The sequence below is a fragment of the Mycobacterium sp. Aquia_213 genome (assembly GCF_026625985.1).
GTDB lineage: Bacteria > Actinomycetota > Actinomycetes > Mycobacteriales > Mycobacteriaceae > Mycobacterium.
Window position 1 is genome coordinate 1,250,778 of sequence record NZ_CP113116.1, and the last position, 112,927, is coordinate 1,363,704.

Genomic DNA, 112,927 nt, shown 5'->3' on the forward strand with positions numbered 1-112,927 from the left:
GGCTCGTGTGAAGAACGGGTGGCACACCCACCCCGACGGGCTAAGGCAAATCTAGACCGTGCCGATCCGTCAGTTCGACGACGGGGCGGCCTCGCTGGGGGCGGGGCGCCGCCACAGCCGCGACATGGCGCTGAGCGGGGTGTGGCCCCCGCTGACCATGGGTGTCTCGGCGCGGGCGGCCAGATTCAGCACCGGGCCCTCGATCTCTTCGCCCAGCGCATCGCAGAGCGCCACCAACAGCTGGGCCGCGGCCAGGGCGTACGCGGTCGGCGAGGGGTGGAAGCCATCGGCCGAGAACATCAGCTCGGGAGTGGCCCGGAATTGGGGCGCCAGCAGATGCGCCAGTGGCACCGGCATGCCGCCGGCGCCGCGCACCGCCGCGGCCTGTGCTCGGGCCAGCTGCCTGGTCCGCGCGTGGGCCAGCGAGCGCAGCGGCTGGGGTATCGCGGAGATCACACCCAGATCCGGGCAGGTACCGATCACCACCACGGCGCCGCGCGAACGCAACTTGCGCACCGTGCGGGCCAACCGTCGCGCGGACTGGCTGATCCCGTTGAGGGCGGTGACGTCGTTGGCGCCGATCATCATCACGGCCGCGTCCGGCGGCCCCCCGGCCACGAACATCGCATCGACCTGCCCGCTGACGCCCTTGGAGGTGGCGCCGACAATGGCCTTGGTGCTCAACCGAATACGCTTGCCGGTTTGCTCGGCGAGGCCGCGCGCGATCAGCACACCCGGTACTTCTTCGGCGCTCGCGCAGCCGTACCCGGTGGCGGTCGAGTCGCCGAAGATCATCAGGTGCAGGTCCGCGGACATGCCGCGTTGCCACCGTTCCACCGGCCCGCCGCCCGGGCTGTATACGCCGTCGGCGCGCGGCGGGATGTCCCAGGCCTTGGGGATGACCGTGCGCGCGTGCGTCGCCTGGCCGACCAGCAGATTTCGCGCGCCCAGATAGGCAGTACCTGTCGAGGCGACTGCGCCCGCCGTGGCCAGGGCGATTGTCGAAAGACGCGGCACCCTCACGGTCACGGGATCATTTTAGATCGACTGTCGAGTTTGCGCGGACGCCCGACAAACAAAGCGGTCACGTTGTGAATCAGATGTGGTATCAAATCAGACTCTTCAAACGTTCCTTTAAGAAATGCCTGCGAAGCTAAGTTTAACGGGTTGGCTGAACGACTCGGCGCACGAATTGAACTGGGCGCTCGGCTTCCTCGTCACATGCTGTATCGCACTACAAAGGCGTAGGAGTGTCGAGCATGACCGCACCTAGCAAGGTTTCCGGTGCACCCCGGAATGCCGCCCACCTTCGTGACCTGCTCAAGTCACGCAGGGCAGAGGCACGCAAATTCGCCATCAGCGACGGCGCCCCGGTCGAGGTCGTCGAATCCGGGCCCAGCGTCCAGGGACGAGTAGCCACACTGGCCTCACGCGTGACGATCCGGCCGATTCTGGCGGTCGGCAGCAAGGCGCCGACCCTGCCTTGGCCATGGGGTCTGATCGACCTGGCGGCCCGGGCCTTGCTGCCCGTTTCGGCCACCGTGCGACAGACCGTGAACTTGCCGAATGCGTCGGCACAACTGGTCCGCGCCCCCGGAGTGCTGCCCGCGGATGGCACTCGTCGGGTGGTGCTCTATTTCCACGGCGGCGCATTCCTGACTTGCGGAGCAAACTCCCACGGCCGGGTGGTCGAAGCGATCTCGAAGTTTGCTGACTCACCCGTGCTGGTGGTCAATTACCGGTTGTTACCCAAGCATTCGATCGGTATGGCGGTGCAGGATTGCCACGACGCCTACCGATGGTTGCGGCGGCGCGGCTATGAGCCGGACCAGATCGTCCTCGCCGGCGACTCCGCGGGCGGGTATCTCGCGCTGACCCTCGCGCAACGGCTGCAGGAGGAAGGCGAGGAGCCGGCGGCGCTGGTGGCGATCTCGCCACTGCTGCAGCTAGCAAAGGAATACAAGCAAACCCATCCCAATATCAAGACGGATGCGATGTTCGGAGCAACGGCATTCGACGCACTTGTCGAATTGGTTGCTAGCGCGGCGGAGAAGAACGTCGTCGACGGCAAGGCCGAGGAGATCTACGAACCCCTCGACCACATCAAGCCCGGCCTTCCGCGCACGCTGATCCACGTTTCGGGATCCGAGGTGTTGCTGCACGACGCGCGGTTAGCGGCGAGCAGGCTCGCCGCCGTTGGCGTACCGGCCGAAGTTCGCGTCTGGCCCGGCCAAGTTCACGACTTCCAGCTGGCGGCGCCGCTGGTGCCCGAGGCGGTCCGTTCGCTGCGCCAAATCGGGGAGTACATCCGCGAAGCCACCGGCTAGCCGTTCGGTCGTGCGTGGCGGGCCCGGATCCGGATCGCATCGAGAGGCGGTGTGCGCGGCCGGATATCGCCTGAGACGATGAACGCATGCGAATTGCGCAGCACATCAGTGACATCATCGGCGGCACGCCACTGGTTCGCCTGAACTCTGTCATCCCCCTCGGTGCTGGCACGGTTGCCGCAAAGGTCGAATACCTCAACCCGGGCGGTAGTTCCAAGGACCGCATCGCGGTGAAGATGATCGACGCCGCCGAGTCCGCCGGGCTGCTCAAGCCAGGCGGCACCATCGTCGAGCCCACCTCGGGCAACACCGGTGTCGGCCTGGCGTTGGTTGCCCAGCACCGCGGCTATAAGTGCGTGTTCGTCTGCCCGGACAAGGTCAGCGAGGACAAGCGCAACGTGCTGATCGCGTACGGCGCCGAGGTGGTGGTGTGCCCGACGGCGGTGCCGCCGGAGCACCCGGACAGCTACTACAGCGTCTCCGACCGGCTGGTCAGAGAGATCGACGGAGCCTGGAAGCCCGATCAATACGCCAACCCGCAGGGCCCGGCCAGCCACTACGAAACCACCGGTCCCGAGATTTGGGCCGATACCGACGGCAAGGTCACCCACTTCGTCGCCGGCATCGGCACCGGCGGGACGATCACCGGCGCCGGCCGCTACCTCAAGGAGGTGTCCGGCGGCGCGGTGCGCGTCATCGGCGCCGACCCCGAGGGCTCGGTGTATTCGGGGGGCACCGGCCGGCCCTATCTCGTCGAAGGCGTCGGCGAGGATTTCTGGCCCGCGGCCTACGACCCCACGGTGCCCGACCAGATCATCGCGGTCTCCGACTCCGACTCGTTCGACATGACCAGGCGACTGGCCCGTGAAGAGGCGATGCTGGTCGGCGGATCGTGCGGGATGGCCGTCGTGGCCGCGGCGAAGGTGGCCGAGGAAGCCGGGCCCGGCGCGCTGGTCGTGGTGTTGCTTCCCGACGGCGGCCGCGGCTACATGTCGAAGATCTTCAACGACGCGTGGATGTCGTCGTACGGGTTCCTGCGTACCCGCCTCGACGGCTCGACCGAGCAGCCCACGGTCGGTGACGTGCTGCGCGGAAAGTCGGGCGCGCTGCCCGACCTGGTCCACACCCACCCATCGGAGACGGTCCGCGACGCCATCGGCATTCTGCGTGAGTACGGGGTGTCCCAGATGCCGGTGGTCGGTGCCGAGCCGCCGGTGATGGCCGGTGAGGTCGCCGGCAGTGTGTCGGAGCGCGAACTGCTCTCGGCGGTCTTCGAGGGCCGTGCCAAATTGGCCGACGCGGTCTCCGAGCACATGAGTCCGCCGCTGCCCATGATCGGTGCCGGCGAGCTGGTCGGCGCGGCCGGAAAGGCGCTTCGTGACTGGGATGCGCTGATGGTCGTCGAGGAAGGCAAGCCCGTCGGGGTCATCACCCGATACGACCTGTTGGGCTTTCTGTCGGACGGGCCTCGAGTACAAGCAGGGCGGCGGTAGCGACACGGCCTGGACCTGGTACGGAGCCTTCGTGGGAGGCGGCTCTCAGGTATGTTAATTCGGCTAGTTCAGCTAACCCGCAGTGGAAGGTTGCACCATGACCGATCAGCCGCCGACCTCCTCGCCGCCCGAACCTCCAGGTGGCTACGAACCGGCCTCTGGCGGGTATGAACCCGCCCCTTCCGCGCCTGGCGCTTCGTACCCGCCCCCGCCTCCGCCGCCCAGCGGGGGCTACCCGCCGCCTCCGCCGGCTGCTGGTGGATACGCCCCCCCGCCGCCCGGACCCGCGGTCCGCGCGCTGCCGACGGATTCCTACACGCCGTGGATCACCCGGGTGCTGGCGCTGCTCATCGACTACCTGCCTTACGCGATCGTGCAAGGCATCGGCACCGGGATCATGTACGCCACCCAACAGTCGTCCTGCGTCACCGACATCACGCAGTACGACGTCAGCCAGTACTGCGTCAGCCAGCCCTCGATGATCGGCCAGTTGGCGCAATGGCTGGCGACGTTGGCGGGCTTGGCTTACTGGCTGTGGAACCGGGGCTACCGCCAGGGCACCACCGGATCGAGCCTGGGCAAGACGGTGATGAAGATCAAGGTGGTCAGCGAGACCACCGGGCAGCCGATCGGCTTCGGATTGTCCGTCGTGCGCGACCTCGCCCACTTCGTCGACGCCGTCATCTGCTTCGTTGGTTTCCTGTTTCCGTTGTGGGACGCCAAACGGCAGACACTCGCCGACAAGATCCTGACGACGGTGGTCCTGCCGATCTGAGGTGCAAGAGTGCGCCTGACGTGATCGCGCGTCGCTCACTAGGCTGAACGGCGATGAGCGAAAATCGTAGCGGACACGACGGAATCAACGGGCTGGCCACCAAAGCCATCCATGCCGGCTACCACCCGGATCCGGCAACCGGGGCGGTGAACGCGCCGATCTACGCCAGCAGCACGTTCGCCCAAGACGGCGTCGGGGGTCTACGCGGCGGGTTCGAATACGCGCGCACCGGCAACCCGACCCGGGCCGCGCTGGAGGCCGCGCTGTCGGCCGTCGAAGGCGGTGCGTTCGGGCGCGCGTTCAGCTCCGGCATGGCCGCAACCGACTGTGCCCTGCGCGCCATACTGCGGCCCGGTGACCATCTGGTCATCCCAAATGACGCCTACGGCGGCACATTCCGTCTGATCGACAAGGTCTTCAGCCAATGGAACGTCGGGTACACGCCGGCGGCACTCTCGGACCTCGACGCGGTCGCGGCCGCGATCACGCCGCAGACTCGGCTGATTTGGGTGGAAACACCGACGAATCCGCTGCTGTCCATCGCCGACATCGCGGCCATTGCCGACCTGGGCCAGCAGCATTCGGCAAAAGTGTTGGTGGACAGCACCTTTGCGTCGCCCGCGCTGCAGCAGGCGTTGACGCTGGGCGCCGACGTCGTGCTGCACTCGACGACCAAGTACATCGGTGGCCACTCCGACGTGGTGGGCGGCGCACTGGTCACCAACGACAAAGCGCTCGATGACGCCTTCGCCTTTTTGCAGAACGGGGCGGGCGCGGTGCCCGGCCCGTTCGACGCCTACCTGACGATGCGCGGCCTCAAGACGTTGGTGCTGCGGATGCAGCGGCACAGCGAAAATGCTTTGGCCGTAGCGGAATTCCTCGCCGGGCATCCTTCGGTGAGCACGGTGCTGTATCCGGGTCTGTCCACGCATCCCGGCCACGAGGTCGCCGCGCGCCAGATGTCCGGCTTCGGCGGCATGGTGTCGGTGCGCATGCGCGGTGGCCGGGCCGCCGCCGAAAAGCTCTGTGCCGCCACCAAAGTGTTCATCCTGGCCGAATCGCTGGGTGGCGTCGAGTCGCTGATCGAGCACCCCAGCGCGATGACGCACGCGTCAACGGCCGGTTCGCAATTGGAAGTACCCGACGACCTGGCGCGCCTGTCGGTGGGCATCGAGGACGTCGGCGACCTGCTGGCCGATCTCGAACAAGCCCTGGGCTAGTTCGCGGCGGAACTAGTCGTGGTATGGCTCCGCGCTCACCAGCGTCACCTCGACGGTGTTGCCGTTGGGCACGGTGTAGCTGCGGGTCTCGCCGACCTTGGCGTCGATCAGGGCCTCGCCCAACGGTGACTTGGGCGAGTACACCTCGAGCTTGCCGTCCTTGACGCCCTCCTGGCGGGTGGCGATCAGGAACGTCTCGGTGTCGGACTTGTCGCCGTCGTAGTAGACCTTGACCACCGAACCGGGCAGCGCGATGCCGGACTGCTTGGGCGCCTCGCCGACCTTGGCGTTGTTGAGCAGGTCCTGCAGCTGGCGGATGCGCGCCTCTTGCTGGCCCTGCTCTTCACGGGCGGCGTGGTATCCGCCGTTCTCCCGGAGGTCGCCTTCCTCGCGGCGGTCGTTGATTTCCGCGGCGATGACGGGACGATTCGCGATCAGCTGATCGAGCTCAGCCTTCAGCCGGTCATGTGATTCCTGGGTCAGCCAGGTCACCTGAGTGTCCGTCATCTCGTCGTGCTCCTCGTCGTGTCTCTCCGCGTCACCGCGAACTCTCTGAACTGCGCTGCAGGGATTGTCTGGGTCCCGCCCCTTGCCGCCGTGCCGTGGTGCTCACGGCCCGCTAATGCAGCAATACACGGTCCCAGCAGGAACCGTGCATTCATCCATGTTACCACTGTGGAAACAGCCGATGACGTCATTCGAGCTTCACCTTTGCGACCGGTCAGGCTGCGCGCAGGTAGCTGGGCACGTCGGTGCCACATCCGTAAATGTCTGCCATCACCGGCGGCTGTGACGATTTCACCGTCGTGGTGATCTGCACCGTGGCCTGCGCGGATGGCCCGACCAGTACCTCGCGCCGGCCCGTCTCGCTGCCGTCCTTTGCGCGGACCCGCACGATGCAGTCCACCGGCCGCGACGGATCAGATCGCGTCACGCTGATCGTGACTGCCGCCGTCTCGTTGTCGACCACCTGGTAACCGGCCAGCGAACCCGAGACGTCACTGGTGCCCAGCCGTTGGTAGCCGACGATCGCGACGCCGATGCCGGCCGCGAGAACCAGCACACCCAGCGCGATGGCCACCCGGCGCCGCGAGACCCGAGACAGTCGCGAGCGCCCGTAGCGGGCCTCGGGGCGCGGAATGGAAGTCTGGGTCATGGCTGTTTCAGGTGTGGGATTAATGTGCTGCCGGCGGACGGTCGACAGCGCGCAACATGGGGAAACTGGAATTATAGGGTCCTTATAGGCTCGAGGGGAGACCAGCGGACCGACAAGGGGAGACGTGAGCGAACTGCGGTTGATGGCGGTGCACGCCCACCCCGACGACGAATCCAGCAAGGGTGCGGCCACACTCGCCCGGTATGCCGACGAGGGTCACCGCGTGCTGGTCGTCACGTTGACCGGCGGCGAGCGCGGCGACATCCTCAACCCCGCGATGGACCTGCCCGACGTGCAGCAGCACATCGCCGAGATTCGCCGCGACGAGATGGCCAAGGCGGCCGAAATTCTCGGCGTCGAGCACACCTGGCTCGGCTTCGTCGATTCCGGTCTGCCCAAGGGCGATCCGCCGCCGCCGCTGCCCGACGGCTGCTTCGCGTTGGTGCCGTTGCAGGAGTCGGTCGAAGCGCTGGTGCGCGTCGTCCGCGAGTTTCGCCCGCACGTGATCACCACGTATGACGAGAACGGTGGCTACCCACATCCGGATCACATTGCCTGTCACCAGGTTTCGGTCGGCGCCTACGAAGCGGCCGGCGACTATGCCCGCTTCCCGGACGCCGGCGAGCCCTGGACGGTGTCCAAGCTCTATTACAACCACGGCTTCCTGCGGGCGCGGATGCAGTTGCTGCACGACGAAGCCATCAAGCACGGTCACGAACCCCCGTTCCAAAAGTGGCTCGAGCATTGGAAACCCGAGCACGATCCGTTCGAGTCGCGGGTGACCACGCGAGTGGAGTGTTCGGAATATTTCAGCCAGCGCGACGACGCGTTGCGGGCACACGCCACCCAGATCGACCCGAACGCCGACTTCTTCGCCGCCCCGCTCGCCTGGCAGCAGCGGCTATGGCCGACTGAGGAATACGAGCTGGCCCGTTCGAACGTCCCCGTCCGGCTGCCCGAGGACGACCTGTTCGCCGGAATCGAGAACCACGCGTGAGCCACCTTTTACTCACGGTGATCGCTGACGCGACTCCGCACAACACGGGGCCCGATTTCGGTAAGGCCAGCCCGATCGGGCTGCTGGTAGTCGTGCTGCTGTTGATCGCCACCCTGTTTCTGCTGCGCTCGATGAACCGGCAACTGAAGAAGGTGCCCGAGTCGTTCGACCCCAAGCACCCCGAGCCCGATCAGGCCGCCGACGAGGGCACCGATACGGTCGACCCACCCCAAGACGAGGCTCCCGGGCCGGCGAACGGATCAACCCGGCCGTCAGGACCCGGCGATGAGCCCGGCTGAATCGTCTTTCACCAACACCCTCGGACTGGCCACCAGCCCGTATTTGCGTCAACACGCCGGCAATCCGGTGCACTGGCAGCAGTGGACGCCGCAGGCAATGGAAGACGCGGCGGACCGCGATGTGCCGATCCTGCTCTCGATCGGCTACGCCGCGTGTCACTGGTGTCATGTGATGGCCCACGAGTCGTTCGAGGACGACGAGGTGGCGGCCGCGATGAATGCGGATTTCGTCTGCGTCAAGGTCGACCGCGAGGAACGGCCGGACATCGATTCGGTCTACATGAACGCCACCGTCGCGCTCACCGGGCACGGCGGCTGGCCGATGACGTGTTTCCTCACCCCGGACGGGCGGCCCTTCTTCTGCGGCACCTACTACCCGAAAGAGGGCTTTCTGCAACTTCTTTCGGCCGTCACCGAAACCTGGCGGGAACGCCGCGGCGAGGTCGAGGAGGCGTCGGACCACATCGCCGGCGAGCTGCGCAAGATGTCGTCAGGACTGCCGGACGGCGGCCCCGACATCGACCCGGCCCTGTGTGATCACGCGGTCGCCGCGGTGCTGGCCGACCAGGACACCGTGCACGGCGGGTTCGGCGGCGCGCCCAAATTCCCGCCGTCGGCGGTTCTCGAAGCGCTGCTGCGCAATTACGAGCGCACCGGATCACTGTCGGCGCTGGAGGCCGTCGAGCGCACCGGCAACGCGATGGCCCGCGGCGGAATCTATGACCAACTCGCCGGCGGCTTCGCGCGCTACAGCGTCGACAACGCTTGGGTAGTACCGCATTTCGAGAAGATGCTGTACGACAACGCGCTGCTGCTGCGCGCCTACGCGCACTGGGCCCGGCGGACCGGAGATCCGTTGGCCCGCCGGGTCACCGCGCAGACCGCACAATTCCTGCTCGACGAGCTGGCCGACGGCGACGTGTTCACGTCGTCGCTGGATGCCGACGCCGACGGTCGCGAGGGTTCGACCTATGTCTGGACGCCGCAGCAGTTGACCGAGGTGCTCGGCCCCGACGACGGTCCTTGGGCCGCTGAGGTTTTCGCGGTCACCGAGTCCGGGACCTTCGAACACGGGACGTCGGTGCTGCAGTTGCCCGGCGATCCCGACGACCCGCAACGATCCGAACGCGTACGCACCGCGCTGCTGGCCGCCCGGCGCACCCGGACCCAGCCGGGACGCGACGACAAGGTCGTCACGTCGTGGAACGGGCTGGCGATCACCGCGCTGGCCGAGGCCAGTGTGGCCCTCGAAGATCCCGAGTTGGCCCGCGCGGCGCGGCGCTGCGCGACGGCGCTGCTGGACACCCATGTCATCGGCGGCCGGCTGCGCCGGGCCAGCCTCGGTGGGGTGGTCGGCGACAGCGACGCGATCCTGGAAGACCACGCGATGCTGGCCACCGGGCTGCTGGCGCTCTACCAGCTGACCGTCGAGGACGTCTGGCTGACGGCGGCGTGCGAGCTGCTCGACACCGCCCTAGCGCATTTCGCCGATCCGCAGCGACCCGGCCGCTGGTATGACACCGCCGACGATGCCGAGCAGCTGATGCTGCGGCCGGCCGACCCGCTGGACGGGGCCACCCCGTCGGGCGCGTCGACGATCACCGAAGCGCTGCTGACCGCGGCGCATCTGGTCGGCAGTGTCACCGCGCCGCGCTACTTGCGAGCGGCGACCGAGTCGCTGGCCGCGCATTCGGTGCTGCTGGCGAAGGCGCCGCGGTCGGCCGGGCATTGGATTTCGGTGGCCGAAGCCGCGATCCGCGGCCCGCTGCAGATCGCGGTCGCCTGCCACTCGCCGCGGTCACCGATGTTGACCGACGCCCGCCGGTTCGCGCCCGGCGGGGCGATCGTGATGGGCGGCAAGATGGACTCGTCGGCGCTGCTGGTCGGCCGGGATCGGGTGCGCGGTGCCGACGCCGCCTACGTGTGCCGTGGACGCCTGTGCGATCTGCCGGTGACCCGGTCGGCCGACCTGGCCGCCGCCCTGGGCGTGCCCGCGCGCTAGCGCCGATTCAGAAGACCACGAACCACATCGCGATGTAGTGGCAGATCGCCGCTACCGCGGTGCAGGCGTGGAAGAACTCGTGATAGCCGAACGTCGACGGCCATGGGTCGGGCCAGCGCAGCGCGTAGAGAATGCCGCCGATGCTGTACAAAGCGCCGCCGACGAACAGCAGCACCATCGCGGTCACACCGGAGTTGTGCAGGATCTCGCCGGTGTACCAGACCGCAACCCAACCCAGCAGGATGTAGAGCGGTACGCCGACCCAGCGCGGCGCCGACGGCCACAGCATCTTCAGCAGGATCCCGGCCGCCGCGCCGCCCCAGACAATGCACAACACCACGCGCCCGTCGTGCGGCGAGAGGGCCAGCAGGGCGAACGGCGTGTAGCTGCCGGCGATGAACACGAAGATCATCGAATGGTCGGCCCGCTTCATCCACTTCTTGGCGGTCGCGGACTTCCAGTGCACGCGGTGGTAGGTGGCGCTGACGGTGAACATGATGATGGTGGCGAAGGTATAGAGCAGGGTCGCCAGCCCGGCCCGGGTGGAGCCCACCGCCCACGACACCGCGACCAGCGAGGCACCCGCGAAAACGGCGGTGCCGGCGGAATAGACGTGGATCCAGCCGCGGAACCGTGGCTTGGTCAGTACCCGGGCGACGCCGTCGACGAGCTGTTGTGCTGCGTTGGCCGCGGCTCCCGGCGATTCGGCTTCCGGGTCGCCCGCGGTGGTGGTCGGCCCGCTCATGTCTCCTGCTGTCTATTCGGGTGGCGATCTAATTGCCGGTGCCTCACACCGATAAACACTAGCCCGCACCGGCCGGGTGACCGTGCTTTCAGCGACGGTGACATCGTCGGAAAAACAACCCGGAATTGGTTGCCGCTCACAGTAGTGTGGATCTTCGTGGAGATTATCCCGCCGCGGCTCAAAGACCCGTTGTACCGCGTCTACGAGCTGCGGCTGAGGCAGGGCCTGCTCGCCTCGAAGTCCCAGCTCCCGCGGCATATCGCCGTGCTGTGCGACGGGAACCGGCGGTGGGCCCGCGACGCGGGATACGACGACGTCAGCTACGGCTACCGGATGGGTGCGGCCAAGATCGCCGAGATGCTGCGGTGGTGTCAGGAAGCCGGCGTCGAAATGACCACCGTCTATCTGCTGTCCACCGAAAACCTGCAACGCGACCCCGACGAGCTGGCCGGGCTGATCGAGGTCATCACCGATGTCGTCGAGGAAATCTGCGCACCGGCCAACCGGTGGAGCGTGCGCACGGTGGGAGACCTGGAACTGCTCGGTGACGAGCCGGCCCGCCGGTTGCGGGGTGCGGTCGAGTCCACGCCCAGCGTCGCGCCGTTTCACGTCAACGTGGCGGTCGGCTACGGCGGCCGGCAAGAGATCGTCGGCGCGGTGCGCGCGTTGTTGAGCAAGGAACTCGCCAACGGCGCCACCGGCGAGGACCTCGTCGACGCGGTGACCGTCGACGCGATCTCCGAGAACCTCTATACCTCCGGGCAGCCGGACCCCGACCTGGTGATCCGCACCTCGGGCGAGCAACGGCTGTCGGGGTTTCTGCTCTGGCAGAGCGCCTATTCGGAGATGTGGTTCTGTGAAACGCACTGGCCGGCGTTCCGCCGCGTCGACTTCCTGCGCGCGCTGCGCGACTACAGCCGGCGAGATCGCCGCCTCGGCAAGTAGGTCTTAAGCGGCAGGTCACGTACATGCCACACTGGGTAGATGGCTGCGCTGTCGGCGGTGGTGTTCACGCTGAGCGCCTGGCTGGGCCTGTATCTGGCGGCCCGCGATCCGCGCAAACCCGTCCTGGTGCTGGCGGCGATCGGGCTGTGTGGCTTCGCGCTGGTTGTCGGGCTGGACGCGGTTCGGACCGCCAGTCCCGCGTACGCCCAGCTGCTGAGCCGAGTCGAGATCTACCTGGCGACCATCCCCGGCGTGGCGTGGTTTGCGGTGCTCGTCGAGCTGTCCCGGCCCGCCGACGGCTGGCGGGGGCGCACGCGTGAGCTGCTGCTCGTCGCAGGCGTCGCCGCGCTGACCCTGTTCGGGGCGATGCTGGCCGGCAGCGTCGACGGGCCGCTGCGGCCGGGCCACTGGCTGATGTTCGCCGTGATCTCGGTGTCGACCCTCGGCGCGATGGCCGTTGCGCTGCGCCGCCCGCGGCGGCCCAGGCCGGCCGTGGGACTCGCCATCACCGCGACCATGTTCTTCGCGCTGGGCAATGCGATCCTGATCATTCCGCTGGGCCTGGTGCCCAGCTGGGTTGCGCTGGCGTCGACGAGTTGCGACGTCCTGGGGCTCGGGGTCGCCGTCGCGCTGTGGGACGCGTTCGATGAGGGCCAGGCCCTGCGCGCCGACATGCGCCGCTCGTTCGCCGGTTCGGTGGCGGTGGCGGCGCTGTTCGGTGGCCAGGCGCTGATCGGGTTGGCGGTGACCCGCGACGACCCCGCCGCGCAGACCGCGTTGACCGTGCTGCTGTTCACCAGCCTGGCGATCGCGATCGCCGTGCAGGTGCTCGCGGATCCGCTGGCCGGGGTGCTCGACCGGTTGGCGTTCTCGAAATCGCCTGCGCTGCGGGCAGATCGGGCCACGCTGCGGCATACCGGGGCGGCACTGCCGCTGCGACAGGAGCATCCGCTCGCGGACGTCGACGACGTCACCTTCGTCAGGCTCACCCGCCGCGCCCTGGGCCACTACGGCGACCTGAGCAAGCTGGTCGCGAGCCCGCTGACGGCGTTGCCGGTGATCGACGAGCGGCTCGCGGCCCGCGGCGCACCCGACCATCCGGTCGAGCGAGCCAACGAACTCAAGGCGGTGCTGGCCGACGGCATTTCACGGTTGAAGCCACGTGACGCCGGCGATTTCGGGACCACCGAAGAGTGGCGGTACTACAACTCGCTGTATTTCCCCTACGTCGTCGGGGTGCGCGCCTACGCGCAGAATGCCACCGCGTCGGGTCTGGATCCGACCGCGCGGCAGGCCTGGCAGTGGTTCGTGACGGAGGTCCCACAGCGCTCGCTGCACAATTGGCAGAACGCAGCGGCCCGGCTGATCGCGGCGGATCTACGCGGGCGCGTCGCGGTCTCCAGCGATTAGTCCCGTTGGGGCGCTTTCTGCATTATCTGTACAGCCTCACGCACAATTCGGCTGACAACGCTGGTTGTAATGGCGATGCGCCCCGTCTTCGGGTGGACTGGCAACGAATACGGGATGTGCGGCCGACCGGCTGCATGTGTCATTCCGAGTCTGCAAGGGGGACTTATGCTTTCGCCGACCCTTCCGCCCGCTCAATTCGCGCGGGCCATCGAGTTCGTCCGGCACCGTGTCGGTCAGCTGCACCAGCGCATGGTTCCACCGCCGGCCGCGATGATGGAAATGATCACGAATGCCTGGGCCGCGCAGGCGATTACCGCCGCCGCCGACCTCGGCATCGCCGACGCGCTGGCCAACGGGCCGCTGTCGGTTGACGAGTTGGCCGAGGCGGTCGACGCGGATGCCGACACCGTCGGTCGTCTGCTGCGGGGCTTGATCTCGCGCGGCATATTCCGTCGCCGTCGCGACGGGCGCTACGACCTCACCCCGCTTGCGGACACCCTGCGCAGCGATAGCGAAGTCTCGCTGCGCGCATTCGCCCGTTTTGTGGGGTCGCCCCAGGATCGGGAGCACTGGAGCCACATCACGGACTCGATTCGCACCGGCCGGGCCGTGATCCCCGAACTGCGCGGCAAGCCTGCCTTCGAGTACCTGGCCGAGGTGCCGGAGCTCGACGAGATCTTCAACCAGGCCATGACCGACCTCTCCGAGCTCGAAATCCCGCCGGTCGTCGCGGGCTACGACTTCAGTCGTTACGGGACGATCGTCGACGTCGCCGGCGGACACGGCCGGCTGCTGGCCGCGGTATTGCACGCCACGCCGCAAGCCCGGGGAATCCTGTTCGATCAGCCGCATGTGGTGGCGGGTGCGTCGCCACTGCTCGATGAACAGGGCGTGGCGGACCGGGTCAAGGTGGTCGAAGGCTCCTTCTTCGAGTCGGTGGCCGACGGTGGTGACGCCTACCTGCTCAAGCACATCATCCACGACTGGCCCGACGACGAGGCCGTGCAGATTCTCACCAACATTCGCAAAGCCGCCGGGGTCGGAAAGCATGTCCTGATACTGGAATTCGTCATTCCGCGGCACGGCCGCGAATTCCCCGGCCACTGGATGGACCTGGAAATGCACATCGCCGCCGGCGCTCGTGAGCGCACCGCCGGCCAATACGGCCGGCTACTGAGCCGCGCGGGCTTCCGGCTGACGCGGGTGGTCGAAACAGCCTCACCGCTGAGCATCGTCGAAGCGGTCGCCGTCTGACGCTGAGCCGCGTCTATCTTCAATTATCAAGGAGTACTTATGTTTTCGCCTAAAATTCCGCAGTCGCAGATTGCGCGGGTCCTCGAGATCGTTCGCCATCATGTCGGCCGGCTACATCAAGGGATGATCCCGCCGCAGGCCGCGATGATGGAAATGGTCACGAATGCCTGGGCCGCGCAAGCGATTACCGCTGCCGCCGACCTCGGCATCGCCGATGCGCTGGCGAGCGGACCATTGTCGGCGAAGGAGTTGGCCATAGCGGTCGACGCGGATGCCGACACCGTCAGCCGACTGTTGCGGGCCCTGATCGGCCGCGGCGTATTCCGTCAGCAGCGCGATGGCCGCTACGCCCTCAACACGCTCGCGGACACGCTGCGCAGCGACACCGATGTCTCGATGCGCGGCATGGCTCGATATGCCGGTGCGCCCCAGCATCGGGAGCATTGGAGCAACCTCACGACCGCCATTCGCACCCGTCGTTCCGTTGTTCCCGAAATGCGCGGTAAGCCGATCTTCGAGTACCTGTCCGGAGAGAAGGAGCTCGACGAGAATTTCAACGAAGCCATGACCAACATCTCGGAGCTGGCGATCCCATCGGTCATCGCGAGCTACGACTTCAGCCGCTACGGGACGATCGTCGACGTCGCGGGTGGGCGCGGTCGCCTGCTGGCGGCAATCTTGAATGCCACGCCGAAAGCCCGGGGGATCCTGTTCGATCAGCCCCACGTGGTCGCGGACGCCCCACCGCTGCTCAAGCAGTATCGGGTGGTCGAGCGGGTGCAGCTGGCGGAGGGCTCATTCTTCGACGCGATCACCGAGGGCGGCGACGCCTACGTCCTCAAACACATCATTCACGACTGGCCCGACGACGAGGCCGTGCAGATTCTGCGCAACATCCGCAAAGCCGCCGGGGTCGGCAAGCATGTGCTGCTCGTCGAAATGGTGCTGCCGGGGCACGATCGCGATTTCGTCGGCAACTGGCTCGACCTGGAAATACTTGTCGAATTCGACGCTCGCGAGCGCACCGCCGCCGAATACGGCCGGCTGCTGAGCAGCGCCGGATTCCGCTTGACGCGCGTCGTGGAAACGGCCTCGCCGTACAGCATCGTCGAGGCCGTTGCCGTGTAAATCCACATTCGTCGCCGAACACGGGAATACCTGGACGCAATCCCTGGTCGTTTCTTCCGTGGCAGCAGTTGGCAGTGCCACGCGTCGATATGGCAGTGCACCGGCGGCACGCTCAAACCAGTTCGACACAAATATCGCGAGGAGTAATCAAATGTCCGCTGCTACCGGCATACCGACCAGGCACCTGTACGACGCGACCGACTCGCTGTTGCGTTTCGCCATGCGTGCAGATGCCACCTTGACGGGACTGTGCGGTCTCGCCATCGCATTGTTTGCAGACCTGAATTCCAACCTGGAATACGCCCTGGGCGCCATTTTCGTGCTCTATGGCCTGGTGGTGTACAGCCTGACCGGGCTGCCGGACCTGCGCAGCGTCGGCGCCGGTGTGGTCGGCGCCAACATCGTGGTCACGCTGGGCTCCCTGGTGGCCGTCGAAGCAGTGCCGATGACCGCGGCCGGGGTGGCCGCGACGCTGGCCACCGGCGCCTACGCCGCGGCATTCGCCTGGCTGCAATACCTGGGAGTGCGGCGATTGCCCGCGTAGCACTCCCCTCCCGCCGATGCGGGGCCCTTCTCCGCGGCCACGGGGAAGCGCCCCGCTTCGGTCTTTTAAGCGCCGCGCAGTGCTCAGAGCTTGCGCAGCCGCAACCGGTTGATGGAGTGGTCGGCGTCCTTGCGCAGCACCAGGGTTGCGCGGGGCCGGGTGGGAAGAATGTTCTCGACCAGATTGGGCCGGTTGATCGACCGCCAGATCTCGCGCGCGGCGGCGACCGCCTTGGTGTCGTTGAGGGCCGAGTAGTGATGGAAGTGCGATGCCGGGTCGGCGAAGGCCGTGCTGCGCATCGCCAAGAACCGGGAGACATACCACTGTTCGATGTCTTCGATGCGGGCGTCCACATACAGCGAGAAGTCAAACAGGTCCGACACCATCAGGGTCGGACCTGTTTGTAAGACGTTGAGGCCCTCGAGGATCAAGATGTCCGGATGGCGGACCACGTGTTTGGCCCCGGAGATGATGTCGTAGCGCAGGTGTGAGTACACCGGCGCACACGCGTAGTCGGAACCCGATTTGACCGAGGTGACGAACCGCATCAGCGCGCGGCGGTTGTAGCTCTCTGGAAAGCCTTTGCGGTGCATCAGGTTTCGCCGGTCCAGCTCGGCATTCGGATACAGGAAGCCGTCGGTGGTCACCAGGTCGACCCGCGGGTGGTGATCCCAGCGCGCCAGCAGTGCCTGCAGCACACGGGCGGTGGTCGACTTTCCAACCGCCACGCTGCCGGCCACGCCGATGATGAACGGCACCGGCCGGTCCGGATTCTGCTGCGGCTCACCGAGGAATTCCGCAGTGGCAGCGAACAATCGCTGCCGCGCCGCGACCTGAAGGTGGATGAGCCGGGCCAGCGGCAGATACACCTCTTCGACCTCGAGTAGGTCGATCTGCTCGCCGAGACCACGCAGACCGACAAGCTCCTCTTCAGTGAGGGCCAGCGGCGTCGACATGCGCAACGCGCGCCACTGCTTTCGGTCGAACTCCACATATGGGCTCGGCTCGCTCAGCCGGGGCATAGTGCCAGTGTGGCAGGGGCGATCGCGCACCAGACGGCTGGGCTGGCTAAAACCACCACTCGATAGACTGGCGGCTGTGACTGCCGCACCTGATGCCCGCGTAACCGCGTCCGTGATGTCCGCCCCGCTCGACGAAGTCGACCCGGATATCGCCGAGCTGCTCGGCAAGGAGCTGGGCCGCCAACGCGACACCCTCGAGATGATCGCGTCGGAGAACTTCGTGCCGCGCTCGGTACTGCAAGCCCAGGGCAGCGTGCTCACCAACAAGTACGCCGAGGGGCTGCCCGGCCGGCGCTACTACGGCGGGTGCGAGCACGTCGACGTCGTAGAGAACATCGCCCGCGACCGCGCCAAGGCGCTGTTCGGCGCCGACTTCGCCAACGTGCAGCCGCACTCCGGCGCCCAGGCCAACGCCGCCGTGCTGCATGCCCTGATGTCACCGGGGGAGCGGCTGCTGGGTCTGGACCTGGCCAACGGTGGGCACCTCACGCACGGCATGAAGCTCAACTTCTCCGGCAAGCTCTACGAGAACGGCTTTTACGGCGTCGATCCGACGACGCATCTCGTCGACATGGACGCGGTGCGCGCGCAGGCGCTCGAATTCCGCCCGAAGGTGATCATCGCCGGCTGGTCGGCCTACCCGCGCATCCTCGACTTCGCGGCGTTCCGCTCGATCGCCGACGAAATCGACGCCAAGCTCTGGGTCGACATGGCCCACTTCGCGGGACTGGTCGCGGTCGGATTGCACCCGTCTCCGGTGCCGCACGCGGATGTCGTGTCGACCACCATCCACAAGACGCTGGGTGGCGGCCGCTCCGGAATGATCCTGGGCAAGCAGGAGTACGCCAAGGCGATCAACTCGGCGGTGTTCCCCGGCCAGCAGGGCGGGCCGCTGATGCACGTGATCGCGGGCAAGGCGGTCGCGTTGAAGATCGCCGGCACCCCCGAATTCGCCGAGCGCCAGCAGCGCACGCTGTCCGGCGCCCGGATCCTCGCCGACCGGCTGTTGGCCGCCGATGTCGCCAAGGCCGGGGTTTCGGTGGTCAGCGGCGGCACCGACGTTCACCTGGTGCTGGTCGACCTGCGCAACTCCCCGCTCGACGGTCAGGCCGCCGAGGACCTGCTGCACGAGGCCGGCATCACGGTCAACCGCAACGCCGTGCCCAACGACCCGCGGCCGCCGATGGTCACCTCGGGCCTGCGGATCGGGACGCCCGCGCTGGCCACCCGCGGCTTCGGCGACGCCGAGTTCACCGAGGTCGCCGACGTCATCGCGACCGCGCTGGCGGCCGGCACCTCCGCCGACGTGGCGGGATTGCGCCAGCGGGTGACCCGGCTGGCCCAGGAGTTCCCGCTCTACGACGGTCTCGAGGATTGGGCGTTGGTCGGCCGGTAGGTCACGGATTGGCCGCGACACCGGCGGTTGATTTCATAACACCTGTGTATGCGGGTTACAGTTACTTTTATGGCAACGAAACCTGTCGCTAATGCGCTGACCACGGAACTCGAGCCGGTCGTCGAGGCTGAAATGGACCGCCACCTCAACACCGACGACATCTGGTTCGCCCACGACTACGTGCCGTTCGACCGGGGCGAGAACTTCGCCTTCCTCGGCGGACGCGACTGGGACCCGTCCAGCATGACGCTGCCCCGGGCTCACACGGACGCCTGCGAGATCCTGCTGCTGCTCAAGGACGACCTGGCTGCGCATCACCGCGAGCTGGTCGAGCACTTCATTCTCGAGGACTGGTGGGGCCGCTGGCTGGGCCGCTGGACCGCCGAGGAGCACCTGCACGCCATCGCGCTGCGCGAATACCTGGTGGTGACCCGCGAGGTCGACCCCACCGCCAACGAAGAGGCCCGCGTTGAGTACCTGATGCAGGGCTACCGCGCCGACTCGTACACGCAGGTGGAAATCCTGGTGTACATGGCGTTGACCGAGCGCACGCACGCCGTGTTCTGCCGCAACCTGGCCGCCCAGCTCGAGGAGCCGATATTGGCCGGGCTCATCGATCGAATCGCCCGCGACGAGGCCCGCCACGAGCTGTTCTTCTCGAATCTCGTCGCGCATTGCCTCACGTACGTCCGCGACGAGACGATTGCCGCAATTGCCAAACGCGCGGCCGAGCTGCAGGTCGTCGGTGGCGACATCCGGAGTTACCAGGACAAGGTGCAAAACGTCGCCGCTGCCGGGATTTTCGGACCCGCTGAGCTGCGGCAGGCGATCGCCGACCGCATCACCGATTGGGGTGTCGCCGACGAGCCCCAACTGCGGCAGTTCGTCAGCGGCTAAGCCAACTCACGCCGCACGCCGCCTTCACCGCTCACGTCACACCCCGGCGTCGGCGCGCCTGCGCTGCTGCAAAGCGGCGACGAGAGTAGCGTCGTTCTCGATGGTCAGCGTCTTGCTCAGCTGCCAGGGCGGCACCTCCCGTCATCACAACGGAAGGACCGGCCCCGGTCCTGGTGTCGCAGTTCCCGCCGACATGCCTGTGCGGGTCCGCGCGGGCCTATCCCGCTCGAGGAGCGCTCCGTGACCGATATCCGGACCTACGTGATCGACACTTCCGTGCTGCTGTCCGACCCCTGGGCATGTAGTCGGTTCGCCGAACACGAGGTGGTGGTTCCCCTGGTCGTGATCAGCGAATTGGAGGCTAAACGCCACCACCACGAGCTGGGGTGGTTCGCTCGTCAGGCCTTGCGTCTGTTCGACGATCTGCGGTTGGAGCATGGGCGGCTGGATCAACCCATTCCCGTTGGTACACAGGGTGGTTCGCTGCATGTCGAGCTCAACCACACCGACCCGACGGTGCTGCCGGCCGGCTTCCGCACCGACAGCAACGACTCCCGGATCCTGAGCTGCGCGGCCAACCTCGCCGCCGAAGGCAAGCGGGTTACGTTGGTCAGCAAGGACATTCCGCTGCGCGTCAAGGCCGCGGCGGTGGGTCTGGCCGCCGACGAGTACCACGCGCAGGACGTGGTGGCCTCCGGCTGGTCGGGGATGCAGGAGATCGAGACCGCGACCGAGGATATCGACGCGCTGTTCGCCGACGGTGAGATCGATCTGGTCGAAGCACGAGACCTGCCATGCCACACGGGAATTCGGCTGCTGGGTGGTAGCTCGCATGCGCTGGGCCGGGTGACGGCGGCCAAGCGAGTCCAACTGGTTCGCGGTGACCGCGAGGTGTTCGGGCTGCGCGGCCGCTCAGCCGAGCAGCGCGTCGCGCTCGACCTGCTGCTCGACGAGTCCGTGGGCATCGTGTCGCTGGGCGGCAAGGCCGGCACCGGCAAATCGGCTCTGGCCCTGTGTGCCGGTCTCGAGGCCGTGCTGGAACGGCGGACCCAGCGCAAGGTCGTGGTGTTCCGTCCGCTGTACGCCGTCGGCGGCCAGGAACTGGGCTACCTGCCGGGCAGCGAGAGCGAAAAGATGGGTCCCTGGGCGCAGGCGGTCTTCGACACCCTGGAAGGTCTGGCCAGCCCGGCCGTGCTGGAGGAAGTGCTGTCCCGCGGCATGCTGGAAGTGCTGCCGCTGACCCACATCCGCGGGCGCTCGCTGCACGACTCGTTCGTGATCGTCGACGAGGCGCAGTCGCTGGAGCGCAACGTCTTGCTGACCGTGTTGTCCAGGCTGGGCAGCGGATCGCGGGTGGTGCTCACGCACGACATCGCTCAGCGCGACAACCTGCGGGTGGGCCGCCACGACGGCGTCGCGGCCGTGATCGAGAAGCTCAAGGGTCATCCGCTGTTCGCGCACATCACGCTGCTGCGCAGCGAGCGGTCGCCGATCGCCGCGCTGGTCACCGAGATGCTCGAGGAGATCGCCGGGCCGCACTGACGCGCCCGGTGCGCACCCTCGACGCCCAGGTCGCACCCTCGAGGGTGAGTAGGCTTTTACCGTGCGTAAACGACCCGACAGCCAGGCCTGGCGCTATTGGCGGACGGTGTCCGGTGTCGTGGCCGCCGGCGCGGTGCTGGTGATCGGTGGCCTGACCGGTCACGTGACGCGCGCCGACAACCTCAGCTGCGCGGTGGTCAAATGCGTGGCGCTGACGTTCGACGACGGCCCGAGCCCGTTCGACGAGCGGCTGCTGCAAATCCTCAAGGACAACGACGCCAAGGCCACCTTCTTCCTGATCGGCAACAAGGTGGCCGCCAACCCGGCCGGTGCCAAGCGCATCGCCGACGCCGGCATGGAAATCGGCAGTCACACCTGGGAACACCCCAACATGACGACGATCCCGCCCGAAGACATCGCCGGACAGTTCGCCAAGGCCAACGACGCGATCAACGCCGCGACCGGGCGGACCCCGACGCTGTACCGTCCCGCCGGCGGGCTGTCCACCCCGGAGGTGCGCCAGACCGCCGCTCGCTATGGGCTGGCCGAAATCCTTTGGGATGTAATACCTTTCGATTGGGCGAACGACTCGAACACCGCGGCGACGCGGTACATGCTGATGACCTACATCAAGCCCGGCTCGGTGGTGTTGTTCCACGACACCTACTCGAGCACCGTTGACCTGGTGTACCAGTTCATTCCGGTGCTCAAGGCCAACGGCTACCGCCTGGTGACCGTCAGCGAACTGCTGGGGCCGCGGACGCCGGGCAGCAGCTACGGCAGCCGGGAAAACGGACCGCCCGCCAACGAACTTCACGACGTCCCGCCCGCCGACATCCCGACGCTGCCCAACACGCCGTCGCCCAAGCCGATGCCGAATCTCCCGATCACCGACATCCCGGGCCAGAACTCGGGTGGGCCAAATAATGGTGCCTGAGCGCCGCGCGGCTACCTTAATAGGGTGATCAAGGCGGGCCGGGGCGCGCGACAATCGCCCGGGGCGACATCCGGGCCGGCGCCGCGCAAATCAGCTCGTAGGCTGTCCATCGAATACGCGGTCGACCTCGCCCTGTCCTACATCATCGCCGTCATCGACGTCGCCGCCATTCTGATTCCGCTGCGGGGGCACACGTCGGCCGCCACCAGCGTCGTCTTCGCGGAAAAAGACACGGCCATCGTCATCGCGCTGGTATTGCTGGGAATCATCGGCGTCGCGGTGTCCGGTGTGTTCAGCCTTGCTCCGACGCTGCGGTGGTATGCCGCCGGCCAAGAACCCACCACGGCGCAGCGGGAAACCGCGATGAAACTCGCCGGCCGCCAAACGGCGATCCTGCTCGTGGCCTGGGGCCTGGCCGGCAGCATCTTCGTGTTGCTCAATCTCGACGGCGGCACCGCGCTGCTGTTGCCGATGATCCTCGGCGTGCTCCTCGGTGGACCGGCCGCCGCGGGCACGGGAATGCTGCTCGCCCAACGCACCCTGCGCCCCATCATGGGTGAGGCGACCCGGGGGCTCGAGCCTCAGTTGGCGGTGCCCGGGGTGTTCGCGCGTCTGGTCATGCTCTGGTTTCTGGTCAGTGCACTTCCGATCGGCGTCGTGGCGACCCTGGTCGTGCTGCGCTCCTACGGGTGGCTGATTCAGAAGTCCGCCTCGTTGGACGTGCCCGTTCTGGTGGTTTCGCTGGCCGCACTGCTGCTCGGGTTGCCCACGATGATCCTGACGTCGCGATCCATTTCGGACCCGATCGGCGAAGTCGTCGACGCGATGGCCCAGGTCGAACGCGGCCACATCGACACCACCGTCGGGGCCTACGAGCGATCTCAAATCGGGCGTCTGCAAACGGGATTCAACCGAATGGTGGCCGGGCTCGCCGAGCGCGACCGATTGCGCGACCTGTTCGGGCGCCACGTCGGGGCCGACGTCGCGCAGCGCGCCATCGAAGAGGGTGCATCGCTGTCGGGCGATGTGGTCGAGGCTGCGGTCTTGTTCATCGATCTGGTGGGTTCGACTCGGCTCGCGGAAAGCCGTCCGCCCCAAGAGGTTGCCGACGTGCTCAATGACTTCTTCCGGATCGTCGTCGACGCTGTTGACGAACACAGCGGCCTGATCAACAAATTCGCGGGCGATGCCGCACTCGCGATCTTCGGGGCGCCGCTGCGAACGGGCGAGCCGTCCTCGGCGGCACTGGCCACGGCACGCACACTGGGCACGCAACTGCGCCGGCTCCCCGTGGTGGATTTCGGTATCGGGGTTTCGGCCGGCCGCGTCTTCGCCGGCAACATCGGTGCCGAAAACCGTTATGAATACACGGTAATCGGTGATGCGGTCAACGAGGCCGCACGCCTGGCCGATCTCGCCAAGACCTCGGATCGGCGGATCCTGTGTTCGGCGGCGGCCATCGAGCGGGCCGACGAGACCGAACGGGGTCACTGGGTGGAGTGCTATTCCACCGTGCTGCGCGGCCGCTCCGAAGCCACGCACATCTCGGCGCCCGCCTGAGGGCGTTACTTCGAGACCTTCAGCGATCCGATCACCTGGTTGAGCAGTCCTGCCGAGGCCGCATCGCCGATGGGTGTTGCGCCCAGGAAGATGGTGACCGGCTTGGTGTCGACCGCGATGATCACGACAGAGTCGCCCTTCACGTTGCGGGCGGGGTCGGCGATCGTGACGTCGGCGTCCACCCGGGCGGCCTTGATTCCCTCAACCGTGATCGACGACTTCTTGATCGGGCCCAGCGTGGGTGAGGCGTTCGAATAGCCGGGACCTTCGGCCACGCAATTCATCAACTTCGCTGCCTGTGCGGTGACGTCCATGCTGGGGACGAAGTTGGTGATGGCGACCTCGGCCTGCATCACCCACTGGCTGGCACCCGGCACCTCCTGCGCTAGCCCCACTGCGCCAATGAGATTCGGAGTCTGGTCGTCCGAGAACGGCATCCAACCGGGTGCCGCGTTGGCCGGAAAAGACAGCTTGCCGGCCTTGATCGGGGCGCCGCCCGCGGGCTTGTCGCCACCGGACACATTGGGCGTGCAATCGCTTGCCGTCTGTCCGGACCCGCCCGGCTGCTGCGAGGTCGGCGCGGCCGTCGTCGTCGAGGGATTCGCCTTGGGGGACTTGGGTTCGTTGTTCAGGCTGACGATCAGGATCACGACCAGCGCGATGACGCCCAACACCGCGATGCCGGCGACGATCAGCCACGGCATGTTCGACCGCGGCCCGTTCGGTGGCGGTCCGGGAGGGTAGGAGCCGGGCGGCCAGCCGGGGGCATACTGGGGCCCACTCTGCCCGAACGGCTGACCCGGATAGCCGGGTGCCGAGGGATCCATCCCGCCCTGCGGATTGGTGAACGGACCGGTTGGCGGGTAGGGGTACGCACCGCTCTGCGGCCCCGAATAGGGGCCGCCCGGCGGGTACGGGGGCGGGCCGCCTTGCGGTGGGCCACCTTGCGGTGGGCCGCCTTGCGGTGGGCCACCCCAATAGGGCCCCTGCCCATACGGATTCGCTCCGTACGGATCCTGACCGTAGGGACCGCCCGGAGGAACCGTCATTGCAGAACCACCCCCATTTAATTCGCTGGTTTGACCTTAGCCATCGCCAGCACGTCGAGCCGGCGGTCCAATTCCTCAATCGATAACTTGTCGCCGATCAGGCCGCGATCGATCACGGTCTGACGGATCGTCTTCTTCTCCTTGAGCGCTTGCTTGGCCACGGCTGCGGCTTCTTCGTAGCCGATGGCCGAGTTCAAGGGTGTCACGATCGACGGCGACGACTCGGCCAACTCCTTCAGATGCTCGACATTGGCCGACAGCCCGGTGATGCAGCGCTCGGCGAACAGCTTTGACACGTTGGTCAGCAGTTTGAACGACTCCAAGATGTTGCGGGCCATCATCGGGATGTAGACGTTGAGTTCGAACGCGCCCGACAGGCCGCCGACGGTGACGGCCGCGTCGTTGCCGATCACCTGCGCGGCGACCTGCGTAACCGCTTCCGGCAGAACCGGGTTGACCTTGCCCGGCATGATCGAGCTACCCGGCTGCAGGTCCGGCAGCGCGATCTCGGCCAAGCCGGTAAGCGGGCCGGATCCCATCCAGCGGATGTCGTTGGCGATCTTGGTCAATGACACGGCGATGGTGCGCAGTGCGCCGGACGCCTCCACCAGGCCGTCCCGTGTGGCCTGAGCCTCGAAAGAGTTTGCCGCCGTGCGTAATTCGGACAGCCCCGTCGAGGCGACCAGTGCCTCGACCACCTTGGGGCCGAAGCCGTCGGGAGCGTTGAGCCCGGTGCCCACCGCGGTTCCGCCGATGGCCAGCTCGCCCAGCCGCGGCAGCGTGGCGCGCACCCGCTCGATCCCGGCCTCGATCTGGCGGGCGTAGCCGCTGAATTCCTGGCCGAGCGTCACCGGGACGGCGTCCATCAGGTGGGTGCGGCCCGACTTGACCACGGTGTGCCACTCGCCGGCCTTGGTCGCCAGCGCGTCATGCAGTACCTCGAGCGCCGGGATCAGATGGCGGACTGCGGCTTCGGTGGCCGCGATGTGGGTGGCGGTCGGGAAGGTGTCGTTGGACGACTGCGACATATTGACGTCGTCGTTGGGGTGGACCGTGACGCCGTTGGCGGCCGCGATCGACGCGATCACTTCGTTGGTGTTCATGTTGGAGCTGGTGCCCGAGCCGGTCTGGAAGACGTCGATCGGGAACTGGTCATCGTGTTTGCCGTCGGCGATCTCGGCAGCGGCCGCGATGATCGCGGCGGCCTTCTCGGGCGCCAGCAGCCCGAGGTCCGCGTTCACCTGCGCGCAGGCGCCCTTCAGCAGGCCCAACGCGCGGATCTGGGTGCGCTCGAGGCCACGGCCCGAAATCGGAAAGTTCTCCACAGCGCGCTGGGTTTGCGCTCGCCACAACGCTTTTGCGGGTACGCGGACCTCGCCCATGGTGTCGTGTTCGATGCGATATTCGGCGCTTTCGGCCATCAATCAGTTCCTCTTCGTTGGGGTGTGCTATCGCGGTTACGGCAGGGGATAGGCAGCGGTGCTGTCGCCGGTGAAGTCGATCGCGGAGTATTCGTTGAGCTTCGAAAGCCGGTGGTAGGCCTCGATCATGCGGACGGTGCCCGACTTCGAGCGCATCACGATCGACTGGGTGGTGCAGCCGCCGGGGGAGTAGTGCACACCCTGCAGCAGGTCACCGTCGGTCACTCCGGTCGCGCAGAAGAAGACGTTGTCGCCGGAGACCAGGTCCCTGGTGGTCAGGATCTGGTCCAGGTCGTAACCGGCGTCGAGCGCCTTGCGGCGTTCGGCGTCGTCGCGCGGTGCCAGTTGCGCCTGGATGGCCCCGCCCATGCACCGGATCGCCGCGGCGGCGATGATCCCCTCTGGGGTACCGCCGATCCCGGCCAGCATGTCGGTGCCCGAGCCCGGCCGGCAGGTGGAGATCGCGCCCGCCACGTCGCCGTCGGTGATCAGCCGGATGCGTGCTCCGGTGTCGCGCACGTCCTGAATGAGTTGAGCGTGTCGGGGGCGGTCCAGAATGCACACCGTCATGTCCCGCACCGACAGGTCCTTGACCTTGGCGACCTCGCGAATGTTGTCGGCGATCGGCGCGGTGATGTCCAGCACGTGCGCCGCGTCGGGCCCGACGGCGATCTTATTCATGTAGAACACCGCCGACGGGTCGAACATCGAGCCCCGATCGGCCACGGCGAGCACCGAGATGGCGTTGGGCATGCCCTTGCTCATCAGCGTGGTGCCATCGACCGGGTCGACGGCGAAATCGCACTCGGGGCCGTCGCCGTTGCCGACCTCCTCGCCGTTGAACAACATCGGAGCTTCGTCTTTCTCGCCCTCGCCGATCACGACGACACCGCGCATCGACACCGAGTTGACCAGCTCGCGGATCGCGTCGACGGCCGCGCCGTCGCCGCCCTCCTTGTCGCCACGGCCCACCCAGCGCCCGGCGGCCATCGCGCCGGCCTCGGTGACCCGGACCAGCTCCAGGGCCAGGTTGCGGTCTGGAGCTTCGCGGCGGGCCCGGACCTGCGGGTCAGAGCCCGTGGTCGCGGTCGAAGACGAACCGGATCCGCCCGATGCTGTCATGGTTGCTGATTCTCCCAGAAGCACATCGGTCCGCTGGATCTGGGCTGTGGCTGTCGACGGCGGGCTGGGATACTCGTGGGGTGACCGACGAGCAGCCCAATGCCGACGAGGCCGGTGAGCCGGTACCGGCGGCCAGGCCGGCCAAGCCGCGGTTGCTGCAGGACGGTCGCGACATGTTCTGGTCGCTGGCGCCGTTGGTGATCGGATGCATCCTGTTGGCCGGCATGGTCGGGATGTGTTCTTTCCAGCCGACCGGGGCGAACAAGGGCACGATTCCGTCTTACGACGCGGCGACGGCCCTGCGCGCGGACGCTCAGACGCTGGGCTTTCCCATCCGGTTGCCGCAGTTGCCGGCGGGCTGGCAGCCCAACTCCGGCGGCCGCGGCGGTATCGAGAACGGGCGAATCGCCAATGGTCAGCGGCTCAGCGCGGCCACCTCGACGGTGGGATACATCGGTCCAACGGGAATGTATGTGAGCCTGACGCAGAGCAACGCCGACGAGGACAGGCTGATCGGCTCGATCCATCCGACGGCGTATCCGACCGGAACGGTCGACGTCGCGGGAACGAACTGGATCGTCTATCGCGGTTCCGGTGATGGTGCCGACGCCGAGCCGGTCTGGACCACCAAGCTGACCAGCCCGGGCGGAGCCGCCCAGATCGCGATCACGGGTGCCGGAACCACCGATCAGTTCCGTACGCTGGCAGCGGCGACGCAGTCGCAGGCGCCGCTGCCGACCAGCCGATAGGAGCGACTCGCGTGACAGCACCCGAAGCGGACTTGTCTGGATGGGTAGCGACGCCGTTCACCGGTGGCGGCTACACCCATGACGTCTATCGCAAGGGCACCGGCCCCGGGGTCGTGGTGATTCCCGAGATACCCGGAGCCCATCCCGGGGTGCTGGGCCTGGGTAATCACCTGGTGGACAACGGCTTTACGGTCGCGATCCCGTCGCTGTTCGGGGTGCCGGGCCACCCGAAGACGGCCGGATACACCACCGGGGTCATCGCGCGGGCTTGTGTGGCAAAGGAATTCGCTGCCTTTGCGACGAACAAGCAACGGCCGGTGTCGCTGTTCCTGCGTGCACTGGCCCGAGACCTCAAGGCGTCGACGGGGGGCAAGGGCGTCGGCGTGATCGGTCAGTGCTTCACCGGCGGCTTCGCGCTGGCCGCGGCGGTCGACGACAGCGTGCTCGCGCCGGTGCTCAGCCAGCCGTCGGTACCGTTGCCGCTCGGCCGGACCCGTCGCGGCGACACCGGGCTCAGTGAATCCGAGCTGACCACGATCGCCGAGCGCGCCGCCAACGACGGCTTGTGCGCCATCGGCTTGCGCTTCAGCGAGGACTGGATGTCGCCGCGCGACCGATTCACCGCGCTCAAGGATCGTCTCGGCGACGCGTTCGAGGTGATCGAGATCGATTCGCGCCCGGGCAACGCACACGGTTTCACCAAGATGGCGCACTCGGTGCTCACCGACGAGGTCCGTGAGGTCGACGGCCAGCCTGCTTACGAGGCCCGCAAGCGAGTCGTCGAATTCCTTACTGAGCGGCTGACTTAACGTCGGCGGCCGTCTTCCGGCGTGGCAGCCAGCTGCGGCGCGCGGGTGCGTCGTCGTCCGGGTTCACCAGCTCGACGCCCTGGTACACCGCCAGGTAGACGTCGATGGTCGTCACGATCAGGATCATCAGTACCGGCCCGATGACGATGCCCCACGGGCCGAACATGGCGATACCGGCGAACACCGACAGCAGCATCAGCGCCGAATTCAGCCGGGCATCCCGCGGCACCAGGATCGGGCGCAAGAAGTTGTCGATGTTGGTGACCACCAGCAGATGCCACAAAATCACGAAGGCGCCGCCGAAGATGTTGCCGTAGAAGATCATTCCGATGCCGAACGGAATCGTCACGATGCCGCCGCCCAACGGAATGATCGACAGGGCCGTGAGCAGAATCGCGAAAATGAAGAAGCCGTGGTGGAATCCGGCGACGTAGATCGACCCCGCACCCGCGACACCTTGGCATAGCGCGATGACGAACTGACCGAACACGGTGCCGCGCACCATCGCAGCGGTCTTCTTCAGGTACAGATCCGTGACTTCCTCGCCCAGCGGGTTGAGCTGACCGATCAACGTGCGCAACCTCTCTCGGTGCACCAGCAGCGCGAGAAAGACGTAGAGAAAAATGATCCCGTAGGTGATGGCACCAAAGACGCTTCCCGCGGCGCCTTGCAAGGCTTGCAAGAGCCATTGGCCGACATTCTGCGCGCCGGTGACCATCGCCTTGCGCAGCATTTCCGCATTGATCGTGATGTGTAGGAAGGGGACTCGTGCCGCAAGGTCGTTGACGACGTGCAGGACTTTGTCGCCGAGCCCGCTCAGGTCGGTGTTCTTGACCCACCCGGAAATGCTGTCGACCATGCGGGAGATCTGGACGACGGCCAAGACGATGAACAGGCCGACCGGCACGATGACCATCGCCAATGCCGACAACAAGGTGCAGGTGGCCGACAGGCCGGTGCCGAGCCGCTTGTTGAACCAATTGAACAGTGGCGTGAACAAATACGCACCGACCGCGGCCACCACAACCAGCACGAAATAGTCGCGCAGGAAGTACGCACCGAACAGCAGCGCGATCAGGGTGAGAACCGCGAGGGCCCGTTTCTGAGTGAGCGTGAATTCGGTGTTCATAGCGCCCTCCGCGTCGCCGTTGAGCTGAACCTTAGCCCCGGGCGGCGGTTTTTCCGCGGAGTGCGCGCTATCGGTTGGCGGCGGCTTTGGCCGCCTCGGCCTGCCTCTTCATCTGTCCGAACATGTCGACGTAGTACGGCAGGCACTCGGTCAGCGCCTTCTCGGTGGTGAACAACGGCTGGTAGCCGAGGTCGCGGGACGCCTTGGCGACCGAGAAATAGTTGTCCAGGTACAGCCGCTCGACCGCCAGCGGCTCCAGCAGCGGCGCAGGAATTCCGAACCGGAAGTGCACCCGCTGCCAGCCGGTCATGGCCGCGCGCACGATGGGCCCGTTGACCCGAATTCGGGGCCAGGGCTGCCCGCAGGCCTCCACCACCGGCCGGGCGAACTCGAACATGTTGATCGGCTCGTCGTCGTTGATGAAGTAGGCCTGACCGGGTGCGGTACCGCCGGGCACCAGATGCTGGGCGGCCAGGATGAAGCCGTGAATCAGGTTGTGCACGTAGGAGTTATCCAGCCGGGCCGACTTGCGGCCGATCAGAACTTTGACGTGGCCGGCGAGCACACTTTCGAACAGCTTCCGGAACATCGTCTGGTCGCCGCGGCCCCAGATGCCACTGGGCCGGATCGCACACGTCAGCATTCCGTCAACGCCGTTCTGGGACAACACGAATCGCTCGGCGACGACCTTGGTCTCGGTGTAGAGGTCGTTGAATCGAGTGGTGTAGGGCAGGGTTTCGTCGCCGCCGGGGATATTCTGGCCGCCCATCACCACGCTGTTGGATGACGTGTAGACGAATCGCTGCACGCCCGCGGCATGCCCGGCGTCCACCAGGTTCTGGGTGCCGCCGACGTTGATCGCAAAGCTGCGCTGACGGTATTCGTCGGTCACCGACGCCCCGCCCATCAGCTCGATGATCGCCGCGGTGTGGAAAACCGTGTCGATGCCGTCCACCGCCTGGGCGCAGACGTCCTTGTCGGTGATGTCGCCCTGCAGCACCTCCAGGTGCGAGTGCGGGGCGAGCGGCGACGGGGCGCGGTCGAAGGAACGCACCGAATAGCCGCGGTCGAGCAGGGTGGTCACCAGGTTGGCCCCGACGAACCCGGAGCCGCCGGTGACCAGGACGCGGCCGAGTTCGGTTGTCAGTGATGCATCACCCATGTCGCAAACCCTAACTGAAACGTGTTTCAATTTTAAAAATAATTGTGTACCGCGGGGCCGGTTCAGCCTTCCTCGCTCTGGCCGGCCGCCAGCGCATCCTCCACCCGCTTGCGGGCGCCAGCTAAGTGCTCTTCGCATCGTTTTGCCAGCTGTTCGCCTCTTTCCCAGAGTTTCAGCGATGCATCGAGGTCCAGCCCGCCTTGCTCCAGCAGGCGCACGACTTCGATCAGCTCGTCCCGGCAAGATTCATAGCCAAGTTGACTAATGGGCGTAACCGATTCGGCCCCGTCGCTGTCCTTGTCAGTGACCATCGGTCAGCCCTTCACTCACCGCCGCTACGGCGCCGTCGGACACTCGCACCCGCAGCCGGGTGCCGGCCGGTGCGTCGTCCACCGAGCGCAGGACGTGCATCGCATCGCCGGCGCCGGTGGCGGGAACGGTCTGCACCACCGCATACCCCCGCGCCAACGTCGCCGCCGGGCCCAGCGTAGCCAGCCGCGCGGACAGGTGGCCGACGCGTTCGGATTCGGCGCCGACCAGCCGGGTGATGTCGCGGCGCCCGGCCGAGCGGGCGCGGTGGATCTCCTCGGCGCGTGCCGTCAGCGCGGTCAGCGGCTCGGCCAGCACCGGACGGCTGCGCAACTGGGTCAACGCGCGCTGTTCGCGAGACACCCAATTGCGCAGCGCCTGCGCGCTGCGCCGGCGCATGTCCTGGATGCCGCGCAATTCCGCGGCGGTGTCCGGGACCACCCTCTTGGCCGCGTCGGTGGGGGTGGCCGCGCGCAGATCGGCGACCAGATCGCACAGCGGGTTGTCGGGCTCGTGGCCGACCGCGCTGATCACCGGCGTGCGACAGGCCGCGATCGCGCGGCACAGTGTCTCGTCGGAGAACGGCAGCAGGTCCTCGACGCTGCCGCCGCCGCGGGCCAGCACGATCACGTCGACGGCCTGGTCGCGGTCGAGTTCGCCTAGCGCCTCGACGATCTGGGCGACCGCGTTGGGTCCTTGGACGGCGGTGTTGCGCACCGCGAACCGCACCGCGGGCCAGCGGGTGCCGGCCACCGTCGTCACGTCGCGCTCGGCGGCGCTCGCTCGGCCGGTAATTAGCCCAATCATGTTAGGCAGGAAGGGGATTGGCCTTTTGAGTCTCGGGTCGAAGAGGCCTTCGGCGTCCAGTAGCCGGCGCAGCCGGTCAATGCGGGCCAGCAGTTCGCCGACGCCGACGGCGCGAATCTCGGACAGGCGCAACGAGAATGTGCCGCGCCCGGTGTAGAAGGAAGGCTTACCGCAGACCACCACCTGGGTGCCCTCGGCCAACTTCACCGGTGCGTTGAGCACCAGGTCGCGCGGACATGTCACGGTCAGCGACATGTCGGCGGCCGGGTCACGCAGCACCATGAACACGGTCTTGGAATCTGCCCGAATGTTGATCTGGGCCAATTGCCCTTCGACCCAGACGGTTCCGAGCTTGTCGATCCAGCCCGCCACCCGGATCGCGACGGCGCGAACCGGGAACGGGTTCTCGGCCGAGTTCGCGTCCGAATTCGCCGCTCGGGTCACTTCGCGGTCGCGCGGGTGATCCTGTTGGCCAGCAACGTCTGGAACGGAGCGCGGGCCTTGGTGGCCTGCTCGTAGGCCAGCAGGGCTTCAAGCTCGTCGACACTCAGCGACTGCACCCGGGCCCGCAGCTGGGCCAGCGTCAGTGCCGGGTAGTCGAGTTCGGCCGCGACCGACGGCTCCGGAACCGACTTCTTGGACGTCGGCCTGCTCGGGGCGCCGCCCGCGTCCAGTGCCGCCTCGGCCACCGAGTAGAGCGCGAAGCGCCCCTCGGCCCGACGGTCGCCCCCGGCGCCGTCCGGCAATTCGGCGAAACCGCCGTCGATGGCGACTTCGGAGTCCTCGTCGAACGTTGCCCATTCCGGCTTTTCGTCCTTGGGCGGAAAGATCGATTCCAGGGTGGAGTCGCCCTTGTTCACCAGCTCGGCCAGATTCTGCTGAAAACGCATCACGATGTGCGCCGCCTGACTGACCACCGTCATCGGGTACATCAGGATCGTCTTCGGCAGTCTGATGGTCTCCTCGACGGCGACTGTCGCCGCGCCGACCAGCAGCCGAACTCCGTATGGTGCAGAAGCCATGGGTCCAAGATTGCCTTAAGCGACGGCTAACTCCAAGCCCGGCACCGCGAGCTGGCGGGCCCGTGTCGGCAGAACGTACCCTGGAGGACATGCCTCCGACTGTCGACATGGGGATTCCCGGCGCGACCAGCTCGGTAGCCAGCAGCCCAATCAGCAAAAGGGTGCTCCTTGCGGAGCCGCGTGGCTACTGCGCAGGCGTGGATCGGGCCGTCGAGACGGTCGAGCGCGCGCTGGAGAAGCACGGTGCCCCGGTCTATGTGCGCCACGAGATCGTGCACAACCGGCACGTCGTCGACACCCTGGAAAAGGCCGGTGCGGTGTTCGTCCAGGAGACGCACGAGGTCCCCGAGGGAGCCATCGTGGTGTTCTCCGCACACGGGGTCGCACCGACGGTGCACACCGAGGCCGCTGAACGGAATCTGCATACCATCGACGCCACCTGCCCGCTGGTCACCAAGGTGCACAACGAGGCCCGGCGCTTCGCCCGCAACGACTACGACATCCTGCTGATCGGCCACGAGGGCCACGAGGAAGTCATCGGTACCGCCGGGGAGGCGCCCGAGCACGTGCAGCTGGTCGACGGCGTCGCGTCGGTCGACAACGTGACCATTCGCGACGAGAACAAGGTGATATGGCTGTCGCAGACCACGCTCTCGGTCGACGAGACCATGGAGATCGTCGAGCGGCTGCGGGAGCGGTTCCCCAAACTGCAGGACCCGCCCAGCGACGACATTTGCTATGCGACCCAGAACCGCCAGGTCGCGGTCAAGGCGATGGCACCGGAGTGCGAGCTGGTGATCGTCGTCGGGTCCCGCAATTCGTCGAACTCGGTGCGGTTGGTGGAAGTGGCACTGGGTGGCGGGGCGGCGGCGGCGTACCTGGTCGACTGGGCCGACGACATCGACCCGGCCTGGCTCGACGGCGTTACGACCGTCGGGGTCACCTCCGGGGCCTCGGTTCCGGAGGTGCTGGTGCGTGGCGTGCTGGAGCGGCTGGCCGAGTGCGGCTTCGACGTGGTGCAACCGGTGTCGACGGCTCAGGAGACCCTGGTGTTCGCGCTGCCCCGGGAAATCAGGTCACTGCTCTAGCCGTTAGTCGGCGGGTCCCCGAAGGACCTAGGCGTCGTACTCCCAGGACTCGGCCGGGGGACGCCCCTGTGTCCGGCCATTTGCCCGTGACCGGCCGCGGCGATCCCCGCGCGGCTCACCCCGGCGTTCGTCCGACGGACCGGATCCGCGGTAACGGACCTGCGAGATCGGGTGGTGCGTCGAGTCGGAGCCGTTCCTGCCGTTCGGTGCGGCCTGACGCCGCCGAGGCTCCGGGGCGGGCTGGTAGGACTCGTACGGCTCATAGGACTGGTATCGGTTGAACGGCTCCGACGAGACGGGCGGTTCGTACCGGTCGTAGTCCTCGTAGCGGCCGCCGCGAGCAGCCGGACGTTCGTAGGGGCTGCGGGTGCGCGGGTCGCGACGGCCTTCCCGCGGCGACTGGCCGCGCTGGTCGGGATCGCCCTGCGGGCGGCGCCGCGAGGAGCGGCGCGCCGGGTCGGCGGGGTCGTAGTCGCGAGACGATGCCTCGCGCCGCCGGCGCGGCCGCTCGGCCGCCGGGTCGTACTCCTCGTCCGGCGAGGGGCGGGCGTGCCGGGAGCGGCTTCGGGCGGAACCCGTGGCGGACCGGCCGCTGCGCGCCGTTCGGCTGCTGCGGGCCGAGCCCTTCGAGGGGCTGCGCTGCGAATCGAGGGCCTCTTCTTCGTCGGCATCTTCGTCGGACGACGCGATGCCCAGCAGCGAGTTCAGTTTCGCGCTGATGCCGCGCAGGAATGGCGACTTCTCCGCAACCGTGGCGCTGGCGGTCGCTGTCTCGTCAGGCGCGGCCGCCGCGATCGTTCGCTGCGATAGCCCGATGTACCACCTGATCAGGCCGATCAGCAAGACGCCGCCGGCGGCGCCCAGCATCAACGGGAAACGCTCGATCAGCGGATAGCCGCAGTTGATCAGCAGGTCTTTGAGGTTGCCGAGCTTGGCGCCGTGAAACAGCCAGTAGGCGCCCGGCACCGCGCAGAAAAGGATCAGCGGTGGCTGGATGACCGCGGTGAACAGGCCTTCCTGGCGTACGGCCAGCACCGCCACCACGCAGCCCGCTATATAGAGGCCCGCGAAGATGCCGGTCAGCTCCTTGTGACCGGATCCGGAGTCGATGCCATACCCAATGGCAGTCGCGGTAATGGCGATGAGCAGGGCTATCCACGACGGCACACCCGGAATCCCGGGGTGGATCGAGCGATGGGCAGCTTCTACTGCCGAGGTTCCCCGCTGCGCTGACACATGTAGACCGTACCGGCAATGGGCGAAAACCCCCGTAAATAGCTTGTTAGGAATGCCGGGCGTGCCACGGATTCGCGCCGTAATTGAGCCGCGGCGACCTGGCTTTGGCGCGGAGCCCTAAACTTGGTTCCCCGTGAGCCTGAGCCTGGGAATCGTGGGGCTGCCGAACGTGGGCAAGTCGACCCTGTTTAATGCGCTGACCCGGAACAATGTGGTCGCGGCCAACTATCCATTCGCGACGATCGAACCGAACGAGGGCGTCGCAGCGCTGCCCGACCCGCGACTCGACAAGCTGGCCGAGATGTTCGACTCCGAGAAGATCGTGCCGGCGCCTGTGACGTTCGTCGACATCGCCGGAATCGTGAAGGGCGCCTCCGAGGGCGCTGGGCTCGGCAACAAGTTCCTGGCCAATATCCGCGAATGTGACGCGATCTGTCAGGTGGTGCGGGTGTTCGCCGACGACGACGTCGTGCACGTCGACGGCAAGGTAGACCCGGGCTCCGACATCGAGGTGATCGAGACCGAGCTGATCCTCGCCGACATGCAGACCCTGGAGAAGGCCGTCCCCCGCCTGGAGAAGGAAGCCCGCAACAACAAGGAGCGCAAGGCCGTGCACGAGGCGGCCGTCGCCGCCGAGGCGGTGCTGGACTCGGGCAAGACGCTCTTCGCCGCCGGCGTCGACGCGTCACTGCTGCGCGAGCTGAACCTGATGACCACCAAGCCGTTTCTGTACGTGTTCAACGCCGACGAGGCCGTGCTCACCGACGATGCCCGCAAGGCCGAGCTGCGCGCGATGGTCGCGCCCGCCGACGCGGTATTCCTCGACGCGAAGATCGAATCCGAACTGGTCGAACTCGACGACGAGTCGGCCGCCGAGTTACTCGAATCCATCGGGCAGACTGAGCGCGGACTAGATGCGTTGGCGCGGGCTGGTTTTCACACATTGAAGTTGCAGACCTATCTGACGGCGGGTCCAAAAGAGTCGCGCGCGTGGGTGATTCATCAGGGCGATACCGCACCCAAGGCCGCCGGGGTGATCCACACCGATTTCGAGAAGGGCTTCATCAAAGCCGAAATCGTCTCCTACGACGACCTGATCGACGCCGGGTCGATGGCGGCGGCCAAGGCGGCCGGGAAGGTTCGGATGGAAGGCAAGGACTACGTGATGGCCGACGGCGACGTCGTCGAGTTCCGGTTCAACGTGTAGACCCTGACGACGGACCGCCCCACGTGTTCCGCGCTGGAGCGGAAGATGTTCGGCGTCAAGGCCTTTGGCGAAAAACTCATCCGTTTCGTTATCGGTAGACCGGTCGTGGCCGCTGCGGGAAATTCGCGTGATGCCGATTAATCGTCGCAAGGTTTTGGGTGGAGCGGGCTGGCGGGCGCCGCAGCCGGTGCCGGCGTTGACCGTCTTATCTCCGACGGCACTCCTGGCTATCCCACTGACAAGGTAGAGCCGATGGCCGATGACGCCACACGTTTTGGCAGTGGGAGATCAACATCGTCCTCAAGGGAGTCGCGGCTTGGGTGGCCATCGACGGGAACGGCAATCACGAGAGTTTCGACCAACCAGTGCGCCCGAGGACAAAGACAACATCGGCATCGGCGAGTCCCTGAGCAGGCTTCCACCGCGGGTGTTGTCGGCCGTCTTCGGTGTTCCCGAGGACGCTTTCAAACCCTTCAAGAAGGTTGACGGCGCGATCACCATCCTTCGATCGCCGTAGCCGACGCGCAATAGTTGTCGGAGGGCGTGGCTAACGTCCTGGTTATGAAGTTCATTTCGACCCGCATCATCACCGCAGACGTCAAACGGCTCGTTGCTTTCTACGAGCTGGTCACCGAAACCGCCCCGGTCTGGGGCAACGATCTGTTCGCCGAGATTCCGACCGCCATCGGAACGCTGGCCATCGGAAGTGACAAAACCGTGCCGCTGTTCGGCGCGGGTTCCGCCGAAGCGGCCGCCAACCGCAGCGCGATCCTGGAGTTCATCGTCGAGGACGTGGACGCCGAATATGAGCGACTCAGGGGGAGCGTCGGCGAGATCGTGACCGAGCCAACGACAATGCCGTGGGGCAATCGCGCGCTGCTTTTTCGCGACCCGGATGGAAACCTGGTCAATCTGTTCACGCCGGTGACCGACGAGGCGCGCGCGAAGTTCGGGCGTTGAGGATCCGACCGACGGTTATTGCGACTCGTCCGCAGTGAAGACGTCGATCGGCCGACCGAGTGTCAACATCACCAACGGGATTTGACGGCTGGTCGACTGCTGATAAGTGATATACGGCGGGTACAGGTGGGCCATATACGCCCACACCTGATGGCGTTCCTCGCCTTCGGGTTCTCGCCACGTTGCCTCGAACGCTTGGGTTGCGATCTGCACGCCGATCGTGGTGCTCGCCAACACATTCAAGTACCAACCCGGATGAGTGTCGGCACCGCCCTTCGATGCGACGATCACGATCTCGCCACCGAAGTTACCGTAGATCAACGGCCGGACATGAACGTTCGCCGACTTGCGACCCACACATTTGATCAAGCAGTTCGTGGTCATCGCACGGCCCCCGATCGCACTCAGGTCCAGGATGTGGCCCCGGGTGCCACCGGAGCTCAGATAGGACTCGAGGTGCTCGCTGATCCAGTCGCCTCGCGCTGCTCGGATCGCGGCGGCATCGGCGTCGCCCATGGGTGGCTCCTAAACGTAGACGGGGCGAAGGTGATTGGACTGAACCTGCGTCGTTGACTTCGCCGGGCGCAATCATGTAACCATGAGCCCGCCAACAGGGTCGCGCCGGAGTTTCGCTTCCACGGTTAGCGGCGCAGACTGATGCTTTGACCGGGAAGCGAGACTCGCGATGCATGACGACGACGTGCGCGATGCGCTACGGCGCCACTGGGCGGCCTCGGACGCGAACGACTTCGACGCCGAGCACGAAATCTACCGCGACGATGCGGTGCTCGAATATCCGCAATCGGGCGAGCGCATCCGAGGTCGACAGAACATCCAGGCGTCGCGTGCCGCGCAGCCGAACTCGAAGCGATTCACCGTGCGCCGGCTGCTGGGTGGCGGCGATCTCTGGATCAGCGAACTCGTCCTCACCTACGACGAGCAACCGTTCTACGTGGTGAGCATCATGGAATTCGACGGCGGGGAAGTGGTCCACGAAGCCCAGTACTTCGGGGAAGCGTTCGAGCCGGGACCGTCGCGCGCTCAGTTCGTCGAACACTAGCGGTGACGTCGCGGGCCGACCATTCTTAGGAGATGGCGACGGTAATGCGCACCAGACCGTGGGTTCGGCTATTGGTGGGTAGCGGGGTGGCGTTGTCCGCTTTGGGCCTGGCCGGCGGTGTTGCTGCGGCGGCTCCGGCCCCCGTGCCCAGCAACCACTGGTGCCCCGGTCAGCAGTGGGATCCGGCCTGGGGTACCAGCTATCACTGGGACTGGAATCAGTGCCACGACTGGCAAGGCCCGGCACCGGCGGGCTGGGGACCCTGGGGACCTCCGCCGCCGTGGGCGCCGCCAGCCCCGCCGCCACCGGCGTGGGCGCCTCAGGCTCACCTGATGTGGAACCCGACCACCGGTGTGTGGGGATTCTTCAACAACGGAATATGGACGCCGGTGTAGCCCGACGCCGGCACGAAGGAGAATCGGACATGAGTGGTGTTCCCAGCCGTCAGGCACGCCTTGCCCACGCGGCACAGCATGCCGACTTGTGGAACGCGGGCAAGAAAGACGAATGGGTGGCATCGTGGCGGACCATCTGCCCGGGCGAGGTCCGCATGTTCGATCCGGTCGGTACCGCGGAGAAGCATGAGATGGCGTGGGTCTGCGAGAACCACTTCGGTACCGAACCGGACGTCCAAATGGCTTACAGCATCGAGACATTCGTCTGGGACGACGACGGCAACCTGCTAATCAAGACGTACTACCCGATGCCGGAATCGGTCGGCGCCGACAGCGATCCCTACCCGCACCTGCTCGGGAACCAGCCGTAAACCAGACGGTAGGGTCGCCGCATGCCGCTGCATTACGTCGACCCGACCGAGGAGTACGGCCGCTGGTATCGGGCGCTGGAGCGATTCGGCCGCTCGCGTACCGGCGGCTTCATGGCGCGGCACCTGTTCTGGCACATCGATCCGTGGCTGTATCGGGCAACGGGAGGGCGCTACCCGTCCATCCTTGGCGGGCTGTCGTCGGCGCCGTTGATCAGCACGGGCGCCAAATCAGGTCAGCCGCGCGAGCATCAACTCGCCTACTTCCACGATGGGCCTGACGCGATCCTGGTCGCCTCGTATCTGGGACAGCCCAAGAACCCGCAGTGGTACCACAACCTGAAGGCTCACCCGGAATGCCGACTGGGCGACGAGAGCTTCGTCGCGGTGGAGGTCACCGATCCCGACGACTACGAGCGGCTGTACACGTTTGCCGAGCACGTCTGCGTCAACTACGGCGATTACCGGGTCAAGGCCGCTGCCCTGGGGCGACGGATTCCGGTTTTCCGCCTCCAGCCCGCGCCGGCGGGATAGGGCCTGGCCAAGCCGGCTCAGCAGTACCGTTTCGAGAAATATGCATTCCCGTGACTTATTTGCTGTACGTGCGGCGCACGCCATTATTTAATTGACAGGTGATGCACGCCACAAATTTTGGCTTGCTAACTATCTTGTTGCTAGTGTCCCTCGGCATGATTGTTCTTGCATCGTTGATGTCGCTGATCAATCAGGTATCCGGGACGCCCTATATTGTGGGTGGAGATTCTCCTGCGGGTACCGATTGTTCGGGACTTGTCTCGTGGGTTGTCAATGCGGCAACCGACAGGCCGGTTTACGGAGACCGATTTAATACTGGAAATGAAGAAGCCGCGCTTTTGGCGCGGGGCTTTCAATATGGCACGGCTCCCAACGCGTTGGTTGTCGGCTGGAACGGTGGCCACACGGCAGTGACCCTGCCGGACGGCACCCCGGTGTCCAGCGGCGAGCGTGGCGGGGTGCACGTCGGTGGTGCGGGCGCTTACCAGCCCGGATTCACGCACCACATGTTCTTGCCGATGCCGCCGGACGGTGACGGCGCTCCAATGGGGCTGCCCCGTCTGCCGCCTCCGCCGCCGGACGCACCACCTCCGCCGCCGGATGCACCGGCCGTTTTGGTTGGTGCCGTGGCGCCCGACATGCCGGCTCCGCCGGCCCCGGAATTGCCGCCTCCCGGCAATCCCGGAATTCCGAGTTGATAAAGAATCGGATTGCGCAAGCGTTATCTTTTTTCGCAGAAAGAACTGCGACATGGATCACACTGATCGCATTGCGTGCTGGGATCAGTGAAGTAGTCGTAGAAACCACATCGTTGTGGGCTACGTCACATTCTCCTGAAGGCCGGCGCAAATCCGATTAGCGCACAACCAATGCAAAGTCCGCCTAGACGTCAATTCAGACATCTAGGCGGACTTTGCTGTTGCGGTGAGTCAGGGGCCACACGGACCCGAAATGCCACTCCTGTCACAGCACGCACCTGGGCCGCCCCGGCGGCCCATATATCCTGGCGCTGGCCGCCCAGGATGGGTAGGCAAGCGCGTTGGGAGCTGCGAGCACGAGCGGGGACCGCAATGATCTTCATCGTCGTCAAGTTCGAAACCAAACCCGACTGGGCCGACCGCTGGCCGGACCTGGTTGCCTCGTTCACCGCGGCCACCCGCGCCGAAGCGGGCAACCTGTGGTTCGAGTGGTCGCGCAGCCTGGAGAACCCTGCGGAGTACGTCTTGGTCGAGGCGTTCCGCGACGGTGACGCCGGCGGTGTCCACGTCAACAGCGATCACTTCAAGCAGGCGATGCAAGAGCTTCCGCAGGCGCTGAAGTCGACGCCCAAGATCATCAGTCAGACGATCGACGGGACGGGCTGGTCCGAGATGGGGGAGATGACGGTCGACTAGCCGCCGTGTCGAGCGCCGTGGGTGCTGGCGGCTACCTCAGAGTGGAGTTCGACTGGGCCTAGCGACGCTCGGTCGACGGCTCGGCCGAAGACCATGGCCTCCCCGATCCGGTCAAACTGATTGTCGACCGCGTCCGCGAGATAGTTCTGTCCGACCTTCCACGGCCGCCTGGTGCCGGATTTAGGGAGCGCATCCGGGGAGCGTAAGACGTAGCTTGCCTTGAGATCCCACAGCTGTTTCTCCGGCATGGGCTGCTCGCCACATTGCGGGTAGGCGTAGGTGTAGCCACGAGATATCATGTACGCCAGCAGCTTTGCTGCGGCCCGGGCGATCATGTCGGCACGCAGTGTCCACGAGGCATTGGTGTAGCCCACGCACCAAAACAGGTTGGGCACCTCGTCAAGCATGTGCGCCTTGTAGACGAAGCGATCCTGCGGATTGATCTCACTGCCGTCGAGGCTGATCCGTACCCCGCCAAACGCCTGAAGTCGTAAACCGGTTGCGGTAACCACGATGTCGGCGTCCAAATGCCGACCCGACTTCAGCGCGATACCGGTGGCGTCGAAGTGGTCGATGTGGTCGGTGACCATCTCGACCCGGCCGTCGCTGATGGCGTTATACAAGTCGGCGTCGGGTATCAGGCACAGCCGCTGATCCCATGGGTCGTACCGCGGCTTGAAGTGCGTGTCGACGTCATAGCCCCGGGGCAGATTTTTGACCGCCAAATGGCGCAACCACCACTTCATGATGGCCGGCGCACTGCGCGCGAAAAGGAATGTCATGGCCTCAGAAAGCGCAAAGCGCTGTCGAAGTATCCGGTGAGCTACGTTGCGTGGCAACGCTTTACGCGTGGCATTGGCGAACGCACTGCGCCTCGACCCGGGCATGAGATAGGAGGGCGAGCGCTGTAGCATGCTGACTCTTGCGGCTCGCTTTGCTAGCGACGGGATCAACGACACCGCGGTGGCTCCGCTACCTACGACCACCACGTTCGCGCCCGAATAATCGAGTTCCGGAGGCCAGTGCTGCGGATGTACGACGGCGCCGCCGAACCGCTCGACACCCGGCAAGTCGGGGGTGTACCCGTCGTCGTAGTTGTAATAGCCGGATCCGAAGAAGACGAACCTAGCGCGGTAGGACCGCTCGACTCCGTCTTGCGCAGCGGTGACCGTCCAGGTGTCCGTAGCTGAATTCCATTCCGCAGAGCGGACATAGCTGCCGAACCGAATGTGACGGTCGATCCCGAATTTGTGCGCAGTCCTCGTCAGGTACTCGCGAATCTGGTCGCCACTGGCGACCGCTTCCTGGTGGACCCAGGGCTCGTAGGGAAAGGAGAGCGTGTAGATCGAACGTGTCGGAGCGAACGCCCGGGTATCGGAACAGATCCCAGGTGCCACCAATTTGGTTGCGTCGCTCCAAGATCGTGTAGCTCAGTTGTGGATTGCGCTGCAGGATCCGGTAGGCCGCGCCGATTCCGGAGATACCGGCGCCGATGATGATGAGGTCGTAGCTGTCCAGGTCGCCGTTGTCGTCGCCGACGCGCTGGGGACTTACCGTCATTGCAAGCTCCCTATGAATTGCGCTATGGGTGACCACTGCCACTCATTACGTTAACGCGTAAATGGTTTGTCTGCAATATATTTGGAGAACGATTCAATGAGAACTGTTGGTGCCGTAGATGTTAACGAACGTGCTTGTCAGTCGGCTTTGATTGGAAGCCCTTGACATGTCGTGATGTAACCAATGTCCGGCGATATCCAGGCCTGCCATTGTTGTCGGCTCATATTGTCCTCGATCTTGCTGCACAACATGTCTGGCGTCGCGACAGCGGGCCACAGCTCAATGGTGGTGTCGTCACCGGCGGTTGCAATGCGCCTTCCATCGGGACTGAATGCCACGGCGAACACGGCCGAGTTCATGGCTATTGGCTCCATGACTGGTCGCTGATCGCCCGCGTTCCACAGTCGTACCGCGCGGTCGCGGCTACCTGATACGACGTACCGCCCATCAGGGCTGAAAACTGCATCCTGAACTGAGGCAAGGTGTCCCGTCATCGGTTTACCGATCGACTGCCCCCTCTCGACGTTCCACAACCGCACAGTCTGATCAAGACTTCCGCTAACGAGACTGTGACCATCTGGGCTAAACGCGACGCTGTTGACGGACTCGACATGTCCCCGCAGGGGACCGCCGATGGGCTGGCCGGTGTCGGCGTTCCACAATCTGACCGTCTCGTCCGAGCTACCGCTTGCCAAACGATGCCCGTCAGGACTGAACGCGACCCCGTTGACAACGTCGTCGTGTCCCAAAAGTGGTGGTAATAGCGGCTGGCCGGTGTCGGCGTCCCACACTCGCACACTGTGGTCGTAACCACTGCTCACCAGGCGGTGACCGTCGCTACTGAACGCCACACTGGTGACGGCGCCCGTGTGTCCGAGCAGAGGCGGCAGCAGCGGCTGGCCGGTGGCGGCATCCCACACCCGCACTGTGCCGTCTTGGCCTGCGCTCGCGACGCGACGTCCATCACCGCTGAACGTCACACCGTTTACGCCGCCTTGGTGTCCGCTGAGCGGCTGCAACAGCGGCTGGCCGGTGTCGGCGTTCCACAATCTCACGGTTTCGTCGCCGCTGGCGGTCGCTAGTCGGTGTCCATCGGGGCTGAACGCGACGCTGGTTACCACGTCGGTATGGCCGGTGATGCGTTGGTTGATGTTCCACAGCCGCAGGGTGTGGTCACGCGAGACGCTGGCAAGGTGTTGCCCGTCGGCGCTGAACGCCACCGACATGACCTGTGCGAAGTGTCCGACAAGCGGCGGCCCGAGTGGTTTCAAGGTGTATGGATCCCACAGGCGCACAGTCGCATCGGTGCTGGCGCTGGCCAGGGTGTGTCCATCGGGATTGAATGCCACCTGAAAGACCGCGGCGCCGTCGATGTGGGCCGTGCTGATCGGTTGACCGGTGGCGGCATTCCAGAGGCGTATTGACCAGTCATCCCCCGCGCTCGCCAGGTGATGCCCGTCTGGGCTGAAGGTGACAGTAAGTACCCCACTGGTGTGTCCGATGAAGGGTTGACCGATGGGTTGACCGGTGTCGGAATTCCACAGCCGCACAGTGTTATCCAGGCTGGCGCTGGCCAGGCGGTGCCCATCCGGGCTAAAGGCCACAGACCTCACGGCGGCCCGATGTCCTTTGATTGCAGGGAATAGCGGCCGTCCCGTGTCGACATTCCACAGCGACACGGTGCCGTCTTGGGCCGCGCTGGCGAGTCGATGCCCATCGGGGCTGAACGCCAGACTGTGTACCGCGCCGGCGCGGCCTTTCAGCGGTTCGCCAATTGTCTTTGCGGTGTCGGCGTTCCACAACCGGATAGTGCCGTCCCAGCTGCCGCTAGCGAGCAGGTGGCCGTCGGGGCTAAACGCGACACTGGCGAGATCGGCGGTGTGTCCCAGCAGCGGGTCCCCGATCGGTTGACCGGTGTCGGCGTTCCACAGCCGGATGCCACAGGCGTCACCCGTGGCGATACGGTGCCCGTCGGGACTGTAGGCGACGGAGAACCCGTCCGAACCGATGTCCACAATTCGTGACGTCGTCGCACGGACTGCTACCGCGTGCAGAAGCGCGCCGTCGTCTTGCTGGGGCGCCAATCTGCCGGCGGCCAGGATCTCCTGGAATGCCTTGACGTCACCGCCCTGATTGGCCCAGGCCAGCATGTCGGCGCCTTCTTTGTTGAGACGCGAAGCAATCGCCTCGTCGCGCTGCTGCAACGCGTCGCGGCGCTGCTGGATGGCTTCTCGTCCCTTCACGACCGCGAATGACGCTGCCACTAGCGCGATTACCGTAAGCGCGGCAAGGGCTGCGACCGCCGCCGCCCGCAGGCGGCGGAAACGGCGCTGTTCTCGGAGATCGTCGCTGGCTAATTCGTCTTTGGGCTTGCCATGGATGGGCGCGGCCAGCGCGGTGATTTTGTCTCGGAAGACCAAGTCGCCCAGGTCCCATGGCGCGTGACCGCTGACGTCGATGAATAGGGGTTCGGCCGGCAGTGCACCGGGCTCGGTCAGCGCCGGAGGTCCAGCATTGGACAGCAGCGGGTCAAATCTCGAATTTTCGGTGTCCCACTGAATGTGGCCCTCGGCGACCACCATGATCAGGTTCTCGTGCCCGCGGTGTTCGAGCCAGTAACTGACTTCCCTGTTCACCCAGTACGAGGCGGCCGCCTGGGGCGAGAGGACCAGAATCAGGTACTGGGCGCGATCCAGCGCATCGGTGATTCGGCCCCACAAGTCCGGAGCGGCCGTCAGATCGGTGTCATCGCGAAACACTCGCAGCGCGCGCAGTTGACCGAACCGCCGCCCAATTTTGTGCAAGCCTGTTTGAATCGCGGTCGTGACCGCGCGATCACGGTGGCAATAAGACAGGAATGCGTGGTATTCGGTGTGAGCTCGTGGGCTGGACGCGCCGACGGATTGCGTTCCCATCGGTTGCGAAATGTTAGTCGCACCGGGCGAAGGCCGGGGGGATCCGGGCCAAACTTCTGGCCCTAATTGCAATCCCATGACGCTTCCGCTGTGGAACGGAGTGTGAGGACTTTGCCGCTTGGTCGCTTCGTTAGCGGAACCATAGTGAGAACCCTTGGTCTATGTCGAAAATTCGGCACCAGGAACGGCTATACGACGCAAACATAGTAGTGTCGGGCATTGCCGTCAAGACGGTGTCGGACCACAGTCCAGGGCTACCGGCGTGCCGCGGCCTGCTGTTTTGACGGTCTCGCCAACCTGCGCCGGCTCGGCTTGATTTGACCAGTCCTTGCCGTCCTCCCGCACCGCCCACTCGTCGGCGTCGGCGTGCATGGTGTGTCCCGAGTCCGACGTCCGTGTCCGTGGGGCGCTGCGTTGTTCGGCGACGGTCCCGACTCGAGTGGAGCTCTCCCATACCGGGCGTGACCGAAAGCCCAACTGGCGCATGCTCCACAACGTGCCCGCCAAACTTCGCACCGCGGCATTGAGCAGATCCGGGTGGTTGCTCTCGACCACCGACCAGGCGACCAGCTTGTCGTGGATCTTGTGCGAGTCGTCGCGCGGCGAACCGTATTTCCAGCCGTTGCGCCGGTAGTAGTCACACCAGTCCTCGTGCTCGGCCCTTGCCATGCTCATTGCCGAGTCGTGATCGAAGCCCATCAGAGCAAGTTGTTGCAACGGTGGTAATCCCGCCATGTCGCTTCCGGACAGCTGCGCGGGTGGGTTGCCCCAGGTGTTCCAGGTATGTCCGGCGATCTGTTCCACCATCCATAAGGCGTTGCGGACCTGGCGCCGGTTGGACCCGCGGTAGAACTCGTTGAGCTCGGCCCATGGCATCGCGGCGGGGGAGCGGGGGCCCTCCGGGTCGATCGTCGCGACGTAGCGCTCATGGATCAACCGTGCCGCGCGTTCCCACGCATCCTGGACTTGACCCTCGCGGGTGTCCAGCACCAGGGAGTAGGACTGCAGCAAACCGACAACCCGCGACGAATCGTCGGCGCCGCGGGCGCTTTGGTCCCAGGCGAAGATCGCCATATCGGGGAAGCGGGCGGCCAGCCTGGTACCGGTTGTCGCGGAATGGTTGTCCACCAAGATCACCGCACTGGTCGCGGGATCGGAATCGCCAATCAAACGCAGCAGAGTGGTTATCGTCGGCGCCTCGGCTATCGCGTCGATGGCTGGTCCCTGTGACATGAATCCGGCTTGCCGGCGGTAGAACTCGTGATCGCGCAAATACTCCTCGGCATCCCTGTCGACCAGGGTGAGGGCGGGCAGTGGGACCGTTCCGGGCGGGGTGTAGAAGTCGCGTTCCAGGGCGCGTTGGGTCAGGTCCGCGCACAACGCCAGGGTCAATTGCGAAGTGCCGCAGACGAATACACGATTGTTTCGGCCCGTCGCGATGATGCCGTCGAGGAGCCGGCCCGCGGTCACCTCGTATTTACCGACCACATCGGCCGCCCATCGGGTGTCGGAGCCGCCGAATTGCTGGGCGCGCCACGCCTGGGCCAGCCAGGGGTCGTCCATCCGCACGATCAGGGGCAACCGCTGCTTGTGCGCCACCTCGGAGACTCGATCACCGATCACGTCCAGCCACAACAGGTTGACTGACGGGTCGGGCGTCATCAAGTAGAGCCGCGACAAATGCCGCCACAACCGTAGCGACGCCAGGCTGGACGGGTTGTCGAAGTCGACCAGCACCACCCGGGCGCCCTGCATGCGGGCCCGCTGCGTGCGGTCATTCGCGGTGTTGGTGATCACGACCAGGGTGCCGCGCCGGTCGAGCGTCCGCGCGACTGCGCCGATCATCGATTCGGTGTCGTCGTCGACACCGACGATGGCAGTGACGGACTCGGCGAGGTTGGCCCGCAGCCGGTCCAGCTGAGAGCGGAAGATCCCGGCCACGACGCCACCCAAACCGGTGAAGATCGCCGCCAACGCCGCCAACCGCGCTACTTGGAGTCCGACCGGGGTGACGCGGGCAAAGTTTCCCCGAAATGGTGGCATCGCGTGGGTCGCCCTTGATCATCTGGGCGGTCTCCATCAGCGGCGTGAAGAATGCCGGATGATCCGCGTCGTGACATCCCCAATACGCGCACAGGCCCAGGATCGCGCTGACGGTGAAGAGGACGGCGATGACGGTGAACGAAACACCGACCACCCGGTGGCTTGCGCTCGATCGGAAGGTCAGCACACACACGGCTGCCAGAAACGCCACCGAGATCGCGATTGTCACCGTCGATCCGGGCCGGCCGAACCACCGCAAACCAGACGGTAGGGCGTCAACGATGGACGGCTGCAACTCCACCGCGGCCAGATAAACGACCAGCAGCAGGCCAGCCGCGGGCGCAACCCGCCGTCCTAGCGGCGCTGTTCTGGTGCGAGGCGGCCCCCAACGTCGAGTGATTTCCGGACGAGACGACGCCGGACGCGTTGGTTGCTCAATTCTCGCTGGTGGCATCTGCAGATCCTTTGGCTCGGACTCCTGGACCAGCGCATGTGTCGGTTATTCGACACTGCATTCGATAATTAACGTAAGCGCGGTGGGTATAGCCGTCAAGTCCTCCGGCCGGGAGTAGCGACGGCGTTGGGCGTTTTTTCATCGACTGTTTGTCCGGACGCGGCTTTGCTAAGCGCGTTCGTGGGTCGGCACCGCGGCCGAGTTCAGCAGATCTCTTGCAGTGGAAGGGGTTTCAGACTGTCGGGTTGGCACCGACTTGCTCAGTGGCTGGGTGCGGTACCCATCTCGAGCCGCTTCTCCATGTCTCTGGCGGCCGCACGGAGTCGTTCGCCCAGAGAGCGCACGGTCGGTCCGTCCAGCTTCCCGAACGGCGTCACGCTTACCGACATCGTCACTACGCCATTGGTGTCGAACAGGGGGGCGTTAATGGTGGCGATGTTGAGTGTGGTTCCGGAGCCCATTTCGCCCTCGAGCGCGTCAATGATGGTCTCCTCGGCCAGGGTGTTCGCCAGCCGGGCGACGACGACATCGATCTCGCCATCACGGGTCAGGGCTTGCAAAGCCGCCCAGACTCGCATGGTCTCCCGACTCATTCTTTCCACCACATAGCGCCGCTGGCGGATCTCGCTGAACACGGTCTCAATCCGGCTGCGTAGCAGCGCGGTGGGTTCACCGATGGCTCGCAGCCATCCGTTCTGGGCTTCTGGACTCGCCCACGCGACAAAGTCTCGCCCAAACGGAGCCAACATGGGCAAACGCATCCCCCGAGTCACCGGATACCCAGCCGAAAGACCTTGACCGGCAACGTCAATGATCACCATCTGCTTGTCCTGCAGTTGGGTGAGCATGACCGGAATCTCTATATCGGAAGCCAGGCTCTTGAGTTCCGCACGCAATATCGATGCATCGGGCCTAGTCAGGGTGGCGAATCCCGGTCCCACGCTGTAACCGCCTGTCTGGGGGTCACGCGTTGCCCACTCATGGGCCACCAAGGTGATCATGATCGCGTGTCCGGTCGCCCGGCTGAGCCCCAACCTTCGCGACATCTCCGCCAATGAGAATTGCCGGCGCGGTTCAGCACTCAGCAGCTGCATCACCGCGATGACTCTCTCGGTGGGCGGAGACGGCATGGCCCGACCTGGCCGCCTCAGCCGACCATTGCCACGTGTCATATTTCCGGGATACGTCGAATATTCAACACAAGCAAGCATAGGGCCCGCGAGTCGACCTGCCCATGTCGGCCGACCAGGTGTACTAGCCGACGACCACTTGGATTTCTTCGCCCAGTTGATATCCCGGTGCCAGGGGCAGCGTGTCGCCGCTCCAGAACTTGCCCGGGTCGAACCAGTTGGCGTCCTTGTCGGTGACAAGCAGTCCCATCTCCTCGTAGGTGATCGCCACTGTCTCCGCGCAATAGGCCGTGGCCAGGCTTATCTTGCGCTCTTCCCGACGGCGTCGGGTCTGCTCGCGAACTTTCTTGTCCACCACCGGGATCCCGCGCACCCAGTCATAGGCGGTCGGCAACCTCCCGCGGAACCACCGGCCGGTCAGGCGTGCGGTGGTCGGAAACGCGGTGCCGTCCATCCGCGCGATCACCCGCAGCAGCTTGTCTTCCTGCTCGCGGGTGGCGTGCGGAGTCAGCTGGCGCAGCCAGCAGCGTTGGTGGTAGCGCTCGCCCCACTGCAGGACGGCCTGGCGCAGATCGTTGAGCTGCACGCCGCGGTGGTTGGTTCCGGTCCACATGTCGACCAGCTTGTCGCCCAATTCGGCATGCCAGATCAGCGGCGGCAGGTCGTCGATGGCCACCGTCATGCCAACGTGATTCACCGGCGCGTTCGTCAACGTTTGGATCGCCCGGTCGGGTCCCGTTCGGCCACGGAAGAGCCAAAGATCGCCCGTCCGGGTCTCGTTCAGCGCCTGGTCAAGGGTGAGCATGGCTTAGGAGTTCGCCAGCACGGCACGCGCGACAGCGCGGGCACTGGCGGCCGCCGGATAGCCCGCATAGCCGGTCATGTGGTAGATGACCTCGCTGATTTCATCGATCGTCAAGCCATTGCGCAGCGCGATCGGGAAGTGTGCCTTCAGTTCCTCGGAGGCCCGCAACGCGATCAGCGCTCCCAGGGTGACCAGGCTGCGCGAGCGGCGGTCCAATCCGGGCCGCGTCCACAGCGATCCGAAGACATGATCGAGGCCCAGCTCGAGGAGTTCGCCGGCGACGCCGTCGTCACTAAGGCTGGTGGCGTTGTCCGGGATCAGGCCGGGCAGCATCTCCTTGAAGACTTCCAGGCCCTGAGCGCGCGCATCAGTCATCGGGTTATCACCTTTCATAAGGGTTTTCGGGAGATCTGGTAGTCGATGTAGCCGTCCCAGTCCTCGAGGCGACGGCGCAACTCCTCGACCACTTGGGGATGGGTGGGCACGAAGAATCGGTTGTGCAGGATCGCGTCGGCGACCAGGTCCCCGACGGTCGCCGGGTCGAGCAAGTCGAACTGCTCGCCGGGAGTGCGCAGTGGGGCGCCGTCGCCGAAGGTCGGCACGTCGGCCGCGATATTCGTCAGCACCGGCCCCGGGCAGAGCAAGGTGACGCCAATGTTCTTGGGCCGCAGGTAGATTGCCAGCCCCTCGCTGATCTGGACGATCGCGGCTTTGGTTGCCGCATACGGCATTCGGTCGTAGGAGTAGGTGAAGAGTCCGGCGAAGGAGGCGGTGTTGACCAGATGTCCGCTGCCCTGATCCAGCAGCAGCGGCAGGAACGCGGCGTTGCTTCCGACCACCGACATCAGGTTGATGTCGAGGATGCGTTGCCACTCTGCGACGGGAATGTCTTGTGGCAGGCCGTTTGTCAGGACTCCGACGTTGTTGACCACGATGTCGACCCGGCCGAACCGCTGCAAACTCGCGTCTCGAATGCGTTCGAACGCGGCGGGATCCGACACGTCGGCGCGATGCGGTAGGACCGCGGCGCCCCGGTCGTTCAGCTCATCGGCGAGCACTTGGATGCCCGCGTCGTCGCGGTCGACCGCCACGAGGTGGGCGCCCCGCTCGGCCAAGGTGTAGGCGATGGCACGACCGATGCCGCTGGCCGCTCCGGTGATGACGGCGACCTTGTCGCGAAGGGTGTCCATGGCGGTAATAGCGTGTCAAGTATGCGCAGCATTTGGAAGTGGATCGGCCTGGCCGGCGCCGCCGGTGTCGTCGCCGGGGGCGCGCTGGTCGTGCGTGATCAACGCAAACGCCGCGCCTACACCCCCGACGAGATCCGTTCGAGGCTGCATCAGCGGCTGGCGGAATCCGACGCCGGCTCGGGTTCGACCTCCACCGCGTATAAGCGATAGCTGCCCGTAAAGCCCTTCAACTCGACGTCGCGGCCGTCGTCGAAGCCGATGTCGGCACAGCCGCTCAAGGCGTCGCGCACCGATTGGCTGACCAGGATCTCGCCGCCGACGGCTTGGGCGGCGACGCGGGCCGCCATCGCGACGTTGCGCCCGAACAGATCGTCGCCGCGGCGTACCGAGCGCCCCATGTGGATGCCGATTCGCACCCGAATCTCCTCGTGCCGCTTGCGTTTTGCGTCCTTGTGCAGTTCGTGCTGAAGGTCGATGCCGCAGCGCACCGCCTGTTCGGCCCGCGCGAAGGCGATCATGAAGCCGTCGCCCTGGCTCTTGACCACATGGCCGGACCGGCGCTTCACCAGCCCCGAGACGAGCTTGTCGTGCGAGCTGATCAGCCTGACCCAGGCCCGGTCGCCGATCCGTTCGTTGAGCGCGGTGGACTCCTCGATGTCGGAGAACAGAATCACCACCCGCCCGTCGGGCGTCACCCGGGCGAGATCGGGGCGTTCGACCTCGGCCCAATCGGCGAGGTCTTCGATGTTGCTGCGCACCGCCGCCCCGAACCCCTCCTTGAGCATCACGTTGGCGGTGTTCCACACCGTCTTGACGGCCCCGCGGCCTCCGGATATCAGCCGATTGCGAGCGTCGGCACGTTGCCTTAACTCCTCGGCTTCCTCGCGGCTACGAACAAGCAACCTCCAGATCACACCGAGTGCGCAGGCTTCGATCACGGCAACGCCGGCTAGGACGTAGACCGCGATATGCAATGCATCACCCACGTCACGCATCCTTGCAAAGCACGCGATGGCTTCCGGTTGTCGGCCCTATCAGCAGTGTCTAGGGTTGAGTGCGATCACCCCCGGGTAGTGAATCTCAAGTGAACCGATCCGGTGACTTTTGGGAGGTTCGGTCTTGGCCGACGACGGCGGTGATTCGTCTAACCTGCTGGTGATCTTCGGAATTACCGGCGATCTGGCCCGCAAGATGACGTTTCGGGCGCTGTATCGGCTCGAGCGCCGCAACCTGCTGGACTGCCCGATCCTGGGTGTGGCGAGCGACGAGATCAGCGTCGAGGAGCTGATCGAGCGGGCGCGCGGCGCGATCAACGACGCCGGGGAGAAGATCGACGACGCGGTGTTCGATCGACTGGCCAATCGGTTGGACTACGTGCACGGCGACGTCACCGACCGCGATCTCTACCACCGGCTCGCCGAGATGATCGGTTCCGACTACCGCCCGCTGTATTACCTCGAGATGCCGCCGGCGTTGTTCGCGCCGATTGTCGAGGGCCTCGCAAGAGAGGGCCTGGTGCAACGCGCACGCGTCGCGGTGGAAAAGCCGTTCGGCCACGACCTCGACTCCGCGCGCGAACTCAACGAGCGATTACACGCGGTGCTGGAGGAAGACCAAATCCTGCGGGTCGACCACTTCCTGGGCAAGCAGCCCGTGGTGGAACTCGAATGCCTCCGGTTCGCCAACCAGGCGCTGGCCGCGCTGTGGGACCGCCAGAGCGTGTCGGAGATCCAGATCACGATGGCCGAGAATTTCGGCGTCGACGACCGCGGCCGGTTCTACGACAAGGTCGGCACCCTGCGCGATGTCGTGCAGAACCATCTGCTGCAGGTGCTCGCGACGGTGGCGATGGAACCACCCGTCGGGGGCAGCGCCGACGACCTCAACGACAAGAAGTCCGAGGTGTTCCGCGCGATGCCGCCGCTGGATCCCGACCATTGCGTACGGGGTCAGTACCACGGCTACACCGACGTCGCCGGGGTGGCAAAGGATTCGCAGACCGAGACCTTCATTGCGCTGCGGACCGAGATCGACAACTGGCGCTGGTCCGGGGTGCCGATCTTCCTGCGGGCCGGAAAGGCGCTGCCGGAGAAGGTTACCGAGGTGCGGCTGTTTCTGCGCCGCGTTCCCCAGTTGGCTTTCCTGCCGCACCGCCGGGCGGCCGAACCCAACCAGATCGTGCTGCGCATCGACCCCGACCCGGGTCTGCGACTGCAGTTGTCGGGTCAGGTCGACGGCGAGTGGCACGACGTCCACCTGGACTCCTTGTTCGCCACGGACCTCGGCGAAGCAGAGGGGCCGTACGAACTGCTGTTGCACGCCGCGCTGACCGGCGATCGGCAGCTTTTCGCGCGGGAAGACAGCATCGAACAGACGTGGCGCATCGTCCAGCCACTGCTCGACAAGCCGAGCGAAATCCACCCCTATGAGCCCGGGTCCTGGGGGCCCGAGGCCGCGCAGTCGCTAGTCCGCGGTCACCGCCATTGGCAAGACCCGTGGTTCCCTCCAAAAACGCAGTCCGAACAGTAAGGAGACCAGAAATGCAGCTGGGAATGATCGGCCTGGGCCGAATGGGCGCCAACATCGCTCGCCGGGTGGCCGACAACGGGCACGAAACCGTTGTGTACGACCACAATTCCGACGCCGTCAAAGCGATGGCCGACGAGCCGAACACCACCGGTGTGTACTCCCTGGAGGAGCTGAAGGAGAAGATGACCGCGCCGCGCGTCGTCTGGGTGATGGTCCCCGCGGGCACCATCACCCAATCGGTGATCGAGGAGCTGGCCAAGACGCTCGAGTCCGGCGACATCGTGATCGACGGTGGCAACTCCTACTACCGTGATGATCTCAAGCACTCAAAGCTGCTGGCCGAGAAGGGGATTCACCTGATCGACTGCGGTACCAGTGGCGGGGTGTGGGGTCGTGAGCGCGGCTACTGTCTGATGATCGGCGGCGACGACTACGCGTTCGAGCACGCCGAGCCGCTCTTCAAGACCATCGCGCCCGGCGTCGACGCCGCGCCGCGTACCCCGGGCCGCGACGGCGAGGTCGCGCAAGCCGAAAAGGGTTATCTGCATTGCGGTCCGTCCGGTGCGGGGCACTTCGTGAAGATGGTGCACAACGGCATCGAGTACGGCATGATGGCCTCCCTCGCCGAGGGGTTGAATATCCTGCGCAATGCCGACATCGGCAAGCGCGTCGAAGCGGGCGACGCTGAAACCGCGCCGCTGTCCAATCCCGAGTGCTACCAGTACAACTTCGACATCGAGGACGTCGCCGAGCTGTGGCGCCGCGGCAGCGTCGTCGGCTCCTGGCTGCTGGACCTGACCGCGATCGCACTGCACGAATCGCCGACCCTGTCCGAATTCTCCGGGCGGGTCTCCGACTCGGGGGAGGGCCGCTGGACCGCCATCGCGGCGATCGACGAGGGTGTGCCCGCACCGGTGCTCACCACCGCGCTGCAGTCGCGCTTCGCCTCACGCAGCCTCGACGACTTCGCCAACAAGGCGCTGTCGGCGATGCGCAAGCAGTTCGGCGGGCACGCGGAGAAACCGGGAGTGGGTGGCTGACGCGGCGATGGCGAGGGCGGCGAAGCCGGGCGATGCCGGTCGCCGCCATCGGGCTCAGCCCGTCAGCCGCTTGACGAACTCCACCACGACGTCGCTGAAGGCGTCGTTGTCGTCGCCGGCCGCCGTGTGTCCGGCGTCGGACAGCTCGACGAACTCCGCACGCGGAACCGTCGCCAGGAAGTGCTTGACGCCTTCGGGACTGACGACGTCGGAGAGCTTGCCACGGATCAACAGGACCGGAATCTTCAGATCCGCCGCGGCCTGCTCGAAGTGCTCGGTGCGCAGTTCCGGATCGTCCCCGGGGGCGGTCATGAACGCCGGATCCCAGTGCCAGTACCAGCGTCCGTCGCGCATCCGGAGGTTCTTGCGCAGCCCTTCGGGGCTGCGCGGCTTTTCCCGGTACGGCAAGTAGGCGGATACGGCGTCGGCCGCCTCCTCGAGGGAGCCAAAACCGTGCAGGTTGGTCAGCATGAAATCCCGGATGCGGGCGCTGCCGGTCTTCTCGTACCGCGGCACCACGTCGACCAGCACCAATCCGGTTACCTTCGCCGGGCCCGCGCTGTCGGCGACCAGGATGCCGGTCAACCCACCCATGCTGGCCCCGATCAGCACGACGGGGCGGCCGATGGCGTCGAGGATGTGCAGGACGTCGGCCATCAGGGTTTCGATCGCGTAATCCGCGCCCGGCGCGCGGTCGCTGTCGCCGTGCCCGCGGCTGTCCAGCGCGACGACGTGGAAGCCCTCGTCGGCCAGGACCTGGCCGGTGTTCTTCCAGGAGAATCGGTTTTGGCCGCCGCCGTGCAACATCAGGATCGACGGTCGGCCCGTGCTCGCGGCGTCGCGGTTCCATTCGTCGGCGACCAGGCCGATACCGCCCTCACCAGCGAACTTGACCGTCTCGGGACTGCTGCTCACCGTGCTCATCGAACTGACGTTACATAGTCGCTCGATGAGTTCTCGCGGTCGCTCGGGTCTAACAGGAAAAACCCAACGGAGTAGGAGACTGCCGTGCCATCGATCACGCCCTCGCTGTGGTTCGACCACAACATGGAGGAGGCGGTGACGTTCTACTCCTCGGTGTTCCCGAACTCGCGAATCGAGGATTGGAACAGAGCCACCGACGCGGGCCCCGGTGCGCCTGGCTCGGTGTTGTCGGGCACGTTCGTGCTGGACGGCAACCGGTTCATCGGGATCAACGGCGGACCGCACTTCACGTTCAGCGAGGCGGTGTCGTTCACGATCGACTGCAAGGACCAGGACGAGGTGGACTACTACTGGGACCGGCTCACCGACGGTGGTGAGGAATCGCAGTGCGGGTGGTGTAAGGACCGCTACGGGCTGAGTTGGCAGGTCATCCCGAACCGGCTCTACGAGCTGGTGAGTCATCCCGATCCGGCCTGCGCGACGGCAGCGACCCAGGCGATGTACGGCATGCGCAAGATCGTCCTCGCCGACCTCGAGCGCGCGGCCGCCCAGGCGTCGGGTGAAAACCCTTGATGCCGTAAGGGTTTAGAGATTTTTCGGCTCCGGTCGGTGCGGTCTGGACCCGCACGCGTTAGGTTGGTCCGTGCGGACGCGCCGAACAGGAGTGAACATGGCGGACTACCCGAGATGACCGAGCCGCGGTGGATCGACGTGCCGGGCCCTCCCGCGGACCTGAAGGCGCTGACCTGGGGCCCAGCCGACGCCCCGATCGCGTTGTGTCTGCACGGCTTCCCCGACACCGCCTACGGCTGGCGCAAGACGGCTCCGCTGCTTGCCGCCGCCGGCTGGCGCGTCGTCGCGCCGTTCATGCGGGGATATGCCCCCTCGTCCATTCCGGACGACGGCAGCTATCACGTCGGCGCGATCATGGACGATGCCCTGCGGGCGCGGCAGGCCGCCGGGGGCACCGACCGCGACGTGGTGATCGGACACGACTGGGGCGCGCTGGCGGCCACCGGCCTGGCCGCGATGCCCAACAGCCCGTTCGTCAAGGCCGTGATCATGTCGGTGCCGGTCTCGGCCGCCTTCCGCGGCCAGGTCAGTGAGCGGGGTCGGCTGGCCCGTCAAATACCGCGTCAGCTGCTGCGCAGCTGGTACATGTTCTACTTCCAATTGCCTTTCCTGCCTGAACGTTCCGCATCCTGGGTGCTGCCGCGGTTGTGGCGGCGGTGGTCTCCGGGCTATCGCGGTGCCGACGAGGATCTGCGCCACGTCGACGCCGCGATCGGAACACCGGAAAGTTGGCGCGCGGCGCTGGGGACCTACCGGGCGACACTGCGCAATACCCGGCCGCCGCAGCGGTATGCCGAACTGAACCAGCTGTGGACCGAGGCGCCCATCCTGCCGACGTTGTACCTGCATGGCCGCGACGACGGTTGCATGACTCCGGCTTTCGCGCACTGGACCGAAAAGGTGCTGCCCGCCGGCAGCGACGTCGCGATCATCGACAATGCCGGGCATTTCCTACAGCTTGAACAGCCCGAGAAGATTGCCGAGCGGGTGCTTGCGTTCGTCGGCTGACCCGGCTGACGCCGTGGCCGCGCGCCGAATGGCCGCCATCGATGCGCAGTTCTACTGGATGTCGGCCAAACTTCACAATGACGACTTCATGCTCTACGCGTTCGACGGCGAACCCGCCGATCTCGAGCAGGCCATGGAGCAGGTCGTCGGTCGTGCCCGCGCCTGCCCGGATCTGGGGTTGCGGGTCCACGAGGGGTCGCCGCTGAGTTATCCGCAGTGGGTGCCGACCGCGGTTGGACCTGATTGGGTGATCCCACACCCCCTAGCCGATTGCAGTTGGGACGGATTGCTGCAGGCAGTGGTCCGCCTCGCCGACGACCAGTTGGACATGCGCCGGATGTCTTGGCGCGTACACGTATTCACGCCGGTCTTCGGCATTCCGGGCAACGGTGGCCCGAGCAGCGTTGCGGTGATGCAGGTCCCACACGCGCTGGCCGACGGCGTCCGTGCTTCGGCGTTGGCGGCCTGGCTCTTCGGCCGGACTGCGCCGGTACCCGAGGTGCAACGGCCTGCGAGCGGCTTTCTGCCCTGGCGGGCCGTCGATGCGGCCCGAAGCCATCGCCGGCTGGTTCGTGATACCCAGGCCGGGCTGGTGGCACCGGGAATCGGGTACCGGCCGCCGCTGCCCACCAACGCCCGCCCCGATGGCACCCGTTCGGTGCGCACGCTGGTGCGGCACCGCTCACAAATACCGGGTCCGACGGTCACGGTCGGAGTACTGGCCGCGGTGTCCGCGGCCCTGTCGCGCCTGTTCGGCGATGCGGCCGATGCGTTGGGGGCCGAAGTTCCGATGGCTAAATCTGGTGTGCGCCAAGCAAATAACCACTTCGGTAACGTCGTCGTCGGGCTGTACCCGCAGCTCGATCGGGACGCCCGGGCGCAGCGGATCGCGACCGATCTGGCCGATGGTCGGCGCCGATTCGAGCATCCGGGCACCCTGTCAACCGACCGGGCTTTCGCCGCAATGCCCGCGCCGCTACTGCGTTGGGGCGTTTCGCTGTTCGACCCGGATGCGCGGCCCGCGCAGGTGCTGGGCAATACCGTGGTTTCCAGCAACAATCGCGGTCCCGCCGATTTGAACTTCGGGGGTCGTCCGGTGGTGTTGACGGCCACCTATCCCGCGCTGTCGTCCGCGATGGGTCTGACTCATGGGGTGCACGGCATTGGCGAGACCATCGCGATCAGCGTGCACGCGGCCGAATCGGCTATCCCCGACATCGACGCCTATCTGGAGCTTCTGAACGCCGCCCTTTAAGTTATTGCGCATCACCGGATCTGGCGGCTTCCGCACGTGTCAGCCCGACGACGCCGATCAGCTCCTCGTGCCACTCGAACCACACGGTGTGATAGGAGTCGATCAGCGGCCGGGTCAGCCAGGTGCGGTCGCCGGATTTGACTTTGTCAAGTGCCGCAATCAGTTTCACCGAATAGGCGTTCAATCTCGGCGCCTGCGCCGCGACCGCCTCGATGATCGGCAACACCCTGGCGTGTACCCTGTCGAGGCGCGCCAGCACCGCCGCGTCGTATTCGGCGTCGTCGTGCGCGTTGGGTTTGCCCCCGGGGCCACCCTTGAGCTGCCAATCGGTGACCAGCGCCTTGAAATCGGTGTTCACGCTTCGAAATTCGTCGTAGGCGGCGGTCATCGCGGCCGCGTCGACACCGTCGCGTTCCTGCGCGAGCAGCGCGTCCAGGCGGTCGCGGCCGCTCGGGCTGATCCGCAACGCCGGCCCGCCGACCAGTAAGCCGGAGGCGGTGAGCTGTTGGGCGACATCGTCGACGTCTTCGTCCAGGGTGGCGGTCAGCTCGGCCGGGGTGACCCGCCCCTTGAGCCGGACCGCTTGCAGCACAGCCAATTCGGTCATGGGTTGCTCGTCAATCGCAGCGCGGCCAGCATGACGATCAGCGGGGAGGGTGAAAGCACGTCGGTCCGGCCGCTTTCCAGGGCGGCGCGCACCGCGGCGTCGGAGGTGTCGTCCAGCCTCGGATGGTCGCCGCTGGCGTGGGCGCGCAGCGGGCTGACCCGGCGCGCGAGGTCGGCGAGTTCGCGTAGTTCGGGCGTATCGTTCTCGGACCACGCGGTCGGGGCCAGATTGCCTTCGCGCACTTCACCTTCGTAGCCGTCGACGGTGATCTGCTTGCCGGCCAGCGTTGCCGCCACTCCGGTGCCACAGCCGACCACGGCCACCCGGCCGAGCTCGCGGCTGACCACCGCCGCGTGGCTGGCGGCCCCGCCGATCTCGGTGACGATGCCCTGCGCGGCCAGCATGCCCGCCACATCTTCGGGCCGAGTGTGGTCGCGCACCAGGATGACCTGCTCGCCCCGATCGGCGGCGTCCATTGCCTCGTCCACCTGCGTGTAGGCCTTGCCCGCGACCACACCCGGGCACGCGGGCAGTCCTTTGGCTAAAAGTGGTGCGGCCAAACGTATTTCCGGTTGCAGCGCGGGGAGCAGCAGGGCCTCGACGTGTGCCGGGGTCACCCGGCGCAGGGTCTCGGTGGCGTCGATCAGCCCCTCGTGATGCAGTTGCAGCGCCAGTCGCACCGCCGCCTGCGCCGAGCGTTCGGCCGTCCGGGTCTGCAGCAGCCAGAGTTGGCCCTCTTCGACGGTGAACTCGATCTCTTGCACGTCGGACCCGAGCCGTTCCAGGGTGCGGGCGACACCCATCAGCTCGTCGTAGACGGCCGGCTGCTCGTCGCGCAACGCGGTGATCGGTTCGACGTCGACCAACCCCGAGACCACGTCGTCGCCTTGACCGCCGGGCAGCCATTCGCCGAACGGTTCGTTGGCGCCGGTGATCGGGTTGCGCGAGAAGAACACTCCGGCACCGGAATTGGAGCCGAGGTTACCGAACGCCATGGCCTGCACGACCACCGCGGTGCCGCCACGATCGTCGAGCCCGTAGTGGTCGCGGTAGGCGAGTGCGCGCGGGGAATTCCACGACGCGAACACCGCCTCGATGCCCGTCCGGAGCTGGGCGTACGGGTCGGTCGGGACGGACTGCGATTCCCCGCCCACGATGCGCCGATACATATCGATGAACCGCAGCCGGGTGTCTTGGGCGAACTTCTCGGCCCCCGATGCGGCCAGTGCGTCGGCGACGGCGTCGTTGAGGCCGACGTTCAGGATCGAGTCCATCATGCCGGGCATCGAGAGGGCGGCGCCCGAGCGCACGCTGACCAACAGCGGCCGCGGGCCCCGGCCGAACGTGCGTGAGGTTTCGGCCTCCAGCCACTTCATGCCGCTGAGCACGTCGTCCCAGATCGCGTCCAGCGTCGCTGCGGGGTCGGCCAGATACCGCAGGCCCACCTCGGTGGTGATGCAGAACGCGGGCGGCACCGGCAGGTCGTAGCGGCGCATGAGCTCGATGCCGTGGCCCTTGTTGCCCACGATCTCCCGCGGATAGTCCGCGTCGCCGTCCAGCAACACCACGGTGTGGTCAGCATGCCCGATGTTGCCGGGAGTGCTGTTGCCTCGTGCGATACGCGCCGTGGTGCACCTCCTCTTGGCTCGGCTGATTTCGGCAAACGCGGGAACGCCCGCCATGGTCCCATACGGATCGCCAGACACGGCCGCTCACCGCTGCTGTTATCCGATCCGGCCGATGATCTAGGTTTGCACGTATGACTCCCTATGACGTCGGATTACTAATCCTGCGGCTGGTGCTGGGCGTGACATTGGCCGCGCATGGCTACAACAAGTTCTTCGGCGGCGGCCGCATACCGGGCACCGCGCGCTGGTTCGAGAGCATCGGTATGAAGCCGGGCAAGTTCCACGCCACGGTGGCCGCTACCACCGAGATCGCCGCCGGGCTGGGGCTGGCAGCCGGGCTGCTCACCCCGATCCCGGCCGCGGGCTTTGTCTCGCTGATGCTGGTCGCGGCGTGGACCGTCCATCGCCACAACGGGTTCTTCATCGTCAAAGAGGGCTGGGAGTACAACCTGGTCCTGGCGATCAGCGCGATCGCCGTGGCCACATTGGGCCCCGGCCGGCTGAGCCTGGACTGGGTGATCTTCGGGATCAACGACCCGCTGATCGGATGGAACGGGTTGCTGATCTCGGTGGTGCTCGGCCTGGCCGGCGCCGTCGGCCAGTTGCTGATCTTCTACCGGCCGCCGGCCAAGCAAGCCGGCTAGTCAGCCGAGCGGGTCGACGCGCGCCCGAGCCTGGTGCTTGGCGTCGTACAGCTCGGCATCCGCGGTCGCATACAGCGAGGGGATATCGGCGCTCTCACCGCGCTGCGATGCGCTGCCGACGCTGGTACCCGGGGTGTGCAGGCGGACGTCGGCGACAAACCGCTCCGAATCGTGCGGCCGGCCCGTGTCGTCGGCGATACACACCGCGAACTCGTCGCCACCGAGCCTGGCCAGAACGGCATTGGCGGGCGCCAGTTTTCGCCAGCAATCCGCGCGGCTGACCAGATATTCGTCGCCGGCAAGATGTCCCTGGGTGTCGTTGATCGTCTTGAAGTTGTCGATGTCGAGCACGATGACGGTGACGGTGACCGCCGCCGAACGGGAGCGCGCCAGTAGGTCGGCGGTGGCGATCTCCCAGCCCGCCCGGTTGAGCACTTGGGTCAGCGGATCGGTGCAGGCCGCGTTGACCAGGGCCCGCGTCACCAGCCCGAACGACTCGGCTGCTCCGACGATCGCGATCGCGAAGATCAAGTAGTCAATGTAGAGCCGGGCGGTGTGCGAGACGGCAAGGGCAACGACAGACGCCAAGGTGAGCGCCCCGACCAGGATCACGCCACGGCGCGGCGGGTAGAACGCGCGCAGGTACATCGCGAGAAACATCGGCGCGATCAGGCAGGCGAATTCGGCGGTGATCGCCACATGGCAGGCCATCACGATCGGCGTGGCCACGATCGCCACGGCGGTGGCGGGCTCGGGTTTTTCGGGCCGGACGGCCAGCCAGACCAGGGCCGCGAGACCGAGGGCGATCGCCACGATGCCTCCGGTCGGCTTCCCCGGCGTCAGCCCGGGGTGAATCGGAATCACACTGAACACCACACCGTAGGTGAAGAGGAATGTGGTGGCGCCCAAATAGATTCGCAGCAGACGAACCTGTTGGCTCGAGTAGAAACCGCTTCCGGCGTTGGCGCGTAGCCGAAGTCGATAACGCCGGGAGGCTCGACGACCGAATGGGCGTGGGAAGCTAACACCCATCCCGTCAACTCTCCTGATCACACCCCCGTGCTGCCGATATTCGGCTAATTCTGGCACTGCCCTTTCGGGCGTGCACGTCCGGGATGGCCAGGATGCGTTGTTCCGCCTAGGCGACCGCGGCGGTTTCGGCGGCCGTCACTTCGGACGCGGCGCGCTCCCCGGACCGAATCGCTCCGTCAATCCAGCCGCACATGACGGCCGAGCTCTCGGTCCCGGCCCAATGGACGCGACCGCAGGGCTTCCGCAGGGTGTAACCGAATTCGGTCAGCACTCCGGTGGGGGCGTGGCTGATCATCCCGCCACCGGAGTAGCGCTCGATGCTCCAGTTCTGCAGGTGGAACTCGCGGTGTGCGTTGGCCTTGTCGCCGAACCGATCGACGAGTTCGCCGATCAGAATCTCTTTCTGCTCGGCCTCGCTTAGTGCGGTCAGCCGTCGGGCCGCGGGCCCCTCCGTGATGATGCACATGATGCCCGGGTCCGCGGTGTCGGTGCAGGCGTCGATGGTCAGCGTCGCCGGGGATCCCGGCGAGGTCGACTGGCCGGACAATCCGTCGGCGCGCCAGAAGGGCTCGTCGTAGAAGATCGACGTCTTGATCACCGCGCCGCTGGGCATGCGTTGGTGCAGGAATGCGCGATCCAGCGGCAGCGCGGGCTCGTAGAGGATCGAGGTGGCGATCGCCAGTGGGATCGCCACGATGACCCGGCGCGCCCGCAGCGTCAGATCGGCCGCGGTGATCGTCACGCCGTCGGCATCCTGGGCGATCTGCCGCACCGGTTGCGAAAGATGCAGCGCGTCACCGAGTTCGGCGACGATCGGCCGGTAGATGGCGCCCATCCCGCCGACCGGGCGGGCATCCTGCGCGCCGCCCTTGCCACTGATGACAAAACCCGGCCCGCCGCCGGACCCCATCTGCAGCAGCATCCACAGCAACGACGTCTCCGACCCTGCCGAGGTGTAAGTGCCGCCCAATGCCATGTCCAGCATCTCCTGGGCCTGCCTGGACTTCGTGTTCTTGTGGATCCACTCGCCGATTGTGATGCGATCCCATTCCTGGGCCTTCTTCGCCTCCCACGGCGCTTCGCGCGGAATCTCTTTGCACATCTCCTCGGCCACGGCCAAGCCGTAGCCGAGGTTGGCGACCGCCCACGGGCTCATCGTCCACGGGATGGTGCCGCCATAGCGGTGCTGTTTGCCGTCGACGATCATGATCGCGTCGCCGTCGTTGTTCTGCTTGTATTCCGGCACACCGAATTCGCTCATCAACGCGTAGATGCGGTCCTGGCCCGGCCCGATCCACGCGCCGCCGCGATCGACCCAGGTTCCGTCCGGGTGGGTCTCGGTGAAGGTGCGACCGCCTACCCGGTCACGCGCTTCCAGCAAGGCCACCGAGTGACCCGCCTGCTTCAACCGCAAGGCCGCCGTCAAACCCGCGAAACCCGCTCCGACCACGCAATAATCGACATCCGCCACGACGGGCTCCTCGGTTGCAGTTGGTTGCTCAGCAGCAAACTACACCGATCCCGCGACGACAGCAGACCGTTCGCGCGGAATTCACGTACTGGTCAAGCCGGCCGGCCGGTCGACGAATAGGGCAAGCTGCTGCCGGCGTTTTCGTCGACCACCACCCGGCCGCCGAGATACGGAAATGCTCGCTGGGTGCAGGCGGTCCGGTTGCAGATCTTGCAGCCCGCCCCGATGGGAACGGCGTTGGTCGGGTCGTCGAGGACGACGCCGGTCGAATAGACGAGTTTGTCTGCGTAGGCCAGATCGCAGCCCAACCCGATCGCAAAGCTCTTGTGCTGCCCCAGATAGCCACGGCCTTCGGGTGCGGTGGTCTTGGCGACCCAGAAGTACGATCGCCCGTCGGGCATCTGCGCCACCTGCCGGACGATTCGCCCCGGTTGGGCGAACGCGTCGTGCACCACCCACAGCGGGCAGCTGCCGCCCATCCGGCTGAAATGAAATGCGGTGGCCGACTGGCGCTTTGAGATGTTCCCGGCCTTGTCGGTACGTACGAAGATGAATTGCACCCCGCGTTGCTTCGGACGTTGCAGGGTGGAAAGCCGATGGCAGACCGTCTCGAAGCCCACCTCGAACCGGCGACCCAGCAGGTCGATGTCGTAGCGCAATTCCTCTGCGGCCTGGTGGAATTCGCCGTAGGGGAGGAGGAACGCTCCGGCGAAGTAGTTGGCCAGGCCGATGCGTGCGACGCCGCGGGATTCGGCGCTGAGCTGGTGGTCGGTGGCCACGATCGCCGAGATCAGGTCGGACTGGCTGAGCAGGGCGAGTTGCGTGGCGATTTGGAAAGCGCGTTGACCGGGCATCAGCCAGCGGGCGACCTTGAGCACCTTGGTGTCGGCGTCGTAGCGGCGCTTGCTCGTTTCGGGTAGGTCGTCGTCGATCACTACGGTGATGCCGAGCCGGTCTCGCATCAGCTCGGTCAGTTGGATGTCCAATCCACCTGGGCGCATTCCGCTTTCGGCAAACAGCTGCTCCGCGGCGACGTCGAGTTCGCCGATGTAGTTGTTGCGGTCGTAGAAGAAATCGCGCACCTCCTCGAACGGCATCGGGCGCTCGGGCGGCAGCGTGGTCTCGGCGGTCGCGCGGGATCGATATCCTTCCAGCTCCTCGGTGGCGTCGCGCAGCCGGCGGTGCACGGTGACCAGGCTGCGGCCGATCTCGGGCATGCGGGCAACGAATTCTTCGACTTGAGTGCGGCTGATCCCGTGTTCGGCTCCGGTCTCGGTGAATAGATCCGACAGGTCGGCGACCAGCCGCGCGTCGGAGTCCGACGAGAAGTACTGCGGCGGCAGATCGAAGCGCTCGGTCAGCGCGATGAGCACGGCCACGGTGATGGGGCGCTGGTCGTTTTCCAGCTGGTTGACGTAGCTGGTGGACAGCTCCAGGGCGTGGGCCAGCGCCGCCTGGGTGAGCCCGCGTTCTTGCCGCAGCCGCCGCAGCCGGGCGCCGGAGAACGTCTTGGAGAAGGATCGAGCCACCGCTGAGATATTACTCCCTGCGGTGTTCGCAAAGTTTGCAAAATGCCTCGTCCGAGGCCACAAAAATACACATTTACAGGGCCTTTCCAACTCGGCTGGGCTTGCATATTGTGCGGATTATGTTGACGCATGAGGTTCGGGCGCGGCGCAGCGCTGACGACTTTCCCCGCAGCGAGCAGCTGGCCGCCAAGATCGCGGCAGTGGCCACGGATCCGGTCGCCGTCGATCCGGAGACCGCGGAGATGGTGCGCAACCGGATCGTCGACAACGCCGCCGTCAGCGCCGCCGCGGTGATCCGCCGACCCGTCACGGTGGCGCGGGAGCAGGCGCTGGCGCATCCGGTGAAGCGGGGGGCGCGGGTCTTCGGTGTGCCGGGCAGTTATTCGACGGAGTGGGCGGCCTGGGCCAACGGCGTCGCGGTGCGCGAGCTTGATTTCCACGACACGTTTTTGGCAGCGGAGTACTCCCACCCGGGCGACAACATCCCACCGCTCGTTGCCGTCGCGCAGCAGCTTGATGTGCGTGGCGCCGACCTGATCCGCGGCCTGGCCACCGCGTACGAGATCCAGATCAATCTCGTCAAGGGAATCTGCCTGCACGAGCACAAGATCGACCACGTCGCGCATTTGGGCCCGTCGGTGGCCGCGGGCATCGGGACGATGCTGCGGCTGGACGCCGAAACCATCTATCAGGCGGTCGGGCAAGCGCTGCACCTGACCACGGCCACCCGCCAATCCCGCAAGGGCCTGATCTCCAGCTGGAAAGCGTTCGCGCCCGCGTTCGCCGCAAAGATCGCCATCGAGGCGGTCGACCGCGCGATGCGCGGGGAAGGCGCCCCGGCGCCGATCTGGGAGGGCGAGGACGGCGTCATCGCCTGGCTGCTCGGCGGAACCGAGCGCACTTACCGGGTCCCGCTTCCCGAGCCGGGTGAGCCCAAGCGCGCCATTCTGGACAGCTACACCAAGGAGCACTCCGCGGAGTACCAGAGTCAGGCGCCGATCGACCTGGCGCGGCGGCTGCGCGAGCGCATCGGCGACCTCGAGCAGATCGCGACGATCGTGCTGCACACCAGCCATCACACCCACGTCGTGATTGGCACCGGCTCCGGTGATCCTCAGAAGTTCGACCCGGACGCCTCGCGCGAGACGCTGGATCACTCGCTGCCCTATATCTTCGCGGTCGCGCTGCAGGATGGCAGCTGGCACCACGAACGCTCGTACGCTCCCGAACGAGCGCACCGCCCCGACACCGTCGAACTGTGGCACAAGATCTCCACCATCGAGGATCCGGAATGGACCCGTCGCTACCACTCGAACGACCCGGAAGAGAAGGCGTTTGGGACACGCGCCGAGGTGACGCTGAAGAACGGGGAGGTGATCTCCGACGAATTAGCGGTGGCCGATGCCCATCCGCTGGGCGCCCGGCCGTTCGCCCGCGAGCAGTACGTGCGCAAGTTCACCGAGCTCGCCGAAGACGTCGCGGAACCCACTGAGCAGCAACGGTTCCTGCCCGCGGTCGACTCACTTGCCGATCTGAAAGGCGGCGCCCTGGGGGCGCTGAATCTGCTGGTCGACCCGCGAGTGCTGGATAAGGCGCCGGTGATTCCGTCGGGGATATTCCGGTGACCGGACCGGTGATCGGCACCTCGTCCAGCGTCGCCGACAAGCGCGTGGCATTGCGCGCGGGGCTGGATTCCCGCCATTTGCAACGACTTCCGGGCGCATTCTCGCCGCTGGTGGCCAAGGCGGTCGCCGAGGCGGGCTTCGAGGGGGTTTATGTGTCCGGTGCCGCACTGGCGGCCGATCTCGGATTGCCGGATATCGGCTTGACGACGCTGACCGAGGTGGCTGGCCGGGGGGCACAGGTCGCCGCTGCGACGAACCTGCCCACCCTGATAGACGCGGACACCGGATTCGGCGCTCCGCTGAACGCCGCCCGCACGGTGACGGTCCTGGAGAACGCCGGACTGGCCGGATGCCATCTCGAGGATCAGGTCAGCCCGAAGCGTTGCGGCCATCTGGACGGGAAGGGCGTCGTCCCGGCCGCCGACATGGTAAAGCGTTTGCGCGCAGCGATATCCGCGCGGCGCGACCCCAACTTCGTCATCTGCGCACGCACGGATGCGGCGGGAATCGAGGGTCTGCCCGTCGCGATCGACCGCGCTCGTGCCTACGCCGACGCCGGCGCCGACATGATCTTCACCGAAGCGTTGACCGAAGCGGCGCAGTTCGAAGCGTTCCGCGCCGCCGTCGACGTCCCGTTGCTGGCCAACATGACCGAATTCGGCAAGTCGCCGCTGCTGAGTGGGCGTCAACTGGCCGACATCGGCTACAACGTCGTCATCTACCCGGTCACCACACTGCGGCTGGCGATGTTCGCGGTCGAAGCGGGCCTGCGCGAAATCGAGTCGTCGGGAACGCAATTCGATCTTCTGGATCGGATGCAACACCGCGGCCGGCTCTATTCGCTGCTTCGCTATGAGGATTACAACGAATTCGACACCAACACTTACAATTTCACGCTTGAAGGGAAGCAGCCATGACCGCGCCGACCGCTGACATCAAGAAGGGCCTCGCCGGTGTGCTGGTGGATACCACCGCCATCTCGAAGGTGGTGCCGGAGACCAATTCGCTGACCTACCGCGGATATCCGGTTCAGGATCTGGCCGCGCACTGCAGTTTCGAGCAGGTCGCGTTCCTGCTCTGGCGCGGTGAGCTGCCTACCGACGCGGAGCTGGCGCTGTTCAGCCAGCGTGAGCGCGCCAGTCGCCGGGTCGACCGGTCGATGCTGTCGCTGTTGACCAAGCTCCCCGACAACTGCCATCCGATGGACGTGGTACGCACCGCAATCAGCTTTTTGGGTGCCGAAGACCCTGAGGAGGACGACGACTCGGCGAACCGGGCCAAGTCGCTGCGCATGCTCGCGGTGTTGCCGACCATCGTCGCGGTGGACATGCGGCGACGCCGCGGGTTGGCCCCGATCCCGCCGCATAGCGGGCTGGGGTACACCGAGAACTTTCTGCAGATGTGCTTCGGCGAGGTGCCCGAACCCGCCGTCGTAAAGGCTTTCGAGCAGTCGATGATCCTGTACGCCGAACACGGCTTCAACGCCTCCACGTTCGCCGCGCGGGTGGTGACGTCGACGCAGTCGGACATCTACAGCGCGGTCACCGGTGCCATCGGTGCGCTCAAGGGCGCGCTGCACGGCGGCGCCAATGAGGCGGTCATGCACGACATGATCGAAATCGGCGACCCACGCAACGCGCGAGAATGGTTGCGCGGCAGGCTCGCCCGCAAAGAGAAGATCATGGGCTTCGGACATCGGGTCTATAAGAACGGTGACTCCCGGGTGCCGACGATGAAGCAGGCGTTGGGACGAGTCGCCGCGACACGGGACGGGCAGCGCTGGCTGGACATGTACAACATCCTGGAAGCCGAGATGTTCGACGCCACCGCAATCATGCCCAATCTCGATTTCCCGACCGGCCCGGCCTACCACCTGATGGGATTCGACATCGCTTGCTTCACGCCGATCTTCGTGATGAGCAGGATCACCGGGTGGACGGCTCACATCATGGAGCAGGCCGCGTCGAACTCCCTGATTCGCCCGTTGAGTGCTTACTCGGGGCGCGCGCAGCGGGCTTTGACGCTCAGATAAGCCGCCTATTCGCCGGGGCCGCCGTACTGCCAGACCAGGCTGTGGTTGCCGGTCATGGTCGGGTTGCACCACATCGTCCGGCCGTTGGCGTCCTGGGTGGTGGCGTGCAATACCGTGCAGGAGTCACCCGGTGCGGGCGCCTGGCCGTACGCGGTGCCGGCGCCGAAGGCGACGGCTGTCGAGATCGCCAGCGCCGTGGCCGAGATCAGGAACCGAAGTCTGCTCATGATGGGCATCTCCTAAGCAGGTGCCAAGACATCACGCTAACCTGCGCAGAACCTGCGGGCAAAGGATGTCATCCGCGATCCGCAACGCGCTTCGCTAGAACGGGTTCTAGTGTGTGGAACCATGGGATTTCTCCAACCCGAACTGCCGCAGGTCGACATCGACGAGTGGAGCAAGCTGTCCCGCAGCGAAAAGATCCGGCCGATGGCCCGGCACTGGGCAGAGGTCGGCTTCGGAACGCCGGTCGTTCTGCATCTGTTCTACGTCGGCAAGATACTGCTCTACATCCTGTTCGCCTGGGTCTTTGCGGTGGCGACCACCCGCGGCTTGGCGTTCCTGGACGTGAAGTCGTGGTACGCCGAGCCGATCGTGTTCGAGAAGGTCGTGCTCTACACGATGCTTTTCGAGGTGATCGGGCTGGGCTGCGGGTTCGGGCCGCTGAACAACCGGTTCAACCCGCCGCTGGGTTCGATCCTGTATTGGCTGCGGCCCGACACCATCCGGCTGCCCCCGTGGCCGAAGCGCGTCCCGGGGACCAAGGGCACGGCCCGCACGCTGGTGGACAACGCGCTGTACGCGCTGCTTCTGCTGGTGATCTTCCTGACCCTGTTCGCCGACGGCACCGGCCCGGTGCCGGAGCTGGGCACCCAGGTGGGGCTGATTCGCCCGTGGCGAATCGTGCTGATCCTGGTGTTGCTCGGCGTGCTGGGATTGCGCGACAAGGTGATCTTCCTGGCCGCCCGCGGTGAGGTCTACGCGACGCTGACGGTGACCTTCCTGTTCGGCGGGGCCGACATGATCATCGCCGCCAAGCTCGTGTTCCTGGTGATCTGGATAGGCGCCGCGACATCCAAGCTGAACAAGCACTTTCCGTTCGTGATGTCGACGATGATGTCCAACAATCCGGTCTTTCGGCCCCGGTTCATCAAGCGGGCGTTCTTCGAGAAGTTTCCCGACGATCTACGGCCGGGACGGTTGTCGCGGGTCTTCGCCCACGTGAGTACCTTCGTCGAAATGTGTGTGCCCATCGCGCTATTCGTCGCGCATGGCGGCTGGTGGACCGCGGTGCCCGCGGCCATCATGGTGATCTTCCACTTCGGCATCCTTTCGGCCATCCCGATGGGGGTGCCGCTGGAGTGGAACGTGTTCATGATCTTCGGCGTGTTCGCGCTGTTCGTCGGCCACGCCCATACCGGCCTGACCGATCTGAAAAACCCTGTGCCAGTGGCGATATTCATCGCGTTCATCGCCGGAATCGTGATCGCGGGCAACCTGTTTCCGCGCAAGATCTCGTTCCTGCCCGGCATGCGCTATTACGCCGGGAACTGGGACACCACCCTGTGGTGCATCAAGCCGTCAGCGGACAAGAAGATCAACCACAACCTGGTCTCGATCGCCAGCATGCCGGCGGCCCAGCTGGAGAAGATGTACGGCAAGGAGCGCGCACAGATCCCGATGTATCTCGGATATGCGTTCCGCGCCATGAACACTCACGGCAGGGCATTGTTCACGCTGGCGCACCGGGCGATGGCCGGCCAGAACGAAGACGACTACGTCATCACCGACGGGGAGCGGATCTGCAGCACCGCGATCGGATGGAATTTCGGCGACGGCCACATGCACAACGAGCAGCTGATCGCCGCGATGCAGCAGCGCTGCGGCTTCCTGCCCGGTGAGGTGCGAGTCGTACTACTGGACGCCCAGCCGATCCATAAGCAGACCCAGACCTACCGGCTGGTGGACGCCGCGACCGGTGAATTCGAACGCGGCATCGTCAAAGTGGCTGACATGGTCACCCGGCAGCCCTGGGCCGACGATGTGCCGGTCCAGGTGCTGTCCGAGCGTGACGAAGAGCCGAAGGCCGAGGCCGAGCCCGAGCCCGAAGCCGAGTCAGAAGAGGCGCCGCCGAGCGTCGAGCCGGAGCGCGGCCCCTAGACCCCTGCGCGGACTTCCTGCGCGGCGGCGACCATATTCTGCAGCGACGCGTTCACCTCATCGGTGTTGCGCGTCTTGAGCCCGCAATCGGGGTTGACCCACAGCCGCTCCGCCGGAACGGCCCGCAGCGCGGCCCGTAGCGACTCGGCCATCTCGCCCGTGGTGGGCACCCGCGGCGAGTGGATGTCGTAGACGCCCGGGCCCACGCTATTGGCGAAGCCGACCGCGTTCAGGTCGTCCAGCACCTCCATGTGCGAGCGTGCCGCCTCGATGGACGTGACGTCGGCATCCAGGTCGGAGATCGCGCCGATCACCTCACCGAATTCCGAATAGCACAGGTGGGTGTGGATCTGCGTCGAGTCGGCAACGCCGGAGGTGGCCAGCCGGAAAGACCCGACAGCCCAACGCAAGTAGTCATCCTGATCGGCCCGGCGCAGCGGCAGCAGCTCGCGCAGCGCGGGCTCGTCGACCTGGATGACCGCGATGCCGGCGGCCTGCAGATCCACCGTCTCGTCGCGGATGGCCAGCGCCACCTGGTTGGCGGTGTCGGCCAACGGCTGGTCATCGCGGACGAACGACCACGCCAGGATCGTCACCGGACCGGTCAGCATGCCCTTGACCGGCTTGTCGGTCAGGGACTGCGCGTATTTGGCCCACTCCACCGTCATCGGCTGCTGGCGGATCACGTCGCCGTAGAGGACCGGCGGCCGCACGCAACGGCTGCCGTAGGACTGCACCCAGCCGTTCTTGGTGGCGAAGAAGCCGTCCAGCTGCTCGGCGAAGTACTGCACCATGTCGTTGCGCTCCGGCTCACCGTGCACCAGCACGTCCAGGCCGAGCTCCTCCTGCAGCTTGATCACGTCGGCGATCTCCTGCCTCATCCGACGGTCGTACTCGGCCCCGTCGATCTCACCGGCGACCAGCGCGGCGCGGGCCTTACGGATCTCGACGGTCTGCGGGAACGAGCCGATCGTCGTGGTCGGCAGCGGCGGCAGGTGCAGCCGCTCGTCCTGGCTGGTGCGCCGCTGTGCCGCGTCGCCGCGGTGCACACCGGTCGCTACGACCGAGTCGAGGCGCTCGCGAAGCCGGTCGTTGTGCAGCCGCGGATCCTTCTTGCGGGACGCCACGGCGGCGTTGGAGGCCGCGATCTCCTGGGCGACCGCGTCGCGGCCCTCGTGCAGCGCCCGGGACAGCGCGACGACCTCGGCGACCTTCTCCTGCCCGAACGCCAGCCAGCTGCGCAGCGCGTCGTCCAGGCCGGTCTCCGGCTCCAGCGAATACGGCACGTGCAGGGTCGAGCAGGATGTCGAAACCGCGACGCTTCCGGCCGGGCCGAGCAGCGTCGCCAGCTTGGCCAGCGCCGCCTCGAGATCGGTGCGCCAGATGTTGCGTCCGTCGACGACACCGGCCACCAGGATCTTGTTGGCGAGCTCGGGCACCGCCGCCACCGCGGTGTCGGCGCCGTAAACCAGGTCGACGCCGATGGCTTCGACGGGTGTGCGGGCCAGCGCCCCCAACGAGTCGCCGGGGTCACCGAAGTAGGTGGCGACGTAGATCGCCGGCCGGTTGCTCACCTTGCCCAGGGCGTTGTAGACCGCCTCGGCCAGTGCGGGGGCGTCGGCGGAGATGTCGGTGACCAGCGCCGGCTCGTCGATCTGTACCCACTGCGCGCCGTTGTCGGCCAGCAGCGACAGCAACTCGGAGTAGATTCCGACCAGCTCCTGCAGGCGCTCGATCGGCGCGCCGCCGCCGTTGACGGCCTTGCTCAGCAACAGGAAGGTGATCGGCCCGATGACGACCGGGCGCGCCGGAATGCCTTGCTCGAGAGCCTCTTTCAGCTCGGAGAGCACCTTGTCCGGGTTCAGCGTGAACTTAGTCGCCGGCTCGATCTCGGGAACGATGTAGTGGTAATTGGTGTCGAACCACTTCGTCATTTCCAGCGGCGCGACATCTTTGTTGCCACGTGCCGCGGCGAAGTAGCGGTCCAGGTCGTCGGGAACCTGCGCGGCCCGGGCCGGCAACGCGCCGAGCATGACCGCGGTGTCGAGCACCTGGTCGTAGTAGGAAAAAGTGTTGATCGGCACCGAGTCCAGGCCGGCGTCGGCCAAGCTTTGCCACGTGTCGCGGCGCAGTGTGGCGGCGATGTCTTCGAGTTCCGCTCGGCTGGTGCGGCCTTTCCAGTAGCCCTCGGTCGCGCGCTTGAGTTCGCGTTTCGGGCCAATGCGCGGAGAGCCGACGACAGTTGCGGTGAATGCTTGGGGGGTCACGATATTCGTCCTTAAATCGGCGTGGTGGTCACCGCCAACGGACCTGCAGCCAATCCAAATGCGGTTTGCACCTAAGTACCAACCACAACGGCTGCAGCCTAACGCCCATTCCACGAGGCGATGAGCCGCCGGACGCGGCGCGTCCGACACAACTGGCAGGTCTCCGGACTCGCAGGCGCGCACCGGGTGGTGCTCCTAGTGGCCGTCGCTTCCCAGTCGTTCTGACCAGTGCCATATGACGGCGTTCGTTCCTGCATACCGTTGCGGGACAGTCCCGGATTCTCACCGGGTTCCCTCTTACGAAGCGTTACTAACGTTGCTTCGCTCAATGCCGGCGCCGCGGGTGGCGGCGCAAGCAGACCAGCTGCGAGATGCAGTTTAGTCAGCCTGCCAGCGCCTCCGCGATCGGGATGTCTCCGTTGTTGAATTCGATGGTCCGCCGGATCGTCGAATCGTCGGCCAGCGCGGCGGCCACGACGAGAGCGACATCGGCGCGCGACACCGAACCTTTGCCCTGCCCGACGACGATGCGGCCGGTCGCCGGTTCCAGTGTGAGCCTGCCGGGACCCAGCACCGTCCAGTCCAGTTCGCTGTCCCGCAGGTGGGTGTCCGCGGCGGCCTTGGCCTCCGCGTACGCGAAGAACGGATCATCTTGCGGCACGCCATGATTAGGCCCGGCACCGAAGTAGGACACCATCACGAACCGCTTGACGCCCGCCTGCGCGGCGGCATCGATCACCCGGATCGCCGCGTCACGGTCGACGGCATACGTGCGCGCCGGGTCGCCCCCGCCCGCGCCGGCCGAGAAGACGACCGCGTCGTGCCCGGGCAGCAGATCGGCCAGCGCGTCCGTGTCCAACTGCTCGATATCGGCGATCACCGGCTTGGCGCCGGTGGCGGCGACATCGTCGGAGTGGTCGGGATTGCGGAACACCGCGCTCACCCCGTCGCCACGTTCGGTGAGGATGCGGGCCAGCTGTAGTGCGACCTTGCCGTGCCCGCCGAACACGATGATGCGTGCCATGCCTCCGACGGTAGCGCCGTTAGAGCTTGACGCGCCCCATGATGATGTCGATGATCGGCTTGCCCGGGGGGTAAGCGTTGGTCAGCGACGCCATCGTGTGGCCGTAATCCACCAGCACCGTGATCCCGTTGACGCCGAAGGCCGCGGCACTGTTGAGGAACGCCATCACGTCGCCCATCTGCTCGGGCGTGTGCACCTTGGAGCCGGTCTCCTCGCGGTAGTCCTGGGCAAAGGTGAGCCACAGGTCGGCATTGGCCTGGGCCAGCGGGGTGTCGGTCGGGCCCGGGCAAATCGCGTTGATGCGAATGCCCTTCTTCAGCAGCGGCAGGCCCTGGGTCGCCACGTAGGCGTTGACGATCTTCTTGCTGGTGCCGTAGTGGATGATGCCTTCCGACTCGCGCGCCTGCGACCAGGCCACGGCCGCCGCGTAGTCCGGTGTGGCCAAAAAGTCGGTCAGCAGTTCCAGGTCGTTCTCCCAGCCCATGCCGGCGACCGAGGAGATGAAGCAAATCGCCGAGCCGGACGGCAGCTGGTTCTTTTCCAGTAACCGGTCGATGAGGTGGCGGTGCCCGATGAAGTTGATCTTCAGCAGGTCGGTCGCGCCGTCGGCAACACCGGCCGCCGAGAAGAGGGCGTGGACGGGACCGTCCAGCTGCTCGATCGCGGCGTCGATCGACGCGGGGTCGCGCAGGTCGACCTGGATGTACTTGGCTACGTCAAAGCTCACCGGCGCGTAATCCATCACGATGACTTCGGCACCAAGCTCGGCCGCTGACTTGGCCGCCGCGGCGCCCATGCCAGTCGCGCCACCGACAACGAGAGCGCGCTTGCCGTCGTAGCGCAACCGATCGACAATGGTCATGGAAATCCCCTTCTCGGATAATGCCAACGCGGTTCTAACTGCTCAACTGTATGGGTAACAGTTATTTGGTTCAATACCGGGTCCGGATTAAATTAGGTGGTCTTACTTGCCGCGGACGGCGGCACCGCGCAAGACGGTGTCGCGGGTGTGCACCAACGCCGCGCGCTTGCCGATCTCGCGCAGAATGTTCTCCGGTATCCACTGCAGGCCGATGACGCAGCGCGCCAGCATCGCGGTGGAGGGAGCCTCGATGCGGATCTCGCCGGCGCGGATGCCTTCGGAGAGCAGCGATTTCATCTGCCGCAGGCGCGTGGGATACGACCAGCCCGGATTGGCAGTCGGCGGCGATTGCCGCATCCACGCCAGCTGAATCCGGAATTCGTCGGAGAAGCGGTCCAGCGCATTGACGTTGATCCAGCTCAGCGCATCCAGCTTCTCGATGGGGGTGGAATCCGAGCGCAGCACGCTGACCCACCCGGCCTCAACCTTCTGCCCGAACGAAATCATGATCGAGTCGAGAAGTTCGTCCTTGGAGCCGATCACCCGATAGACGGTGCCGGTGCCAAGACCCGCGGCCGACGCGATGTCGCGGATCGTGGTGGCCTCATAACCCTTGCGGCCGAATTCGGTTCGTGCCACCGCACGGACGTGGGCAGCCTTGTCGCTGGGATCGGCGTCGCTGTCGTCGGCCCACGATTCGATGACCGCGCTGGCGGCCGCAAAGGCGTTGGACCGATCCAATGCCGCATCGGTGGGTGGGCGGGCCGCCAACCCCTGCAAGATGATTCGGCACAGCAGCTCGGCGACCTGGTCGGGCGCAGAGTTGTGGCGCATCACGTCGAGCCCGACCTGCAGCATGGTCTGACAGATGCGGTCGGCCAGCGTGGGGAGATCGATGTCGGGCTTGACGTAGCCGCTCCACCTGCCGGCGCGCAGCGTTTGCACCATCGCCTCTTGCACCGCGAGAGACTGCTGCCGGGTCAGGTTCATCAATTCGGGGTCCGCGCTGGGTCCCTCGTAGAACGACATCTGCAGCGCTGCCCGGTGGTGCACCGCGCAGTTGGCGACCGCCGATCCCAGCGCGACGATTTTCTCGGCGGCCGGTCGCGAATCGGCGTCGTCGAGTCTCGCCTGGGCGGTTTCCCCGATGCGGTGCAGATCGTCCTGATAGCGGCGGATCAGCTCGATCAGGATCGCTTCTTTGGATTCGAAGTGGTGATACAGGCTTCCGGGCAGAATCCCCGCCGCGTCGGCGATCTCCTGCAACGAGGTTCGCAATCCCGAGGATGCGATCAAAGACGCGGCGGTCTGCAGGATCTCGGTGCGGCGTGTCCCGGAGTCGTCGTTGCCGGCCTGATCCAGACGATCGGCCGTCGCCCGCTTGCCCTTAGCCAAGGTTTCGGCTTTGGCCATGGCTAACGGTGCGCATATCGAGAGGACTGCGACCGGGACACGCTACGCATTCGTCCTCCTGCCGAACCAAATCTTTGTTAAAGGTTATCAGATTGCCCGATCGGAAACCGGCTCAAATGCGCTGCTAACAGCGGTGACAGCCCATTCTAAGGCCCTACAGCCCGGGACCGTCCCAACTGTCCACCGCGACCACCTCGTCGAGCGGGCGTCGGGGGGCGGGGGAGAAGGTGTGCCCGGACCGCAACCGGCCCACCGGCAGCAGGGCACCCTGGACGAAGGTCGGCGGGATCCCGAGCAGCTCGCGCACCTCCTCTTCGTGGTGTAGGTGCAGGGTCGTCACGCAGGTGCCGTAGCCGCGGGTGTGCAAGGCCAGCTGAAAGTTCCACACCGCGGGGAAGATCGACCCGTACAGCGTCGCCAGGTGGAACGACTCGTCGCCGTCGATGCGCGGCAAGTAGGGCTCGTAGCTTGGGATTACCAGCAGCGGTACCTTCGCCAGGTTCTCGACCAGCCACTCCGTCGACGACATCAGCCGGCTCTCCGGCGTGCCGGCCGGCAGCAGGTCGGCGAGCAGCTGACCGCCGACCCGCTTCAGGTACGCGTCGCGGTACCACTCGGCGATCTTCTCCCGCTTCTTCGGATCGGCGACCATCAGCCAGCGCCAGGCCTGAGAGTTCGAGCCGTTGGCGGCCTGCAGGCCGACGCGCAGACATTCGCGAATGTCCTCGAGATCCACCGGCGCGTCCAGGTCGAGGGTCTTGCGCGCGGAACGGGTGGCGGTCAGCAGGTATTCGATATCCATCAGTCACCCCTCTTCGCAAGGCGCGCACCGAGTTCAGTGAGATACCGGTCGGGCCCGCCGAGAAGTGCACTCCAGCTCAGCAGGCGCTTGAGGTAAAGATGCGCATCGTGCTCCCAGGTGTAGCCGATCCCGCCGAACACCTGGATCGCCGTGTCGCCCACGGTGGCCAGTCGCCCGGCGAACGCCTTCGCCCGCAGCGCGGCAAGATGCCGTTGGTCGGGCGCAGCGGCGTCTGAGGCCCAAAGCGCGTGGATCACGCCGCTGCGGGCGAGTTCGACCGTCTCGTACATATCGACGCATAGATGCTGGACCGCCTGAAACGATCCGATGACCTGACCGAATTGCTTTCTGACTTTTGCGTATTCGACGGCCAGGTCCATGACGGCCCGCGCGGCGCCGAGCGCGTCGGCGGCGGTGGCGATCAGCAGGTCGTCGATCACCGACGCAACGTCGGCAGGAGTGGCCGTGGCCAGCCGCTGCGCGGGCGTGCCGTCTAGCCGGACCCGAAACCGCTTGCGCGTCTGATCGATAGCGCGCTCTGGCGCCACGGCGATACCGGGAGTGTCGGTGTTCACCGCGAAAAGTGCGGTGCCGTTTGGTTCTTCGGCGAGCACCAGCAGGATGTCGGCCGCCGCGGCGTCGGGCACGTCGCCGAGCTCGCCCCGCAACGCGATGCCGTCACCGGCTGCGTCAACCGCGACATTCTCGAAGTCCAGGAAGCTGACGGTGGCGATCGTCCTCCCGTCGGCAATCCCGGCCAAAATTGGTGCGGCACTGGCGTCGTCGCAGAGCCGCGTCAGGGTGCGCGGCGCGGCCACCGCGGTGGACAACCACGGTCCCGGGTGCAGCGCCGCGCCGAGCTCTTCGGCCACTACGCCGGCCTCGACCATCGTCATCCCGGCGCCGCCATGTTCCTCCGGCACCAACAGCCCGGTGGTACCGAGGTCGGCCAGGCCACGCCAGACCGCGTCGTCGACGCCGGTCGGATCGTCGAGCAGTTCACGCACGTGGCCCGAAATCGGTGCCTTGTCAGCAAGAAAGCGACGTGTGGTGTCGCGCAGCGCGACCTGTTCGTCGGTGAGTTCGAGGTTCATTTGCGGGGCAATCCGAGTACGCGTTGCGCGGTGATGTTCTTGTTGATCTGGGTGGTTCCGCCGGCGATGGTCAGCGAACGTGAGGTGAGCCGGTAGTTCGCCCACGCGGCGTCGTTGCCGCGGGTGCCCAGCACGTCGAAGGCCAGCGCGGCCATCTCCTGTCCGATCTCGCCCCACACGGTCTTGGCAAGGCTGGCCGACCCGAATGCGGTGATCTCCGAGCCGCCGTGCAGTGTCGCCGAGATCGACCGCTGGCACAGCACCTCGAGATATTTGATGCGGACCGCGATTTCGCCGAGGCGCCGCAGTGTCACCGGGTCGTCGAGCGCGTCGGTCTGCGCGGCGATGTCGTCCACCAGTTCTTCCAGCCGCACCTGCATCTCGGCGTAGAGCCGTGCGGCCCCGGCCCGCTCGTGGCTGAGCGTGGTGGTGGCCACCTGCCAGCCGCCGTTGAGCGGTCCGAGCAACGCGTCGGCCGGTACTCGCACGTCGTGAAAGAACACCTCGGCGAAATCGGTGTCGCCGTTGAGCGTGACCAGCGGCCGGACCTCGATGCCGGGCAGCTTCATGTTGACGATCAGGCAGGAGATCCCCTTGTGCTTCGGGGCGTCGGGATCGGTGCGCACATACAGCTGGCACCAGTGCGCCCGATGCCCGAGCGAGGTCCAGATCTTCTGGCCGTTGACGACGAAATCGTCGCCGTCGCGTACCGCGCGGGTGCGCAGTGACGCGAGATCGGACCCGGCTTCGGGCTCCGACATGCCCTGGCACCAGATGTCGTCGGCGCGCATCATCCGGCGCAGCAGCGTCGTCTTCTGGTCTTCGGTGCCGTACTGCATGATCGCGGGGGCGATGTTGTTCATCCCAATGACGTTGAGCGGCATCGGAGCCCGAGCGCGGGTGGTCTCCTCGGTGTAGATCAGCTGCTCGAGAACCGTCGCACCGCGACCGCCGTATTCGCGGGGCCAGGAGACCGCGGCCCAGCCCGCGTCGGACATCGTTGCGCTCCACCCGCGCAGCATCTCGAATGCAGCATCGTCGCGGCCGGAGGGCCGGCGGGCGGCCACCAGCTCGTCGGTCAGGTTCGCGGACAGCCAGTCCCGCAGCTCGACGCGGAACTGTTCCAATTCCGCCGGGTAGGAGAAGTCCACTTTTCCTTGACTCTGGTCGTGGCTAACTGCGACTTAGCCGGACTTTACGGTGGAGCATTTTTTTGGTCAACAATGTCTATTGCGATTGCGGCTCAGGGAATGCGACCTCGGCGTTGCCGGGCATCGCGCTGACGCCGCGTCGCTCGCAGACTTCCAGTACCTCGTCGACGATCGAGCCGGGCACCAGGAATCGCTGCGTCGCCGACATCTGCTCGAGGTGTGCCTCGATGTCTTCGGCCGTGGGTTCGATCGCGGTGTCCGCCAGCCAGCCCTCGCTCAGCCCGACGAACACCCGCGCGTAGCGGCCGGCAGCGGCCGAATAGTTGCGGTGGGTGAACGTGCAGGCGCGGCTGGCCAGGAAAGTCACCAGCGGCACCACGAGTTCGGGCCGAATCGCCTGCATGAAGCCGGATTCGGCGAGGAACTTCTCGTCGCCGACCGTCTCGGTGACCATTCGCGAGAAGCCAGTTGGCATAACGGAATTCGCGAGTATGCCGTGCGCTTCGCCTTCGATCGCGATCACGTTCGTCAATCCCACGAGACCGGCCTTCGCGGCGGCGTAGTGCGCCTCCATCGGCTGTCCGAAGATGCCGGCCGAGGACGAGATGAACACGAACCTGCCGCCGCCGTTCGTCTTCATCACGCGATAGGCGGGCTGGGACAGATAGAACGCGCCGTCGAGATGCACACGGAGCATCCGAGTCCAGTCGTCGACCGAGAGGTCCTCGAATGCCACGCTGCCGAAGATTCCGGCATTGCTGACGACCGCGTCGACGCGCCCGAATGCACCCACGGCCGCATCGATAATCGCTTGACCGCCCGCGGGGCTGTCCACCGAGTCGTAGGACGCGACCGCCCGGCCGCCCGCCTTGGTGATCTCGTCGACCACGTCGTCGGCGACCGTCGCATCGGCGCCGTCGCCACGCATTGAGCTGCCGAGGTCGTTGACCACCACCGCGGCGCCGCGGCGGGCCAGGTCCAGTGCATACAGCCGGCCGAGCCCCCGACCGGCGCCGGTGACGACAGCCACCTGGCCGGTGAAGTCAATCATGATGTGCTCCTGACTAACCGACGGCTGATTGACTGCCGTGAGGCCGGACTTTACGGTGGAACAGATATTTGGTCAACAGTCGGAGGTGGCGTGGGGGACGAGGCCGGTACCGAGCGGTGGCAGGCCCTGGGCATGCTGGCGTCCGCGCTGGCGGGCCGGGCCGTTGCGGTCGCCGGGCTGCCGCCGGGCGAACCCACGTGGACGGACGGCGAGACGATTCGCGTCGATGCCGCCGCCCCTGCTCGCGCGAAACTCGAGGCCGTAGCCGTACAGGCGTCGATGATCGCGGCCGGCAGCCTGGACCCCGATGTGGTGGGTTCGTTGGTCCGTCACCCCCGGCTGGCCAAGCGCTACCTGGCGGTCGAAGGCCACCGCGCACTGGTCGCCAATGCGCATTTGCTACCAACGGTTTTGGCGTCGTTGGGCGACCGCGACATCGCGAGTCGCAGTGACTCGTCGGCCGCGTCGTTGGATCTGGCCGCCGGACGGGCGTCGCTTGACGACCCGGCACCGGGGTTCGGCGTGATCCGAGCGGCCAAGGTGATGGCCGCGTGCGCCCGCGTCACCAAGCAGGACGAACAGCAAGCCCCCGCGCATGTGCCGCGAAGCCGCGGCCCACAGGAGCTCGAGGAGCTCGACGACGGCGAGGTCGACGACTCCGACGACCCCGACCCGTTCACCAGCCCGGTCGGTGGTGGCGGCTTCATCGGCAAGTGGCTGAACAAGATGCTGTCGTCCGCGCGTAAGACAGGCAGCGGCGGCGGACCTCCTGGTGCGGATGCCCCGACGCATCGCACGAACTCCGCGAGGCGCGGGGCGCACGCCGTATCGTCGCTGGCCCCGACCTCGAGCGAGGACGTCAACGACTCCGAAGCCGCGGCGGACGGCGTGCGGTATCCGGAATGGGACTTCGCCCGCAAGCGCTATCGGTCGGCGTGGTGCACCGTGCGGGAGGTCGCCCCTGAGGTCAAACCCACGGCGACGCCGGCGATCGACGACGCGATCGGGGTGCGACGGCCGCTAGCGCGACTCGGTATGGGTCTGCACCGTCGGCACCGCCAGCCGCAGGGGGACGACATCGACATCGACGCCGCCGTCGAAGCCCGCGTCGAGGTGCGGGCCGGGTCGGTGCCCGACGAGTCGGTATATCTGGACAGCTTGCGGCGCCGGCGCGATCTGTCGGTGTTGCTGCTTCTCGACGTGTCGGGGTCGGCGGCCGAGCCCGGAACGGTCGGGCGCACCGTGCACGAACAACAGCGCGCGGCGGTCGCCAACCTGACCGTCGCATTGCACGACCTCGGTGACCGGGTCTCGCTCTACGCCTATTACTCGCAGGGCCGCTCGGCGGTGACCATGGTGCCCGTCAAGCGGTTCGACGACCATCTCGACGCCCTGATCATCAGGCAGCTGAACAGCCTGGAACCCGGTGCCTACTCCCGCCTCGGCGCGGCCATCCGGCACGGCTCGTCGGTGCTGGAGACGCGCGGCGGCACGTCACGGCGGCTGCTTGTGGTGCTGTCCGACGGCCTTGCCTACGACCACGGTTACGAGCGGGCCTACGGCGCCGCAGACGCGCGCCGCGCGCTGACCGAGGCCCGCCGGCGGGGGACCGGCTGTGTGTGCCTGACCATCGGCGCGGGCACCGACGTGGCGTCGCTGCGCCGGGTGTTCGGTAGCACCGCACATGCCACGATCGGCCGCCCGGATCAGCTCGCCGGGGTGATCGGACCGCTGTTCCGATCCGCGTTGCGCGCGGCGGAGGTTCGCCGGCGGGTGAGCGCCTGAATACCCGAATCGACGCTGTTTCCATGTCCCCGAATGCAGTTCGCGAACGCATCCCGCCGCTGCAGCCGCTCGTCAGCGTACTTGAAACAAACATCTGTTCCGGTTAGGCTCCATTCAATCGGCAGAAGGGACGTTATGACCAACGAGTCCGGGATCGCTTCTCGCAATGGTGCGGATCCCGACCCGGAGGCCGGCGCTGCTGGGGTGCGGCCCTATTACCAGGCGGTCGGCGGCGAAGAGGCGATCTTCAAAGCCGCATACCGCCAGGGTCTGGCGCTCGTATTGAAGGGGCCGACGGGGTGTGGCAAGACCCGCTTCGTCGAGGCGATGGCCCACGACCTGGACCGGCCGCTGATCACCGTGGCCTGTCACGACGACCTCACGACGGCGGACCTGGTCGGGCGGTATCTGCTGCGGGGCGACGAAACGGTGTGGATGGACGGTCCGCTGACCCGCGCGGTGCGCGAGGGCGCGATCTGCTATTTGGACGAGGTCGTGGAAGCCCGGCAGGACACCACCGTGGTGCTGCATCCGCTCGCCGACCACCGGCGGCAGCTGCCGATCGAGCGCCTCGGCATCACCCTGGATGCGGCGCCCGGATTCGGCCTGGTGGTCTCGTATAACCCCGGCTATCAAAGCGTGCTCAAGGATCTCAAGGATTCGACACGCCAGCGCATGGTCGCCATCGAATTCGGTTTCCCCGCAGCCGATGTCGAAGAGGGCATTGTCGCGCACGAAGCGGGTGTGGACGCCGCCACCGCGGCCGAGCTGGTGCGTTTCGGCCAGGCCATTCGCCGCCTGGAAACCGGGGGTCTTCGCGAGGTCGCGTCGACCCGCGTCCTGATCGCGGCGGGCCGGCTGTTCGCGGAGGGTCTGACCATGCCAGAGGCGGCGCGGGCCGCGATCGCCGGACCGCTCACCGACGACGTCGCCGTGGGCCGGGCGCTGGGCGAGATGGTCGAGGTCTACCTGGGCGGAGGCGGATAGATGATTGACGCTGCGCACCGCCCCCCGTTACGGTCTGAACAAATATTAGGTCAGCCATGAATTGTTGCGAGTGAGCGGATCACCCGGGAGGTCAGATGTCCTACGAAAGCAGCGCTGAGCCGATCAAGGTCGGCTACTTGATGGACTTCATGCTGCCGCCGGGCTTTCCCGAAGATCTGTTCGCCTCCTTCACCCAGACGTTCGACCTCATCTTCGAAGAGGCCGTCGCCCAGTGCCTGATGGACCGACCCGTGCAGATGATCTATCGCGAGGTGGAGGGTCTGCCCAAGGGTTCGGTCAAGGCCGTGATCGACGCGTATGGCGAACTGGTCGACGAGGGCTGTTTGGTGGTCTTCGGTCCGAACATCACCGATAACTGCGTGCCGTTGCGAGAAGCGATCGAGGACCGGTTCAGGGTGCCCGCGATCAGCGTGACCGGCACCGACGACTGGCTGGGCGAGTGGACCTTCGCCTTCCCACAGGGGTCCATGACCGACGAGCCGATCTTCCTCGCCGACCTGATCACCAAACGAGGACTGGCCGAGATCGGTGTCCTGGTCGAGCAGAGCCTGATTGGCGAGAGCTACCTGAAGAACCTGCGAACTGCCTGTCGGCGCAAGGGCATTCGCATCGTGGCAGAAGTCGCCATCGCCCAGACGGCTCAGGACATCAACGCTGCGGTGCAGACGCTCCATGACGCAAAGGCCGAGGCGATCGTGCACCTGGGATTCGGATTCGGAATCGTCTTCATCAACCCTGCGCTCGAGTCCCTCGGCTGGGACCCACCCCGCTTCACCACCACCGCGTGGCAGAACGCCTGGGTCAACCCGATCATGTGGAACGCGTTCATGGGTTGGACCGGTGTCGATCAGTACGACGAGGCGAACAAGATCGGCCAGGATTTCCTCGACAGCTACGCGAAGAAGTACAACGGCAGCCGCCCCGAGTTCTGCGTGACGGTGGTGAACCGCGACGTCGCCGCGACACTCGTGCGCGCGTTCACCGACGCCCATCCGTTGAGCCCGCGCGGCGTCAAAGAGGCACTGGAGCGGGTCAAAATGTTGCCCGCCGCCTCCGGCGCACCCGGGACTCGAGTGTCGTTCGGCAAATGGACCCGCCGCGCCTGGATGGGGGCGGGCTATCTGGTGGCACGGACTCTCGATGCCGACGGCATCAACTCGCATCTGGTCGATCGCTTCGGAGAGGAAGGCTGAATCTTGAGCACGAAACCGCCTACCGAACAGTCCATACCGCTACGGGCAGACGACAAACCCACCCCGCCGAGTGGCGCCAAAAAGCGCGGCTGGGGTGGCTGGATAGCCGGCGCCGCGCTGGCGGCGTTCACGCTCTTCTTCATCGCGAATTGCCGTGTCGCCCTTGACCCGCGCGTCGCCAACCCGAACGTGCAGGGCCGGCCCCGCCCGGTCAAGTTCCTCTTCGGGCTGGATTACATCACCTTCCTGCACGTTGCCACCTGCGTCATGCTGCTGGTGCTGCTGGTGGTGTTCATCCGGGGCTGGCGCCGCAATCCCGGCAGCCCGGTCATGCTGATGTTCTTGTGCACCACCTTGATCGTGTGGCAGGACCCGATCATGAACTGGTCGCCGTTCGCGGTGTACAACCCCGACCTCATTCACTGGCCTGAATCGTGGCCGCTGGTGTCGCTGTCGCCGTCCGTCGAGCCCTTTGTGGTCTTCGGGTACGTGATGTTCTATTTCGGGCCGTACTTCCCGGCGATCTGGATCCTGCGCAAACTGCAGGCCAAATACGGGCCGCAGTCGTTCGCGTCGCGACACCCGTTGTGGAGCCTGGGTCTGCTGACGCTGGTGATCGGTTTCGTCTTCGACGCGTGGTTGGAGATTCAGCTGGTGCACGCCGGCATGTACATCTATTCGCAGGTGATTCCTTGGGGTTCGGTCTTCACCGGCACCACCTTCCAGTTCCCGCTGATCTGGGAGTCCTTCTCGGTGACCTTCGTGATGATTCCGGCGGCGATCCTGTGTTATCGCGACGACACCGGAAAGTCGTTGGCCGAGAAGCTGACTGCGAAAGCGAAGATATTCCCCAGCCGTCCGGTGCTCGGCACGTTCCTGGTGATGTTCGCGATCATGAACGTGTCGTACTTCGCCTACGGCGCCTGGTTCTGGGCGATCAAGGCCAGTCATGCCGCGACCTCGGTCGCGTGCCCATGGCCGTACCCAGAGGCGAAAGTGTATGACCCACAGGGCTATTACGAGAAGGCCGGCGCGAAGGGCCCGTATTCGGTCGGTATCTGGTCGACCTGGGCCAGCGGAGAGCCGAACGGGCGGCCGCACGTCGATCCGCCGCCGCCGGGTGTAGGTGCCTGCGCAACCCCGGGCCAGAATGGCTGAGCCGCGCAGCGTCGTCGTCACCGGCGCGTCCCGTGGTCTGGGCTTCGCCTCAGCGGTCCGCCTTTATCGAGACGGCTGGCGCGTTGTCGCGGCCATGCGCACCCCCGACCGGGCAATGCCGTTGCTGCGCGCGGCAACCGGCGCCGGCGAGGACGACGACCGGCTGATCGGTGTCCAGCTCGATCTATTGGATGCCGCCTCGATTGCCGCTGCCGCCAAGGTAATTGAAGACGCGGTGGGAGCACCGTACGCACTGGTGCACAACGCCGGGATCTCCGCCGCCGGAATGGTGGAGGAGACCGATATGGCCCTCTGGCAGACCATGTTTGCCACCAGTGTCCTAGGCCCCGTCATGCTCACCCAGGCGCTGCTGCCGTCCATGCGGGCGGCGGGTCAGGGGCGAATCGTGTTGGTATCCAGTGCTGCCGGGGTGCGGGGCCAGCCGGCCACCGCGCCGTATTCCGCGGCCAAAGGCGCCTTGGAACGGTGGGGCGAGTCGATGGCCGTTGAGATCGCGCCCTTCGGTCTCGGTGTCACCGTTTTGGTGGCCGGGACCTACGACACCGAGATCATCACCGACGCGGGCACTACCGACGATCGCAATTTTGGCGGCCCATACGCGCGGCTGCATAACACCATGAACAGCCGCGGCCGGTTCGCGATGAAGATGGCTCGCCCGCCCGAGCGGTTCACCAACGGACTAGTCGAGGCCCTGGAAGACAGGGTGTCATTCCGTCGCCGCGGTGTCGGCCCGGATGCGTCAATGTTGTTGGTCGCGAACAGAATTCTGCCGGCAGCGGGTATGCACCACATGTCCCGATTCATCTTGGGCATACCGAGGTATGGGTCCATGCGCGACGGCGCGTGGCCGTTGACCGGAACCCAGAAGGCGATGGTGTTGGCCGCGCGCGTTATTCCGCAGCCCGTATTGACGCGTCTGGCATCGCTTGCGGCACGGCGCAATAAGGCGCCAGAAGGTACTGAGGGGACTGAGGGGTAATTATGGAACAGCTATTCGACGACCTGGAGGACTTCGGTTCCTTCGACGACGCGATCTCCGGTGACGTGCGTGACCCGTACACCGAGCTCGCGCGGCTGCGCCACGAGGAGCCGGTGCAGCGGCTCGAAACGTCGGGGGCGCTTCCGCACGAGGAGGGGCTGCCGATGTTCATCGTGTATCGCCACGAGGACATCCAGCAGATGTTGCGCGACAACGAGACGTTCTCCTCGGCGGCCGTCATCGCCGCGTTCGGCCCGGTGCTGGGTGAGGGCGTGATGCTCGGCATGGACGAGCCCGTGCACGGCCGGCTGCGTTCGCTGGTATCGAAGGCGTTCACGCAGAAGTCCTTGGCGCGCTGGCAAGACGAGTTGGTCGGCCGGGTAGCGAACAGCTTGATCGACAACTTTGCGCCGAATGGCAAGGCGGACCTGGTCAAGGAGTTCACCTTCGATTATCCGAGCCAGATCATCGCCGGCCTGCTGGGCCTGCCGGAAGAGGACTACCCGCAATTCCAGCGGTGGTCGATTTCGCTGCTGAGCTGGTTGATGAATCCCGAACGCGGGCTTGCTGCCTCGGCCGCGCTGTGTGAATACTTCGCCCCGATACTCGAGGCCCGGCGCGCCGAGCCGAAGGACGACCTGATCAGCGCGCTCGCGGCGGCCGAGATCGACGGGGAGAAGCTCGCGGACGAAGAGATCTTCTCGTTCCTTCGGTTGCTGCTGCCCGCCGGCGTCGAGACGACCTACCGGTCGTTGGGCAGTCTGCTGTTGGCGCTGCTGTCGGATCCGGCCCAATTGGATGCCATCCGCGCGGACCGCTCGTTGCTGCCGCAGGCGATCGAGGAGGGTGTGCGCTGGGAATCACCCTTGCTGACCATCACCCGGGTGGCGACCCGCGATACCGAACTCGGGGGCGTGGCGATCCCGGCCGGGGCGACGGTGATGCCGATGCTCGGTTCGGCGAACCGGCAGGAGGATCGCTACGACGACCCGAACACGTTCAACATTCACCGGCAGGCCAAGGCGAATCTGGGCTGGGGACACGGCGTGCACGTCTGCCTCGGCATGCACCTGGCGCGCCTCGAGATGCGGACCGCGATCAACCTTTTGTTGGACCGGCTGCCGAATCTGCGGCTGGACCCAGACGGGGACGACCCGCACATCCGCGGGCAGGTGTTCCGGTCGCCGACGTCGGTACCGGTGCTGTTCGATGCCCAGTAGAGGGCCCGTAATTGTGCGCGTTTGCCAATCGGCTAGTTTCCAGTAAGGCTCACCGTAGGGTGAGCCCCGTCCTGGCGATGTCATTCCACGTCCCGGCGCTCTAACCAGCGCCTCGTCTAAAGAGAGCTGAACAGATATGGCTGACACTGTAAAGGTCCGCTTCGAGCCGAAGATGATGATCGACGGCAAGCTCGTCGACGGCCAGGCCGGCACTTTCACCAACATCAACCCGGCGACCGAGGAGTCGCTCGGCGAGGTCTCCGACGCCTCGAAGGAGGACATGCTCCGGGCCATCGACGCCGCCCGGCGTGCCTTCGACGAGACCGACTGGTCGACGAACAAGGAGCTGCGCAAGCGCTGCCTGCTGCAGCTGCACGAGGCGATCGAGTCCGAGATCGACGAGCTGCGCGAGGAGCTCATCCTCGAGGTCGGCGCGCCCCGCGCCATCACCTTCGGGCCCCAGCTGGATGCGCCACTGGCAGACGGGCTCAAGTACCCCGCCCGGCTGATTGACTCCTACGCCTGGGAGACCGACCTCGGGGACCGGGTTATCAGCCTCACCGGCGCGAACACCACCATCAAGGTGTGGCGGGAGCCGGTCGGCGTGGTCGGCGCGATCGTGCCGTGGAACTTCCCATTCGAGGTCACCATCAACAAGCTCGGCCAGGCGCTGGGCGCCGGCAACACCGTGGTGCTCAAGCCGGCACCCAACACCCCGTTCAACGCGAACCGACTCGGTCGGCTGATCGCCGAGAAGACCGACATCCCAGCGGGTGTCGTCAACGTCGTCACCGCATCGGATCACTTCGTGGGTGAGGAACTGACGTTGTCGCCGAAGGTCGACCTGATCTCGTTCACCGGTTCGACGGTGGTCGGGAAGCGGATCATGGAAAAGGGCGCGGCCACCATGAAGCGGCTGTTCCTGGAACTCGGCGGCAAGTCGGCCACCATCGTGCTGGAGGATGCCGACTTCGGCACGGCCTGCATGGTCGGCATCGCGCCGTGCATGCACGCCGGTCAGGGCTGCGCCAACCCGACCCGGCTGCTGCTGCCGCGGTCCCGCTACGACGAGGGCGTCGAGATCCTCAAGAACATCTACGAGAACGTCACGTGCGGCGACCCGCAGGACCCCGGAACGCTGTGCGGCCCGGTGATCTCGCAGCGGCAGTACGAGCGGGTGACGGGCTACATCCAGAAGGGCGTGGACGAGGGTGCCACGGCGCTCGTCGGCGGCCCCGGCGCGGAGACCGGCTTCGACAAGGGATATTACGTCCGGCCAACGCTTTTCACGAATGTCGACAACAAGATGACCATCGCGCAGGAGGAGATCTTCGGCCCGGTGCTCTCGGTCATTCCGTTCGACGACGAGGAAGATGCGATCCGGATCGCCAACGACAGCGTGTACGGCTTGGCCGGCAACGTGTTCGCGGGTTCGCTCGAGCGTGCGCTGTCGGTGACCCGCCGGATCAAGGCTGGCTTCATGGGCGTCAACGGCGGTGCTGGGTACGCTGCCGACTCGCCGTTCGGTGGGTACAAGGAGAGCGGCATCGGTCGCCAGAACGGCATCGCCGGATTCGACCAGTACACCGAGATCAAGTCCGTCGCATATCCCGCGGTCTGAGCATTCAGTCGGGTCAGAGGCGCCGAAATTGCCGTGGGGGCTGTGATCTCACGCTGATCACGACCGTGGCGGCAATCTCGACGTCATCGACGTCATCGACGTCATGCGCGTGGCGCGGCGGACCATAGAGCGACTTTCGAAAGCGCTATTACCCGCGAATCGGAGTCGCGGATTGCTTGGTGGTCTCCCGCGCGGTACGGATGTGGCCAGTGTGGCACCGGCCCGCGCGGGCTCCCCAGGCCACCCCGCCACCGGGCCGCCCAACCCCTTGGTCGACAATCGACGCAAGACTCAGTCAAAGGAGAAATGAGAAATGCCTGAAGCTGTCATCGTCGAGGCCGTGCGCTCTCCCATCGGCAAGCGCAACGGAGGCCTTTCCGGAGTGCACCCCGCCGAGCTGTCCGCGCAGGTACTCAACGGACTGGCCACCAGGGCCGGCATCGACCCCGAAATCGTTGACGACGTGATCTGGGGCTGCGTGATGCAGGCCGGCGAGCAGGCCCTCGACATCGGCCGCACCGCGCTGTTGACCGCGGGCTGGCCGGAGACCGTCCCGGGGGTGACCGTCGACCGCCAGTGCGGATCGAGCCAGCAGTCCATCCACTTCGCCGCGGCCGGCGTGGTGGCCGGGCACTACGACGTGGTCGTCGCCGGCGGTGTGGAGTCGATGTCGCGCACGCCGATGGGGGCATCGCTGGCCAACGGCGGACGGCCGTACCCGGAGAACTTCATCTCGCGCTACGACGGCAAGATTCCCAACCAGGGCCTGGGTGCCGAGATGATCGCCGAGCAGTGGGGATTCGACCGCACCGCGCTCGACCAGTTCTCCCTCGACTCGCACGAAAAGGCAGCTGCTGCACAGGATTCCGGTGCATTTGACGACCAGATCGTGGGGATCAAAGACTCTGATGGCAACGTCGTCCTCAAGGACGAAGGCATCCGGCGCGGCACCCCGATGGAAAAGATGGCCTCGCTGAAGCCCGCCTTCAAGGAGGACGGCGTGATCCACGCCGGAAACTCCTCGCAGATCTCCGACGGTGCGGCCGCGTTGCTGTTCATGTCCGCGGAGAAGGCCAAGGACCTGGGGCTGACGCCAATTGCCAAGGTGCACACCGCAACCCTGGCCGGAGCCGACCCGGTCATCATGCTGACCGCGCCGATCCCGGCCACCCAGAAGGTGCTGAAGCGGTCCGGCCTCTCCATCGGCGACATCGGGGCATACGAGGTCAACGAGGCGTTCGCGCCCGTTCCGCTCGCCTGGCTGAAGGACATCGGCGCCGACGAGAAGAAGCTCAACCCCAACGGCGGCGCGATCGCGCTCGGCCACCCGCTGGGCGGCTCCGGCGCGCGGATCATGACCACGTTGCTCTATCACATGCGGGACAAGGGAATTCGCTACGGGCTGCAGACGATGTGTGAGGGTGGCGGCCAGGCCAACGCCACCATTGTGGAGCTGCTGTGACGGACGCCGACGGCGCTGCGCCGGCCGTGCTGGTTGAGCGCCGCGGCAACGTGCTGGTCATCACCATCAACCGGCCCGAGGCGCGCAACGCGATCAACGCGGCGGTCAGCATCGGCGTTGGGGATGCGCTGGAAGAAGCGCAGCACGACGCGGGAGTGCGGGCCGTGGTGATCACCGGTGCCGGCGACAAATCGTTTTGTGCCGGAGCCGATCTCAAGGCGATCGCTCGCCGGGAGAACCTGTATCACCCCGACCATGGTGAGTGGGGCTTCGCCGGTTACGTGCACCACTTCATCGACAAGCCCACCATCGCTGCTGTCAACGGCACGGCGCTGGGCGGCGGCACCGAGCTGGCGTTGGCCAGTGACCTGGTCGTCGCCCACGAGCTGGCGCAATTCGGTCTGCCCGAAGTGAAACGCGGACTGATCGCCGCGGCCGGCGGCGTCTTCCGCATCGTCGATCAGCTGCCGCGCAAGGTGGCGATGGAGCTGCTGTTGACGGGTGAACCGATGACGGCGTCCGACGCCTGGGAATGGGGCCTGGTCAACCAGGTCGTCAAGCAAGGCTCGGTGCTCGATGCGGCACTCGCGCTGGCGGCGCGGGTCACCGTGAACGCGCCGCTGTCGGTGCAGGCCAGCAAGCGCATCGCCACCGGGGTCGACGACGGCGTCGTCACCGGCGACGAGGTGGGCTGGGAACGCACCGTGAACGAAATGCGCACCCTGATCAGATCTGAGGATGCCAAGGAAGGACCGTTGGCGTTCGCCGAGAAACGGGAGCCGGTCTGGAAGGCGCGCTAGCGCTAGCTCGCCAGAATGTTGACCCCGAAGCCAAACACCCCGGGTAGGCGTTCGCACGCGGGCACGATGGCGCGCCGCGTGGCGCGCGGCGTGCTGGCCAGCACTACCGCCCGGGTGAGGAGCCGGTAGTTGCGGGTAACCCGGTGCCACGACGCCTCATACGCCGCCGGTGTCTGGTTGACGATGGCGTCGACCGCCGCCGCGGCCTGTTTGACGGCCAGGCTGACGCCCTCGCCGGTCAGCGCGTCCTCGTAGCCCGCCGCATCGCCCACCAGCAGCACCCGGCCCGCGACGCGGCGCGAGACCACCTGCCGCAACGGCCCGCACCCCCGCGGATGCCCGCGGCTGGCGCCCTCGAGGTGTCGGGCCAGCCGCGGGAACCAGCCCAGGTCGGGCCGTCCCTGCGACAGGATCGCCACGCCGACCAGATCCGGTTCCACCGGCGTCACGTAGGCCTCGCCCAGCCGGGACCAGTACACCTCGACGAACTCCGACCATGCCGGCACCGTGAAATGCCAACGCACGCCGTACCGTCGCGGCTTTCCGGCCGTGGCTCTGATGCCGACGGAGCGCCGGACCGTCGAGTGCAGTCCGTCGGCGCCGACCAAAAACTTCGCCCGGATACCGGCGGCACTCACGCCATGCGCATCCTGCTCGACGCTGGTTACCTTCGTCCGGATCCATTCGGTGTCTTGCTCTTTGGCGCGTGCCTCGAGCGCGGCGTGCAGGGTGGTGCGTCGCACGCCGCGGCCCGGACCGGTGCGAAACAGCGCCTCGGCGCGACGCTGCTCGCTGACATAGGCGATCCCGCGAAACGGCATCCCGACCGGGTCGACACCCAGTGACGTCAGCTCCGCAAGGCCACCGGGCATCAGCCCCTCGCCGCACGCCTTGTCGATCGGGTCCTCGCGCGGTTCGGCCACGATGACCGAAAGCCCGTGCCGGCGCGCCTGCAACGCCGTGGCGAGCCCGCCGGGGCCGCCGCCGACGATCAGCAGGTCGGTGTCATAGGTCATGAGCGCCGCTCCTCCTCATCGCTTCGCTCTGCATCGTCGACGGCGCGGGTGCTCATGTGTAACCCAATGCGGAATTCTCCACCCGGATGCGCACGGTCAGCAGAATCGCGTTGGCCACCGTGAACGTGGCCGCCGTCAGCCACGCGGTGTGCACGAGCGGTAACGCGAACCCTTCGGCCACCACCGCAACATAGTTCGGGTGATGCAGCCACCGGTAGGGCCCCCGCTGCACCAGGGGTGCCTCCGGCAACACGATCACCCGGGTGTTCCACCGCTTGCCCAGCGTGGTGATGCACCACCAGCGCAGTACCTGGCTGGCCGCCGCGATCGCCAGCATCGGCCAGCCCAGCCACGGGATGAACGGCCGGTGCAGTGCCCACGGTTCGACGAGGCAGCCGACCAGCAGACCGGTGTGAATGACGACCATCACGACGTAGTGTGGCCGGCCAAACTCCTTGCCGCCCTGGGTAAAAGACCATTGCGCATTCCGGTTGGACAGCACCAGCTCGACTATGCGTTCGAGCCCGACCGCCAGGATCAGCAGGTAGTACATGTCTCCACTATCTCGTGTCCGGGGCTACCAGGCCAGCAGAACGAGCTCGGAGCAGAATGCCGGACCCATCGCGATCATGAGACCGATCGAACCAGGTGGCGGCGGATCCGCCAAGTTGGCCCGAAGCACATCCAGCACCGAGACCGATGACAAATTTCCGTTGTCGCGCAACGAGTTTCGGGTGCGATCGAGGGCGTCGCCGGGCAATTCGAACACTTCCTCAACCGCCTCGATCACTGCCGGACCGCCGGGGTGACAGACCCATCGAGAGATGTCCTGCGGTGTGAGCCCGTGATCGGCGAGGAATTTGCGGACGTCGTCACCGAGGTACTTCTGGGCGACGTTCACCACGTCCGCCGACAGGACGATCTGGAAGCCCTCGCTGCCAATTTTCCACCCCATGACTTCCTCGGTGTCCGGGTAGAGCCGGCTTCGGGTAGCCGACACCCGAGGGCCCCGACTTTCGTCACCGGCGCGGTCGGCGCCCTTGGTGATGACGGCGGCGGCGCCATCGCCAAACAGGCTGGTGGCAACCAGATTGGCCACCGAACTGTCGTCGCGCTGAATCGTCAGTGTGCACAGTTCCACCGCCAGCAGCGCTGCCACCTGGTCGGGAAAGGCGCGCAGGTAGTCATGCATGCGGGCCACCCCAGCCGCGCCCGCTGCGCAACCCAAGCCGAACAACGGGACGCGCTTGACGTCCGGGCGTAGCCCGACCCGGCCCGCCAGCCGTGCCTCGAGTGACGGTACGGCCAGCCCGGTGACCGTGGTCGAGAAAACGATGTCGACCTCCGACGGATTGACCTTGGCCTCGTCAAACGCCCTCAGCAGCGCCCGCTCACCTATTTCCAGTGCTACTTCGAGATAGGCCTCGTTTGCCTCGGTGAAACCGCTCAGCTGCTCCATGCGGTCCATCGACACCGCGAGGTGGCGGTGCTCGACGCCTGCGGTGAGAGCGAATCGCCTGAAGTGTGGGCCGAGGACGGTGCTCAGCCTGTCGATGAGCGCTTCTTGCGGGTGATAGTTGTCGGGGAATTCGACCGCAGCTGCTGCGATCGAGGGTCCCGTGTCGATGGTCGATGTTTGCAGTCCGAGCGTTGCCGAACTTCCCCCCGTGATCTTGTCCATGTCTTGGGTTACGGCACCGTAGGTTGGTTAGTTCACCCTAACTCGATGTGAATATGACCACTGGTCATTTCCCGGCATTCCGCCGGGTGCATCCTTGCGGCCGGGTCGCATGGGTTTAGACGTACCCCGTCCGGGATAGGGTCAAGGATATGCGGATTCTGGTCACCGGCGCGACGGGCTACGTGGGGTCGCGGCTGATCACAGCGCTGCTCGCGGACCACCACCAGGTGGTCGCCGCCACTCGAAACCCGAAGCGTCTCAAGCGGTTCGGCTGGTGTAACGAGGTCGCGCCGGTCCGCCTCGATGCGTCCGACCCCGCGTCGGCGCAGGCGGCAATGGACGCCGCCGGGCCGGTCGACGTCATCTATTACCTGGTGCACGCGATCGGCCAGCCCGACTTTCGCGACGCCGACCGGGTGGCGGCCACCAACGTCGCGGCTGCCGCCAGGGACGCGGGGATACGGCGCATCGTTTACCTGGGCGGGTTTGTGCCCGCCGGCGGCGGGCTGTCCGACCATCTGGCCAGCCGAGCCGAGGTCGCCGAGGCCCTGTCCGTGCCCGACGGGCCGGAACTGGTGTGGCTGGGCGCCGCGATCATCATCGGTGCCGGATCGACGTCCTTCGAGATGATGCGCTACGTGGGAGACCGGTTTCCGTTCGTTCCGATCCCGGAGTGGCTGGAGAACCCGATCGATCCGATCTCGATCCGCGATGTGCTGCACTACCTGGTGGCCGCGGCCGATCCGGACCGGGTCCCGGCCGGCGCCTACGACATCCATGGGCCCGACACCACGTCGTATCGGGATCTGCTCAAGACGTACGCACGCATAGCGGGCAGGTGGCACGCGTCGGTGTGGGTGCCGTGGGTCAACCCGGCGCTGGCGTCGTTGATCACGGGCTTCGCGCTGCCGGTACCGCAAGGATTGGCTTCAGACCTGGTCGAGTCGCTGGATCACCCGATGGTGGCCTCCGCAAGCGACCTGCGCAGTCGGGTGCCCGACCCGCCCGGCGGACTACTGGGCGTCGAGGATGCCATCGAGCTGGCATTGCGAGGCCTGGCGAGGCGCGCGCCGCGGCCCGTCAACGCGCTGGCCGATCCCCACGACCTCGCCGACACCGATCCGGCGTGGGCCGGTGGCGATGCGCTGCGGATCCGGCGGGTCGCCCGGGTGGTGACCTTGCCCATCGCGCGGCCCACGCTGGGACTGGTGAATCTGGTGCCCGGCCCGATCGCGGGAGCGCTGCGGACCGGGCTCGACCTCTTGATCGCGTGGACCCCGAAGGTACGGATTGCATGAGCGAGGTCACCACCCCATACCGCGCCAGCGTGTTCTCCGAGCTGCGTCGCGCCGTCACCAATGTCGCTGTGCCACACCATGAACCGCCCTCGGTGGTGCGGCGGCGCCGCGTCGTCGTCGCGCTCACGCTGGTGATCGGTGCTGCGGTGCTTGGCTTTTCGCTGCGACGTACGCCGGGCGAGTCGAGCTTCTACTGGCTGACCCTGGTATTGGCGGCGGTGTGGATCGGCGGAGCGTTCCTGTCGGGGCCGCTGCATCTGGGCGGCATCTGCTGGCGCGGCCGCAATCAGCGCCCGGTGATCAGCGGCACGGCGATCGGTCTGCTCCTCGGTGGCACCTTCGTGCTCGGCGGATTGGTCGCCCGCGAAATCCCGGCGGTTGCGGCCCTGATCGCCCGGGTGCTGCAATTCGCGCATCAGGGATCGTTCTGGCTGGTCGTCGTGATCACTCTGATCAACGGCGTCGCCGAGGAGATGTTCTTTCGGGGTGCGCTCTATACCGCGCTGGGTCGGCGTGCGCCAGTGGCGATTTCGACTCTGCTGTATCTCTGCGTGACGTTGGCGAGCGGCAATCCGATGCTCGGCTTCGCCGCGATCATCCTCGGCACCGTATGCGCGCTGGAGCGACGCGCCAGCGGCGGGATTCTGGCCCCGATGCTGACCCACTTCTTCTGGGGTCTGGTCATGGTGCTGGTATTACCACCGATGTTCGGCGTCTAGCCCCGGCGCCAATCACGTTGCGGGCCAACGCAGCCAGCGCAACGGCATGCAGGGGCTGCGCCACCAGCCAGTACAGCCGCCCCCACAGGCCGGCCGGCACAAAGAACGCCCGCTGCGTGTACCTGCTGCCACCGCCGTCTCGCGGCGTCACCGTCATTTCCACCCACGCCGTGCCCCGTGCCCGCATCCGGGAGCGCAGCCGCAGCGCGGTGCCGGGTTGACGCTCCGCCACGGTCCAACGAGCGCGGCTGTGGACCGCGTTCTCGGCGGCCGTCCAGACTTCTTCGGGCCCTGCGGTTGTCGTCGCCGTCCGCACCTCGGTGTAGACGATTTCGCCGGCCCAGTCCGGGTCGCTGGGCAGTGACTCGGCCGGATTGGAGCGCGACGAGGCCCAGCTGGCATCGGGCAGGCCCGGCGCCGCGCGGTGCAGCGCCAGCGCGACTGCGCGGCGATAGGGGATCAGGCCGCCGGGCGGGCGCTGGATGATGGTATCGATGTCTGAATTGCCCTTCACCGCATCGCATTCCAGCGATTCGATCAGCGGGCGCGCCAAACCGGGCGGAATCGGGGTCACGGTCCCAATCCACAGGCTGGCAATCGTCGGCGTCAAGAACGGCAGCACGATCAGGTAGCGCCGGCGCAGCCCAGCGACCTCGGCGTAGACGCGCATCATGTCGCCGTACTCCAACACGTCGGGGCCGCCGATGTCCCAGCATCGCGACGAAGGGATCGGGGCGGTTGCCGCGGCGACCAGGTAGTAGAGCACGTCACGCGCCGCGATCGGCTGAATTCTGTTGTGCACCCACTTCGGCGTGGTCATCACCGGCAACCGGTCGGTGAGGTGCCGGATCATCTCGAACGACGCCGATCCCGACCCGATGACCACGCCGGCCTGCAGCACCACCGTGTCGATTCCCGAGTCGATCAGCGCTTCGCCGACCGCCTTGCGCGACTCGAGATGCGGCGACAGGGCGCCGTCCTCCGGATGCAGTCCCCCGAGATAGACCACCCGTCGCACTCCGGTGCGGCGTGCGGCCGTCACGACGTTGCGGACCGAGCGCTGTTCCTCGTCGGCGAAATTCTTCGATGTCCCCATCGAATGAACCAGGTAGTAGACGACATCCATGCCGGCGAATGCGTCGACCAGCGAATCGACGTCGGCGAGGTCGCCGCGCGCCAACTCGACCTGCCCGCGCCACGGTACGTCCGCCAATTTGCTCGGGTCGCGAGCCAGCGCACGCACGTGGTGGCCGTGGTCGAGTAAGGACGGCACCAGGCGGGCGCCGACATAGCCGGTCGCCCCGGTCACCAGGCAGCGCAGCTGTCCAGCCATTGATTTCCTTCCCTTATGTCAGTTATTCGGAACTGACGCCGGGAAGGATGGCCGGTTCGGCCGCCGATTTGGGCCTTAGCGGTCGCTGAAGCCGGCAGTGCGGCGCTCTCGGAATGCCGTCGCGCCCTCTTTGAAGTCGTGGGAACGCAGCAAACCGGCCTGACCCTGGAGTTCGCGCTCCAGGGCCGCGTCCAACTCGGTCAGGGTGGCAGCGTTGATCGCGTCCTTGGTCTTGGCGTAGGCCACGGCGGGTCCCGCCAACAAGGTCGAAATCACCTTCTCGACGTCGGCGTCGAAGGTCTCGGCCGGGTAGACGGCGCTGACCAGGCCGGCGGACAACGCCTCGGCGGCCGGCAACCGCTCGGCCAGCAGCGCCATCCGCATCGCGCGGATCCGGCCGATCGCCGCGGCGACCAAGGCCGAGGCGCCGCCGTCGGGCATTAGCCCGATCTTGGTGAACGCGAGCATGAAAAATGCCTTCTCCGAAGCCAATACGACGTCGCAGGCCAGGGCCAGCGAGACCCCGACCCCGGCCGCGGGTCCCTGAACGACGGCGACGACCGGTCGTGGCGACTTCGTAATGGCCCTAACGGCCCGGTTGGCTTGGGCGATGATCTCGCTGCCGGAGCCGGCATCGGCCACGTCGTCAACGCTCATCCCCGCGCCGGAGCAGAAGCCTCGGCCGGCGCCACCCAAGCGCACCACCCTGACCTCCGGGTCGGTGGCCGCGCTCTCGACCGCGTCGGCGATCCCGGCCAGCACCCGGGTGGTGACCGAGTTGAGGCTGTCCGGCCGGTCGATGGTCACCGACAGCACGCCGTCGGAAAGAGCGACGTCAAGCCCCGCGACGGGAGCGAGTGTGTCGATAGCGGATTGCGGCATTGGCCCACCCTAGGTGACCGGGGTGCGCGGCCGTCGAAGGCGGCTGCGAAGATGCCAACGACCGGGGTGACACGCGTCGGAGCAGACGAAAGGTCGGTAGATCATGGCTGGACCGCTGAATGGACTGCGGGTAGTGGAGTTGGCCGGCATCGGGCCGGGCCCGCATGCCGCGATGATCCTGGGAGATCTGGGCGCCGACGTGGTGCGCATCGATCGCCCGTCGGTGAATCCCAGTGGCGCAGTAAAAGACACCACGAATCGCAATCGGCGCGTCGTCGCCGCCGACCTCAAGTCCGACGAGGGCCGCAAACTGGTCCTCGACCTGATCGCCAAGGCCGACGTGCTGATCGAGGGTTATCGCCCGGGCGTGACCGAGCGACTCGGCTTGGGTCCCGAAGACTGCGCCAAGGTCAACGAACGGCTGATCTACGCGCGGATGACCGGCTGGGGTCAGACGGGGCCGCGCAGCCAGCAGGCCGGCCACGACATCAACTACATCTCCCTGAACGGCATCCTGCACTCCATCGGCCGGGCGGGCGAGCGGCCGGTGCCGCCGCTGAACCTGGCCGGCGACTTCGGTGGCGGCTCGATGTTTCTGCTCGTCGGCATCCTCGCCGCGCTGTGGGAGCGGCAGTCCTCCGGCAAGGGGCAGGTCGTCGACGCCGCGATGGTCGACGGGTCCGGCGTGCTCGTCCAGATGATGTGGCAGATGCGCGCCGCCGGCATGTGGACCGACGCGCGCGGCACCAACATGCTCGACGGCGGAGCGCCTTACTACGACACCTACGAATGCGCCGACGGTCGCTACGTCGCGGTCGGCGCCATCGAGCCGCAGTTCTACGCCGCGATGCTGACCGGGCTGGGTTTGGACGGTGCCGATATCCCGGGACAAAACGACGTCGCCCGCTGGCCCGAGCTGCGAGCAGTGCTCACGAAGACGTTCGCCAGTCACGACCGCGATCACTGGGCCAAGGTGTTCGCCGACTCCGATGCGTGTGTGACGCCGGTGCTGGCGTTCGGCGAGGTGCAGACCGAGCCGCACAACACCGAGCGGGATGTCTTCTACGACCACAACGGCAACCTGCAGCCGCGCCCGGCGCCACGGTTCTCCCGCACGCCGAACGACACGCCTCGCCCGGCGGTGGCGGTGACCGACGTTCAGGACATCCTCGGGGACTGGGTATAGTCCCGACCAACTGGTAGGTCGGCAGGATCGCAGCACGAAAGGACTTGCATGGAGATCAAAGACGCCGTTGCCGTCGTCACCGGGGGCGCGTCAGGTCTGGGCCTGGCCACCACCAAACGGCTGCTGGACGCGGGCGCGCAAGTGGTCGTGATCGACCTGCGCGGCGAAGAGGTCGTGGCCGAATTGGGGGACCGAGCGAAGTTCGTCGCGACCGATGTCACCGATGAGGAGGGCGTCAGCAAGGCCCTCGACGTCGCCGAGTCGCTGGGTTCGCTGCGCATCAACGTCAACTGTGCGGGCATCGGCAACGCGATCAAGACGCTGTCCAAGGACGGCCCGTTCCCGCTGGACGCCTTCAAGAAGGTGATCGGGGTTAACCTGATCGGCACCTTCAACGTGCTGCGGCTGGCCGCTGAGCGGATCGCCAAGACCGAACCGCTCGGCGAGGAGCGCGGCGTCATCATCAACACCGCGTCGGTCGCCGCGTTCGAGGGCCAGGTCGGGCAGGCTGCCTACTCCGCGTCCAAGGGCGGCGTGGTCGGCATGACGCTGCCGATCGCCCGCGACCTGTCGCGCGAGCTCATCCGCGTGGTGACCATTGCGCCGGGGTTGTTCAAGACCCCGCTGCTGGGTTCGCTGCCCGAGGAGGCGCAGAAATCACTGGGCAAGCAGGTGCCGCACCCGGCGCGGTTGGGTGATCCCGACGAGTACGGCGCGCTGGCGGTGCACATCGTGGAGAATCCGATGATCAACGGCGAGGTGATCCGTCTCGACGGCGCCATCCGGATGGCGCCGCGCTGAGGCTGGTTCAAGGCAGATACACAAAAACCCCCGCCACGGCGGGGGTTTTTGTTGGCAACAAGATCAATGGGATCGACGGAACCAGCGAGAGACTGCGGGTTCGGCCATAAGTAGCCGTGCGAGCAAGCTCATGATGGTCAGCTCGCGTTCGGGAGCGGGTGCCAGTCGTCAAACTGCTCGGAGGTCTCACCTTCCACCAACACGTCGCCGTGGTAGAGGGCCTCGAAGTCAACCTTGATGACGTCCGCGCTCATGTCGTCGATCCACATGAGACTGAGCCTAAGAGCAACCATTAAGGAATCGGTGAGTCACGATTCGGAAAATTATGGCAATTTACTCGCCAGTAGGGTTGCCTGACGTCTCGAGCGAGATTTGGCCCCTGAGCGGCTTAGTTGGCGCCCATTTTTCTAGCCGGACTCTTACCGTTCGCGGGTTTGAAACCGCATCGAACCATTCGGGGTCTTACCACGTAGCTCGGTAAGGAGTTGTTTGACACCTGTCACTTACCGCGGCTAGGTTACCGCGAATATGGTGCGCGCCCCCGCGGGGATCGCCACCGGGGGAGGAAGCATAGATGCTGCCAAGGATCGCTCGGCTGGCCATCGCCGTGCCCCGCCGGATCATCGCGGCCGGGGTCCTGGTATTCATCGCCGCAGCGGTCTTCGGTTTGCCGGTCGCCAAGAGCTTGGCTCCGGGCGGTTTCCAGGACCCGAACTCCGAGTCGGCGCGGGCCATCAAGGTGTTGGGCGACAAGTTCGGGCAGAGCGGTCAGCAGATGCTGATTCTGGTAACCGCCCCCGCGGGCGCCAATAGCGACCAGGCCCGCAAGGTGGGCACCGATCTCGTCGACCAGCTGCAGCACTCGACCTTGGTCTACAACGTGTCCTCGCCGTGGACCGCGCCGCCGCAAGCCGCTGCCGACCTGCTGAGCAAGGACGCCAAGTCGGGGTTGATCGTCGTCAACCTCAAGGGCGGCGAAAACGACGCGCAGAAAAACGCCCAAACCCTGTCCGAACAGCTCGTCCACGACCGTGACGGCGTCACCGTCCGCGCCGGTGGCTCTGCGATGCAATACGCCCAGATCAACACGCAGAACCAAGAAGACCTCTTGATGATGGAGATCATCGCGATCCCGCTCAGCTTCCTGGTGCTGGTCTGGGTATTCGGTGGGCTGCTGGCGGCGGCGCTGCCGATGGCCCTCGGCGCGCTGGCCGTCGTCGGCTCCATGACGGTGTTGCGGCTCGTCACGTTCACCACCGAGGTGTCGATCTTCGCGCTCAACTTGAGCACCGCGCTCGGCCTGGCGCTGGCCATCGATTACACGCTGCTGATCGTCAGCCGCTATCGCGACGAGTTGGCCGAGGGCAGTGACCGAGACGAGGCACTGATCCGGACCATGGCCACGTCCGGTCGCACCGTGCTGTTCTCCGCGGTCACCGTCGCCCTGTCGATGTCGGCGACGGCACTGTTCCCGATGTACTTCCTGAAGTCGTTCGCCTATGCGGGTGTCGCCACCGTGGCCTTCGTCGCGACCGCGTCGATCGTGATCACCCCGGCCGCGATCGTGCTGTTGGGTCCCCGGCTGGACTCGCTGGACGTGCGCCGGCTGGTGCGGCGGATGCTGGGCCGCCCCGAGCCCGTGCACAAGCCGGTCGAGCAGATGTTCTGGTACCGGTCGAGCAAGTTCGTGATGCGCCGCTGGCTCCCGGTCGGTCTGGTCGTAGTCACCCTGCTGCTCCTGCTCGGACTTCCGTTCCTCTCGGTGAAGTGGGGTTTCCCGGACGATCGGGTGTTGCCCACGTCGACGTCGTCGCATCAGGTCGGTGACCGCTTGCGCACCGGTTTCGCGCACGATTCCGCGACGGTGGTGCCCATCGTGATTCCCGATGCGCGCGGCGTGAGCCCGGCGGATCTTGACACCTACGCCGCGGCGTTGTCGCGGGTCCCGGACGTGTCGGCGGTATCGGCCCCGAGCGGAACCTTCGTCGGCGGAAATCAGGTGGGGCCACCGGCGGGGGCCACCGGGCTGGTCGACGGCAGCGCTTTCCTGACCGTCAGCAGCACGGCGCCGCTGTTCTCACAAGCGAACGACACCCAGCTCAACCGGCTGCATCAGGTACCCGGGCCCGCCGGCCGTTCCGTCGAGATGGCCGGTGTCGCGCAGGTCAACCGCGACAGCGTCGCTGCGGTGACGGACCGCCTTCCGATGGTGCTGGGCGTGATGGCCGCGGTCACCTTTGTCTTGCTGTTCCTGCTCACCGGCAGCGTGGTGCTGCCGGTGAAGGCGCTGATGTGCAACGTGCTCTCGCTGACCGCGGCGTTCGGCGCCCTGGTGTGGATTTTCCAGGACGGCCATCTCGGCGCGCTGGGAACAACACCGAGCGGCACGCTGGTGGCGAACATGCCGGTGCTGTTGTTCTGCATCGCGTTCGGCTTGTCGATGGACTATGAGGTGTTCCTGATCTCGCGGATCCGCGAGTACTGGCTGCAGTACCGGCCGATGACGTCGACCGCCAAAGCGGCGCACGCCGCCAACGACGAGGCGGTGGCGCACGGCGTCGCGCGCACCGGCCGGGTCATCACCGCGGCCGCGTTGGTGATGTCGATGTCGTTCGCCGCGCTGATCGCCGCACACGTGTCGTTCATGCGGATGTTCGGTCTGGGCCTGACCCTGGCCGTGTTTGTGGACGCGACCCTGGTGCGGATGGTCCTGGTTCCGGCATTCATGCACGTGATGGGCCGCTGGAACTGGTGGGCGCCCAGGCCGCTGGTGTGGCTGCACCAGCGGATCGGGATCAGCGAGGGACCGGCCGCGCCGGCCGCGCCGATCGAGCCGGTCGCGATCTCGGTGCAGCACAACGGGTATCCCGTCGAGGAGACGGTGACGAAAATCGGGTAAGTCTGGCGGATGCCGGGGGGCAGCGTTGGTAGCCAAGCTAGGGATCGGCAGTGACCTGTTCGGTCGGGCATTTATGCTGAGGCCCGTTCCGAATCGACTAGCCCGTTCCGAATCGAATAGGTGGGGGATGACAGCAGCAGTAACAGCACCATGCGACAACCCGTTCTTCGCGCGGGTGTGGCCGGTTGCCGCGGCGCACGAGACGGAGGCGGTCCGGGCCTTGCGCCGGGAGAACCTGGCCGGATTGTCGGGCCGGGTGCTCGAAGTCGGGGCGGGTATCGGAACGAACTTCCCCTATTACCCCGCGTCCGTCCGGCAGGTGGTCGCGATGGAACCCGAGCCTCGGTTGGTGGCCCGCGCGCAGGCCGCCGCCGCGGCCGCCCCCGTTCCGGTCGTGCTGACCAACGAGACCGTGGAGGAGTTCCGCGGCGGGCAGCCGTTCGACGCGGTGGTGTGCTCGCTGGTGCTGTGCTCGGTGCGCGACCCCGAGATGGTGCTGCGGCGCCTGTACGGGTTACTGCGCCCGGGCGGGGAGTTGCGCTATCTCGAGCACGTGGCCAGCGCCGGTATCCGCGGCCGGCTGCAGCGCTTCGCTGACCGGACCGTCTGGCCCCGGCTGCTGGGCAATTGCCACACCCACCGCGATACCGAACGCGCGATCGTCGCCGCCGGATTCGAGGTACGCAGTTCCCGGCGGGAGTGGACCCTGCCGGCGTGGTCGCCGATGCCGGTGTCCGAACTGTTGCTGGGACGCGCGCGCCGGCCGTAACGCGCTGGGCGCTACTTCAGCAGGGCGGGCAGCCGCTGCAGCAGCCCCGGCAGTGCCCGACTCGCCGGCTCGCGAATGCTGAGCGTGACGCTGTCGGAGAGCGGGGTCGGCTCGGGATTGACCTCGATCACGGTGGTGCCGCGGGAGAGCGCGAGATCGGCGAGGCCGGCGGCCGGATAGACGATCGCCGAGGTTCCCACCACCACCATCACGTCGGCCGCCTGGGTCGCCTCGACGGCGTGCCGCCACGGGCCCTCGGGCAGCTGCTCGCCGAACCAGACGATGTCGGGCCGAATCAGCCCGCCGCAACGGCCGCACAGCGGCGGTTGCACCTCGAGCGCCGGTTCCGGCATCTCGGGCAGGGCGTCGTTGTAAGGCGTATCGCAACTCGCGCAACGGAATTCGAATAGGCTGCCGTGCAGGTGGTGCACCGGGGAGCTGCCTGCGCGCTCGTGCAAGTCGTCGACGTTCTGGGTGACGACGCTGACCTCGGCGTAGTCCTGCCACGCGGCGATGGCCCGGTGTCCGTCATTGGGTTCGACGGTGCCCACCAGATAATGCCGCCACAGATACCAGCCCCACACCCGCTCGGGGTTGTCGAGCCAGCCTTGGGTGCTGGACAGCTCGTAGGGGTCGAAACGGGCCCACAATCCGTTCTTGTCGTCGCGAAATGTCGGCACTCCGCTCTCTGCGGAGATCCCTGCGCCGCTGAGCACCGTCACTCGCATGCCACCAACATAGCGGTGCTTGGGGTAATACTGGATACGTGGAGCTGGGCGAATGGCTAAGGGTCGACCTCAAGGGCGGCCGGCCGTTGTTCGACCAGCTTCGGACGCAGGTCATTGACGGTGTGCGGGACGGCGCCTTGCCGCCCGGCAGCCGCTTGCCGACGGTGCGCGAGCTGGCCGGACAACTCGGAGTGGCGGTCAACACGGTCGCGCGGGCATACCGTGAGCTGGAGACAGCGGCCATTGTCGAAACTCGCGGTCGCTTCGGCACTTTCATCGCCCGTTACGACCCGACCGACGCGGCGATGGCGGCCGCGGCCCGCGAGTACGTTCATGTCGCCCGCGGACTCGGGCTGGGCAAGGCCGATGCGCTGCGCTACATCGAGGCGGTGCCCGACGAGGACTCGCGCTAGCCGAACTCCAGCAGTGTCAAGCACGGCCTCAGCGCGGTGAACATACGCGCGCGATAGATCACCGACACCGCCGCGTTGAATGCGCGGCCGCGTCCCGGTGGCAGCCGCAAATCCTGGACCGCGCGGACACCCGGCACGCTGTTCACCAGGTCGGCCACCTCGGCAGCCGACAGGCTGAACGGCAGCGGCGGCCCCTTGTAGCGTCGCGAGGTTCGCATGCCGCGCCGGCTCACCCGCGACACCCAGGCGGGCGGCAGGTCGAACATCATCCGGCCGCCGGGAAACCTGCTGGCGCACTGGGTAATCAGTCCCATCGCCTGCTCGGGTTGCAGATACATCAGGAGCCCCTCGGCGGTGATGAACACGCCGCCGGCAGGGTCTACCGAATCCATCCAGCTGTAGTCCAGGGCCGACTGGGCGGACGTCGCGACTCGCTCAGCCGACGGCAGCAGCCGGGTCCGAATATCGATGATGGCGGGCAAATCAACGGTAAGCCAACGGAATTGGGCGCCCGGTTGGTCTGCCTCCAACCGCCAGAAGCTGGTTTGCAGGCCCTCGGCCAGCGCCACCACGGTGGCCGTCGGGTGCTCAGCCAGGTAGGCCAGGGCCTGGGTATCGAACAGCCTTGCGCGCAGCGCGATGTCCTGGCGCGGCCGGCCGAACTTGGCGAAGTCGTAGTCGATCGAGTCGACCAGCGATATCGCCATCGGATCGACGATCAGGGGGTCGGGGTGGCGCGCTTCGGTGGCTCGCGCATTCAGCGTCAGTAGGGCGGTCTCGGAGACGCCTTCCAGCGAGACCTTCCCTTTTGCGGGCTCTTGGGCGGAGGTCATCGAGGCAAACCTTACCGACCTTTGGCGTGCGCATCACCGCAACAGTTTGGCCAGGGTGCGCATATTGCGGGTGGTGGTCGACGACTTGTATCGCGGCTTGCCCATCGTTTTGCCGATCGTGCTGTCCAGCGTGCTGCCCTTGGGTACCTGCCAGTAGATGACGCCGTCGCCGCGGCTGATCTTCTCGTCGGGACCGGCGTCTTTCGCCAATGCTGCGAGCTCGTCGAACACCGCGCTGTCGGCGACGAACGTGACGTAGGACTGATAGCCGTCCACCTCGGGCTCGAACGGGTAGGCGTCGACGACGGCGCGCACCGCATCGACGTCGTAGGCCAGTACCCACGCGTCGTAACCGAACCTTTCACGCAAGGTGGCCTCGGCCTTCTTGCGGACCGCGGGCGCCTTGGCGGACGACTCCAACAACACGTTGCCCGTGGCCAGGATGGTGCGTACGGCCGTGAACCCCGCGTCGGTCAGGGCCGCGGAGACCTCGGCCATTTTTAGATTGACGCCGCCGACGTTGACACCGCGCAGGAACACCGCGTACTTGGTCATGATCCGATTGCACCAGAGCGACGTAGTCTTTGGGGATGGGACGCCAAGTCTTCGACGACAAGCTGCTGGCACTGATCGCAGGGAACTCCCTGGGGGTGCTGGCCACGATCAAAGGCGACGGGCGCCCGCAACTGTCGAACGTGAGTTACCACTTCGACCCGCGTGAGTTGGTCATCCGGGTATCGATCACCGAGCCGCGGGCCAAGACCCGCAATTTGCGCCGCGATCCGCGGGCCTCGATCCTGGTCGACTCCGACGACGGCTGGTCGTATGCGGTCGCCGAGGGCACCGCGGAACTGACGCCCCCGGCCGCCGCACCCGATGACGACACCGTCGAAGCGTTGATTGCGTTGTATCGCAATATCGCCGGTGAGCATCCGGATTGGGATGAGTACCGCCACGCCATGGTCACCGATCGGCGGGTGGTGCTGACGCTGCCGATCTCCCACCTGTACGGCATGCCGCCGGGCAAGCGGTAGTCGGGCTAGGCTGCCGATATGGCCGAATCGAACTCCGGAAAAGACGCCACGCCCGCGGAGGCGGAGGACGACAACAAGCGCAAGTTCCGCGAAGCCTTGGAGCGCAAGATGGCCAAGTCTTCGGGCGGATCCGACCACAGAGACGGTGGCGGCGGCAAGCAGTCCCGGGCGCACGGTTCAGCGGCCGGTGGCCGTCGGGAATTCCGTCGTAAGAGCGGCGGCTAATCCGCCCAAAATTGTTGGCAGACAGGGATTTTGGTTCAGCCTCGGGGGAGGCTGAACAGTCCGATCGAGGGGTCTGCCTTGCCCGGTTTGCCGCGCATGCTGCCGCGGGTACTGGGATGCGAGAAGTCCACTTGGGACGGATCGTTTTGGTATGCCCAATCCGCCACGATGGTGCGTTGGAGGAACTTCCAGCGGCCGTCGTGCTTGATGTAGGTGTCCAGGTACCGGCCGCCGATGACGACGTCGATGTCGTGTTCGGGTCCGGCGAAGGTGTGAAACACCAGGCAGTAGATCTCGCCGCGCGCCCCGTCACCCTCGACCACGAAGTTCGTCGTGGTGATGTTGTGTTGGGAGACACGCACATACGGCTCCGCCGCCCGTAGTTGCGCGATGAACGCTTCGGCGCCGCCCGTCGAGAACGAGCCGTGCGAATCGGTCGCGTCCGGGTGGTACAGGTCCCGGAGCGTTTCATAGTCGGCGCGGTCGACGGCCCGGCAATAGGCATTGACAAGTTGATGCAGTTCGTCGCGGGCAACCATCAGTGCCAATTTGGCTTCATCCACCACCTCGCCACGATAGCTCGGTGGTAATGCGCTGGTCGTCAGCGCCTTTCTGGTGGGTAGTCTGTCGTCAAGTTGGTCGTCGGTCTTAGGGTGTTCAGCGAAAGGTTGGTCGTTGACGGTGAAAATTTGCCTGGCTCAGGATCCTGAGGCCGACAAGCTGCTGGCCGACGATCCGCTGGCTTTGCTGATCGGGATGGTGCTGGATCAACAGGTGACATTTGAAACTGCCTTCGCGGGACCGAAGAAGATCGCGGACCGGATGGGCAGCTTCGACGCCGCCGTGATCGCCGATTACGACCCGGACAAGTTCGCTGCGTTGTGCTCGGAAAGGCCTGCGATACATCGTTTTCCGGGTTCGATGGCCAAACGCATCCAGACCCTGGCGCAGATCATCGTGGACCGCTACGACGGTGACGCGGCGGGATTGTGGACCGCCGGTGACCCGGACGGAAGCGAGCTGTTGCAGCGCATCAAGGGCCTGCCCGGCTTCGGCGACGTGAAGGCGCAGATCTTTCTGGCCCTGCTGGGCAAGCAGTATGGCGTGACGCCGAAAGGCTGGCGCGCGGCGGCCGGGGACTTCGGCAGGGCCGGATCGCACATCTCCGTCGCCGACATCGTCGATGACCAATCGATGGGCAAGGTGCGGGAGTACAAGAAGCAGATTAAAGCAGCAGCCAAGGCGGCTAAGTAGTAGGTCACCAGAAGGGAAGGGCGGCAACGTGAAGACACACCTGACGTGTCCGTGCGGAGAAGCCATCGTCGGCAAGGATGAGGATGAGTTGGTCGAGCTGACCCAGGCTCACCTGTCCAGCGTTCATCCGGGCCTGGAGTACGACCGCGACGCAATCCTGTTCATGGCGTACTAGCCAACCCCGCCTTATGTGCGGGTGTTGGTTGGCTTTAGGGCACCACGGTTGAGCCGATGGTGGGCAGGAACTGGCACTGCTTTTCTTTGGTCGTGACCTGACCGAAGATCGTCGACATGACGCTGCCCGAACCGGTGTCGGCGATCCCGGTCAAGGTCGTCGGCCCGTCGGGATTGATGTCGGTGCGCGGCTGCAGTGTGACGGTGCCCGACTTGCCCGTGGTCAGGTTCACCCAGGTGACATTCAGCGGCAGCTTCTGCACCTCGGCGGGTCCGGGCGTGCCGACAGCGGTGAACACATAGGCGGTCTGGCCGGCTTTGGGGCCGGGCAGCGGGATCGTGGCAGGCCCCGCCACCGATAGCGCGGCAGCTAGCGCGCTACTGCCGTCGGCCAGGCAATTGCTGCCGATCGACGGATACATGAAGTCCTGCGTAATCGGCGCGCCAGGGCCGAAACCCGGAGCCGCCGCGCCGGGCGCGGGGTCCGGCGCGGGCGCGGCCGCGGCCGCGGCCGCCGGGGCGGGTGCCGGACCCGGCGCGGGTGCGGCCGCCGGTGCAGCGACTGGAGCGGGTGCGGGACCTGGAGCGGCTGCGGCCGCCGGAGCGGGAGCCGGGCCCGGAGCCGCACCCGGTGCGGGAGCGTGCGGCGTGCCGGCCGGGGGAGCGGCCGCCGGGGCCGGACCCGCGGCGTGGGCCGGGTCGATGCCCGTCGGCAGGTGTGCCTGGGTGCCCGGCACGACGCCGACGCCGGGCACATGCTCGGCCGGGGCGGCGTTAGGCGCCGAAGCCGGCGCACCGGGAAGCGGGGCACCCGGCTCCTGAACGAATTGATTCACCGACGCGGCCACGTTCTTCGATTCGCTGGGCGCTGTCGGGTTGTGACTGAACGCTTGCGCGGCGGCCATCAGCAGCTGTGTCGCTTGACCGGGGTCGGTCGCCGCTTGCTGAATGATGGGGCTCAGCTGCGACAGCGCGGGCAGGCCGGGTAGCCCCTGGGCCATGTTGGGCTGCGGTGTCGGCTGCGGTGCCGCCGGATCGGCCGCCGCGCTCGGGCAGAACCCGAACGCGGCAGCCGAAGCCGTCACGACAGCGGCCAAACCTTTGGACAGATTCCAAGTGCTTGCCACGATGTCCTCGTCCTTCGGTAGTGGATTAGCCGGTTAGCAGACTGCTCAGGGAATGGCCGAGAGCAGTGACAGCGGCGCGGCCGGCGCAGGCGCGGCCGGTGCCACCGGTGCACCCGGTGCCGCAGCGCCCGGGACGGCGCCCGTGGCCAGTGCCGGCAGGTCGCCCGGGAGCGACAGCTTCGGTGGCACACTCAGCGGCAGGCCGGGCAGTGCCGGCATGTTGACGTTCGCCACGTTGGACAGCGGAGACTGCGCCGGCGCAGCGGCGGACGCGGGTGTCGTCGGCGACGTCAGACCCGGGATCGAGCCCAGCCCGGGAATAGCCGAGCTGGCCGCCGGAGCGGCGGGAGCCGCCGGCGTCGTCTGTCCCAATCCAGGGATCGAGCCGAGGCCGGGGATCGTCGGGCTGGCCGCCGTGGGGGCGGTCGGTGCGGTCGCGGCCGGTGTGAGTCCCGGAATGGACGGGATACCCGCCGGGGCAGACGCCGCGGGCGCCTGTGCGGCCGAGGTCAGGCCCGGGAAGGTGATGCCGGGCTGGGCCGGGGCCTGCGGCGGCTGAGCGCCGAGGGCGGTCGCGAGGTTCTGCAGAATCTGCGGAGCGTTGGCCGCCGAGGCGATCAACTGCTGTGGGATGTTCTGCAGGCCGGGGTCGGGAATCGGCGCAGGGTCGGCGTGGGCGATTCCGCCCGTGAGTAGGGCGGCAGACGAACCGACGACGACGGCGGCCGCTTTCGCATAAGTCCAGATGCTTGGCATTGCTCCCCCAAGGGATCGACAACAGGTGACAGGAGCCGAAGCTACTTTGATGCTGGTGGGACTCAAGTGACACGTGTGGCATTTATTTGATCGTTATCGATACGAGTGATGGCGGTGACCAGACGGCTGCCGACACGCCCCCGAACTGCAAAGTCCGCGGCAATGCGCGCGACGGCGGTGACGACGGACAAACCACAGCGTCTGCCCTGGTCGCTAAAGTCAGGCGAGTAGACACCAATCTGGCCGCCCCGGCGGCACCCATCTTCCGGCGGCTGGCGAGTCTGATCAGCTCCGCCGCGCCGCTGCTATTGGTCGTGAGCATCGCCGCACGACTCGGCTTGACGTACCTGACGCCCAACGGCGCGAACTTCGTCGACCTGCACGTATACCTCGGCGGCGCGGCCGCCATCGATCACCCCGGCACCCTGTACGAGTTCGTGTACAGCGAGCACACGCCGGACTTCCCGCTGCCGTTCACGTATCCGCCGTTCGCGGCGATCGTCTTCTACCCGTTGCACCTGCTGCCGTTTGGCCTGGTTGCTTTTCTGTGGCTGGTCGCCATGATGGCCGCGTTGTACGGCTCGGTGCGGATCAGCCAGCGCCTACTCGGCGTGCCGCACGGCAGCGGCCGGCGTGTCGCGATGGCGTGGACGGCGGTCGCGATCTGGATTGAGCCGCTGCGCAACAACTTCGACTACGGGCAGATCAACGTCTTTCTGATGCTGGCGGTGCTCTGGGCGATCTACACCACGCGGTGGTGGCTGTCGGGGCTGTTGGTCGGCGTGGCGGCGGGGATCAAGTTGACCCCGGCCATCGCGGGGGTCTATCTGGTCGGTGTCCGGCGGTTCGCCGCGGCCGCGTTCTCGGCGGTCGTATTCTTTGCCACCATCGCGCTGTCGGTGTTGATCGTCGGCGATCAGACCCGCTACTACTTCACCGATCTGCTCGGCGACGCACGTCGGGTCGGGCCCATCGCCACGTCGATCAATCAGTCCTGGCGCGGCGGCATCTCCCGGATCCTGGGCCACGACGCCGGGTTCGGTCCGCTGGTCTTGATTGCCATCGCCGTCACGGCGGTACTGGCCGTCCTGGCATGGCGCGGGGTGGACTCGTCGGATCGGCTCGGCAAGTTGCTGGTGGTCGAGATGTTCGGGCTGCTGATGTCACCGATTTCGTGGACCCATCACTGGGTGTGGCTGGTGCCGCTGATGATGTGGCTGATTCATGGACCGTTGCGCGCGCGGCCCGGCATGCGGATCGCGGG

108 protein-coding genes, 2 pseudogenes and 1 riboswitch (1 of these 111 running past the window's edge) are annotated in these 112,927 nt (G+C 66.3%); of the genes and pseudogenes, 60 read left to right on the forward strand and 50 right to left on the reverse strand.

Annotated elements, in window-relative coordinates; translation table 11 throughout:
- Positions 1-69: 69 nt before the first annotated feature.
- Complete coding sequence (locus LMQ14_RS06030) at positions 70-1,017, reverse strand: SGNH/GDSL hydrolase family protein (RefSeq protein ID WP_267735373.1); 948 nt, start codon at positions 1,015-1,017, stop codon at positions 70-72.
- Between the two features lie 242 nt (positions 1,018-1,259).
- On the opposite strand from LMQ14_RS06030, the gene LMQ14_RS06035 reads away from it, so the two are divergent.
- The 4 genes from LMQ14_RS06035 to LMQ14_RS06050 all read left to right on the forward strand — a co-directional run bounded on the left by LMQ14_RS06035 (position 1,260) and on the right by LMQ14_RS06050 (position 5,815).
- Complete coding sequence (locus LMQ14_RS06035) at positions 1,260-2,327, forward strand: alpha/beta hydrolase (protein WP_267733885.1); 1,068 nt, start codon at positions 1,260-1,262, stop codon at positions 2,325-2,327.
- Between the two features lie 86 nt (positions 2,328-2,413).
- Positions 2,414-3,820 carry a cystathionine beta-synthase gene (locus LMQ14_RS06040; RefSeq protein WP_267733886.1) on the forward strand — a complete coding sequence of 469 codons (1,407 nt, stop codon included), beginning with the start codon at positions 2,414-2,416 and terminating at the stop codon, positions 3,818-3,820.
- 97 nt (positions 3,821-3,917) lie between these two features.
- Positions 3,918-4,595, forward strand: a complete 678-nt coding sequence (locus tag LMQ14_RS06045; RefSeq protein WP_267733887.1) for an RDD family protein — start codon at positions 3,918-3,920, stop codon at positions 4,593-4,595.
- 53 nt (positions 4,596-4,648) lie between these two features.
- Positions 4,649-5,815 (forward strand): cystathionine gamma-synthase, encoded by a 1,167-nt coding sequence (locus LMQ14_RS06050; RefSeq protein WP_267733888.1) that lies wholly within the window; start codon positions 4,649-4,651, stop codon positions 5,813-5,815.
- Positions 5,816-5,827: 12 nt separating this feature from the next.
- Here the strand turns inward: LMQ14_RS06050 and greA are convergent, their stop codons facing one another.
- Positions 5,828-6,322, reverse strand: coding sequence for a transcription elongation factor GreA (gene greA / locus LMQ14_RS06055; protein ID WP_267733889.1), 495 nt, complete (start codon positions 6,320-6,322; stop codon positions 5,828-5,830).
- A gap of 214 nt (positions 6,323-6,536) precedes the next feature.
- Positions 6,537-6,971 (reverse strand): DUF4307 domain-containing protein, encoded by a 435-nt coding sequence (locus tag LMQ14_RS06060; protein WP_267733890.1) that lies wholly within the window; start codon positions 6,969-6,971, stop codon positions 6,537-6,539.
- A 124-nt stretch (positions 6,972-7,095) separates the two neighbouring features.
- Here LMQ14_RS06060 and mca point away from each other — a divergent pair, with 124 nt between their 5' ends.
- Genes mca through LMQ14_RS06075 form a run of 3 tightly spaced genes read left to right on the forward strand, consistent with a single transcriptional unit; the run spans position 7,096 to position 10,269 of the window.
- Positions 7,096-7,968 (forward strand): mycothiol conjugate amidase Mca, encoded by an 873-nt coding sequence (gene mca / locus LMQ14_RS06065; protein WP_267733891.1) that lies wholly within the window; start codon positions 7,096-7,098, stop codon positions 7,966-7,968.
- Entirely contained in the window at positions 7,965-8,267 is a 303-nt protein-coding gene (locus tag LMQ14_RS06070; protein ID WP_267733892.1) for a hypothetical protein, read from the forward strand. Before mca ends, LMQ14_RS06070 begins: the two co-directional genes overlap by 4 nt.
- Positions 8,254-10,269: a thioredoxin domain-containing protein gene (locus LMQ14_RS06075; RefSeq protein WP_267733893.1), complete on the forward strand. Its 2,016-nt coding sequence runs from the start codon at positions 8,254-8,256 to the stop codon at positions 10,267-10,269. Before LMQ14_RS06070 ends, LMQ14_RS06075 begins: the two co-directional genes overlap by 14 nt.
- Before the next feature lie 7 nt (positions 10,270-10,276).
- Here LMQ14_RS06075 and trhA read toward each other — a convergent pair whose 3' ends face one another.
- Positions 10,277-11,014, reverse strand: a complete 738-nt coding sequence (trhA, locus tag LMQ14_RS06080; RefSeq protein WP_267733894.1) for a PAQR family membrane homeostasis protein TrhA — start codon at positions 11,012-11,014, stop codon at positions 10,277-10,279.
- A gap of 156 nt (positions 11,015-11,170) precedes the next feature.
- Here trhA and LMQ14_RS06085 point away from each other — a divergent pair, with 156 nt between their 5' ends.
- The 5 genes from LMQ14_RS06085 (at position 11,171) to LMQ14_RS06105 (ending at position 16,295) form a co-directional block, all read left to right on the forward strand.
- Positions 11,171-11,959, forward strand: coding sequence for a (2Z,6E)-farnesyl diphosphate synthase (locus LMQ14_RS06085; RefSeq protein WP_267733895.1), 789 nt, complete (start codon positions 11,171-11,173; stop codon positions 11,957-11,959).
- 39 nt (positions 11,960-11,998) lie between these two features.
- The gene (locus LMQ14_RS06090) at positions 11,999-13,369 is read left to right on the forward strand and encodes a hypothetical protein (protein ID WP_267733896.1); all 1,371 of its coding nucleotides are present in this window, start codon (positions 11,999-12,001) and stop codon (positions 13,367-13,369) included.
- A gap of 165 nt (positions 13,370-13,534) precedes the next feature.
- Positions 13,535-14,623: a methyltransferase gene (locus LMQ14_RS06095; protein WP_267733897.1), complete on the forward strand. Its 1,089-nt coding sequence runs from the start codon at positions 13,535-13,537 to the stop codon at positions 14,621-14,623.
- A 39-nt stretch (positions 14,624-14,662) separates the two neighbouring features.
- Complete coding sequence (locus LMQ14_RS06100) at positions 14,663-15,751, forward strand: methyltransferase (protein ID WP_267733898.1); 1,089 nt, start codon at positions 14,663-14,665, stop codon at positions 15,749-15,751.
- Positions 15,752-15,902: 151 nt separating this feature from the next.
- The gene (locus LMQ14_RS06105) at positions 15,903-16,295 is read left to right on the forward strand and encodes a hypothetical protein (RefSeq protein WP_267733899.1); all 393 of its coding nucleotides are present in this window, start codon (positions 15,903-15,905) and stop codon (positions 16,293-16,295) included.
- Between the two features lie 83 nt (positions 16,296-16,378).
- Here LMQ14_RS06105 and coaA read toward each other — a convergent pair whose 3' ends face one another.
- Positions 16,379-17,317, reverse strand: a complete 939-nt coding sequence (gene coaA, locus LMQ14_RS06110) for a type I pantothenate kinase (protein WP_267733900.1) — start codon at positions 17,315-17,317, stop codon at positions 16,379-16,381.
- A 115-nt stretch (positions 17,318-17,432) separates the two neighbouring features.
- Here coaA and glyA point away from each other — a divergent pair, with 115 nt between their 5' ends.
- The 5 genes from glyA to LMQ14_RS06135 all read left to right on the forward strand — a co-directional run bounded on the left by glyA (position 17,433) and on the right by LMQ14_RS06135 (position 23,649).
- Entirely contained in the window at positions 17,433-18,713 is a 1,281-nt protein-coding gene (gene glyA, locus LMQ14_RS06115) for a serine hydroxymethyltransferase (protein WP_267735374.1), read from the forward strand.
- A 69-nt stretch (positions 18,714-18,782) separates the two neighbouring features.
- The gene (locus tag LMQ14_RS06120; protein ID WP_267733901.1) at positions 18,783-19,610 is read left to right on the forward strand and encodes an acyl-ACP desaturase; all 828 of its coding nucleotides are present in this window, start codon (positions 18,783-18,785) and stop codon (positions 19,608-19,610) included.
- Positions 19,611-19,850: 240 nt separating this feature from the next.
- A complete protein-coding gene (locus LMQ14_RS06125) occupies positions 19,851-21,152 on the forward strand; it encodes a PhoH family protein (protein WP_267733902.1) in 1,302 nt (433 codons plus the stop codon).
- A gap of 61 nt (positions 21,153-21,213) precedes the next feature.
- Positions 21,214-22,089, forward strand: coding sequence for a polysaccharide deacetylase family protein (locus LMQ14_RS06130; RefSeq protein WP_267733903.1), 876 nt, complete (start codon positions 21,214-21,216; stop codon positions 22,087-22,089).
- Between the two features lie 102 nt (positions 22,090-22,191).
- Entirely contained in the window at positions 22,192-23,649 is a 1,458-nt protein-coding gene (locus tag LMQ14_RS06135) for an adenylate/guanylate cyclase domain-containing protein (protein WP_267735375.1), read from the forward strand.
- Between the two features lie 5 nt (positions 23,650-23,654).
- Here the strand turns inward: LMQ14_RS06135 and LMQ14_RS06140 are convergent, their stop codons facing one another.
- From LMQ14_RS06140 to glpX, 3 genes are read right to left on the reverse strand one after another with little or no spacing between them, the layout of a single operon-like run.
- On the reverse strand, positions 23,655-24,698 hold the full coding sequence (locus LMQ14_RS06140) for a hypothetical protein (RefSeq protein WP_267733904.1): 1,044 nt from the start codon (positions 24,696-24,698) through the stop codon (positions 23,655-23,657).
- 17 nt (positions 24,699-24,715) lie between these two features.
- Complete coding sequence (locus LMQ14_RS06145) at positions 24,716-26,119, reverse strand: class II fumarate hydratase (RefSeq protein WP_267733905.1); 1,404 nt, start codon at positions 26,117-26,119, stop codon at positions 24,716-24,718.
- 36 nt (positions 26,120-26,155) lie between these two features.
- Positions 26,156-27,241, reverse strand: a complete 1,086-nt coding sequence (gene glpX, locus LMQ14_RS06150) for a class II fructose-bisphosphatase (protein ID WP_267733906.1) — start codon at positions 27,239-27,241, stop codon at positions 26,156-26,158.
- Positions 27,242-27,321: 80 nt separating this feature from the next.
- Here glpX and LMQ14_RS06155 point away from each other — a divergent pair, with 80 nt between their 5' ends.
- Together LMQ14_RS06155 and LMQ14_RS06160 are read left to right on the forward strand one after the other, a co-directional pair.
- The gene (locus LMQ14_RS06155; RefSeq protein WP_267733907.1) at positions 27,322-27,990 is read left to right on the forward strand and encodes a DUF4245 domain-containing protein; all 669 of its coding nucleotides are present in this window, start codon (positions 27,322-27,324) and stop codon (positions 27,988-27,990) included.
- A gap of 11 nt (positions 27,991-28,001) precedes the next feature.
- Complete coding sequence (locus LMQ14_RS06160) at positions 28,002-28,799, forward strand: dienelactone hydrolase family protein (protein ID WP_267733908.1); 798 nt, start codon at positions 28,002-28,004, stop codon at positions 28,797-28,799.
- Here LMQ14_RS06160 and LMQ14_RS06165 read toward each other — a convergent pair.
- The 5 genes from LMQ14_RS06165 to LMQ14_RS06185 all read right to left on the reverse strand — a co-directional run bounded on the left by LMQ14_RS06165 (position 28,780) and on the right by LMQ14_RS06185 (position 33,228).
- Positions 28,780-29,928 (reverse strand): AI-2E family transporter, encoded by a 1,149-nt coding sequence (locus LMQ14_RS06165; RefSeq protein WP_267733909.1) that lies wholly within the window; start codon positions 29,926-29,928, stop codon positions 28,780-28,782. The two genes, LMQ14_RS06160 and LMQ14_RS06165, sit on opposite strands and share 20 nt — an antisense overlap.
- A gap of 67 nt (positions 29,929-29,995) precedes the next feature.
- Entirely contained in the window at positions 29,996-31,090 is a 1,095-nt protein-coding gene (locus LMQ14_RS06170; RefSeq protein ID WP_267733910.1) for an NAD-dependent epimerase/dehydratase family protein, read from the reverse strand.
- A gap of 62 nt (positions 31,091-31,152) precedes the next feature.
- Complete coding sequence (locus LMQ14_RS06175) at positions 31,153-31,401, reverse strand: exodeoxyribonuclease VII small subunit (protein ID WP_267733911.1); 249 nt, start codon at positions 31,399-31,401, stop codon at positions 31,153-31,155.
- Positions 31,391-32,650: an exodeoxyribonuclease VII large subunit gene (xseA, locus tag LMQ14_RS06180; RefSeq protein WP_267733912.1), complete on the reverse strand. Its 1,260-nt coding sequence runs from the start codon at positions 32,648-32,650 to the stop codon at positions 31,391-31,393. The genes LMQ14_RS06175 and xseA overlap by 11 nt, the downstream gene beginning before the upstream one ends.
- Positions 32,647-33,228 carry a lipid droplet-associated protein gene (locus LMQ14_RS06185; RefSeq protein WP_267733913.1) on the reverse strand — a complete coding sequence of 194 codons (582 nt, stop codon included), beginning with the start codon at positions 33,226-33,228 and terminating at the stop codon, positions 32,647-32,649. Before LMQ14_RS06185 ends, xseA begins: the two co-directional genes overlap by 4 nt.
- A gap of 89 nt (positions 33,229-33,317) precedes the next feature.
- Here LMQ14_RS06185 and LMQ14_RS06190 point away from each other — a divergent pair, with 89 nt between their 5' ends.
- The gene (locus LMQ14_RS06190; RefSeq protein WP_267733914.1) at positions 33,318-34,316 is read left to right on the forward strand and encodes a 4-hydroxy-3-methylbut-2-enyl diphosphate reductase; all 999 of its coding nucleotides are present in this window, start codon (positions 33,318-33,320) and stop codon (positions 34,314-34,316) included.
- Between the two features lie 27 nt (positions 34,317-34,343).
- Here LMQ14_RS06190 and LMQ14_RS06195 read toward each other — a convergent pair whose 3' ends face one another.
- Positions 34,344-35,552 (reverse strand): DUF6542 domain-containing protein, encoded by a 1,209-nt coding sequence (locus LMQ14_RS06195; protein WP_267733915.1) that lies wholly within the window; start codon positions 35,550-35,552, stop codon positions 34,344-34,346.
- Positions 35,553-35,685: 133 nt separating this feature from the next.
- Between LMQ14_RS06195 and ychF the strand changes: the two genes are divergently transcribed.
- On the forward strand, positions 35,686-36,759 hold the full coding sequence (gene ychF / locus LMQ14_RS06200) for a redox-regulated ATPase YchF (RefSeq protein WP_267733916.1): 1,074 nt from the start codon (positions 35,686-35,688) through the stop codon (positions 36,757-36,759).
- Positions 36,760-37,320: 561 nt separating this feature from the next.
- The gene (locus tag LMQ14_RS06205) at positions 37,321-37,719 is read left to right on the forward strand and encodes a VOC family protein (protein ID WP_267733917.1); all 399 of its coding nucleotides are present in this window, start codon (positions 37,321-37,323) and stop codon (positions 37,717-37,719) included.
- 15 nt (positions 37,720-37,734) lie between these two features.
- Here LMQ14_RS06205 and LMQ14_RS06210 read toward each other — a convergent pair whose 3' ends face one another.
- On the reverse strand, positions 37,735-38,235 hold the full coding sequence (locus tag LMQ14_RS06210) for a nitroreductase/quinone reductase family protein (RefSeq protein WP_267733918.1): 501 nt from the start codon (positions 38,233-38,235) through the stop codon (positions 37,735-37,737).
- A 169-nt stretch (positions 38,236-38,404) separates the two neighbouring features.
- On the opposite strand from LMQ14_RS06210, the gene LMQ14_RS06215 reads away from it, so the two are divergent.
- From LMQ14_RS06215 to LMQ14_RS06240, 6 genes are all read left to right on the forward strand, one after another.
- Positions 38,405-38,779, forward strand: coding sequence for a nuclear transport factor 2 family protein (locus tag LMQ14_RS06215; protein ID WP_267733919.1), 375 nt, complete (start codon positions 38,405-38,407; stop codon positions 38,777-38,779).
- A 32-nt stretch (positions 38,780-38,811) separates the two neighbouring features.
- On the forward strand, positions 38,812-39,174 hold the full coding sequence (locus LMQ14_RS06220; RefSeq protein ID WP_267733920.1) for a hypothetical protein: 363 nt from the start codon (positions 38,812-38,814) through the stop codon (positions 39,172-39,174).
- Between the two features lie 29 nt (positions 39,175-39,203).
- Complete coding sequence (locus LMQ14_RS06225; protein WP_267733921.1) at positions 39,204-39,545, forward strand: hypothetical protein; 342 nt, start codon at positions 39,204-39,206, stop codon at positions 39,543-39,545.
- Between the two features lie 21 nt (positions 39,546-39,566).
- Positions 39,567-40,076: a nitroreductase/quinone reductase family protein gene (locus tag LMQ14_RS06230; protein WP_267733922.1), complete on the forward strand. Its 510-nt coding sequence runs from the start codon at positions 39,567-39,569 to the stop codon at positions 40,074-40,076.
- Positions 40,077-40,174: 98 nt separating this feature from the next.
- Positions 40,175-40,774 (forward strand): peptidoglycan endopeptidase, encoded by a 600-nt coding sequence (locus LMQ14_RS06235; protein ID WP_420714618.1) that lies wholly within the window; start codon positions 40,175-40,177, stop codon positions 40,772-40,774.
- A 372-nt stretch (positions 40,775-41,146) separates the two neighbouring features.
- Positions 41,147-41,470: a putative quinol monooxygenase gene (locus LMQ14_RS06240; RefSeq protein ID WP_267733923.1), complete on the forward strand. Its 324-nt coding sequence runs from the start codon at positions 41,147-41,149 to the stop codon at positions 41,468-41,470.
- Here LMQ14_RS06240 and LMQ14_RS06245 read toward each other — a convergent pair.
- The 7 genes and pseudogenes from LMQ14_RS06245 to LMQ14_RS06275 form a co-directional block, all read right to left on the reverse strand.
- A pseudogene (locus tag LMQ14_RS06245) lies at positions 41,467-43,030 on the reverse strand (flavin-containing monooxygenase). The gene LMQ14_RS06240 and the pseudogene LMQ14_RS06245 overlap by 4 nt on opposite strands.
- Before the next feature lie 137 nt (positions 43,031-43,167).
- A complete protein-coding gene (locus tag LMQ14_RS06250) occupies positions 43,168-45,945 on the reverse strand; it encodes a TIR domain-containing protein (RefSeq protein WP_267733924.1) in 2,778 nt (925 codons plus the stop codon).
- A 225-nt stretch (positions 45,946-46,170) separates the two neighbouring features.
- The gene (locus LMQ14_RS06255; RefSeq protein WP_267733925.1) at positions 46,171-47,988 is read right to left on the reverse strand and encodes a hypothetical protein; all 1,818 of its coding nucleotides are present in this window, start codon (positions 47,986-47,988) and stop codon (positions 46,171-46,173) included.
- Between the two features lie 714 nt (positions 47,989-48,702).
- Positions 48,703-49,572 (reverse strand): IclR family transcriptional regulator, encoded by an 870-nt coding sequence (locus LMQ14_RS06260; RefSeq protein WP_267733926.1) that lies wholly within the window; start codon positions 49,570-49,572, stop codon positions 48,703-48,705.
- A gap of 124 nt (positions 49,573-49,696) precedes the next feature.
- Positions 49,697-50,377, reverse strand: a complete 681-nt coding sequence (locus LMQ14_RS06265; RefSeq protein ID WP_267733927.1) for a guanylate cyclase — start codon at positions 50,375-50,377, stop codon at positions 49,697-49,699.
- Between the two features lie 3 nt (positions 50,378-50,380).
- Entirely contained in the window at positions 50,381-50,752 is a 372-nt protein-coding gene (locus LMQ14_RS06270) for a carboxymuconolactone decarboxylase family protein (RefSeq protein ID WP_267733928.1), read from the reverse strand.
- A 14-nt stretch (positions 50,753-50,766) separates the two neighbouring features.
- Positions 50,767-51,567 (reverse strand): SDR family oxidoreductase, encoded by an 801-nt coding sequence (locus LMQ14_RS06275; protein ID WP_267733929.1) that lies wholly within the window; start codon positions 51,565-51,567, stop codon positions 50,767-50,769.
- A gap of 21 nt (positions 51,568-51,588) precedes the next feature.
- Here LMQ14_RS06275 and LMQ14_RS06280 point away from each other — a divergent pair, with 21 nt between their 5' ends.
- Positions 51,589-51,777, forward strand: a complete 189-nt coding sequence (locus LMQ14_RS06280; RefSeq protein WP_267733930.1) for a hypothetical protein — start codon at positions 51,589-51,591, stop codon at positions 51,775-51,777.
- On the opposite strand, the gene LMQ14_RS06285 is transcribed toward LMQ14_RS06280, so the two are convergent.
- The gene (locus LMQ14_RS06285) at positions 51,717-52,562 is read right to left on the reverse strand and encodes an adenylate/guanylate cyclase domain-containing protein (RefSeq protein WP_267733931.1); all 846 of its coding nucleotides are present in this window, start codon (positions 52,560-52,562) and stop codon (positions 51,717-51,719) included. The two genes, LMQ14_RS06280 and LMQ14_RS06285, sit on opposite strands and share 61 nt — an antisense overlap.
- 124 nt (positions 52,563-52,686) lie before the next feature.
- Between LMQ14_RS06285 and LMQ14_RS06290 the strand changes: the two genes are divergently transcribed.
- On the forward strand, positions 52,687-54,096 hold the full coding sequence (locus tag LMQ14_RS06290; protein WP_267733932.1) for a glucose-6-phosphate dehydrogenase: 1,410 nt from the start codon (positions 52,687-52,689) through the stop codon (positions 54,094-54,096).
- Between the two features lie 11 nt (positions 54,097-54,107).
- Positions 54,108-55,136, forward strand: a complete 1,029-nt coding sequence (gene gnd / locus LMQ14_RS06295) for a phosphogluconate dehydrogenase (NAD(+)-dependent, decarboxylating) (protein ID WP_267733933.1) — start codon at positions 54,108-54,110, stop codon at positions 55,134-55,136.
- Positions 55,137-55,190: 54 nt separating this feature from the next.
- Here gnd and LMQ14_RS06300 read toward each other — a convergent pair whose 3' ends face one another.
- Positions 55,191-56,060, reverse strand: coding sequence for an alpha/beta fold hydrolase (locus LMQ14_RS06300; RefSeq protein WP_267733934.1), 870 nt, complete (start codon positions 56,058-56,060; stop codon positions 55,191-55,193).
- 84 nt (positions 56,061-56,144) lie between these two features.
- Here LMQ14_RS06300 and LMQ14_RS06305 point away from each other — a divergent pair, with 84 nt between their 5' ends.
- The 3 genes from LMQ14_RS06305 to LMQ14_RS06315 all read left to right on the forward strand — a co-directional run bounded on the left by LMQ14_RS06305 (position 56,145) and on the right by LMQ14_RS06315 (position 58,896).
- Positions 56,145-56,633, forward strand: a complete 489-nt coding sequence (locus LMQ14_RS06305) for a VOC family protein (protein ID WP_267733935.1) — start codon at positions 56,145-56,147, stop codon at positions 56,631-56,633.
- A 114-nt stretch (positions 56,634-56,747) separates the two neighbouring features.
- Positions 56,748-57,641: an alpha/beta fold hydrolase gene (locus tag LMQ14_RS06310; RefSeq protein ID WP_267733936.1), complete on the forward strand. Its 894-nt coding sequence runs from the start codon at positions 56,748-56,750 to the stop codon at positions 57,639-57,641.
- A gap of 13 nt (positions 57,642-57,654) precedes the next feature.
- Entirely contained in the window at positions 57,655-58,896 is a 1,242-nt protein-coding gene (locus LMQ14_RS06315) for a WS/DGAT domain-containing protein (RefSeq protein ID WP_267733937.1), read from the forward strand.
- A 1-nt stretch (position 58,897) separates the two neighbouring features.
- On the opposite strand, the gene LMQ14_RS06320 is transcribed toward LMQ14_RS06315, so the two are convergent.
- Both LMQ14_RS06320 and LMQ14_RS06325 read right to left on the reverse strand, forming a co-directional pair.
- Entirely contained in the window at positions 58,898-59,503 is a 606-nt protein-coding gene (locus LMQ14_RS06320) for a MarR family transcriptional regulator (RefSeq protein WP_267733938.1), read from the reverse strand.
- Positions 59,500-61,185 carry a pyruvate, phosphate dikinase gene (locus LMQ14_RS06325; protein ID WP_420714663.1) on the reverse strand — a complete coding sequence of 562 codons (1,686 nt, stop codon included), beginning with the start codon at positions 61,183-61,185 and terminating at the stop codon, positions 59,500-59,502. The genes LMQ14_RS06320 and LMQ14_RS06325 overlap by 4 nt, the downstream gene beginning before the upstream one ends.
- Positions 61,186-61,262: 77 nt before the next feature.
- On the opposite strand from LMQ14_RS06325, the gene LMQ14_RS06330 reads away from it, so the two are divergent.
- Entirely contained in the window at positions 61,263-61,775 is a 513-nt protein-coding gene (locus LMQ14_RS06330) for a DoxX family protein (RefSeq protein ID WP_267733939.1), read from the forward strand.
- On the opposite strand, the gene LMQ14_RS06335 is transcribed toward LMQ14_RS06330, so the two are convergent.
- From LMQ14_RS06335 to LMQ14_RS06345, 3 genes are all read right to left on the reverse strand, one after another.
- The gene (locus LMQ14_RS06335; protein ID WP_267733940.1) at positions 61,776-62,807 is read right to left on the reverse strand and encodes a GGDEF domain-containing protein; all 1,032 of its coding nucleotides are present in this window, start codon (positions 62,805-62,807) and stop codon (positions 61,776-61,778) included.
- A 106-nt stretch (positions 62,808-62,913) separates the two neighbouring features.
- Positions 62,914-64,278 carry a flavin monoamine oxidase family protein gene (locus tag LMQ14_RS06340; RefSeq protein WP_267733941.1) on the reverse strand — a complete coding sequence of 455 codons (1,365 nt, stop codon included), beginning with the start codon at positions 64,276-64,278 and terminating at the stop codon, positions 62,914-62,916.
- A gap of 92 nt (positions 64,279-64,370) precedes the next feature.
- Positions 64,371-65,816, reverse strand: a complete 1,446-nt coding sequence (locus LMQ14_RS06345; protein WP_267735378.1) for a short-chain fatty acyl-CoA regulator family protein — start codon at positions 65,814-65,816, stop codon at positions 64,371-64,373.
- Positions 65,817-65,926: 110 nt separating this feature from the next.
- Here LMQ14_RS06345 and prpD point away from each other — a divergent pair, with 110 nt between their 5' ends.
- From prpD to LMQ14_RS06360, 3 genes are read left to right on the forward strand one after another with little or no spacing between them, the layout of a single operon-like run.
- Positions 65,927-67,432 (forward strand): 2-methylcitrate dehydratase PrpD, encoded by a 1,506-nt coding sequence (gene prpD / locus LMQ14_RS06350; RefSeq protein ID WP_267733942.1) that lies wholly within the window; start codon positions 65,927-65,929, stop codon positions 67,430-67,432.
- Positions 67,429-68,349 (forward strand): methylisocitrate lyase, encoded by a 921-nt coding sequence (prpB, locus tag LMQ14_RS06355; RefSeq protein ID WP_420714619.1) that lies wholly within the window; start codon positions 67,429-67,431, stop codon positions 68,347-68,349. Before prpD ends, prpB begins: the two co-directional genes overlap by 4 nt.
- On the forward strand, positions 68,346-69,464 hold the full coding sequence (locus LMQ14_RS06360; RefSeq protein ID WP_267733943.1) for a bifunctional 2-methylcitrate synthase/citrate synthase: 1,119 nt from the start codon (positions 68,346-68,348) through the stop codon (positions 69,462-69,464). The genes prpB and LMQ14_RS06360 overlap by 4 nt, the downstream gene beginning before the upstream one ends.
- Before the next feature lie 5 nt (positions 69,465-69,469).
- On the opposite strand, the gene LMQ14_RS06365 is transcribed toward LMQ14_RS06360, so the two are convergent.
- Positions 69,470-69,691: a hypothetical protein gene (locus LMQ14_RS06365; RefSeq protein ID WP_267733944.1), complete on the reverse strand. Its 222-nt coding sequence runs from the start codon at positions 69,689-69,691 to the stop codon at positions 69,470-69,472.
- Positions 69,692-69,812: 121 nt separating this feature from the next.
- Here LMQ14_RS06365 and LMQ14_RS06370 point away from each other — a divergent pair.
- A pseudogene (locus tag LMQ14_RS06370) lies at positions 69,813-71,525 on the forward strand (DUF3556 domain-containing protein); the annotation flags it as partial.
- A gap of 95 nt (positions 71,526-71,620) precedes the next feature.
- Here LMQ14_RS06370 and metE read toward each other — a convergent pair.
- From metE to LMQ14_RS06410, 8 genes are all read right to left on the reverse strand, one after another.
- On the reverse strand, positions 71,621-73,891 hold the full coding sequence (metE, locus tag LMQ14_RS06375) for a 5-methyltetrahydropteroyltriglutamate--homocysteine S-methyltransferase (RefSeq protein WP_267733945.1): 2,271 nt from the start codon (positions 73,889-73,891) through the stop codon (positions 71,621-71,623).
- 136 nt (positions 73,892-74,027) lie between these two features.
- Positions 74,028-74,221, reverse strand: a riboswitch (cobalamin riboswitch).
- Positions 74,222-74,273: 52 nt separating this feature from the next.
- The gene (locus LMQ14_RS06380; RefSeq protein ID WP_267733946.1) at positions 74,274-74,915 is read right to left on the reverse strand and encodes an SDR family oxidoreductase; all 642 of its coding nucleotides are present in this window, start codon (positions 74,913-74,915) and stop codon (positions 74,274-74,276) included.
- Positions 74,916-74,934: 19 nt separating this feature from the next.
- Positions 74,935-75,777 carry an SDR family oxidoreductase gene (locus tag LMQ14_RS06385; RefSeq protein WP_267733947.1) on the reverse strand — a complete coding sequence of 281 codons (843 nt, stop codon included), beginning with the start codon at positions 75,775-75,777 and terminating at the stop codon, positions 74,935-74,937.
- Positions 75,778-75,879: 102 nt separating this feature from the next.
- On the reverse strand, positions 75,880-77,190 hold the full coding sequence (locus LMQ14_RS06390) for a TetR/AcrR family transcriptional regulator (protein WP_267733948.1): 1,311 nt from the start codon (positions 77,188-77,190) through the stop codon (positions 75,880-75,882).
- Positions 77,191-77,344: 154 nt separating this feature from the next.
- Positions 77,345-77,992: a nitroreductase family protein gene (locus LMQ14_RS06395; protein ID WP_267733949.1), complete on the reverse strand. Its 648-nt coding sequence runs from the start codon at positions 77,990-77,992 to the stop codon at positions 77,345-77,347.
- A complete protein-coding gene (locus LMQ14_RS06400; RefSeq protein ID WP_267733950.1) occupies positions 77,992-79,086 on the reverse strand; it encodes an acyl-CoA dehydrogenase family protein in 1,095 nt (364 codons plus the stop codon). The genes LMQ14_RS06395 and LMQ14_RS06400 overlap by 1 nt, the downstream gene beginning before the upstream one ends.
- Positions 79,083-80,237 carry an acyl-CoA dehydrogenase family protein gene (locus LMQ14_RS06405; RefSeq protein WP_267733951.1) on the reverse strand — a complete coding sequence of 385 codons (1,155 nt, stop codon included), beginning with the start codon at positions 80,235-80,237 and terminating at the stop codon, positions 79,083-79,085. Before LMQ14_RS06405 ends, LMQ14_RS06400 begins: the two co-directional genes overlap by 4 nt.
- Before the next feature lie 76 nt (positions 80,238-80,313).
- Positions 80,314-81,288: an SDR family NAD(P)-dependent oxidoreductase gene (locus tag LMQ14_RS06410; RefSeq protein WP_267733952.1), complete on the reverse strand. Its 975-nt coding sequence runs from the start codon at positions 81,286-81,288 to the stop codon at positions 80,314-80,316.
- Between the two features lie 132 nt (positions 81,289-81,420).
- Here LMQ14_RS06410 and LMQ14_RS06415 point away from each other — a divergent pair, with 132 nt between their 5' ends.
- From LMQ14_RS06415 to LMQ14_RS06455, 9 genes are all read left to right on the forward strand, one after another.
- The gene (locus tag LMQ14_RS06415; RefSeq protein WP_420714664.1) at positions 81,421-83,073 is read left to right on the forward strand and encodes a nitric oxide reductase activation protein NorD; all 1,653 of its coding nucleotides are present in this window, start codon (positions 81,421-81,423) and stop codon (positions 83,071-83,073) included.
- Positions 83,074-83,208: 135 nt separating this feature from the next.
- The gene (locus LMQ14_RS06420) at positions 83,209-84,060 is read left to right on the forward strand and encodes a CbbQ/NirQ/NorQ/GpvN family protein (RefSeq protein WP_267733954.1); all 852 of its coding nucleotides are present in this window, start codon (positions 83,209-83,211) and stop codon (positions 84,058-84,060) included.
- A gap of 95 nt (positions 84,061-84,155) precedes the next feature.
- The gene (locus tag LMQ14_RS06425; RefSeq protein WP_267733955.1) at positions 84,156-85,274 is read left to right on the forward strand and encodes an ABC transporter substrate-binding protein; all 1,119 of its coding nucleotides are present in this window, start codon (positions 84,156-84,158) and stop codon (positions 85,272-85,274) included.
- A 33-nt stretch (positions 85,275-85,307) separates the two neighbouring features.
- On the forward strand, positions 85,308-86,432 hold the full coding sequence (locus tag LMQ14_RS06430; protein ID WP_267735380.1) for a spirocyclase AveC family protein: 1,125 nt from the start codon (positions 85,308-85,310) through the stop codon (positions 86,430-86,432).
- Complete coding sequence (locus tag LMQ14_RS06435; protein WP_267733956.1) at positions 86,425-87,432, forward strand: SDR family NAD(P)-dependent oxidoreductase; 1,008 nt, start codon at positions 86,425-86,427, stop codon at positions 87,430-87,432. The genes LMQ14_RS06430 and LMQ14_RS06435 overlap by 8 nt, the downstream gene beginning before the upstream one ends.
- A gap of 2 nt (positions 87,433-87,434) precedes the next feature.
- Positions 87,435-88,652 (forward strand): cytochrome P450, encoded by a 1,218-nt coding sequence (locus tag LMQ14_RS06440; RefSeq protein WP_267733957.1) that lies wholly within the window; start codon positions 87,435-87,437, stop codon positions 88,650-88,652.
- A 136-nt stretch (positions 88,653-88,788) separates the two neighbouring features.
- Positions 88,789-90,273, forward strand: coding sequence for an aldehyde dehydrogenase family protein (locus LMQ14_RS06445; RefSeq protein WP_267733958.1), 1,485 nt, complete (start codon positions 88,789-88,791; stop codon positions 90,271-90,273).
- Between the two features lie 313 nt (positions 90,274-90,586).
- Positions 90,587-91,735, forward strand: coding sequence for a thiolase family protein (locus LMQ14_RS06450; RefSeq protein WP_267733959.1), 1,149 nt, complete (start codon positions 90,587-90,589; stop codon positions 91,733-91,735).
- The gene (locus tag LMQ14_RS06455) at positions 91,732-92,535 is read left to right on the forward strand and encodes a crotonase/enoyl-CoA hydratase family protein (RefSeq protein ID WP_267733960.1); all 804 of its coding nucleotides are present in this window, start codon (positions 91,732-91,734) and stop codon (positions 92,533-92,535) included. Before LMQ14_RS06450 ends, LMQ14_RS06455 begins: the two co-directional genes overlap by 4 nt.
- A 2-nt stretch (positions 92,536-92,537) precedes the next feature.
- Here LMQ14_RS06455 and LMQ14_RS06460 read toward each other — a convergent pair whose 3' ends face one another.
- From LMQ14_RS06460 to LMQ14_RS06470, 3 genes are read right to left on the reverse strand one after another with little or no spacing between them, the layout of a single operon-like run.
- Positions 92,538-93,551 carry an NAD(P)/FAD-dependent oxidoreductase gene (locus LMQ14_RS06460; protein ID WP_267733961.1) on the reverse strand — a complete coding sequence of 338 codons (1,014 nt, stop codon included), beginning with the start codon at positions 93,549-93,551 and terminating at the stop codon, positions 92,538-92,540.
- Between the two features lie 52 nt (positions 93,552-93,603).
- The gene (locus LMQ14_RS06465; protein WP_267733962.1) at positions 93,604-94,104 is read right to left on the reverse strand and encodes an isoprenylcysteine carboxyl methyltransferase family protein; all 501 of its coding nucleotides are present in this window, start codon (positions 94,102-94,104) and stop codon (positions 93,604-93,606) included.
- Positions 94,105-94,128: 24 nt separating this feature from the next.
- Positions 94,129-95,178, reverse strand: coding sequence for a type III polyketide synthase (locus LMQ14_RS06470; protein WP_267735381.1), 1,050 nt, complete (start codon positions 95,176-95,178; stop codon positions 94,129-94,131).
- Between the two features lie 203 nt (positions 95,179-95,381).
- On the opposite strand from LMQ14_RS06470, the gene LMQ14_RS06475 reads away from it, so the two are divergent.
- Together LMQ14_RS06475 and LMQ14_RS06480 are read left to right on the forward strand one after the other, a co-directional pair.
- On the forward strand, positions 95,382-96,530 hold the full coding sequence (locus LMQ14_RS06475) for an NAD(P)H-binding protein (protein ID WP_267733963.1): 1,149 nt from the start codon (positions 95,382-95,384) through the stop codon (positions 96,528-96,530).
- Positions 96,527-97,249, forward strand: coding sequence for a CPBP family intramembrane glutamic endopeptidase (locus LMQ14_RS06480; protein WP_267733964.1), 723 nt, complete (start codon positions 96,527-96,529; stop codon positions 97,247-97,249). The genes LMQ14_RS06475 and LMQ14_RS06480 overlap by 4 nt, the downstream gene beginning before the upstream one ends.
- On the opposite strand, the gene LMQ14_RS06485 is transcribed toward LMQ14_RS06480, so the two are convergent.
- The gene (locus LMQ14_RS06485) at positions 97,212-98,582 is read right to left on the reverse strand and encodes a DUF2867 domain-containing protein (protein WP_267733965.1); all 1,371 of its coding nucleotides are present in this window, start codon (positions 98,580-98,582) and stop codon (positions 97,212-97,214) included. The two genes, LMQ14_RS06480 and LMQ14_RS06485, sit on opposite strands and share 38 nt — an antisense overlap.
- 75 nt (positions 98,583-98,657) lie before the next feature.
- On the reverse strand, positions 98,658-99,464 hold the full coding sequence (locus LMQ14_RS06490) for an enoyl-CoA hydratase (protein WP_267733966.1): 807 nt from the start codon (positions 99,462-99,464) through the stop codon (positions 98,658-98,660).
- A gap of 103 nt (positions 99,465-99,567) precedes the next feature.
- On the opposite strand from LMQ14_RS06490, the gene LMQ14_RS06495 reads away from it, so the two are divergent.
- Together LMQ14_RS06495 and LMQ14_RS06500 are read left to right on the forward strand one after the other, a co-directional pair.
- Complete coding sequence (locus tag LMQ14_RS06495) at positions 99,568-100,650, forward strand: CaiB/BaiF CoA transferase family protein (protein WP_267733967.1); 1,083 nt, start codon at positions 99,568-99,570, stop codon at positions 100,648-100,650.
- Between the two features lie 48 nt (positions 100,651-100,698).
- The gene (locus tag LMQ14_RS06500) at positions 100,699-101,451 is read left to right on the forward strand and encodes a 3-hydroxyacyl-CoA dehydrogenase (RefSeq protein WP_267733968.1); all 753 of its coding nucleotides are present in this window, start codon (positions 100,699-100,701) and stop codon (positions 101,449-101,451) included.
- A 137-nt stretch (positions 101,452-101,588) separates the two neighbouring features.
- Here LMQ14_RS06500 and LMQ14_RS06505 read toward each other — a convergent pair whose 3' ends face one another.
- Positions 101,589-101,720, reverse strand: a complete 132-nt coding sequence (locus LMQ14_RS06505; protein WP_267735743.1) for a hypothetical protein — start codon at positions 101,718-101,720, stop codon at positions 101,589-101,591.
- Positions 101,721-102,025: 305 nt separating this feature from the next.
- On the opposite strand from LMQ14_RS06505, the gene LMQ14_RS06510 reads away from it, so the two are divergent.
- Positions 102,026-104,350 carry an MMPL family transporter gene (locus LMQ14_RS06510; RefSeq protein ID WP_267733969.1) on the forward strand — a complete coding sequence of 775 codons (2,325 nt, stop codon included), beginning with the start codon at positions 102,026-102,028 and terminating at the stop codon, positions 104,348-104,350.
- Between the two features lie 127 nt (positions 104,351-104,477).
- Positions 104,478-105,119 carry a class I SAM-dependent methyltransferase gene (locus LMQ14_RS06515; protein WP_267733970.1) on the forward strand — a complete coding sequence of 214 codons (642 nt, stop codon included), beginning with the start codon at positions 104,478-104,480 and terminating at the stop codon, positions 105,117-105,119.
- Positions 105,120-105,130: 11 nt separating this feature from the next.
- Here LMQ14_RS06515 and LMQ14_RS06520 read toward each other — a convergent pair whose 3' ends face one another.
- Entirely contained in the window at positions 105,131-105,847 is a 717-nt protein-coding gene (locus tag LMQ14_RS06520) for an SIR2 family NAD-dependent protein deacylase (RefSeq protein ID WP_267733971.1), read from the reverse strand.
- Between the two features lie 38 nt (positions 105,848-105,885).
- Here LMQ14_RS06520 and LMQ14_RS06525 point away from each other — a divergent pair, with 38 nt between their 5' ends.
- Positions 105,886-106,260, forward strand: coding sequence for a GntR family transcriptional regulator (locus LMQ14_RS06525; protein WP_267733972.1), 375 nt, complete (start codon positions 105,886-105,888; stop codon positions 106,258-106,260).
- Here LMQ14_RS06525 and LMQ14_RS06530 read toward each other — a convergent pair.
- Together LMQ14_RS06530 and LMQ14_RS06535 are read right to left on the reverse strand one after the other, a co-directional pair.
- A complete protein-coding gene (locus LMQ14_RS06530) occupies positions 106,257-107,093 on the reverse strand; it encodes a class I SAM-dependent methyltransferase (protein ID WP_267733973.1) in 837 nt (278 codons plus the stop codon). The genes LMQ14_RS06525 and LMQ14_RS06530 overlap by 4 nt on opposite strands.
- 33 nt (positions 107,094-107,126) lie before the next feature.
- Positions 107,127-107,648, reverse strand: coding sequence for a DUF1697 domain-containing protein (locus tag LMQ14_RS06535; protein ID WP_267733974.1), 522 nt, complete (start codon positions 107,646-107,648; stop codon positions 107,127-107,129).
- Positions 107,649-107,683: 35 nt separating this feature from the next.
- On the opposite strand from LMQ14_RS06535, the gene LMQ14_RS06540 reads away from it, so the two are divergent.
- Positions 107,684-108,127, forward strand: coding sequence for a PPOX class F420-dependent oxidoreductase (locus LMQ14_RS06540; protein ID WP_267733975.1), 444 nt, complete (start codon positions 107,684-107,686; stop codon positions 108,125-108,127).
- Positions 108,128-108,145: 18 nt separating this feature from the next.
- A complete protein-coding gene (locus LMQ14_RS06545; RefSeq protein ID WP_267733976.1) occupies positions 108,146-108,352 on the forward strand; it encodes a DUF5302 domain-containing protein in 207 nt (68 codons plus the stop codon).
- A 35-nt stretch (positions 108,353-108,387) separates the two neighbouring features.
- On the opposite strand, the gene LMQ14_RS06550 is transcribed toward LMQ14_RS06545, so the two are convergent.
- Positions 108,388-108,891, reverse strand: coding sequence for a nuclear transport factor 2 family protein (locus LMQ14_RS06550; protein WP_267735382.1), 504 nt, complete (start codon positions 108,889-108,891; stop codon positions 108,388-108,390).
- Positions 108,892-109,033: 142 nt separating this feature from the next.
- On the opposite strand from LMQ14_RS06550, the gene LMQ14_RS06555 reads away from it, so the two are divergent.
- Together LMQ14_RS06555 and LMQ14_RS06560 are read left to right on the forward strand one after the other, a co-directional pair.
- Positions 109,034-109,606 (forward strand): HhH-GPD-type base excision DNA repair protein, encoded by a 573-nt coding sequence (locus LMQ14_RS06555; RefSeq protein WP_267735383.1) that lies wholly within the window; start codon positions 109,034-109,036, stop codon positions 109,604-109,606.
- 28 nt (positions 109,607-109,634) lie between these two features.
- Positions 109,635-109,781, forward strand: coding sequence for a DUF1059 domain-containing protein (locus tag LMQ14_RS06560; RefSeq protein WP_084163488.1), 147 nt, complete (start codon positions 109,635-109,637; stop codon positions 109,779-109,781).
- Between the two features lie 34 nt (positions 109,782-109,815).
- Here the strand turns inward: LMQ14_RS06560 and LMQ14_RS06565 are convergent, their stop codons facing one another.
- Positions 109,816-110,907, reverse strand: coding sequence for a hypothetical protein (locus tag LMQ14_RS06565; protein WP_267733977.1), 1,092 nt, complete (start codon positions 110,905-110,907; stop codon positions 109,816-109,818).
- A gap of 45 nt (positions 110,908-110,952) precedes the next feature.
- Positions 110,953-111,663, reverse strand: a complete 711-nt coding sequence (locus LMQ14_RS06570) for a hypothetical protein (RefSeq protein ID WP_267733978.1) — start codon at positions 111,661-111,663, stop codon at positions 110,953-110,955.
- 206 nt (positions 111,664-111,869) lie between these two features.
- Here LMQ14_RS06570 and LMQ14_RS06575 point away from each other — a divergent pair, with 206 nt between their 5' ends.
- Positions 111,870-112,927, forward strand: partial view of a mannosyltransferase gene (locus LMQ14_RS06575; RefSeq protein WP_267735384.1) — the 5' portion only. Its footprint extends 232 nt past the window's final position; only the first 1,058 of its 1,290 coding nucleotides appear in the window; the start codon lies at positions 111,870-111,872; its stop codon lies beyond the right edge, outside the window.

Excerpts from the sequence above, each read along its gene's own strand:
- LMQ14_RS06530 (WP_267733973.1), bottom strand. The coding sequence starts at position 107,093 with ATGACCTCCGCCCAAGAGCCCGCAAAAGGGAAGGTCTCGCTGGAAGGC.
- LMQ14_RS06550 (WP_267735382.1), bottom strand. The coding sequence starts at position 108,891 with ATGGTTGCCCGCGACGAACTGCATCAACTTGTCAATGCCTATTGCCGG.
- LMQ14_RS06435 (WP_267733956.1), top strand. The coding sequence starts at position 86,425 with ATGGCTGAGCCGCGCAGCGTCGTCGTCACCGGCGCGTCCCGTGGTCTG.
- LMQ14_RS06170 (WP_267733910.1), bottom strand. The coding sequence starts at position 31,090 with ATGGGTGATGCATCACTGACAACCGAACTCGGCCGCGTCCTGGTCACC.
- glpX (WP_267733906.1), bottom strand. The coding sequence starts at position 27,241 with ATGACAGCATCGGGCGGATCCGGTTCGTCTTCGACCGCGACCACGGGC.
- LMQ14_RS06215 (WP_267733919.1), top strand. The coding sequence starts at position 38,405 with ATGCATGACGACGACGTGCGCGATGCGCTACGGCGCCACTGGGCGGCC.
- LMQ14_RS06035 (WP_267733885.1), top strand. The coding sequence starts at position 1,260 with ATGACCGCACCTAGCAAGGTTTCCGGTGCACCCCGGAATGCCGCCCAC.
- LMQ14_RS06140 (WP_267733904.1), bottom strand. The coding sequence starts at position 24,698 with ATGACGGTTCCTCCGGGCGGTCCCTACGGTCAGGATCCGTACGGAGCG.
- LMQ14_RS06360 (WP_267733943.1), top strand. The coding sequence starts at position 68,346 with ATGACCGCGCCGACCGCTGACATCAAGAAGGGCCTCGCCGGTGTGCTG.
- LMQ14_RS06210 (WP_267733918.1), bottom strand. The coding sequence starts at position 38,235 with ATGGGCGACGCCGATGCCGCCGCGATCCGAGCAGCGCGAGGCGACTGG.
- LMQ14_RS06450 (WP_267733959.1), top strand. The coding sequence starts at position 90,587 with ATGCCTGAAGCTGTCATCGTCGAGGCCGTGCGCTCTCCCATCGGCAAG.
- trhA (WP_267733894.1), bottom strand. The coding sequence starts at position 11,014 with ATGAGCGGGCCGACCACCACCGCGGGCGACCCGGAAGCCGAATCGCCG.
- LMQ14_RS06285 (WP_267733931.1), bottom strand. The coding sequence starts at position 52,562 with ATGCGTGACGTGGGTGATGCATTGCATATCGCGGTCTACGTCCTAGCC.
- LMQ14_RS06365 (WP_267733944.1), bottom strand. The coding sequence starts at position 69,691 with ATGAGCAGACTTCGGTTCCTGATCTCGGCCACGGCGCTGGCGATCTCG.
- LMQ14_RS06090 (WP_267733896.1), top strand. The coding sequence starts at position 11,999 with ATGGCTGCGCTGTCGGCGGTGGTGTTCACGCTGAGCGCCTGGCTGGGC.
- LMQ14_RS06310 (WP_267733936.1), top strand. The coding sequence starts at position 56,748 with ATGACCGAGCCGCGGTGGATCGACGTGCCGGGCCCTCCCGCGGACCTG.
- LMQ14_RS06185 (WP_267733913.1), bottom strand. The coding sequence starts at position 33,228 with ATGGCTTCTGCACCATACGGAGTTCGGCTGCTGGTCGGCGCGGCGACA.
- LMQ14_RS06445 (WP_267733958.1), top strand. The coding sequence starts at position 88,789 with ATGGCTGACACTGTAAAGGTCCGCTTCGAGCCGAAGATGATGATCGAC.
- LMQ14_RS06040 (WP_267733886.1), top strand. The coding sequence starts at position 2,414 with ATGCGAATTGCGCAGCACATCAGTGACATCATCGGCGGCACGCCACTG.
- LMQ14_RS06265 (WP_267733927.1), bottom strand. The coding sequence starts at position 50,377 with ATGCTCACCCTTGACCAGGCGCTGAACGAGACCCGGACGGGCGATCTT.
- LMQ14_RS06390 (WP_267733948.1), bottom strand. The coding sequence starts at position 77,190 with ATGGCCAAAGCCGAAACCTTGGCTAAGGGCAAGCGGGCGACGGCCGAT.
- LMQ14_RS06380 (WP_267733946.1), bottom strand. The coding sequence starts at position 74,915 with ATGGCACGCATCATCGTGTTCGGCGGGCACGGCAAGGTCGCACTACAG.
- LMQ14_RS06050 (WP_267733888.1), top strand. The coding sequence starts at position 4,649 with ATGAGCGAAAATCGTAGCGGACACGACGGAATCAACGGGCTGGCCACC.
- LMQ14_RS06490 (WP_267733966.1), bottom strand. The coding sequence starts at position 99,464 with ATGCCGCAATCCGCTATCGACACACTCGCTCCCGTCGCGGGGCTTGAC.
- LMQ14_RS06075 (WP_267733893.1), top strand. The coding sequence starts at position 8,254 with ATGAGCCCGGCTGAATCGTCTTTCACCAACACCCTCGGACTGGCCACC.
- LMQ14_RS06440 (WP_267733957.1), top strand. The coding sequence starts at position 87,435 with ATGGAACAGCTATTCGACGACCTGGAGGACTTCGGTTCCTTCGACGAC.
- LMQ14_RS06535 (WP_267733974.1), bottom strand. The coding sequence starts at position 107,648 with ATGACCAAGTACGCGGTGTTCCTGCGCGGTGTCAACGTCGGCGGCGTC.
- LMQ14_RS06475 (WP_267733963.1), top strand. The coding sequence starts at position 95,382 with ATGCGGATTCTGGTCACCGGCGCGACGGGCTACGTGGGGTCGCGGCTG.
- LMQ14_RS06230 (WP_267733922.1), top strand. The coding sequence starts at position 39,567 with ATGCCGCTGCATTACGTCGACCCGACCGAGGAGTACGGCCGCTGGTAT.
- LMQ14_RS06510 (WP_267733969.1), top strand. The coding sequence starts at position 102,026 with ATGCTGCCAAGGATCGCTCGGCTGGCCATCGCCGTGCCCCGCCGGATC.
- gnd (WP_267733933.1), top strand. The coding sequence starts at position 54,108 with ATGCAGCTGGGAATGATCGGCCTGGGCCGAATGGGCGCCAACATCGCT.
- LMQ14_RS06045 (WP_267733887.1), top strand. The coding sequence starts at position 3,918 with ATGACCGATCAGCCGCCGACCTCCTCGCCGCCCGAACCTCCAGGTGGC.
- LMQ14_RS06415 (WP_420714664.1), top strand. The coding sequence starts at position 81,421 with ATGCTGGCGTCCGCGCTGGCGGGCCGGGCCGTTGCGGTCGCCGGGCTG.
- LMQ14_RS06520 (WP_267733971.1), bottom strand. The coding sequence starts at position 105,847 with ATGCGAGTGACGGTGCTCAGCGGCGCAGGGATCTCCGCAGAGAGCGGA.
- LMQ14_RS06105 (WP_267733899.1), top strand. The coding sequence starts at position 15,903 with ATGTCCGCTGCTACCGGCATACCGACCAGGCACCTGTACGACGCGACC.
- LMQ14_RS06165 (WP_267733909.1), bottom strand. The coding sequence starts at position 29,928 with ATGAACACCGAATTCACGCTCACTCAGAAACGGGCCCTCGCGGTTCTC.
- glyA (WP_267735374.1), top strand. The coding sequence starts at position 17,433 with ATGTCCGCCCCGCTCGACGAAGTCGACCCGGATATCGCCGAGCTGCTC.
- LMQ14_RS06270 (WP_267733928.1), bottom strand. The coding sequence starts at position 50,752 with ATGACTGATGCGCGCGCTCAGGGCCTGGAAGTCTTCAAGGAGATGCTG.
- LMQ14_RS06540 (WP_267733975.1), top strand. The coding sequence starts at position 107,684 with ATGGGACGCCAAGTCTTCGACGACAAGCTGCTGGCACTGATCGCAGGG.
- LMQ14_RS06505 (WP_267735743.1), bottom strand. The coding sequence starts at position 101,720 with ATGTGGATCGACGACATGAGCGCGGACGTCATCAAGGTTGACTTCGAG.
- LMQ14_RS06145 (WP_267733905.1), bottom strand. The coding sequence starts at position 26,119 with ATGGCCGAAAGCGCCGAATATCGCATCGAACACGACACCATGGGCGAG.
- LMQ14_RS06500 (WP_267733968.1), top strand. The coding sequence starts at position 100,699 with ATGGAGATCAAAGACGCCGTTGCCGTCGTCACCGGGGGCGCGTCAGGT.
- greA (WP_267733889.1), bottom strand. The coding sequence starts at position 6,322 with ATGACGGACACTCAGGTGACCTGGCTGACCCAGGAATCACATGACCGG.
- coaA (WP_267733900.1), bottom strand. The coding sequence starts at position 17,317 with ATGCCCCGGCTGAGCGAGCCGAGCCCATATGTGGAGTTCGACCGAAAG.
- LMQ14_RS06515 (WP_267733970.1), top strand. The coding sequence starts at position 104,478 with ATGACAGCAGCAGTAACAGCACCATGCGACAACCCGTTCTTCGCGCGG.
- LMQ14_RS06280 (WP_267733930.1), top strand. The coding sequence starts at position 51,589 with ATGCGCAGCATTTGGAAGTGGATCGGCCTGGCCGGCGCCGCCGGTGTC.
- LMQ14_RS06465 (WP_267733962.1), bottom strand. The coding sequence starts at position 94,104 with ATGTACTACCTGCTGATCCTGGCGGTCGGGCTCGAACGCATAGTCGAG.
- LMQ14_RS06300 (WP_267733934.1), bottom strand. The coding sequence starts at position 56,060 with ATGAGCACGGTGAGCAGCAGTCCCGAGACGGTCAAGTTCGCTGGTGAG.
- LMQ14_RS06190 (WP_267733914.1), top strand. The coding sequence starts at position 33,318 with ATGCCTCCGACTGTCGACATGGGGATTCCCGGCGCGACCAGCTCGGTA.
- LMQ14_RS06400 (WP_267733950.1), bottom strand. The coding sequence starts at position 79,086 with ATGAACCTCGAACTCACCGACGAACAGGTCGCGCTGCGCGACACCACA.
- LMQ14_RS06330 (WP_267733939.1), top strand. The coding sequence starts at position 61,263 with ATGACTCCCTATGACGTCGGATTACTAATCCTGCGGCTGGTGCTGGGC.
- LMQ14_RS06425 (WP_267733955.1), top strand. The coding sequence starts at position 84,156 with ATGTCCTACGAAAGCAGCGCTGAGCCGATCAAGGTCGGCTACTTGATG.
- LMQ14_RS06060 (WP_267733890.1), bottom strand. The coding sequence starts at position 6,971 with ATGACCCAGACTTCCATTCCGCGCCCCGAGGCCCGCTACGGGCGCTCG.
- LMQ14_RS06100 (WP_267733898.1), top strand. The coding sequence starts at position 14,663 with ATGTTTTCGCCTAAAATTCCGCAGTCGCAGATTGCGCGGGTCCTCGAG.
- LMQ14_RS06225 (WP_267733921.1), top strand. The coding sequence starts at position 39,204 with ATGAGTGGTGTTCCCAGCCGTCAGGCACGCCTTGCCCACGCGGCACAG.
- LMQ14_RS06495 (WP_267733967.1), top strand. The coding sequence starts at position 99,568 with ATGGCTGGACCGCTGAATGGACTGCGGGTAGTGGAGTTGGCCGGCATC.
- LMQ14_RS06095 (WP_267733897.1), top strand. The coding sequence starts at position 13,535 with ATGCTTTCGCCGACCCTTCCGCCCGCTCAATTCGCGCGGGCCATCGAG.
- LMQ14_RS06275 (WP_267733929.1), bottom strand. The coding sequence starts at position 51,567 with ATGGACACCCTTCGCGACAAGGTCGCCGTCATCACCGGAGCGGCCAGC.
- LMQ14_RS06205 (WP_267733917.1), top strand. The coding sequence starts at position 37,321 with ATGAAGTTCATTTCGACCCGCATCATCACCGCAGACGTCAAACGGCTC.
- LMQ14_RS06420 (WP_267733954.1), top strand. The coding sequence starts at position 83,209 with ATGACCAACGAGTCCGGGATCGCTTCTCGCAATGGTGCGGATCCCGAC.
- LMQ14_RS06385 (WP_267733947.1), bottom strand. The coding sequence starts at position 75,777 with ATGACCATTGTCGATCGGTTGCGCTACGACGGCAAGCGCGCTCTCGTT.
- LMQ14_RS06570 (WP_267733978.1), bottom strand. The coding sequence starts at position 111,663 with ATGCCAAGCATCTGGACTTATGCGAAAGCGGCCGCCGTCGTCGTCGGT.
- LMQ14_RS06120 (WP_267733901.1), top strand. The coding sequence starts at position 18,783 with ATGGCAACGAAACCTGTCGCTAATGCGCTGACCACGGAACTCGAGCCG.
- LMQ14_RS06480 (WP_267733964.1), top strand. The coding sequence starts at position 96,527 with ATGAGCGAGGTCACCACCCCATACCGCGCCAGCGTGTTCTCCGAGCTG.
- LMQ14_RS06255 (WP_267733925.1), bottom strand. The coding sequence starts at position 47,988 with ATGCCACCATTTCGGGGAAACTTTGCCCGCGTCACCCCGGTCGGACTC.
- LMQ14_RS06250 (WP_267733924.1), bottom strand. The coding sequence starts at position 45,945 with ATGGGAACGCAATCCGTCGGCGCGTCCAGCCCACGAGCTCACACCGAA.
- LMQ14_RS06395 (WP_267733949.1), bottom strand. The coding sequence starts at position 77,992 with ATGGATATCGAATACCTGCTGACCGCCACCCGTTCCGCGCGCAAGACC.
- LMQ14_RS06335 (WP_267733940.1), bottom strand. The coding sequence starts at position 62,807 with ATGGGTGTTAGCTTCCCACGCCCATTCGGTCGTCGAGCCTCCCGGCGT.
- LMQ14_RS06485 (WP_267733965.1), bottom strand. The coding sequence starts at position 98,582 with ATGGCTGGACAGCTGCGCTGCCTGGTGACCGGGGCGACCGGCTATGTC.
- LMQ14_RS06175 (WP_267733911.1), bottom strand. The coding sequence starts at position 31,401 with ATGGTCACTGACAAGGACAGCGACGGGGCCGAATCGGTTACGCCCATT.
- LMQ14_RS06460 (WP_267733961.1), bottom strand. The coding sequence starts at position 93,551 with ATGACCTATGACACCGACCTGCTGATCGTCGGCGGCGGCCCCGGCGGG.
- LMQ14_RS06325 (WP_420714663.1), bottom strand. The coding sequence starts at position 61,185 with ATGGCGGGCGTTCCCGCGTTTGCCGAAATCAGCCGAGCCAAGAGGAGG.
- LMQ14_RS06545 (WP_267733976.1), top strand. The coding sequence starts at position 108,146 with ATGGCCGAATCGAACTCCGGAAAAGACGCCACGCCCGCGGAGGCGGAG.
- LMQ14_RS06240 (WP_267733923.1), top strand. The coding sequence starts at position 41,147 with ATGATCTTCATCGTCGTCAAGTTCGAAACCAAACCCGACTGGGCCGAC.
- prpD (WP_267733942.1), top strand. The coding sequence starts at position 65,927 with ATGTTGACGCATGAGGTTCGGGCGCGGCGCAGCGCTGACGACTTTCCC.
- LMQ14_RS06320 (WP_267733938.1), bottom strand. The coding sequence starts at position 59,503 with ATGACCGAATTGGCTGTGCTGCAAGCGGTCCGGCTCAAGGGGCGGGTC.
- LMQ14_RS06410 (WP_267733952.1), bottom strand. The coding sequence starts at position 81,288 with ATGATTGACTTCACCGGCCAGGTGGCTGTCGTCACCGGCGCCGGTCGG.
- LMQ14_RS06220 (WP_267733920.1), top strand. The coding sequence starts at position 38,812 with ATGGCGACGGTAATGCGCACCAGACCGTGGGTTCGGCTATTGGTGGGT.
- LMQ14_RS06260 (WP_267733926.1), bottom strand. The coding sequence starts at position 49,572 with ATGCCGTCTCCGCCCACCGAGAGAGTCATCGCGGTGATGCAGCTGCTG.